Consider the following 115343-nt stretch of genomic DNA (forward strand, 5'->3'; position numbering starts at 1 on the left):
AGATAGAATTTTACCTAAAGCTAAATTTGCTTTTGAGGTAATTTATGGCAGAGAAACACCTTTTTATAGATTATGTAAAGAGTATCATTTAAAAATTAAAGATGGACTTGATATGCTTTTATGGCAAGGAGTTTTTGCTTTTGAACTTTTTTTTGAAATACAAGATAAAAGAGAGATGATAAAAAATGCAATGCAACAGGCATTGATTTTAAAGTAGAATGATAGTTATTTTTCTTGTATAAGAAAATCTTATTTTTTGTGTGAGAAAGTTTAATTTTCCCACAAGTTTTATCATTCAAATATTTCTACCCCATCTTGATTTTTACTTTGATTATTTTGATTTGTTGAAGATGGATTTGTAGGAATATTTTGTGTAGGCGTGTTTTCAATTGTATTATTTTGATTAGAATTTGTTTGAGGTAAGCTTTCTTCAAAGGTAGCATCGCCATCAAAACTATTAAAACCACTGTTTGTATTAGGTATAGTTTTGCCTATGTCTGTTGCTTTTGGTAGATTGTTATAAAGTGTATTTAATGTATTTTTATAAAAAGCTAAAAAACTTTTATCAATTTCAAAAGCAGGTTGCTCTAAACCTTTATTGAGTTGAGTTGGTACGGTAGAGATAGTAGTTTTAAACATATTAACCCCATCATCATTTTTAATAGGATAGTTAAGCGCAACTAAAGAATCTAGTTTAGTGCTACTTGAAAGATTGGTTGAATTTTGTGGATTGTGTGCATCTATAAAATCTATTTTACCTTTAAAATTTATACCTAAATTGGATTTTACATAATCTCCACTCATAAAATTGCTTGTTTTTTGTGCATTTTTTTCTTCCGTATAAATACTGATTGAACTTTTAAGAGTGTAGTCTGGATTAGTAGTAACTATTTTATAGCCTTTTAGTTGAGCGATGGTTTTGATCTGCTCTTCTAAATTTTGTTTTAAAAGATCAATTTCTTTTTCTATGCGAATTTTAAGCACTGAATTTTCAAAATAATCAGAATAATTGTTATTTTGTTCTATATTAATAGGCTCAAGAGCAATGCTTACTCCAGAATCAATAGGTTCAACCTTTGTTGGAACTTGGGGTTTAAAATTTGGCATAGAAACATTGACAAAATTACTGCTTGTACCCCCACAAGCTGCTAAAATTAACATACTACTAGCAAGTAAAATATATTTTTTCATTTTTTACCTTTATTTAATGTGTTTGTGTTAATTATAGCAAGTTAAAGTTTTTTTGTTATATTTTTATAAAAGAACATTAGGAAAGATATATGGAATTTTGGCAGCATATTTATTCAAATTTTAATGTTATAGCTTTTAGCATCTTTGGCTTAAAGGTGCATTGGTATGGCATTATGTATGTTATAGCTTTGCTTTTGGCTTTGCTTTTGGCTAAATTTTTTGTAAGAAAATTTCAACTAGACATTAATGAAAAACATTTGGATAGTTATTTTATATGGGTTGAAATAGGGGTTATTTTAGGTGCAAGGCTTGGATATATTTTGATTTATGATGCAAATACTATGTATTATATTACTCATCCTTGGCAAATTTTTAATCCTTATATTAATGGTGAATTTGTAGGTATTCGAGGTATGAGTTATCATGGAGCAATTATAGGATTTTTGATAGCTACTTTATTGTTTTGTAAAAAATATAAAACAAATCCTTGGATTTTTCTTGATTTGGTTGCTTTAAGTGTTCCATTGGCTTATGTTTTTGGTCGTATAGGAAATTTTTTAAATCAAGAGCTTTTTGGTCGCATTACAAATGTGCCTTGGGGAATTTATGTTGATGGAGTATTGCGCCATCCATCGCAACTTTATGAAGCATTTTTAGAAGGTATTGTTGTTTTTATTATAGTTTATTTAGCAAGATTTAAGCAAAGTTTTCAAGGGGAATTGATTCTTGTGTATGCTGGTGCTTATTCATTGGCAAGATTTATATGTGAATTTTATCGCGAGCCTGATTTTGGTATAGGTTTTGTTTTATGGGGTATGAGCATGGGGCAAATTTTAAGTTTTATAATGTTTATAACAGCTTTGTTAGTTTATATTTGTATAAAGTTTAAAAAAGTAAATATTTAATCTATCTTAAAGACTTTTGTAATATAATGAAATGGATTTTTTTAATTTCTTTTTACAAAGGAGTAAAGATGCGTGAGCTTATCGAAGGTTATTTGGGTAAGAGCATTGAGGGCAAAAAAAGTAAAATGCCTGCGAAATTAGACTTTATCCAAAGCGCCTCAGGGCTTTTTTTAGGTCTTTTTATGTGGGTGCATATGCTTTTTGTTTCTACAATTTTAGTCAGTGAGGATTTTTTTAATTCTGTGGTACATTTTTTAGAATTAAAATTTGTTTACGATAATCCTGTTATGAGTTATCTTACTTCATTTTTAGCCGCCTGTGTTTTAGTGGTTTTTTTCGTTCATGCTTTACTTGCAATGAGAAAATTTCCTATTAATTACCGTCAGTATCAAATACTAAGAACACACAGTAAAAAAATGAATCACAGCGATACTTCGTTATGGTGGGTTCAAGCTTTTACAGGTTTTATTATGTTTTTCTTAGGTTCTGCTCATCTTATTTTTATTGTAACCAATGCAGATAAAATCAGCGGCGATATGTCAGGAGATAGGGTTGTAAGTCATTTTATGTGGCTTTTTTATGCTGTTCTTTTAGTCTGTGTTGAACTTCATGGAAGTATAGGGCTTTATAGACTTTGTGTTAAATGGGGTTGGTTTGAAGGAAAAAATGTAAAAGAAAGTCGCAAAAAGCTTAAAACTGCTAAATGGATAATCAGTATTTTCTTCCTAGTTTTAGGTGTGTTAAGTCTTGCAGCATTTATAAAAATAGGTTATGAAAACTACCAAAATCAAACCCAAACTACTGCGATGATAAAAAACTACAATGGAGCAAATTATGAATATACAATATAGTGATGCTTTAGTAATAGGCGGAGGATTAGCAGGTCTTAGAGCGGCTATTGAAGTAGCAAAGAGTGGCCAAAGTGTAACACTTTTAAGTATTTGTCCAGTGAAGCGTTCTCACTCTGCAGCGGTGCAAGGAGGTATGCAGGCAAGTTTAGCAAATGGGGCAAAAGGTGAGGGTGATAATGAAGATCTTCACTTCGCAGATACAGTAAAAGGAAGTGATTGGGGCTGTGATCAAGAAGTAGCAAGAATGTTTGCTCAAACTGCGCCAAAAGCAGTGCGTGAGCTTGCGGCTTGGGGTGTGCCTTGGACTAGAGTTACTAAAGGTCCAAGAACTGTTGTAATCAATGCACAAAAAACTGTGATTGAAGAAAAAGAAGAAGCGCACGGGCTTATTAATGCTAGAGATTTTGGTGGAACTAAAAAATGGAGAACTTGCTATATCGCAGATGCAACAGGGCATTGTATGCTTTATGGTGTAGCAAATGAAGCTATTAAACATCAAGTAAAAATTATTGATAGAATGGAAGCAGTAAGAATTATCCATGATGGTAAAAAATGCTTAGGTGTGATTGCTAGAGATTTAACCAATGGACAACTCATTGCTTATATCGCAAGAGGAACTATGATAGCAACAGGGGGCTATGGTAGAATTTATAAACAAACTACAAATGCGGTAATTTGCGAAGGAACAGGTGCGGCTATCGCTCTTGAAACGGGACTTTGTAGACTTTCTAATATGGAAGCAGTGCAATTTCACCCAACTCCTATTGTGCCAAGCGGTATTTTGCTTACTGAGGGTTGTCGTGGCGATGGCGGAATTTTACGTGACGTGGATGGATATCGTTTTATGCCTGATTATGAGCCAGAGAAAAAAGAACTTGCAAGCCGTGATGTGGTAAGTCGTAGAATGATGGAGCATATTCGTAAAGGTAAAGGTGTAAAAAGTCCTTATGGAGATCATTTATGGCTTGATATTTCTATACTAGGTCGTGCGCATGTGGAAAAAAATCTTCGCGATGTGCAAGATATTTGTAAAACTTTTAATGGTATTGATCCAGCAGATGAAGGTCCAAAAGGTTGGGCTCCAGTTCTTCCAATGCAGCATTATTCTATGGGTGGAATTAGAACTAAACCAACGGGTGAAAGTCAATGGCTAGAAGGACTTTTTGCTTGTGGAGAAGCAGCTTGCTGGGATATGCACGGATTTAATCGTTTAGGTGGAAATTCATGTGCTGAAACTGTTGTAGCAGGTATGATAGTGGGAGATTATTTTGCAGATTATTGTAAAAATAATGGTGAAGTAATTGACACAAATGTAGTAAAAGACTTCTTAACTAAAGAGTATCAATATTTAAAATCTTTAGTAGATAAAGAGGGTAAACATAATGTTTTTGAAATTAAAAATAGAATGAAAGAAATTATGTGGGATAAGGTAGCCATCTTTAGAACAGGTGAAGGTTTGAAAGAAGCAGTAGATGAACTTGAAAAACTTTATAAAGATTCTCAAGATGTTAAAGTACATTGTAAAGAACTTGATTGTGCAAATCCAGAGCTTGAAGAAGCGTATAGAGTACCAAGAATGTTAAAAATAGCACTTTGTGTAGCTTATGGAGCGCTTTTAAGAACAGAAAGTCGTGGGGCGCATTATAGGGAAGATTATCCAAAAAGAGATGATTTAAATTGGATGAAAAGAACCAATACTTTTTGGGTAGAAGGCGAAACATTACCACGCATAGAATATGAAGAGCTTGATATTATGAAAATGGAAATTCCACCAGCATTCCGTGGATATGGAGCTAAAGGAAATATTATAGAAAATCCTTTAAGTGAAAAACGCCAAGCTGAAGTGGATGCAATACGTGAAAAAATGGAAGCTGAAGGCAAAGGTCGTTATGAAATTCAAAACGCTTTAATGCCTTATGAATTACAAGCTAAATATAAAGCACCAAACCAAAGAATAGGAGTTGATTATGAGTAGAAAATTGACAATAAAGGCATTTAAATATAATCCTTTAAGCAAAATTTCTAAACCACATTTTGTGACTTATGAGCTTGAAGAAACTCCTTTTATGACGGTTTTTGTATGTTTGACTTTGATCCGTGAAAAAATGGATGCGGATCTGAGTTTTGACTTTGTTTGTCGTGCAGGGATTTGCGGATCTTGTGCAATGATGATTAATGGAGTGCCAAAACTTGCTTGTAAAACTTTAACTAAAGATTATCCTGATGGAGTGATAGAGCTTATGCCTATGCCTGCATTTAGGCATATTAAAGATTTAAGCGTGAATACAGGCGAGTGGTTTGAAGACATGTGTAAGCGTGTTGAAAGCTGGGTGCATAATGAAAAAGAAACTGATATTTCTAAACTTGAAGAACGCATTGAGCCAGAAGTTGCGGATGAAACTTTTGAACTTGATCGTTGTATAGAGTGTGGAATTTGTGTAGCTTCTTGTGCAACTAAACTTATGCGCCCAAATTTCATAGCTGCTACAGGACTTTTAAGAACAGCTAGATATTTACAAGATCCGCATGACCATAGAAGTGTGGAAGATTTTTATGAATTAGTAGGCGATGATGATGGTGTTTTTGGTTGTATGTCATTGCTTGCTTGTGAAGATAATTGCCCTAAAGAATTACCTTTGCAAAGTAAAATCGCTTATATGAGAAGACAACTTGTCGCTCAAAGAAACAAATAAATCTTTCCCCTTTTTAAGGGGAAGATTATGAAAGAATTATTCCAAAAAATTTGGCAAAATGAACTTCAATTTTTAAATTTTGATGCTAAATTTCAAGATAAAAGCAAACTTGATACGGCCGAGTGTGCGATTATTTTAAGTGTCAATAAAGACAATTATGAAAGATATTTTCTCTTAAAAGAATTTCAAGAGCTTTGCAAAAAAAATGATTTAAGAGTGGATATTTTTAGTATACAAAATGCTCAAATTTGTATTTTAAATTTTTTTAAATCAGGTTTTATTTCAAAGCAAGATTTGCTTAAGGCTCTAAAAATTTTAGAAAAAATTTCAAAAAATACCGAAATGCTTGATTTTATTTCACAAGAAAAAGTTCAAAGTATAGATCAAAAAGCTTTATTTCAAAATGATTTTAAAGAATTAAACACCATTAATTTAGAGCTTCAAAAGCTAAGTTTTGATGAAAATTTAAAATCAAGACTTCAAAAAACTTTGGAAAAATTTCAAAATTTAGAGTTTAATATAGCCATCACTGGCGTGATGAATGCAGGAAAATCAAGCCTTTTAAATGCTCTTTTAAAAGAAGATTTTTTAGGCGTTTCAAACATACCTGAAACAGCTAATTTAACAGTATTAAGTTATGGTAAGAGCGAAGAAGCAAAGATATATTTTTGGGATAAGAAAGAATGGCAAAATATACTTGAAAGTTCGCACTTTAATGCAGATTTAAAAGAATTTATTGACAAGCTGGATAAGAGTGTAAATATAGAGGATTTTATCAAAGTTAAACCTTTAATACAAAATATCGCACTTTGTGAGCTTAAAGATTTCAGTTCAGCTAAAAATAAAATTTCAGCTTTAATTAAAAAAATAGAAATTAAAAGTCATTTAGAATTTTTAAAAAATAATATTTCCATAGTTGATACTCCAGGACTTGATGATGTTGTAGTTCAAAGAGAAATTGTTACAAATGAGTATCTTAGAGAAAGTGATTTTTTAATTCATTTAATGAATGCTTCTCAAAGCTTGACTCAAAAAGATGCAGACTTTTTGGTGCATTGTCTTTTAAATTCAAGGCTGAGTAAGTTTTTAATTGTTTTAACTAAAGCGGATTTGTTAAGCAAAAAGGATTTAGAAGAAGTCATTGTTTATACCAAGGAAAGCTTAAAATCAAGACTTGTGGATTTAGATGAAAATTTAGTGGAAAAGATTGATTTTTTATGTGTGAGTGCTAAAATGGCAAGTGATTTTTATAAAGGTTTAGCGTCTAAGGAAAGCTTGCAAAAAAGTGGTATGCAAGAATTTGAAAACTATCTTTTTAACGAGCTTTACGCGGGAGAAAAAAGTAAGATTGCCTTAAGAGCTTACAAAAAAGAATTGCATTTAGAGCTTAAAAATATTCTAAGCGAATATGAAATGCAAAATCGTCTTATTAAGGAGAATAAACAAGGTGTAAGTGAAGAAAATCAAAAGCTTTTACTTGAACTTCAAAAGCAAAACACCTTATTAAAAGAAGCACAAGATGAAATTTCAAATTCCATTGCAAAACTTAAAAATATAGATAGTGGCATAGATAATCTTGTTTTACTTTTGGCTAAAAAATTAAAAGAACGCTTGATAGATGAGTTTAAATATTTAAAAAATAATGCACAAAAGCTTAATCTTTCTCGTATTTTAAATATAGTTGATATTACCACAAAAGATGGGATTAATGATATTTTAAGAGAAATTAAATTTGAAAATATTAAAAAAATCGAGGAGCTTAAAACAAATTTATCTTTAAAATATGATTTTTTAAAAGATGATTTTGACAATGGTTTTGAAGGTTTTAAAGATGGAATTTCAAAAAATATAGATAGTATTTTTCAAAGCGAAAAATTTGCACTTTTAAGATTGAAAATTGAAAAATTAAGCAATCTAAAATCAAATTTATATGAGCTTGAAACGAATTTAGATACGGTTATTTTTGATACTTTTAAAGAATTTAAAATGAGTGAAATTTTAAATTCTTTAAATATCAATGGAGCATTTTTTGAGTTTTTAAATGATAAATTAAAACATTATGAAAAAAATCAAAAATCAAAATTAGAAAGTCTTGAAAAAGTTTTACAGAGTCTGAAAAATCAAGATGTTAATATTTTAAATTCTTTTGAAGAAAATTTAGAAAAAATTGAAAAATTAAAACAACTTGAAATGGGGCTTTTAAATGCAGATTAATCTTTTAAATGATTTTATAAAAGCCTATGAAAATACCTATAGTGTGAGTTTTGATGACAGTTTTAAAGGGCGTATTCAAGAGCTTTGTAAGGAACTTAATGAGCCTTTTATGCACGCAAGTTATGCTTTAGAAAATGAATTAAAAGAGCTTGTGTTTTCTTTGGATAAGAATGTTAATATCGCTATTATAGGGCAGTTTTCAAGTGGTAAATCAAGTTTGCTAAATTTGATCTTAGGGCGTGATTGTTTGCCTATGGGTGTTGTTCCTGTTACTTTTAAACCTACTTTTTTACGCTATGCAAAAGAATATTTTTTAAGAGTAGAATTTGAAGATGGAAGTGATATTATCACAAATATAGAAAAATTAGCCTTTTATACGGATCAAAGAAATGAAGTAAAACAAGCAAAAAGTTTGCATATTTTTGCACCTATTCCTTTACTTGAAAAAATTACTCTTGTAGATACTCCGGGTTTAAATGCAAATGAAAATGATACTTTAACAACTCTTGATGAGCTTAAAAATATTCATGGAGCGATTTGGTTAAGTTTGATTGATAATGCAGGCAAAAAAAGTGAAGAAGATGCCATAAAAGCAAATTTAGAACTTTTAGGAGAAAATAGCATTTGTGTATTAAATCAAAAAGATAAATTAAGCGCAGAAGAGCTAGATAATGTTTTAAATTATGCAAAAAGTGTGTTTTTAAAATATTTTAATGAGCTTATTGCTATTTCTTGCAAAGAAGCTAAAGATGAGCAAAGCTATGAAAAATCTAATTTTCAATCTTTGCTTGATTTTTTAACTCAGCTAGATACAACAGCTTTAAAAGAAAAATTTGTTAAAAGAAAAATTTTAAATTTATGCGAAATTTTAGAAGATGAAAACCAACTTTTTGTAGGTATTTTTGATCGTTTATTAAATCAATTTCAAAGTTATGAAAAGCATTTACTTTTAGCGTATGAAAATTTTTTAAAAGAGATTGAAATTTTAAATCATCAGATTTTAGAACAGCTTAAAAGCATTAGCGAAAGAATTTCTAGTGAAATTTTTGCAAGTGTTAAGGAAAAAGATGCTTATTTTTACAAAGAAAGCAAAGGATTTTTAAAGAAAGATTTATACACAAGATATGATTATAAAGCGCCTTATATTTCAAGCGACGATGCTTTTTTGGCGATGTTTTATAATAGTGATGTGATGAGTAAAGAGTTTAAAAAAATCAAAAATGAACTTTATAAATCTTTTGAAGAAATCAAGATGAAATTAAAAGATTTTATAAACATACTTGAAAGAGAAATTTTGCTTTTTAAAGCAGAATTTTCAAACATACAAAAAGATCACATTTTCCAAAGTGATAAAAATTTTAGCGAATTAAGAGCTTTTTGCAATGCAAGTGATGAGTACTTTTTGAAAGATTTTAAAGAGCTTTTATTTAAAAGTATTTTAGAACTTGATTTATTTTTTGAAAAATTAAATCTTAAGGCTTTTACAAATTATGAAAATGCTACAAAACTAAGCCTTGCATTTTTTAGTCGTAAAATCAATGAAAGCCGTGTTCTTTATGAGCTTGATAGTTCTGAATTTGTACTTTTTTATCCTAAAAAAAGTGAAATTTATGAAAGAGTTTTAAATGAATTAAATGTTTATGAGTTTGAAGCTTTGCTTATTAATAAGCCTATTTTGACAAAAATTGCAAAAAATTTTTTAGAACAAAGTCAAATTTTAATCCAAGAAAAAAGTAAATTTTTAGATCTTAAAAAAGCAGAACTTCAAAAAAGAAGAGCACAGATTTTAAATGTTAGAGAAAATATAAAGGAAGATTAATGAGAATATTTTTAGCTTTATTTTTATTTTTTAATTCATTATTTGCATTAAGTGAGCTAGAAGAGGGTTTAAAACTTTACGAGGCAAATAAATTTGATAAAGCTTATGAAATTTTTAAAAGTCTTTGTGAAAAAGATATTTCTAAAGCTTGTTTTTCTTTAGCTTTTATGCATGAGAGTGCTAAGGGTGTGAGCAAGGATTTAAATCAAGCTTATAAATTTTATGATAAAGCTTGCAAATTAGGTTTAGCAAATGCGTGTTCTAATATGGCTTTGCTTTTGCAAAATCAAGGTTATAAAAATGAAGCTCTTTTGGCTTTTAATAAAGCTTGCACTTTAGGAGAATCGTTAAGTTGTAATAATATAGCTTTATTTTATGAAAAAGAAAAAGATGGACAAATGGCCTCAAATTTTTATAAAAGATCTTGTGATTTAAAAAATACAAGAGCTTGCTATCAATTAGGATCTTTATATGATAAAGGAGAGCTTGTTAAGGCAAGTGTAAAATCTGCCCTTGCTTTTTATTCTAAATCTTGCACTTTAGGTTTTGGTGAGGCTTGTTATTTGTTAGGACGCTATAATCAACTAGAAAAACAAGATTTAACAAAGGCAAAAAGATATTTTGGTATGGCTTGTGATCAAAAACATCAAGAAGCTTGTGCAGCTTATAAAGAACTTAATTCTAAAGATATAGAGCTTTATTAAAAGTTCTATTTTCATTACTTTCAAAGATATACTTAAATAAAATTAAGAATAACACAAAATTTATCGCTTTTTAAAGTTAAATTTATATTAATAGGACTAATATAGTCTTGTTTAAATTATTATCAAGGAGAAGTAATGCAAGACAATATTATTGATCGCAGAAGCTTTTTTAAACTAGGGCTTCTAGGTGGTTCTGTAGTAGCAGCTAGCACTATAGGTGGCAGTGCTGTTTTAAAGGCAGCAGAACTTACGCATTCGCATCAAGCTTCACAAGGAAAATCAAATAAAATTAGAGGTAGAATGTTTTTTCAAACTCAAACTGAATTTGATACCTTAAGTGCAGCCTGTGAAAGAATTTATCCTAAAGATGAGCAAGGAGAAGGAGCTATAGGTTTAGGCGTGCCTTATTTTATCGATAATCAGCTAGCTAGTGCTTATGGTTATAATGATAGAGAATATATGCAAGGGCCTTTCATGGAGGGCAAAGCCGAACAAGGCTATCAAACTCCTATGCAACGCAAAGATATTTTTTTAGAAGGCGTGCATGCTCTTGAAGAAAATGCTCAAAAGCGTTATAAAAAATCTTTTTCTTTGCTTAAAGGTGGAGATCAGGATAAAATTTTAAGCGATTTTGAAAAAGGAAAAATTCAAACTACGGGTTTTAAATCTTCTTATTTTTTCACTCTTTTAAGAGATATGACAGTAGCTGGAGTTTTAGCTGATCCAATTTATGGCGGAAATGATAATAAAAATGGTTGGAGAATGATGCAATATCCAGGCGCACAAATGAGCTATGTGGATAAAATTGCAAGTGATGAATTTTTTAACATTGAACCTATGAGTTTAGCAGATATGGAGAGTTAAAATGGCTGAAGTATTAAAAAAAGTAGATGTGGTAACAGTTGGGGCAGGATGGACTGGAGGTATAGTGGCTGCAGAGCTTACTAAAGCAGGTTTGAATGTACTTAGTTTAGAACGCGGACATATGCAAAGTACTGAAAATTTTAATTTTATCCATGATGAGTGGAGATACGGGATTAATTATGGTTTGATGCAAGATTGCTCGAAAGACACTGTGACTTTTCGCCATGATCCTAGTGGTTTAGCCTTGCCTTATCGTAAAATGGGTTCGTTTTTATTGGGTAATAATGTTGGCGGTGCAGGGGTGCATTGGAATGGTTGGACTTTTAGGTTTATGCCTTATGATTTTGAAATTCAAACCCTAAGCAAACAAAGATATGGTAATAAATTAGGTAATGATTATACCTTGCAAGATTGGGGTGTGACTTATAAGGATATGGAGCCTTATTATGATAGATTTGAAAAAACCTGTGGGGTATCAGGTGAGCCAAATCCTTTAGCGGAAAAAATGGGAGCTTTTAGATCCAGTCCTTATCCACAAGAACCTCTTGAAAATACTAAAATGCTTAAACGATTTGAAAGTGCAGCAAAAAGTTCAAATTTACACACTTATCGTTTGCCAGCTTCAAATTCTAAAGGTGGCTATACAAACCCTGATGGTCAAGATTTAGCTCCTTGTCAATACTGTGCGTATTGTGAGCGTTTTGGTTGTGAGTATGGCGCAAAAGCAAGTCCTTTAAACACAGTAATTCCAAAGGCTATGAGCACAGGTAAATACACTATACGCACTTATAGCAATGTAACGCAAATTCTTAAAAAAGACGGAAAAGTAACGGGGGTAAAATTTGTCGATACTAGAACGATGAAAGAGTATATTCAACCTGCTGATATAGTTGTGCTTACAAGTTATATGTTTAACAATGCTAAGCTTTTAATGGTAAGCAACATAGGTGAGCAATACGATCCAAAAACAGGTAAAGGAACTTTAGGTAGAAATTATTGTTATCAAATGAACATGGGTACAACAGCTTTCTTTGATGAGCAATTTAACACCTTCATGGGTTCAGGTGCTTTGGGAACTACGAGTGATGATTTTAACGGAGATAATTTTGATCATTCTAGGGAAAAATTCCTTCATGGAGCTATGATTTATAGCGTTCAGCTTGGAACTCGCCCTATACAATCAGCCCCACTTCCAGCAGGAGCTCCAACTTGGGGTGCTGAATTTAAAAAAGCATTAAACTATAATTTCACAAGAGCTATTACCGTAGCAGGACAAGGTGCTTCTTTGCCTCATAAGAATAATTATTTAAGTCTTGATCCAACTTATAAAGATGCTTTTGGTATGCCACTTTTACGCTTAACTTATAATTTCACCGATCAAGATAGAGCTTTGCATAAATTTATCACAGATAAAACAGCTGAGGTAGCAAAAAGAATGCAAGGAGTAAAATCAATCAAAAAAGGTGCTTATCTTAAGGATTATAGCGTTGTGCCTTATCAATCTACTCATAACACAGGTGGAACAACCATGGGTGCAGATAGAGAAACTAGTGTGGTTAATACTTATTTACAACACTGGGATGCGGATAATCTTTTTGTTGTAGGAGCAGGAAATTTCCAACACAATAGTGGATATAATCCAACTGATACTGTAGGAGCTTTGGCTTATCGCTGTGCTGAAGGTATTTTAAAGTATCATAAAAGTGGAAAAAGCTTAGCTTGATAATAACTTGAGAGTTTTTGAAAACTCTCAAGATTATAAATTTTTAATTTTCTTCCGATATAGTATAATATCAAGGAAGGCAAAAATGATTAATGGTATAAATTCTTATTTAAACTACAATTATACAAAAAGGCAAATGTAGTCTGCTCTTGGTGGTTGGAATCCAAGATTATTTTAATAAAATATCATAAAAAAAGGGTTTTCTATGGTAAATTTTGATACTCAATATACAAATATCAATTATCCAAATAATAACACAAGCAATAAAAAAGCTGTGCTTAAAAATGATGATGATGCTTATTATGAATCCATAATAAAAAAATTTGGAGATCTTGAAAAATTTAAAGAAGAAAATGGCTATAATGGATCTCCTGATGTAAAAGAAGTAGAAAACTCTTTATATAAAAGATATATGGAAGATAAACTAAGCAAGGATGAAATAAAAATACTTAATGAATTTGGCACAGACTATCTTGTAGAAGGCGTAGATTTGACCGCACTTATTAGACGAAAAGTTGATCTTTTAAAAACTCTTACAAGTATGAATGAATTTGAGAAAATATGGGGTGCTGAAAGGGCGCAAAGAGAAAAACAATTTTTTAATAAACTTGGCAAGCCACTTACTCAAGAAGATATAGATAGGTTCTTAGCTAATAAAAACAATCAAAAAGAAGACAAAAAAACTTTCAAACCTATACAGGCAGAAAGTAAAAACAAAGAAACTTACAAAGATGATAGTACAAGAAACGAGCTTGTAAAAAAACTATTAGAAGGTAAATTTAACACTAGTAAAGAATTAGAACTTCTTTTTGGTATGAAATTTAGTGATGATAGTGCAGGAGAATTTAATAAAATTCTTTCTTTAAATTCTGCACCAAAAAGTATAGATATAAAAGCTTGAAAATGCAAAAATTTAAATTATAAAAAAGAAAAAATGTTAAATATCTTAACATACAAATTCAAGTCATCGTTTTTATAAGGAAATTTTTTATTTAAATTAAGAATTTTAAGATGCGATATTGAATTTAATGTCGTTATTTTGTGAGTTTTGTTGATAAGTTCTAGCAACAAAATTTTTAAAGTCTTTATCAAAATTTGAATTTTTATCGTTGTTTTTTGAATCTTTATCTGTTTTTTCTAAGCTATTTTCTGAATTTTTGTCATCTTTTTCTTTATTTTCTTCTTCTTTTTCTTTGGCTTCTTCGGCTTTAAGCTTCATTGCTTCAGCTCTTGCTTCAAATTCCATTTTTGCAGCATTTGCTGCAACTTTATAGTCTTGTGGGCTAGGATCAGCAGGAGCCATAGCTGCTGCTGCGATTTGTCTTGCATTGGCTATAGTTTCTTCTGGTGTGTTTCCTTTTTGCATGCTGATAGGAACTTCACCCGCTGTAGCATACATTTGATTATCAGGGCCTCTTGTATAAGTAAAACTTGCAGCACCTGCTAAGCCGCCACCCGCTGCTTGATGCGCAGCTTCATGAGCCTTTACATTTCTATCGATACTTTGGAGTTCGCGAACTTGAGCTACTTCTTTTTGGCTTAGCTCTACGCCATTAACCATTTGGGTTTGTTCGCCATTTTTTTCTTTATCATCTTTATTTTCACTAAGATTTTTTTCATCTTTTTGAGTGGAATCAGATTGATTTGTTTTATCAAAAGAAGGTTTGCTAGAGTAGTAATCATAAGAGTTATAACTTGAACTAATTTGCATTTATCCTCCTTTTTGTTTTTTAAATTTTTAGGAATTTTAACGCATTTTGACTTAAAAATTTGATAAATTTTGTAAAATAATCATAAATACAATTTCAAAGGAATGTAATGATTTATGAAAATGATTTGATTTATATAGAGAAAGAGGAGGCTCAAGTGCCTTGGCTTAAAATTTTTACTAAAGAAATTTATAAAGAATTTAGCGATTGTCCTTTAGAGTTGCAAAAGGAACTTTTTGAAAAAATTTTACTTTGTGAAAAGGCTATGATAGAATTTTACAAACCTGAAAAAATCAATATCGCCTCTTTTGCAAATTATGTGCCAAGGGTGCATTTTCATGTTATGGCAAGATTTAAAGAAGATGCGTTTTTTCCAGAGTGTATGTGGGGAAAACAGCAAAGAGAAACAATAAAGCTTGATTTGCCTAAATTTGAAGAATTTATAAAATTTTTAAATAGTAAAATTTTTTGATTTTTATTAATGATTTGTTATGTTTTATCTAATAAAATTTTTATATTGAAAATTACTATAAAAAAGGAAAAAAATGAAAAAAGTTTTATTGAGTTCATTGGTTGCGGTGTCTTTGTTAAGCACAGGTTTGTTTGCTAAAGAATATACTTTAGATAAAGCACATACAGATGTAGGTTTTAAAATCAAACATTTACAAATTAGCAATGTAAAAGGAAATTTCAAAGATTATTCTGCGGCGATTGATTTTGATCCTGCGAGTGCTGAATTTAAAAAGCTTGATGTAACTATAAAAATCGCATCTGTAAATACAGAAAATCAAACAAGAGATAATCACTTACAACAAGATGATTTTTTCAAAGCAAAAAAATATCCTGATATGACTTTTACAATGAAAAAATATGAAAAAATCGATAATGAAAAAGGCAAAATGACAGGAACTTTAACTATAGCTGGAGTTTCTAAAGATATCGTTTTAGATGCTGAAATCGGCGGTGTAGCTAAAGGCAAAGATGGAAAAGAAAAAATAGGATTTTCTTTAAATGGAAAAATCAAACGCTCTGATTTTAAATTTGCAACAAGTACTTCAACTATTACTTTAAGTGATGATATTAATTTAAATATCGAAGTTGAAGCGAACGAAAAATAATTTTTTAGTCTAAGAGTCTTGCTCTTAGACTTTGTAAATTTTTATCCAAATTTTCTTCACTTTCTTGCCAAATCAATTTAAAATCCGGTTTAAAATTTTCATTTTCTAAATTAAATTCCGTGTTTTTCAAGGTGGATTCTAAAAAAGCAAGATGATTTAAAGCTTGATTTTTATCATTAAAAATTAAAATAAAATCATTTTCTACGATAAAAATTTTTGCTCTAAAGCGTTTTAAAATTTTTGCAATTTGTTTTAAAATGAGTTTGGTATAGCTTTCTTTGGTATCTTTTAGTTCATTAAAATGAAGCAAGGCAATGATATAGTTGTTTTTTCCTTTTGTAAAGCGTGTAAGGCTTTTTTCATTGGGTAGCTTTGTTAAGGTGTCAAAAAAAGCTAACCTATAAGCGTGATTTAAAAGATAAAAACAAAAAACCAAACTTGCAAATTCAAAATATCTTATTCCTGTTCCTTCTTGGAATAAAAACTGAAAATATGCAGCAAAAAATGCGATAAGAAGATAATATTCTTTAGTTTTAAAAGTTTTGATAAAAATGAGTATTAAGCCGACTAAAAAAAATAAAAATCCTAATTCACTCACAGGTTTAAAAAAATTTAATGTAATAAAATGGAATTCTAAACCAGCGCTATTGAAAGTAGTATTTCTAGGTAAAATGATGCTTAAAACGCCTATAAAAATAAGGGTTGTAATTGAAGCGATATTTTTTTTATTTAAAATTAAAACATGATGTTTTCCAAGGCAAAATAGAGTAAAAATCATAGGTAAAAACAAAGCCACAAATAAATTAGCTTGAAAAAAACTTGTATAAAAATAAGGCAGCTTAGCTCCTAGTAATACTAAAGTCAAAAAGAAAATTTTTGAATTTTTAAAGTAAAAGGATAGCACAAGAGCTGAAATTTCAAAAATAAAACTCAATGATATTAAAAAATCTAATAAAAACATTTCAAATCCTTGATTTTAATAAAAGTGATAATTGTATAGAAAAAAGCTTAAAAGCGGGTTTTATTTAAATTTAGCAATTTCATCTTGTATGGTTTGTTCTATATGAAGCAATTCTTCATGAGTTTTTTTGCTATTTTCTAAAAGTTCATCAAATTTAAAGCCAAGCATAACAATACGATATAAATTGGGTTTATATTTTCTCCAATTATATAAAGTGCTAACATCAATGTCTAGTTCATATGCCATATCACGCTTGCTCTTTTTTGTCATTTTTTACCTTAAAAATTTAGCCTTTAAAAAATTTTACATTAAAATTTCTTTATTAAAAACACTTGAAATATTCAATCTTTTATATAAAATATATTTAATATTTCAATATTAATTAAGTTATAGTATGGAATAATTCGAGATATTTTTTAATTTTCAAGGAGAAGTTATGGATTTTAATTCAGTTCTTTCTAATATTGGCGATAAGTTACCAAGAGATGGTTTAGCGGCAATTACGCTAAAAGAAAAATTTGAACGCTTAAGCGAAGAAAGAAAAAAAGATGTGTTAAATCAACTTCCTATGCTTAAACTAAAAAGCCCTGCTTTGGTGTTTTGGGTAGGAACTTTTTTATTTGGCCCTTTTGGAGTAGGGCGTTTTATGATAGGTGATATGGTTTTAGGTTTTGTGCGTTTAGCATTTGTGATTATTCCAATAATTTTTAATATTGTTGCAAGTGAATCTTTGCAGAACATAGCATATATATATTAGTGATAGTCAATTGGACTATTTGGTGGATTGTAGATATGTTTTTAGTAGGTAAAAAACTTCGCAAACAAAATTATGAAAAAATTGCAAATATCATACAGTGATGATTATTTTATTTTAAAACCAATGAAAGAATGGAGATGAAAATGAGTGAAAAATATACACCTTTTGAAGTAGAGCCTACCTTACTTTATGAGAAAGATACCTATCAAATTGTTGCAGGAAAAGCATACACAAATAAAGATGAACAATTTTGCATAGGCTTAAAATCAAATGGTTTTCCAATAAATTCTTATCTTATATTTCCTCCACAGCTTAGCTCGGATTTACTAAAAAGTCTTTTGGGGCAAGATGGTGCTAAAAATGATGAAATCATAGAATTTATTAAAATAATAATGGAGAAATAATGAAAAATATTTTATTAAGTTTGATGTTTGTTTTTTTATTTACAGGATGTTTTAACAATAAGCCAAAATGCGATGATGAAGATGTTAAGCTTACACTAAAAAGTATTTTGGATAATGATGAATGGGTTTATGTTGAATACGGTTTAAATGAACAATCCTTAAGGGCGTTAAGGATAAATTCTAATGGTATGGATATAAGGGATTTAGAGGCTGCATTATCTACAGATACGCTTGGGGTTTTAAGGGCGCATTTTAAACCTTTGCTTGATTTGAAAGATTATGCCAATGAAGTGGTTTATACTTCTTTTGAAAGTTTTATAACCAAAGATAGCAAGGATAAAAAAACTAGTTTTTGTATGGGTCAGTTAAAATTTACTTATCCACAAATGCCTAATGAAATGCGAGAAAAATATTCAAGAGGTGCTTTAAAAGGAGTTTTATTTGATGGAGGGGAATACGAAACTCAAATTTCTTATAGTGCTAGATTTAGTGATGATAAAAAGCAAGTTTTTGTAGAACTTTTAGATTATTAATTTATTTTGACAATGAAATTTTATTTTCATTGTCTATATAAAATTTATACTTAATTAATTTCAAGTCTTTTTTTGATACAATTTCTTAAAAATTTTTATAAGTAAAAAATTTAAGGAAAATCATGGTTGAAGTAAAAAATCTTACTATGCGTTTTGCAAATCAGCTTTTATTTGAAAATGTTAATTTAAAACTTGTTCGAGGACAAAGATACGGACTTATCGGTGCTAATGGTGCGGGAAAATCGACTTTTTTGAAAATTCTTTCAGGAGAAATTGAGTCGAGTAGTGGTGAAATAGTATTTGATGAAGGTTTAAAAATCGCAGTTTTAGGACAGGATCAATTTGCTTTTGAAAACTACACCATCAAAGATGCAGTGATGTGTGCAAATAAGCGTTTATATGAGGCCTTAAAAGAAAAAGAAAAGCTTTATATGAGCGAGGAATTTACAGATGAGATCAATGAGCGTTTAGGTGAGCTTGAGATAATAACGGCTGAAGAAGATCCAAATTATGATTGTGAAACGCGTTGTGAAAAAATTTTAAGTTCTTTAAAGATTAAAGATTTTGATGCTTTGATGAGCACCTTGCAAAGTGCGGATAAATTTAAAGTCTTACTAGCTCAAGTTTTGTTTTTGGGTGCGGATGTGCTTTTTTTAGATGAGCCTACAAATAACCTTGATTTAGAGGCGATTTTTTGGCTTGAAAATGAGCTTTTAAGACATGAAGGAACTTTGGTTGTTATCTCTCATGATAGACATTTTTTAAATAAAATTTGCACAAGGATTTTAGATGTGGATTTTAAACAAATTCGTGATTTTGCGGGAAATTACGATGATTGGTATATGGCTTCAACGCTTTTGGCAAAACAAGCTGAGCTTAAACGTGATAAAACCTTAAAAGAAAGAGAAGAATTAGAAAATTTCATTCGCCGTTTTAGCGCAAATGCTTCTAAGGCAAAACAAGCCACAAGCCGTGCTAAGGCACTTGAAAAACTAGAGCTTGAAGAGATTAAAATTTCAAGCCGTAGAGATCCTAGCATAGTTTTTAGAACCAATCGTGAAATAGGTAATGAAGTTTTAGAATTTAAAGGTATAGGCAAGGCTTATGATAAACAATTGTTTTCAAATTTGGAGCTAAAAATAGAAAAAAATGATAAAATCGCTTTGATCGGGGCAAATGGTGTGGGCAAAAGTACTTTGGCAAAAATCATCGCCAATGCTATAAATCCAGATAGTGGATCTATACATCTTGGGGCAACTATAGAGCTTGGATATTTTCCTCAAGATGCAAGTAATTTAATTTGTGAAAATTTGAAACTTTATGAATGGCTGATGAGTGAAAAATTTAAAGATCTAGATGAAATCCGCAAGTGTTTAGGTAGAATGCTTTTTAGTGGCAGCGATCAAGAAAAAATGGCAGCAAGTTTAAGTGGGGGTGAAAAACATCGTTTAATGCTTTCTCGTTTAATGCTAGAGCGTCCGAATTTCTTGCTTTTAGACGAACCTGATAACCATTTAGATCTTGAAAGTATTATTGCATTAGGTGAAGCTTTGTATAATTTCAAAGGTGTAGTGCTTTGTATCAGCCACGATAGGGAGTTAGTTTCTGCTTTTGCTAATAGAATTTGGCATTTAGAAAATGGTAAGCTTACAGATTTTCGTGGAACTTATCAAGAATTTTTAGGAGAAAATGATGGCTAAATTTAGAATTCAATACAGCGCAGGTTTTGGGCACTATACGCAAAATCACAAGGGTTTTGGGCCTACGATTTATATAGAAGAAGTCGTAGAGTTTGATAATGGCAAGGATTATTTTGATTATATAGATTTTTATAAAACTTATTCAAAGAGCGATGATACTTATTTTCATATCAGTTTTTTAGAAGATAGACCTCTAAGCGATAAAGAAATCACGATTCGCAATGAATACCGCAAAATGCGTGATGAAAACTGTAAAAAAGCCAAGGAAGAATTTATAGCCAATAATGAGCTTGATGTGGAGCATTTGCCTACTCATCATGATTGAAAAACATTAATTTTTACATAAAAAAAGGAATACTTTTTGCTTGTATAGTTTTTGCATATTTTGAAAGGAGAAAACTATGCAGGTAAATTATAGAACGATCAGCTCGTATGAATACGATGCTATTAGTGGTCAGTATAAACAGGTGGATAAACAGGTTGAAGATTATTCTTCATCTGGAAATTCTGATTTTATGGATATATTAAATAAGGCGGATGAGAAGTCAAGCGGAGATGCTTTAAATTCTAGCAATAGTTTTCAAAGCAATGCGCAAAACTCAAATTCAAATTTAAGTAATTATGCTCAAATGTCAAATGTTTACGCTTATCGTTTTAGACAAAATGAAGGCGAGTTGTCTATGAGAGCTCAAAGTGCTAGCGTTCACAATGATCTTGCGCAACAAGGTGCAAATGAACAAAGTAAGAATAATACTTTGTTAAATGATTTATTGAACGCAATTTAATCAAAAGCTCCATTTTGGAGCTTTTGTATTTACTTGCAAGAATTTATAATTTCTCTATTTCAAAAGGTGCAAAATTTTTACAAAAAATTTCAAATTCTTGCTCCTCTTTTTCATTTAATTTGATATGTAATATAGCTTTGCAATCCTTAAAATCTTTTGTGAAATTAAAAGAATAAGTTTTTAAAAAATGTTCAAAACGATTTAAATTTTTTAAATCAATAGCAATGGTTATATTTTTTTTCAATTCGAATGAAAGTAAAGAAGAATTATTGATCACGGCATTTGCCGCATCGCTATAGGCTCTTACAAGTCCCCCTGTACCAAGTTTTATACCACCAAAATATCTTACAGTGATTAAAGCCGCATTGATAAGATCATAGCCCCTTAGAACATTTAAAGTTGGCATTCCAGAAGTTCCTTTAGGCTCTCCATCATCGCTTTTATCTTCTACAATTTGATTAAAATCATTTAAAACACGATAAGCATAGACAAAATGAACAGCTTTTGGATGTTCTTTTTTTAGCGTTTCTATTAAAAATTTAAAATCTTTAAAAGGGCAAAGAAAAGATAAGAAAATAGATTTTTTAATATCGATTTGTGTTTGAAAAATTTGATCAATAGTTTGCATTTTTGCCTTCTTTTATTTAAAATTATACTTATAAAAACTAAAATCAATTTGATGTTAATTTTTAAGATATTTGATATTTGTATGATTTGCATTGATATTTTAAGTTTAATTTTGTAAAATTTTCATTATGGAAAAAATCAAAAATTATAAACTTATCATCATTTTACTTAGTCTTGATTTGTTGGCTTTGCTTTATGGAATTTCAACACTGAGTATTAGTGCTGATGAAGCTGATATTTATTTTGGTGAGCAGGGTAAATCACTTATTTTTTCCCATAGTTTGCTTTATTATATATCTCATTTTGGAACTTTTATTTTTGGGCAAAATGATTTTGGTTTAAGGCTTCCTTTTTTATTTTTTCATTTTTTAAGTTGTTTGCTTTTGTATTTGCTAGCTTTAAAATATACTAAAACTAAAATTGATGCTTTTTTTGCTTTATTGTTATTTGTTTTATTGCCGGGTACTGTTGCAAGTGCTTTACTGGTTAATGCCGCATCTTTGGTGATTTTTTTAACCCTTGCTATATTATGTGCTTACGAATATGAAAAAAAATGGCTTTTTTATATATTATTGATTATAGTATTATTTGTTGATAAATCTTTTAATATTTTATTTTTAACTTTTTTCTTTTTTGGGATTTATAAAAGAAATGCTATTTTATTTACCTTATCTCTTGTTTTGTTTGGAGCGAGTATCAGTTTTTATGGTTTTGATACAGGTGGTCGTCCAAGAGGTTATTTTTTAGATACCTTAGGAATTTTTGCTGCATGTTTTTCTCCTTTGGTTTTTGTGTATTTTTTTTATACTATTTATCGTTTGACTTTTCAAAAATATAAAAATTTATTATGGTTTTTAATGAGCGTAACATTTGTATTTTGTTTGTTGCTTTCTTTAAGACAAAAACTTTTTTTAGATGATTTTTTGCCTTTTTGTGTTATTTGCACTCCTTTGCTTATAAAAACTTTAATGCAAAGTTATAGGGTGAGATTACCAGTTTTTCGATTAAGGTATAAAATCTTTATAGAATGTTCTATAATTTTTTTGATATTTTGTTACTTTTTAATCGTCGCTAATCAATTATTGTATTATTTTATAAACAATCCAAATCGTCATTTTGCCAATAATTATCATTTTGCTAAAGAATTGGCACTAGAATTAAAAAAACAAGATGTTTTAGAACTTGCAACAGCCCCAAGTTTGCAAAAAAGATTGCGATTTTATGGAATAAAAAATAGCAATAAGTTTTATTTAAAAGCTTTAAAACAAGGCGATAAGCATGATATGGACAAAAAAATTGTTAAAGTAAAACTTGGAAAATATGAAAAAGTATATCAGATTTTAAACTATGATTAAAGCTTTCAGTTTGTTGGAATTTGTGTTTATAATTCTCATTTTAGGTATAGTTTTTAATTTAGGCAGTCTTTACTTAAAAAAAGACAATCTACTAGAAGGTGCAATACAAATTCTTAATGATATCCAATATACCCAAAGTTTAGCCATGATGCAAGAAGGCATAAGAGTTGATAAGTTGGCTATCGCAAAAAGAGAGTGGTTTAAAAGTAAATGGCAGATTTATTTTATAAAATCAGCTGCCACAGGTTATGATCAAACATATACTATTTTCTTGGACAAAAATGGCGATGGAAATGCTAATTTAGGTAAAACTGAAATCAATATAGATAGAGAAATTGCTGTTGATGTAATCAATCATAACAAATTAATGAATTCAGGTCAAAGTGGAGTTATTAGTAAAGATGATGAAAAAACTACACAAAGATTTAATCTTACAAAAAGATTCGGAATAGAAAAGGTTGAATTCAAAGGATCTTGTTCAGGATTTACTAGATTAGTATTTGATGAAATGGGCAGAGTGTATTCTCCGTTAAAAAATGCCAATTATGCATATGAAAAAACTTTAGCAAAGAATAATTCAGATTGCATTATACGTTTGTTATCAAAAAAGCATGCTCTTTGTATCGTTATAGATACGCTTAGCGGTTATGCTTATATTCCAGATTTTAAAACACTTAAAAGTCAATTTGTTAGTATAAAAAATAAAAATTACGAGTGCTCTAAAATATAGCCCCCATTATACTTAATATAAATACTTACACAAATATTTATACTATTTAATCCTTTGTTTAATACACTTTTAAGTTTAATTGGTTATACTTTCATTTCCTTTTTTTGAAAAAAGGACTTAAAATCTTTTAAATTATAAAGTTTCACTAGCTTAGTAGATTTTATAAATTAACTCTTTTGGTTTTTGTCTTATAAACTAAAAGCTTTTTTATAAATCTTGTTTTTTAATTTAAAAACTTTTCTTTTAAAAATGATTTTTTGTTTTGTTCTTTTAACTTAGTATTGTTATTCAAATCTTATTAGTCAATCTTTGAAATCTAAATAAGTGATCGATTGAGCCAGAAAAGATTTAGGCATAAGCAATTATGTAAAATCTATTCAATCTAATAATTAAAAAGATTAAAAGCTTTTCTTTTAATCTTTCATAACTTTTTCTTTGAAGAAAAAGATTAAACTATCTATAATTTTTATGGAGAGTTTGATCCTGGCTCAGAGTGAACGCTGGCGGCGTGCCTAATACATGCAAGTCGAACGATGAAGCTTCTAGCTTGCTAGAAGTGGATTAGTGGCGCACGGGTGAGTAAGGTATAGTTAATCTGCCCTACACAAGAGGACAACAGTTGGAAACGACTGCTAATACTCTATACTCCTGCTTAACACAAGTTGAGTAGGGAAAGTTTTTCGGTGTAGGATGAGACTATATAGTATCAGCTAGTTGGTAAGGTAATGGCTTACCAAGGCTATGACGCTTAACTGGTCTGAGAGGATGATCAGTCACACTGGAACTGAGACACGGTCCAGACTCCTACGGGAGGCAGCAGTAGGGAATATTGCGCAATGGGGGAAACCCTGACGCAGCAACGCCGCGTGGAGGATGACACTTTTCGGAGCGTAAACTCCTTTTCTTAGGGAAGAATTCTGACGGTACCTAAGGAATAAGCACCGGCTAACTCCGTGCCAGCAGCCGCGGTAATACGGAGGGTGCAAGCGTTACTCGGAATCACTGGGCGTAAAGGGCGCGTAGGCGGATTATCAAGTCTCTTGTGAAATCTAATGGCTTAACCATTAAACTGCTTGGGAAACTGATAGTCTAGAGTGAGGGAGAGGCAGATGGAATTGGTGGTGTAGGGGTAAAATCCGTAGATATCACCAAGAATACCCATTGCGAAGGCGATCTGCTGGAACTCAACTGACGCTAAGGCGCGAAAGCGTGGGGAGCAAACAGGATTAGATACCCTGGTAGTCCACGCCCTAAACGATGTACACTAGTTGTTGGGGTGCTAGTCATCTCAGTAATGCAGCTAACGCATTAAGTGTACCGCCTGGGGAGTACGGTCGCAAGATTAAAACTCAAAGGAATAGACGGGGACCCGCACAAGCGGTGGAGCATGTGGTTTAATTCGAAGATACGCGAAGAACCTTACCTGGGCTTGATATCCTAAGAACCTTTTAGAGATAAGAGGGTGCTAGCTTGCTAGAACTTAGAGACAGGTGCTGCACGGCTGTCGTCAGCTCGTGTCGTGAGATGTTGGGTTAAGTCCCGCAACGAGCGCAACCCACGTATTTAGTTGCTAACGGTTCGGCCGAGCACTCTAAATAGACTGCCTTCGTAAGGAGGAGGAAGGTGTGGACGACGTCAAGTCATCATGGCCCTTATGCCCAGGGCGACACACGTGCTACAATGGCATATACAATGAGACGCAATACCGCGAGGTGGAGCAAATCTATAAAATATGTCCCAGTTCGGATTGTTCTCTGCAACTCGAGAGCATGAAGCCGGAATCGCTAGTAATCGTAGATCAGCCATGCTACGGTGAATACGTTCCCGGGTCTTGTACTCACCGCCCGTCACACCATGGGAGTTGATTTCACTCGAAGCCGGAATACTAAACTAGTTACCGTCCACAGTGGAATCAGCGACTGGGGTGAAGTCGTAACAAGGTAACCGTAGGAGAACCTGCGGTTGGATCACCTCCTTTCTAGAGTACAAAGTAATAAGTCTCACAACTATTACTTCAATATATAAACTCAATTGATTCTTGTTTAGATTTCAAAGATTGATGATAAAGCTAATTGTTTATGGGGAATTAGCTCAGCTGGGAGAGCGCCTGCTTTGCACGCAGGAGGTCAGCGGTTCGATCCCGCTATTCTCCACCATTTATTAAGGGCCTATAGCTCAGCTGGTTAGAGTGCACCCCTGATAAGGGTGAGGTCACAAGTTCAAGTCTTGTTAGGCCCACCATAAAAAAGATTTGAATAAAGAAGCTTTAAAATCTAAAGCAAGTATATAAAATAGATTAAATATAAAATATAAACTCTATACTTAGATTTATTTTTATCTTTAACTATAAAAGAATATACTTTAATAGATATAAGTAGCATATACATTATGCATTTATATTTATAATGATTATGTTAATATATATACTTCCTTTAGGTTTTAAACCTAAATGTTCTTTTAATTATCATTGTTAAGAGTCACAAGCAAGTTTTAATAAAAACAATTTTACAGGACTTGTTAAAGGATAAAACCTATTTATCTTTTCTTTAGTTTAACTTAACTTTTAGCTGTCTTCTCTTCTATGAATAAAGAGAATATTAGATTTAAGGATTATAAATTAAAGACAAGTTTCAAACTCACAGCTTAGTTGAGACTAAATCATTTAGTTTTATATTAAGTGTTTGAATGCTTTCCGTCTTAAGATAAAGAAGTCTTATCATAAAAACTTTAACAAGGAAGTGATGCGTTTTAGAATCAATAATAAAAGGTAAAAAAGGTAAGCTACTAAGAGCGAATGGTGGATGCCTTGACTGGTAAAGGCGATGAAGGACGTACTAGACTGCGATAAGCTACGGGGAGCTGTCAAGAAGCTTTGATCCGTAGATTTCCGAATGGGGCAACCCAATGTATAGAGATATACATTACCTATATAGGAGCGAACGAGGGGAATTGAAACATCTTAGTACCCTCAGGAAAAGAAATCAATAGAGATTGCGTCAGTAGCGGCGAGCGAAAGCGCAAGAGGGCAAACCCAGTGCTTGCACTGGGGGTTGTAGGACTGCAATGTGCAAGAGGTAAGTTTAGCAGAACATTCTGGAAAGTATAACCATAGAGGGTGATAGTCCCGTATGCGAAAAACAAACCTTAGCTAGCAGTATCCTGAGTAGGGCGGGACACGAGGAATCCTGTCTGAATCCGGGTCGACCACGATCCAACCCTAAATACTAATACCAGATCGATAGTGCACAAGTACCGTGAGGGAAAGGTGAAAAGAACTGAGGTGATCAGAGTGAAATAGAACCTGAAACCATTTGCTTACAATCATTCAGAGCCCTATGTAGCAATACAGGGTGATGGACTGCCTTTTGCATAATGAGCCTGCGAGTTGTGGTGTCTGGCAAGGTTAAGCAAACGCGAAGCCGTAGCGAAAGCGAGTCTGAATAGGGCGCTTAGTCAGATGCTGCAGACCCGAAACGAAGTGATCTATCCATGAGCAAGTTGAAGCTAGTGTAAGAACTAGTGGAGGACTGAACCCATAGGCGTTGAAAAGCCCCGGGATGACTTGTGGATAGGGGTGAAAGGCCAATCAAACTTCGTGATAGCTGGTTCTCTCCGAAATATATTTAGGTATAGCGTTGTGTCGTAATATAAGGGGGTAGAGCACTGAATGGGCTAGGGCATACACCAATGTACCAAACCCTATCAAACTCCGAATACCTTATATGTAATCACAGCAGTCAGGCGGCGAGTGATAAAATCCGTCGTCAAGAGGGAAACAACCCAGACTACCAGCTAAGGTCCCTAAATCTTACTTAAGTGGAAAACGATGTGAAGTTACTTAAACAACCAGGAGGTTGGCTTAGAAGCAGCCATCCTTTAAAGAAAGCGTAATAGCTCACTGGTCTAGTGATTTTGCGCGGAAAATATAACGGGGCTAAAGTAAGTACCGAAGCTGTAGACTTAGTTTACTAAGTGGTAGGAGAGCGTTCTATTTGCGTCGAAGGTATACCGGTAAGGAGTGCTGGAGCGAATAGAAGTGAGCATGCAGGCATGAGTAGCGATAATTAATGTGAGAATCATTAACGCCGTAAACCCAAGGTTTCCTACGCGATGCTCGTCATCGTAGGGTTAGTCGGGTCCTAAGTCGAGTCCGAAAGGGGTAGACGATGGCAAATTGGTTAATATTCCAATACCAACATTAGTGTGCGATGGAAGGACGCTTAGGGCTAAGGGGGCTAGCGGATGGAAGTGCTAGTCTAAGGTCGTAGGAGGTTATACAGGCAAATCCGTATAACAATACTCCGAGAACTGAAAGGCTTTTTGAAGTCTTCGGATGGATAGAAGAACCCCTGATGCCGTCGAGCCAAGAAAAGTTTCTAAGTTTAGCTAATGTTGCCCGTACCGTAAACCGACACAGGTGGGTGGGATGAGTATTCTAAGGCGCGTGGAAGAACTCTCTTTAAGGAACTCTGCAAAATAGCACCGTATCTTCGGTATAAGGTGTGGTTAGCTTTGTATTAGGATTTACTCCGAAAGCAAGGAAACTTACAACAAAGAGTCCCTCCCGACTGTTTACCAAAAACACAGCACTCTGCTAACTCGTAAGAGGATGTATAGGGTGTGACGCCTGCCCGGTGCTCGAAGGTTAATTGATGGGGTTAGCATTAGCGAAGCTCTTGATCGAAGCCCGAGTAAACGGCGGCCGTAACTATAACGGTCCTAAGGTAGCGAAATTCCTTGTCGGTTAAATACCGACCTGCATGAATGGCGTAACGAGATGGGAGCTGTCTCAAAGAGGGATCCAGTGAAATTGTAGTGGAGGTGAAAATTCCTCCTACCCGCGGCAAGACGGAAAGACCCCGTGGACCTTTACTACAGCTTGACACTGCTACTTGGATAAGAATGTGCAGGATAGGTGGGAGGCTTTGAGTATATGACGCCAGTTGTATATGAGCCATTGTTGAGATACCACTCTTTCTTATTTGGGTAGCTAACCAGCTTGAGTTATCCTCAAGTGGGACAATGTCTGGTGGGTAGTTTGACTGGGGCGGTCGCCTCCCAAATAATAACGGAGGCTTACAAAGGTTGGCTCAGAACGGTTGGAAATCGTTCGTAGAGTATAAAGGTATAAGCCAGCTTAACTGCAAGACATACAAGTCAAGCAGAGACGAAAGTCGGTCTTAGTGATCCGGTGGTTCTGTGTGGAAGGGCCATCGCTCAAAGGATAAAAGGTACCCCGGGGATAACAGGCTGATCTCCCCCAAGAGCTCACATCGACGGGGAGGTTTGGCACCTCGATGTCGGCTCATCGCATCCTGGGGCTGGAGCAGGTCCCAAGGGTATGGCTGTTCGCCATTTAAAGCGGTACGCGAGCTGGGTTCAGAACGTCGTGAGACAGTTCGGTCCCTATCTGCCGTGGGCGTAAGAAGATTGAAGAGATTTGACCCTAGTACGAGAGGACCGGGTTGAACAAACCACTGGTGTAGCTGTTGTTCTGCCAAGAGCATCGCAGCGTAGCTAAGTTTGGAAAGGATAAACGCTGAAAGCATCTAAGCGTGAAGCCAACTCTAAGATGAATCTTCTCTAAGCTCTCTAGAAGACTACTAGTTTGATAGGCTGGGTGTGTAATGGATGAAAGTCCTTTAGCTGACCAGTACTAATAGAGCGTTTGGCTTATCTTTAATAAAGCATCACTTCCTTGTTAAGGTTTTTAAGAAGACTTTGAATATAGATAATATTTAGAGTTTAATAGAAATCTTTCAAGTAGAGTTTGTATTAGAACTTGCTCTTAACATTGTTTTTTAAGTATTCTATATAAAAACTTATCAAAGATAAAAGATAAGAAAAGAAGAAAGAGAATAAAGAAAAAAGTAAAGGAATAAAAGATTAAGTTTTATTCTTAAATTCAATCTTTCAAAGAATATTTAAATAACAATGTCCGTGATTATACAGATGTGGAAACGCCTTGCTCCATCCCGAACCAAGAAGCTAAGCACATCGTGGGTGATGATACTACGCCTTACTGGCAGGGGGAAAGTAGCTCATTGCGGACTTGTTAAATGTCTTCATTACTTACTTTATATATAAATCCTATGTTTATTTTTATTGTTGTTTTAGATGATACTTAGAATCGTGTTTAAAAAAGAGTTTGCTGCTGGTTAGGGTTTTTAGAGAGAATAGGGTGTTTTTAGGGGTTTGAAAATACTAGAAGGATAAAATTTAAAATTTTCTATGAAAAGTAAAATAAATTAAATTTTATTCACACATTCTTTAAAGACTTTTCCACGCTCTGCGTAAGAGTTGAACTGATCTAAACTTGCACAAGCGGGACTTAAAAGAGCTACTTCATTGACTCTTAAGTGATTTGAAATTTCATTTACAGCTTTAGATAAAACTTCACATTTATAGGCTTTCAAATTCGCTTTTTTTGCATAATCAAGCATTTTTTCGGTACTAATACCTATAGCATAGAGTTCTATATCAAATCCTTTCATAAAATCAAATAAATTGCTAAGATCTGCACCCTTATCATCTCCCCCTATGATAAGATGGATTTTTTTATCTTTATAGCGACTAAGCGCAGCCATTACTGCACTTTCATTTGTGGCTTTAGTGTCATTTACCCAAAGCCTATTTTGACTGTCTTTAATCTCTTCGAGTTTATTTTTTTCCATTACAAAGCTATTTAAAAGCTCATAGCTTAAAGTATCAAGTAGAATTTTTTCTATAGCTAAAGCCATGATAGCATCGAGTAAAAAAGGACTTTTAAAGGAAATTTTTTCCGTATCAATGCCAAATTTAACAGCTAGATCTTTTTCATCTTCATAGCTTATTTTATGAGCTTTTGTTGGAGTATTTGCATAAATTTTAGGCAGTATTGTTACATCACATTCATTCATTCTTTTTAAAACGCTTAGCTTATCTTGAACATAATTATCAAAACTTCCATGCCAAGAAAGATGATCAGGACTGATGGGTAAAAGTGCATAAATTTCAGGTTTAGCTTTATGAGTGTAGTGTAGGGTAAAAGATGAAGTTTCAAGTATCCAAAGTTTTTCATAAGGATTAAGCTCTGCTAAAGGAGTTCCAACATTTCCACCCATAACAGCACCAATATGTGATAATAAATGTGTAGCCATTTGTGTGGTGGTGGTTTTGCCATTGGTTCCGCTTATCCAAACAGATTTTGGCATGACATCGTAAAAAAAGTCATATTCACTTTGTAAATTTTTTGCTTCTTGAATGAGTTTGTGCTTTGGTGGAAAACCTGGACTAGGAATTTCAATGTCGCTTAAATTATCATCAAAATCATTAGGATTTAAAAGTAAATTTCCTAGTGTATCTTTTTTTGTTTCTGTAAAATGATCATCATAAATATCAAAAGGTCCAAATTTATCTACTAAATTTTCAGCAATAGCACGTGTGGTTTTTCCGTATCCAAAAAGTGAAATTTTCATTATCTTAGCTTTATTGATGCAAGTGCAAGCAAATTTGAAAGTAAGGCTATCATCCAAAAACGCACTATAATTTTATTTTCCACCCAGCCAACTTTTTCAAAATGATGATGAATAGGCGCCATTTTAAATACTCTTTTATTAAAAATTTTAAAACTTCCAACTTGTAAAATTACAGAAACAGTTTCAAGAACAAAAACAAAACCTATGAATAAAAGTAAAATTTCATTTTTGCTAATAACGGCTAAAAATCCTATAAAGCCACCTAAAGCTAAACTTCCACTATCTCCCATAAAAACTTGTGCAGGATAACAGTTGTACCATAAAAATCCCATTAAAGCACCAATTAGCGCCGCACAAATAATCACTACTTCACCAAGTCCTTGAATTTTTGGCAAAAGTAGATATTCACTATAATTTAAATTTCCACTCAAATATAAGAATATCCCTAAAGTAGATAAAGAAAAAATGCTTGGAACTGTAGCTAAGCCATCAAGTCCATCGGTTAAATTTACAGCATTAGAGCTAGAAATTAAAACCAAAATCCAAAAAGCAATGGCAAAAATTTCCATATCAAAAAGAGGGTGTTTATAAAAAGGTATAAAAAGTTCCGTGCTAAGCTCTGAACTAAAATATAAAGGTAAGATGCAGATAAGTCCAGCGATGATTTGTGCTAAAAGCTTCATTCTTGGACTAAGTCCTGAATGATTATCTTTTTTTAGAACTTTGCCTAAATCATCTATGAGTCCTATCAAACAAAAAAGTATCAAACAAAGTAAAGCACTTATAGCAAAAATATTATCAAATTTGATACAAAATAAACTTGCGATTACTGCAGAACTGATGAAAATAAGCCCACCCATGGTTGGAGTATGGCATTTGGTTTTATGAGTTTCTGGGGCGTATTCGTAAATAGGTTGACTAGCATTTTTAGCTTTTGCCCAAGTAATAAATTTAGGCATTAAAAATAAAGACAAACATAAAGCGATAAAAAATGCAAATCCTGCACGCACACTAATATAAGTAAAAAAAGCATAATGACTTAAATCTGAAAGATAATACAAAACCTAGCCTTCTTTTTGGTTTTTAAAAGTTTAATTTTAGTAAAATCTAACCAAAAAAATTCTTATAAAAGAGAGAAAAATGAAGCAAAAATGCGTTTTAATTATTACAGATGGAATAGGGTATAATAAGAATAGTAAGTTTAATGCTTTTGAAGCAGCTAAAAAACCAAGTTATGAAAAGCTTTTTAAGGAAGTCCCAAATTCTTTACTAAAAACGAGTGGTTTAGCTGTAGGTTTGCCAGAAGGGCAGATGGGAAATAGTGAAGTAGGGCATATGTGTATAGGAAGTGGGCGTATTATTTATCAAAATTTAGTGCGTATTAATAAAGCCATTGAAAACAAAGAACTTGAAAAAAATGAGAATTTACAAAAACTTTTAGCAAAATGTAAAAGAGTGCATATTATAGGGCTTTATAGTGATGGCGGGGTGCATTCTATGGATACGCATTTTAAAGCCATGCTTGAAATTTGTGCGAAAAATGGCAATGAAGTTTTTGCTCACGCAATCACTGATGGGCGTGATGTAAGTCCAAAAAGTGGCTTAAATTTCATAAAAGATTTAAAAGAATTTTGTGAAAACTTAGGCGTGCATTTTGCTACGCTTTGTGGGCGTTTTTATGCTATGGATAGAGATAAGCGTTGGGATAGGGTAAAAGAGTATTATGAGTGCTTGTTAGGTAAGGCTTATAAAGTGCCAAATTTATTAGAATACCTACAAAAATCTTACGATGAAAATGTTACTGATGAGTTTATCAAAGCAGCTCAAAATGAGAATTACAAGGGCATGAGAGAAGAAGATGGCATTATCTTTATCAACTTTAGAAATGATAGAATGAAACAACTTGTTGAAGTGTTAAATTCTAAGGATTTTAAAGAGTTTGAACGCGAAAAAATCTTTGAAAATTTACTTACTATGAGTGTTTATGATGATAAATTTAAACTCCCTGTGCTTTTTGAAAAAGAAAAAATTGAAAATACTTTAGCGCAAGTGATTTCTAAAGCAGGGCTTAGTCAGCTTCATACCGCAGAAACCGAAAAATACGCCCATGTAACTTTCTTTTTTAATGGCGGAAAAGAAGAGCTTTTAGAAAATGAAACAAGGGTTTTAATCCCAAGCCCCAAGGTAAAAACTTATGATGAAAAACCCCAAATGAGTGCTTTTGAAGTGTGTGATGCAGTGAAAAAAGGCATAGAAAAGGGTGAGGATTTTATAGTGGTAAATTTTGCAAATGGAGATATGGTTGGACATACAGGTGATTTTAATGCTGCTATAAAGGCTGTCGAAGCGGTGGATACTTGTTTGGGCGAGATTATAGAATGTGCAAAAAAGCATGATTATGCTTTTATCATTACAAGTGATCATGGAAATTGCGAGGCTATGCAAGATGAAAAAGGAAATTTGCTTACCAATCACACCACTTTTGATGTTTTTGTTTTTGTGCAAGCAAAGGGAGTTTCAAAGATTAAAGATAATATGGGGCTTAGCAATATCGCTGCAAGCGTGCTTAAAATTTTAGACTTAGAAATTCCAAAAGAAATGAATGAGGCTTTATTTTAGTTTGTTTGCCTTTTTTATAAGAAATTTGTTAAGATTGCAATTTTTAAAATTAAACTTATTAAGGATAGATAATGAAATTTAGTGGAAAAAATGTTTTAATTACTGGAGCAAGTAAGGGAATAGGTGCTTCTATCGCAAAAACTTTGGCGGGTTTTGGACTTAAAGTTTGGATCAATTATCGTTCAAAACCTGAACTTGCAGATGCTTTAAAAGATGAAATTATTGCAAGTGGTGGCGTTGCTGCTGTGATTAAATTTGATGCAAGCAAAGAAGATGAGTTTGAAAACGGTGTAAAAACTATAGTTGAGAGTGATGGAGAATTAAGTTATCTTGTAAATAATGCAGGCGTTACAAATGATAAACTTGCTTTAAGAATGAAATTAGAGGACTTTAGTAGCGTTGTAGATACAAATTTAAGCTCAGCTTTTTTAGGTTGTAGAGAAGCTTTAAAAACCATGAGTAAAAAACGTTTTGGTGCTGTTGTAAATATCGCTTCTATTGTCGGAGAAATGGGCAATGCTGGACAAGTAAATTATTCTGCTAGTAAAGGTGGAATGATAGCTATGACTAAATCTTTTGCTAAAGAAGGAGCAAGTAGAAATTTACGCTTTAACTGTGTGACTCCAGGTTTCATAAAAAGCGATATGACTGAAGTTTTAAGTGATGAAATCAAACAAACCTATCAAGACAATATCCCTTTAAAACGCTTTGCAGAACCTGAAGAAGTGGCTAATTGTGTAGCGTTTTTACTTAGTGATTATGCCTCTTATGTGACAGGCGATGTGCTTAAGATCAATGGTGGTTTATATATGTAAGGAAAAATGATGGATTTAAAAGAAATAGCACAATTTTTAGATGATAATGCACCAGCATTTTTAGCCACTTTAGGAACTTGTGGAAATCCTAGAGTGCGTCCTATACAAAGTCCATTGCTTGTGGGAGATAAAATTTATTTTTGCACAGCAAATACAAAAGGACTTTTTAAGCATATAAAAAATTATAATGGTATTGAATTTTGTTCTTGTGCAAAAGATGGGACTTTTTTAAGACTTAGAGCTAATGCGGTTTTTGAACCAAATTTAGAAGTTAAAAAAATGATGTTTAAAAAATATCCTTATCTTGTAAATCTTTATGAAACTCCGCAAAATCCAAAATTTGAAGTTTTTTATCTTGATCATTTAAGTGCTAGAATGCAATTTATGAATGGAGAATTTAAGCTTTTTAAGGCTTAATGATTTGATAATTTTATTAACTATATATTAATTAAGATAAATATTATCTTAATTAATATTAACTTTTTGTTATTTTTTTAAGGTATAATCATTCCGTTTAATTTGCAAGGAATAGATTATGATATATTGCAAAAATTTTTTAATATTTATTTTATTATATTCATCTATCTTCTTTGATTATTTATCTTATGCTTTTTTATATTTACTAAATTATAAATTTGTTTTTAATCCATTTTATATTGAAAGGAGAGTTTGTTTTTGGATTTTTGGCATGCGGTTATGTAAGATTGACTTACATTAAAAATTATTATTAATTTTTTTAAATAAGGAGAATGATATGGGTGAATTTTCTAGAAGAGATTTTATAAAAACAGCCTGTATTAGTGTAGGAGCTTTAGTTGCAAGTTCAAGTGGAGTTTATGCTTTAGATGATTCATCTAAGATGGATAAAGATGCAAATTTACCTTCTTGCGATGTTTTGGTAATTGGATCAGGTGGAGCAGGTTTGCGTGCTGCAGCCGCAGTGAGAAAAGAAAATCCAAAATTAAGCGTTGTAGTAGCTACAAAGATGATGCCATCGCGTAACGCAACTTGTATGGCAGAGGGTGGAATTAATGGAGTTACTGATTTTTCTAATGGAGATTCCTATAAATTACATGCTTATGATACTATTAAAGGCGGAGCTTATTTGGTAGATCAAGACGCGGCTTTAAAATTTTGCGAATTAGCTGGAAAGGCTATTTTTAATATGGATTTTATAGGAACCTTGTTTTCAAGAAATGAGCAAGGTGGAGTAGCTCAGCGTTTAATGGGAGGAGCTTCTAAGAAACGCTGTAACTATTCTGCAGATAAAACAGGTCATATTTTAATGCATTCTTGTTTAGATGATGCTATTAGTAGTGGTGTGAAATTTTTAATGGATCATGAACTTTTGGATATAGGTGTTGTGGATGGAAAATGCGAGGGTGTCGTTTTAAGAGATATACAAAGCGGTGGAATTTATCCTGTGTTATGCAAAGCTTTGGTGATTGCTACAGGGGGATACACAAGGATATTTTATAATAGAACTTCAACTCCTTTTATTGCCACAGGAGATGGTGTGGCAGCTGCTCTTAGAGCAGGACTTGGTTTTGAAGATCCTGAGATGATACAATTTCACCCAACAGGAGTTGCAAATGGTGGAACTCTTATTACAGAAGCGGCGCGCGGTGAAGGGGGATATCTTTTAAATAATCGTGGTGAGCGTTTTATGAAAAATTACCATGAAAAAATGGAGCTTGCACCGCGAGATGTGGTTGCGCGTGCTATAGAAACAGAAATTCGTGAAGGTAGAGGTTATGGCGAGGGACTTGGAGCTTATGTTTTGTGCGATGTACGCCACTTAGGAAAAGAAAAAATTTTAAAAGATTTACCAAAAATTCGTCACACTGCAATGCTTTTTGAAAATATTGATTTAGTAGATACTCCTGTACCTATTCGTCCAACGGCGCATTATTCTATGGGTGGAATTGAAGTGGCTAAATTTGAAGATATGAGTACTAAAATTGCTGGAATTTATGTAGGTGGAGAAGCTTCTTGCATTTCTATACATGGAGCTAATAGACTAGGGGGAAATTCTTTAGCCGATGCAGTTGTAACAGGGCATTTAGCAGGTATTGGTGCGACAAATTATGCTAAAGATGCAAGTTTTGGAAAAGGGGCAAAAACTCATGAACTTGCTCAAAAATGGCAGGTTAGATTTAAAGAAATTACAAATAATGGCGGAAATGGTCAAGAAATGTATGAATTGCGAGAAGAGCTAGGAAGTCAAAATTGGGATAATATGGGGATTTTTAGAACTCAAGAAAAACTCGATCTTCTAGCAAAAAATTTAGAAGATATACAAGCAAGATATGAAAAAATTCGTATTCCAAATCCTAATGAAGTGATGAATACTGCTTTTACAGATTATGTAGAGCTTGGCAATTTGATTTTACTTTCTCGCTGTGCTTGTTTAGCAGCTAGAAATAGACTTGAAAGTCGTGGGGCTCATACTAGAGAAGATTATCCAAAGCGAGATGATAAAAATTTCTTAAAACATAGCATTGTAAATTTAGAAAATGATGAATTAAAACTTAGTTATAAAGATGTCGTGGTAACTGAGTTTTCACTTGATGGAAGGAGAGTACAATGAAAATCATCATAGATCGTTTTAATGGCAAGGAAAAATATGAACAAAGTTATGATATTGATGATAAGGATATACAAGGAAAAACTCTGCTCTCTCTTTTGCTTTTTATTAAAAAAACAAAAGATATTACTTTAAATTTTACCGCCTCTTGTCAATCTGCGATTTGTGGGGCTTGTGCAGTTCGTGTGAATGGGCATTCTTATCTTGCTTGTGATACTAAAATGCAAGATTTGTTAAAAGAATATGATAATCCTTTAAGTATACGCATTTCTCCGCTTGGAAATTTTAGAGTAATTTCTGATTTAATTGTGGATTGGGAGCCTTCTATAGAAAATTTAAGAAAAATTCGTCCTGCCATGGTAGCAAAAAATGAATTTTCAGCGGAAAAGGGCTGTAAACAAAGTCAAGAAGAATTTGATCGTATTAGCAAGCAATGGGATTGTATTTTATGTGGTAGCTGTGCTTCAGAGTGTAATAAATTAGAAGCAGATAGTAGCGATTATATGCAACCTTTTGTTTTTACTCATGCTTGGCGTGCAGCGGCAGACTCTCGAGGTAAGGATCCTATGTTGCATGTAAAACCCAGCGTAATGAATGGACTTTGGCTTTGTGTTCATTGTCAAGAGTGTGCTGATCGTTGTCCAAAGGGTATAAGTTCAGTAAGCGATATAGCAAATTTAAGAGTGATGGCGATTAAAAAAGGTTTAAATGAAGGCTTAGGGCCTGATCATGCTGAAGCTTTTTATAAAGATTTAGTTGAAGGTTCAGGACGCTTGAATGAAATTTATCTTGCTTTGCGTTCTGAGGGTGTTATAGGTTCTATGGGTAAAACAGATATAGCTTTTAAACTTATGCGCGCAGGAAAAATGAATCCTATGCATGTTTTTGGCGAGAATGAAATAGAAGGGCATAAAGATTTGGTTAAAATGATAAAGGCAGCACAAGAAGCTGCTGTTAAGGAGTAAAATATGCAAAAAGAATACGCTTTTTTTCCAGGTTGTGTTTTATCTCAAGCTGCAAAAGAATCTAAAATTTCACTTGAAGCTATTGCACCTATTTTGGGTTGGAAGTTGAATGAAATTAAGGGATGGAGTTGTTGTGGGGCTTCTCAAGCGCAGTGTGTTGATCCTATTGCGACTTTGGTAGCTAATGCAAGAAATATTGCTTTAGCGGAAGAGATGAAAATGCCAATACTTACAACTTGTAGTACTTGTATGCTAACTTTAACTAAAGCAAAAAATACTCTTGATAAGGGTGCAAAAGAACGCATCAATACTTTTTTAGCACAAGGTGGAATGAAATATCAAGGTTCAACGCCTATTACAAGTCTTTTGTGGGAGCTTTATGAGGATTTGGATAATTTAAAAAGTAAGGTGAAAAAGCCGCTTTCAAATTTAAAAGTAGCTTTATTTTATGGTTGCCATAGTTTAAGACCTGAAGATGCTTTCGGTAAAAAAGAAAGTTCAACCAATCCAAAAAGTTTTGAAAGTGTAGTAGAAGTTTTAGGGGCTAAAATAGTTCCTTTTGAAAAACGCCTTGATTGTTGTGGTTTTCATGCTTCTTATCCTGCAGAAAAATCTGTGAAAAAAATGTCTAGTCAAATTGTCAATAATGCAAGTGAAAATCAAGCTGATTGTGTTGTAACACCTTGTCCACTTTGTCAAATGCAGCTTGATATCTATCAAGAAAGATTTCAAGATTATACTAATTCTAAAGCAAGATTGCCTATTATTCATTTATCACAATTAGTAGGACTTGCATTAGGACTTTCTAAAGAAACGGTTGGTTTAGATTATAATATTATTGATGCAAGTAAAATTGCATAAAAACATGGGCAAAAAGCCCATGTTTAAAGATTTAATTCCATTCTTAAAGAATGCTCCCAAAAAGCCACTTCCAAGCGTGTTGCAGTATGAAAAATTTCGCTGAGTTTTTGGAATTTTTGTGCACTAACACTTGAAGTATAAGAATTAACAAAATCTTCAAATTCTTTAGCTTCATTTTGAAAATTTTCACTTCCATAGGTCAAAATCCATTCCTTGTAAGGATGATCTTTTAAATTTTCATTTTTTAAACGATTTATAATTTCAGCACCTATTTTTGCATAGCCTATAGCGCAAGCACTAAGAGCAACTAACATATCTAAAAAATCTCCATTTTCACCTACGCTTAACATATAACGCGAATAGGCTATATTGACTAAACTTTCATCTTTTATATCGAGTTCATCTGCATTAATGCCAAGAGATAAAATTGCACGATGAAGCTCCATTTCTCCTTCAACTATATAATTTTGAAATTTCATAGCAAAACGAAGTTCTTTTGCGGTATTTGAGTTAAGTGCTAACCTTGCGTAGCATTTTGCGTAATTAAGCAAATAAATATAATCTTGCTTGAGATAAAAAAGAAAATTTTCTTGCTTTAGGCTTTTATCTTCTAATTTTTTAACAAAATCATGATGTAGATAAGCATCCCAAATTTTTTGATTTTCTTTGATTAAATTAGAGAAAAGCATCATTTTTCCTTTATGTTTTAATATTTTATTTTCAAGTATAATGAAAAACTATAAATATTTTAAGCTTTTTATAGTAAAATACGCTTTATTTTAATTTTTTGAAGGAGAACAAATGGCAACATTTGATGATGTAAAAGCAGTAGTAGTAGAGCAATTAAGTATTGATGCAGATGCAGTTAAAATGGAATCAAAAATTATTGAAGATTTAGGTGCTGATTCTTTAGATGTTGTAGAGCTTATTATGGCTTTAGAAGAAAAATTTGAAGTAGAAATTCCAGATAGTGATGCTGAAAAATTAATTAAAATTGAAGATGTTGTAAATTATATTGACAATTTAAAAAAATAATTTTTTTTCTTGCAAGGAGCTTATTCTTGAAAAGAGTTGTAGTTACAGGTATTGGTATGATCAATGCCCTTGGTTTAGATAAAGAAAGTTCATTTAAAGCAATTTGCAATGGAGAAAGCGGAGTAAATAAAATTACTCTTTTTGATGCTACGGACTTTCCTGTTCAAATTGCAGCTGAAGTTAAAAATTTTGATCCATTAGAGGTTGTTGATGGCAAAGAAGTAAAAAAAATTGACCGTTTCATACAACTTGGAATTAAAGCAGCAAGAGAAGCAATGCAGGATGCTGGATTTAGTGAAGAATTAGACAAAGAAGAATTTGGCATTGTTTCGGCTTCTGGTATTGGAGGTTTGCCTAACATAGAAAAAAATTCCATTATTTGTTCCGAGCGAGGTCCGCGTAAAATTTCCCCTTTTTTCATACCTTCGGCACTTGTAAATATGTTAGGAGGTTTGATTTCTATAGAGCATGGACTTAAAGGGCCAAATATTTCTTGTGTTACAGCTTGTGCAGCAGGAACTCATGCTATAGGAGAAGCTTATAAAAGTATAGCTTTGGGAAATGCTAAAAAGATGTTAGTCGTAGGTGCAGAAGCTGCGATTTGTCCTGTGGGTATAGGTGGTTTTGCTTCAATGAAAGCTTTATCAACTAGAAATGAAGATCCACAGCATGCTTCAAGACCATTTGACAAAGAAAGAGATGGTTTTGTCATGGGAGAAGGTGCTGGAGCTTTAGTTTTTGAGGAATATGAAGAGGCTAAAAAACGCGGTGCTACGATTTATGCTGAATTAATTGGATTTGGAGAAAGTGCAGATGCGCATCATATTACTTCACCAACTTTAGATGGGCCTTTAAGAGCTATGAAAAAAGCTTTAAATATGGCAGGGAATCCAAAGGTAGATTATATCAATGCACATGGAACTTCAACCCCTGTAAATGACAAAAATGAAACAGCAGCAATTAAAGAGCTTTTTGGCAATAATATCCCGCTTATAAGTTCCACCAAAGGACAAACAGGTCATTGCTTGGGTGCTGCAGGTGCAATTGAAGCAGTTGTTAGTGTTATGGCTTTAAGAGATGGGGTAGTTCCACCTACAATCAATCAGCTTGTAAAAGATGATGAATGTGATCTTGATTATATTCCAAATATATCAAGAAAAGTAGATTTAAAAGTGGTGATGAGTAATTCTTTTGGTTTTGGTGGCACAAATGGCTGTGTTGTATTTAAAAAAGTAGATTAATATGGCTTCTTATTTAGATTTTGAAAAAAATATTCAGCAAATTGACGAGGACATTATCAATGCTCAGATTAAAGGAGATACTGAAGCTGTATCAATTTTAAAGAAAAATCTTGAAAAAGAAATTTCTAAAACTTATAAGAATTTAAGTGATTTTCAGCGTTTGCAATTAGCGCGTCATCCAGATCGCCCTTATGCTCTTGACTATATTGAACTTATTTTAAATGACGCTCACGAAATACATGGTGATCGTGCCTTTAGAGATGATCCTGCTATTGTTTGTTTTATGGGTTATTTAGGAGAGAAAAAAATAATTGTAATTGGTGAGCAAAAAGGACGTGGAACAAAAGATAAAATCGCTAGAAATTTTGGGATGCCACATCCTGAAGGATATCGCAAAGCCTTAAGAGTAGCAAGACTTGCAGAGAAATTTCAAATTCCTATTTTATTTTTGATAGATACTCCAGGTGCTTATCCTGGAATAGGTGCTGAAGAAAGAGGACAAAGTGAAGCTATCGCTAGAAATTTATATGAATTAAGTGATTTGAAAATACCGACCATTGCTATAGTTATCGGAGAAGGCGGTAGTGGCGGGGCGTTAGCTATAGGGGTTGCAGATAAACTTGCAATGATGAAAAATTCTGTTTTTTCAGTAATTTCTCCTGAAGGTTGTGCTGCAATACTTTGGAATGATCCTGCAAAAAGTGAAGCTGCAACCAAGGCTATGAAGGTAACGGCTGATGATTTAAAATCTCAAGGTTTAATTGATGATGTTATAGATGAGCCTACAAATGGTGCACATCGCAATAAAGAGGCTACAGCAGTAGCTATTGCTGATTATGTAAAAAAATCTCTAAATGAACTTGAAAATATTGATGTACGAGAACTTTCTGCAAATCGTATGCAGAAAATTTTAAAGCTTGGAGCCTATCAAGAGGCTTAGGCTTTTACTTCGCTTTTTTAAATAATTTTATTATTTATAATTGTTATCAAAATTAAGTTAATTAAAAGTATTCTTTTTTTATACTTCAAAAATGATTTTAAATATCAAAATAATTATTTTTAAAGGAATTAATTTGACTCAAATCAAAAATATAAAATTTAAAAAAAGTTTACTGTGTTTTTTAATTTTATCTGGAGCTTTGTTAAAAGCAGAAGAAAAATATCAACTTAATGATGTTGTGGTTAGTGCTAGTGGTTTTGAACAAGATTTGGTTGATGCGCCTGCTAGTATTTCTATCATTACAAAAGAAGAGCTTGAAAAAAAGCCAATTAAGGATATAGGAGAGGCTATAGGAGATATTCCAGGTGTAGATGTGACTATGAATAAAACAGGCACTTATGATTTTAGCATACGAGGTTTTGGTAGTTCTTATACTCTAGTTTTAATTGATGGAAAACATCAAAGTGTTACAAATGGGTTTTATGATAATGGTTTTAGCGGCAGTGAGTCAGGATATCTGCCACCTTTGTCTATGATAGAGCGTATTGAGGTTATACGTGGTCCAGCTTCTACACTTTATGGCAGTGATGCTGTAGGCGGTGTGGATAAATATTATCACTAAGAAAAATCCTGATAAAATCGAAGCAAATATAGAATTTAATACTCTTTTACAACAGCACTCTAATCACTATGGTAATGCTGAGGGATTTAATGCTTATGTAGCAACTCCTTTGATTGAAGATATATTATCAATTTCTGCAAGGTTGAAGTATTATGATAAGGCAGCTTCTGATTTAAAATGACCTACACCGGTTTGGAATAATAACAATCAAAGACCTGATAATTACCAAATTGCTAGTCATAGTCCAGGTGCTTTTACTAGTTTAGGTTTTGGTTCTAGGCTTAATTGGACAGTAGATGATAAAAATAATATATATTTTGATATAGAGCGATATATTAATGAAATTTCAGTGAATTCTACAAGTAGTAGGGCTATTAAAAGTGAAAGACAACTTTTTAAGGATAATATTGTTTTAAATCATGATGGTAACTATGATTTTGGTTCAACTAACTCATATTTACAATATGGTAGCACTAAGGATAAGGAGCTGCATAGCCAAATTTGGGTAGGAGAAGGTAAGGTTGTTTTACCTTGGAATTTAGGTCAATACGGTAATTTAGTAAATACCTTTGGTGCAAGGATTGATTATGAGATATTAAAAATGATCAAGCAAGCGCAGGTAGTCAAATAAGAGGTAAAAATCTTGATCAAACCGCGGTTGCGCTTTATGGGGAAAATGAGTATTTTATAACCGATGATTTGATTTTTACTACAGGTTTGCGTTATATTTATAGCGATTTGTTTGATTCTGAATTTACGCCTAGGGTTTATTTGGTTTATCACTTAAATGATAATATAGCCTTGAAAGGAGGTGTTTCAAAAGGCTATAAAACTCCTGCTGCCAAGCAGTTGACAAATGGATATTATAATTATGCCAATAATAATGCTTATTTTGGAAACCCTGACTTAAAACCAGAAGAAAGTATAAATTATGAATTGGGTGTTGATTTTATGGTATTTGATTTTGCACATTATTCTATTACAGGATTTATTACTGATTTTACAAATCAAATCAGTAGTGAAGATTTAACAGGTATGCAAAATGATATTAATTGTAGCAATGGCATTGTTTGTAAGCGTCCTATTAATCTTGGAAAAACGCAGACTAAAGGTATAGAATTTGCATTTAATACCAAAACTTACAATGGCTTTAGCCTAAATTCAAGTTATACTTTTATGGATAATCGCTACAAAGATGGTCAAAAAAATTGGTTTGGTGGTGATAGAATAGAAAATTTACCAAGACATATAGCAATGTTAAAATTAAACTATGAGCGAGGTAAATTTAGTTCCTATATAAAAACACGAGCAAGACTTGATACTATAGCTAAAGCAAAAGGTGGCGGTAATGGTAGTCTGCCATGGCAAAAATATAAGCCTTTTTATATAGTAGATTTAGGGATAAATTATAAAATCAATAAGCAATCTAGCTTAAGTTTTGCAGTGCAAAATCTTTTTGATAAAAATTTCTTTGATCCGCAAGTTACAAGATGGGATGGGGCTAATCCTGCTGGATATGCAAATCGCTATCAAGATTATACAGAAGGAAGAAGTTTTTGGTTAAGTTATAAATATGATTTTTAATTTTTTAAGGCTTTAATCACCTTTATATTTTCAAAAAAGCAAAAATAAAGTACAATGTGAAAAATAAATAAAAGGTTTTATTATGGCGTTTAAAAATTTAAAAGAACTTTCTTTTGAAAAATCAAATTATATTAAGCCTAAGAGATTTGCTTATGAAAGTAATGGTAGGCTTTGCACTTGGGATTTTATAGAATCTAAAGATAGTGTTTCAGTGCTTTTGTATCATAAAGAATTAGAAAGTTTTATTTTTGTACGCCAATTTCGTATACCACTTTGGTATCATCAAATGCATGATAAAGATTATGTAAAAGATGATGATATGGGCTATACTATAGAGCTTTGTTCTGGGCTTGTGGATAAAAAATTATCTTTAGAGGAAATAGCAAAAGAAGAATGTATAGAAGAACTAGGATATGCTCCTAAAAATTTAGAAAAAATAGGAGATTTTTATACAGGGTTTGGTTCAGGTGTAAGCAAGCAAAGCTTTTATTTCGTAGAAGTTGATGAAAAAGATAAAATTTCTTCTGGAGGTGGAGTTGATGATGAAGAGATTGAAGCTGTTTATGTTAAGGTGCAGGATTTTGAAAAAAAATGTAAAAATATGATAAGAACGCCTTTGCTTGATTTTGCTTATATGTGGTTTTTAAAGGAAAAGTGGGGAAAATTAAAGATTATTTAGGTTAAACCTTAAAAAGGTTCAACCTAGGATTTTAATGATCTGACTCATCAAGCATTTCTTTAAATACATTGAAAAGATCAAGCGATGCATTTTCAGCAACTTCGCATTTATTAATTATGCTGTGTTGAGTAATATCTTTGCTAATATCTTCTGTATTTGCTATTGTTATAGCATTATTCATATTTTCATGAACTTTTTCATGTGGCTCGTTAATTTTTAAGAAGCTTTTATTTTGCCCAAATCTTTCTTTTCCTGTGCTAGCAAGCCATTTTCCTAAGCGACAAGATGTATGATCGGCTAATTGCTTTCCTGATTTGGAAAAAATTTCTTTATAACCATTTAATTTAAAAGCTATATGATCTAGTTTTGCTAAAGATACGAAAGCTTCTGAAGCGATACCAACTGCATTTGAATTAGTAGAATGCGCTTCATTTACTAAGTGAGTAAATTTTTCGGAAAAACTCATAATATGAGCATTAGAATCTATAGAAATTTTTTCAACTTGCTCACTTTGAGTATACATTTCATTTGCATTTTGCTTTAGAAGGTTGATATTCATTTCAACTTCTGTGGTTGCTTTTTGTGTTTTTTCAGCTAGTTTTCTTACTTCATCGGCAACAACAGCAAAACCACGCCCATGTTCACCTGCGCGTGCAGCTTCTATGGCAGCGTTAAGAGCTAAAAGATTGGTTTGATCGGAAACATCTTTAATTAGATTAATTACATTAGTAATTTCATCTACACTTCTATGCAATGTTCCTGCAACATCTCTTGTTTTATTGGCTGATTCTGTAATATTTCCCAAAGAGGCATTGATAGAATTAGCAATATGGTTAAGTTCATCCATTTCAGCAAGAGAAGTTTTAGAATAGCTAGAGATAACTTCTGCCTTATTTACATTTTCTAACATATCGCCTTGAATAATAGTAATATTTTTTAAAACCCCAGTTAATAAAACATTTAAAAGATCTGTTTTAAGTTTAGACTCTAAAGCCGCTTGTTCTAATGATGTAATTTTATTTTTTAATTCTAAATTTTCCGATTGAAATTTTTCAATTTTATGTGTAAGATTTTTATTTTCTTCTTCAAGTTTTTGAAGATCAGAATGGTTTATTTTACTTCCAAACATTGTTTTGCCTTATTTTTTATAATTTGCTAGATATTGGCTAAGTTCATCTTTTACATGAAGCTTTTCTTTTTTTAAAGTTGAAATTTCCATGCTGCTAAGAGAAGTTCTACCTTCTTCTGCATCTTTAATCATGTCATCAAGTTCATTATGACGATCAAATAGTTTATCAAAATGAGCATCTTTACCTTTTAGCTCTGACATTAATTCTCTATATTCATGTAGCATAAACTCTCCTTGTATTAGTGAAATTTAAAATTCATTTAACAAGGTATTTTACACTATTAAAAGATATTTTTGGCTTAAAAAATAATAAAATTAATAATAATTTTTAAATGTGTGTTATATAAGTGATTTATTAAAGTTTATTTTTAAATTGGAAATTTTAAAATTGAGGAATAAATCCTCAAAATTATTTAGAATTTTGTTTTTTTAGAGTTCTCAGAGTAGAAGCTGCGATTCTCATTTTTCTCGTGGTGCCATCTTCTAAAGTTACACGAACTGTTCTGAGATTAGGTAAAAAGCGTCTTTTTGTTTTATTGTTAGCATGGCTGACATTATTACCCACCATTGGACCCTTGCCTGTGATTTGACATACTCTTGCCATTTTCTTGTCCTTATGAAAATTTTTAAATGAAGATTCTATCAAAATTAAGCTTAAAATATTCCATAATTTATAGTTTTTTTAATATATAAGTCGATAAAATATTATTTATCACATTTATATATAGTTTAAGGTTTTGATCATGTATGTAGCTCCAAGTTTATTGTCTGCAAATTTTTTGAAATTAGAAGAAGAAGTTAAAGCTATTGAAGCTGCAGGTGCAGATCTTTTACATATTGATGTAATGGATGGACACTTTGTTCCAAATTTGACTTTCGGACCTTGCGTGATCGAAAAAATTTCAACTATTAGTAAGTTGCCATTAGATGTGCATTTGATGGTTAAAGATGTAAGTAAATTTATAGATCTTTTTATCCCTTTGAAACCAAAATTCATTTCTTTTCATATGGAAAGCGAAGTTCATCCTATAAGGCTTTGTGAATATATAAGAAGTCAAGGAATCCATCCTGCTATTGTTTTAAATCCACACACTCCTATTGATTCTATTAAACACATGCTAGAATTTGTAGATATGGTGCTTTTAATGAGTGTTAATCCTGGATTTGGTGGACAAAAATTTTTACCTTTGGTACATGAAAAAATCAAAGAATTACGCCAAATGATTGATAAAAAAAATGCTAAAGTTTTTATAGAGGTTGATGGTGGTGTTAATGGTTTAAATGCTAGCGATTTAGAGGAATCCGGAGCTGATATTTTGGTGGCTGGAAGTTATATTTTTTCTTCTAATGATTATAAAACTGCAATTTCATCTTTAAAGCTTGAATTTTGAGTTTACAGCAAATTGATCAGATTATTTCTATATTAAACAAGCAAAGCAAGCCTTATGATTGGGTGATGCAAGAGTTTGCCAAAGTTGAAGAATTAAAAAATTTTGATTTAGATTTGGAAACTTTTGAGCTTTTGGGTTTGGGCTTAACTTTGAATAAAGATAATATTTTTATCCTTAAAACACGCACAACAAAAATTAAAGATGAAATTTTTTGTATAGTAGATATAGAAAGTACTGGCGGTGTAAGTAAGGGGGAAATTTTAGAAATTGGAGCAGTAAAAATTCAAAATTCTAAAGAAATTGGACGCTTTCAAAGTTTTGTTAAAGTAAAAGAAATTCCAGAAAATATAACCGAACTTACGGGTATTACTTATGAGATGGTGGAAAATGCTCCAAGTTTAACAAAGGTTTTAAGTGATTTTAGGCTTTTTTTAAAAGACAGTATTTTTGTAGCACATAATGTGCGTTTTGATTATAGTTTTATTTCTAAGGCTTTAAATGAGTGTGGTTTTGGCATTTTGCTTAATCGTCGTATTTGTACTATAGAATTTGCACAATGTTGTATAGAAAGTCCAAAATATAAACTAGAGGTTTTGAAAGAATTTCTGGGCGTGGAAAATACGCATCATAGGGCTTTAGATGATGCTTTGGCAGCTGCTGAAATTTTTAAATATTGCCTTGGAAAACTTCCCTATCATATAAAAACTACAGAAGAACTTATAAATTTTACAAAGACTGCCACGCATAAAGCAAAAATAAATATTTAAAGAGTATAATTAAGACATAAATGACGGGAGCTTGTGTAACAGGCTGAGAGTAAGCTAAAAGCTTAGACCGAACCGGATCTGGATAATACCAGCGTCGGGAAGATTTATAAATTTCAATACTTTAAAAATTTATACTCACCCTTCATTTATCCAAATTTTTTAAAGGATAAATTTATGAAAACTCAAATGAATTATGCGAAAGAAGGTATTTTTACTAAAGAAATGCAGATTGTTGCACAAAAAGAAAATTTAAGTAAAGATTTTTTGCTTGAAAATATTGCTTGCGGTAAAATTATTATCCCTGCAAATATTAATCATAAAAGTCTTGATCCAAATGGTATAGGTTTTGGACTGCGTACTAAGGTTAATGTAAATTTAGGAGTTTCAAATGATTGCGTTGATTATAGCGAGGAAATGAAAAAAGTAGAGCTTGCTCATAAATTTGACATAGAAGCGATTATGGACTTAAGCAATTATGGCAAAACAAGTCGTTTTAGAGACGAGCTTGTTAATGTTTCAAAAGCTATGATAGGAACAGTTCCTGTATATGATGCGGTAGGATTTTTAGAAAAAGATTTAAAACAAATTGGTGCTAAAGACTTTTTAGATGTTGTATATCATCATGCTAAAAGTGGGGTTGATTTTATGACAATTCATGCAGGTATTAATTCTCGCGCAGCGCATATTTTTAAACAAAGTAAAAGACTTACAAATATAGTTTCAAGAGGAGGCTCTGTGCTTTATGCTTGGATGATGATGAAAGATGCTGAGAATCCTTTTTTTGAGTATTATGATGATTTGCTTGACATTTGTTTAAAATACGATGTAACTTTATCTTTGGGCGATGCTTTGCGTCCTGGCTCTACTCACGATGCAAGTGATGGGGCGCAAATTTCAGAGCTTATAGAATTGTCACTCCTTACTCAAAGAGCTTGGGATGTTGGGGTTCAAGTAATGATAGAAGGTCCAGGGCATATGGCTATTAATGAAATAGAGGCAAATATGCAATTAGAAAAGCGTTTATGCAAAGGAGCGCCTTTTTATGTCTTAGGACCTTTGGTAACAGATATTGGCGCAGGGTATGATCATATTAGTGGTGCTATTGGAGGAGCTGTGGCTGCAGCTAGCGGTGCTGATATGCTGTGTTATGTAACACCTGCTGAACACTTAAGACTTCCAAATTTAGAAGATGTTAGAGAGGGTATAGTTGCGACTAAAATTGCAGCTCATGCGGGAGATATAGCTAAACTTCCAAAAGAAAGAGCAAGAGATGATGAGATGAGTAAGGCTAGACAAGAGATAGATTGGGAGAAAATGTTTAAACTTGCTATTGATGGAGAAAAGGCTAAAAAAATGTTTAATGAGCGTCGCCCTGATGATTTAAACTCATGTTCCATGTGTGGAAAAATGTGTGCAATGAATACTATGAATCAAATTTTAAAAGGCGAAGATGTGAGTTTAGCTTGAATAAACTTTGAGAGTAAGATCTATAGAGATACCTTGCTCTCCTGCTTTAAGATTAAGTGGATAATCAAGCTTGATTAAGTTATTATAGTTTTTTAGAGCATCAATAAAATCATAAAGTCTTCTAGGATTGTTCATTGTCGCTTTAATGGCTAAGCGGTTTTTTAGATATTTTTCTTGTTTTTCGGGCTTAGTTTCTTGAATTTTTACATTTTGAAAATATTTTTGTAAAAAAATATCAAAATTTCCTATATTAAAATTTTGCTCAAATTGCTCTAAACTTTTGTTGTTTTCGCTTCTTAGAGTTGATATTTTATCTTCACTAAAGTCAAATTTTGATTTAGTGGCTTTTAAGATAGCAAGTTGTGAATTTTCTCTAAGATTTGCTTGTTTGTAATTTTTTAATGTCGGTAAAAGTAAAAATAAGATCAAGGCTGTGCAAACGCTTATAAAACTTAACGCGCAAATGATAAGCTTTAATAAATCAATTTCTTCTAGACTTTTATCTTTCATCTGCAACTCCTGGAATTTGTTTACTAATACTAACAAAACGATACCACCCATTATCTAAGCGATAATAGGTTGTATAGCTTTGATCAAAGATGCTTTTTAAAGGGGTTTCTAAAAGTAGAGTAAACATTTCTCTTGTAGGAGTGACTCCGATAAGTTTTAAGGAATATTCGTCTTGTTCAACACTTTCAAGAGTAATATTATCAGTTTTTACAATAATATCAAATAGATTTCTTAAGCTTTCTTTAACAATTTGATTTTGAGTGTTAAAATTTTTCGCTATTTGGCTTTGATCAAATAAAATTTCATAAAGCATTTCATTTTGCTTAGTTTGATTTTGAAGCACTATAACTTGTTGTTTTTCATCATCGATAGAGCTATTGATTAATGCAATTTTTATTGTATATGTAAAATATACTAGCAAGATAAATAATATACTAAAACCAAAAAGTCCTAGCCAAATTTTATCAAAGAGTGTGAAAATAGGTTTTTTTCTTGGCTGTATGAAGCTATAAGTCATTTAAGCTCCTTTTGCATCAATTCTATCATAAGATCTAAGGTGTTGATTTGTTTCGTTTTTATCTCTAAAAAAGTTTCACTTTCTAAAAAATCAATAGCACTTATGTTAATATCTGATTCACTATATAATAAAATACCATTGATAAATACCCCAGCATATTTATCATCATTATAAAATTTTTCAATGCTCGTAATAATATAACGGCATAGTTCCATATCATTGCTAAATTGATTTAATTCATCAAGATTAAAATTATCATTATTATTCAAAGTTTCAAGATTATTTTCTTGATCAAGTAGATCAAATTTATTATTTAAGGCTTCATTGAAGTTATCTAGGGTAACTTCAGTATCATCGTTGTTGTTTTCAATTTCTTGATTATCTTCTGATGGAAGTTCAAGCTCTAAACCTAATTCTTGCTCAAATATTTTAAAATCACCGTATAAAATAGTATTGCCTTTAGCAACAATAATTGCCAAAAGATGTCCTTGCTTAAATCCATAAAGTAAAATTTGATCATCAGGCTGTTTTTCTTTTTGTATATTGTAGTAAAGAAGAGCAAAAGGGGAATATAAAAAATCTAAACCTCTATATTCTTCAAAAAGCTCGCTATAATATTCCACATGTTCGGTAGCCGTATAAACAAGGGCATTATTAAACAAAATATGCTGTAAGCTGATTTTTCCTATATTAAAATGCTCACAATCTTGAATATTTGTACTAGGTATTAATCCTTGTTCTTTGGCATCTAAAAATAAAGCAGTGTGGTAAAATAAGAAATGCTTGCTTAAATTTTTTACGTATTCTAATAAATTTTCGCTTTTATCAAAAGTTTTTTCATTGCTACTGATTAGTTTATTTCCTCTATAAATAGAAGCTTTTACAATATTTTTTTTATCTTCTAAAATAATACTAATAAAAAGTTGTGGAAATATTTTTTTAAGTAAAAATAACATTTCATTCCTTAAATTGATCAGCTAAGCTAATTTTATCAAATTGTTTCATTAGAAATTCTTTAGCTTTTTCTTTATCTAAAGATAAAATATCCAAAGGTTCACTTAGACTATAAGTAATCTTACTAAAAGGTTTTGGCAAGATCATCTTATCCCAACTTTTAAATTTCCAAAAACGATTTGCTTCATAGTTTAAAATTCTTATCTTTAGTTCTTTTTTTTGAGCCAAAATGATAGAACCATCTGAAATACTATGATAAGGCCCTCGTGGACCATCGGGCGTGATAACTATATCGTCATTTTGTTCTAAAACTTTAAATGCAGCTCTAAGTGCACTGCTAGCACCCCTTGAAGTGCTTCCTCTTACAGTATCAAGACCGAAAAGCTTGATGATTTTTGCAATTTGTTCTCCATCTTTATGGTGGGAGATCATGACATAGGCTTTTTTATTTTTTTGTCTATAATGTCTAAACGCAAAAGGCATGAGTGCTAATTTTCCATGCCAAAAAAGTATCACACCAGCTTTACGGTCAACTTTTTCACCTTTATAGTGCTTTTTACAGCTTAAAAAAATAAGCCATTGCAAGATGAAAATTATATATGTTAAGCAATGGATTTTAAACGATTTCCCCATATAAAACCATACGCTTTGCATTAGTTATTTTTACTTCTTTAAATTGCCCTAAAAGTTCTTCGCTACCTTCAACTTGAACTAAAAAATTATTATCTGTTCTTCCAGCAATGCTATTGCCTGCTCTTAATTCTTCAAATAAAACTTTAAAAGTTTTATTTTCTTGTTTTTTTACAATTTCATCTAAAATTTCACTATGACGATTTTGTAAGGTGCTAAGTCTTCTTGAAGCTGTTTCTTCATCGATTTGATTAGGCATGGTTGCGGCTTTTGTTAAAGGGCGTTTGGAGTATTTAAAAGAAAAAATTTGTTCAAAACGCACTTTTTCCAAAACATCCATAGTTTCTTCAAAATCTTTTTCACTTTCCCCTGGAAAAGCTACAATAATGTCTGTAGAAATGCTAACATTTGGACAAAGTTCTCTAAGTTTTAAAGCTCTATTTAAATACCATTCTTTAGTATAGCCACGCTTCATAGCTTTTAAAATTTCACTTGAGCCGCTTTGTAAAGGCATGTGCATGGATTTGCAAACTTTTGGATTATTGGCAAAAACTTCTAAAAATTTATCATCCATATGCAAAGGATGTGGACTTGTAAAGCGAATGCGTTCTAAATCTTCTATGGTGCTAAGTTCTTCTAAAAGATCTGAAAAGTCCATTTTTTTATGCTCGTTTCTAAATCTTTTGCCGTAGTTATTGACATTTTGTCCTAGCAAAAAAATCTCTTTAGCACCTTTTTCAACAGCTTTTTGAGCTTCTTTGTAGATAATGTTAAAAGGTATGGAAATTTCATCTCCTCTAGTATGTGGCACTATACAATAAGTGCAGTGTTTATCACAACCTATGGAGATATTAATATAGGATTTATAAATACTATTTCTAAAATCTGCAAAAGCAAATTCACTTTCATCATAGTCTATGTCTACGCCCATAAATTTTGGAGTTTTTATAGCTTGAGTGATTTTGGAAATATTTCTTGCTCCTAGAACAAAATCCACATAAGGAGCACGTTTGAAAATTTCATTTCCCAAATGCGATGCAGTACATCCACAAACTCCTATTTTAGCACCTTCTTTTTTAACTTTTTCAAAACCACCTACTTCTGAGAAAAGTTTATGCACAGGTTTTTCACGCACTGAACAGGTATTGATAAGAATAAGATCTGCTTCTTTGATATCTTCTGTTAGTGCGTAATTTTCTTTTTGTGTTAATTCTGCGATCATATGCTCAGAATCTCTGACATTCATCGCACAACCTAAAGTTTGGATAAAAAGTTTTTTAGCGCTCAAAGAATATGTACCTCATACATAAAATCATTATCATCAAGTCCGTATTTTACGGTTCTATGATAAATGCTTACTCCTTTTTTTTCAAAATGATTTACAAGGGCAATGAGTTGTTTGTGTGTATTATCTTTATCAAAATAAAAAAACTTTTGTCCTTCTTTTTCTATAGCCTCTTCGATTTTTTCTAGGCTAATATTTTTAGGTTTTTCATTAATCAAAGTTCTTGCCAATTTTAATTCCATAGCTAAATCCTTAAGAATTTTCATTTTAATCTATAATTTTAGCAAATTTTACTTTTAATTAAACTTATTAAGGATATAATTTTTATCTACATTTTTAAATTTCCCACAAAAAAGGTTTTATAAAATATGGAAAAGATAGCAGATATTATCGAATCTATTGCTAATGAAAAAAATTTAAACTTAGAGAATGTAAGAGAAAAGGTAGCTACCGCTTTAATCAATACTGCAAAAAGAATTTATGGACAAGAATATGAGTTTTTTGTGGATCCTAAAAATTTAAATCTTTATCAAAAAATTACCATAGTAGCAGATAATGACGAGAGATTGCAAAATAAAAGTGAGAGTTTTATCGCGTTAAGTAAGGCAAAATCAGAAGCTCCAGATGTTGAGATAGGAGATGAATTAACCTATGAATGTTCTTTGGAAAATTTAGGAAGAACTGCGGTAAATACCTTGCATAAAGAACTTGAATATCATATACAAAAATTATTAGAACAAACTATTTTTGAAAAATATAAAAATAAAGTAGGGCAAATGGTTTTTGGTACAGTTGTTAGAGTGGATAATGAAGAAAATACTTTTATTGAAATAGATGAATTAAGAGCTTTTTTACCGAGAAAAAATCGCATTAAAGGGGAAAAATTTAAAATAGGTGATGTGGTAAAAGCTGTGATACGCCGTGTTTATACAGATAAAGGTATTAAAATCGAGCTTAGTCGTACAAGTCCTAAATTTTTAGAATGTTTACTTGAAGCTGAGGTTCCAGAAATCAAAGATGGTTATGTCAATATTATAGGATGTGCTAGAATTCCAGGTGAAAGAGCAAAAATCATTCTTCAGGCCAATGGAGCAAATATCGATCCTGTAGGAGCTACAGTAGGTGTTAAAGGTGTAAGAATTAATGCGGTAAGCAAAGAGCTTCATAATGAAAATATTGATTGTATAGAATTTACAAATGAGAGTGAAATTTTAATTTCTCGTGCCTTGGCTCCTGCTATTGTAAATTCTGTAAAAATTGAAGATAAAAAAGCTATTGTAAGTTTAAATAGCGAACAAAAAAGCAAAGCTATAGGAAAAAATGGTATTAATATTCGCCTTGCTTCTATGTTAAGTGGTTATGAAATAGAGCTCAATGAATTAAGCTCATCGCAGCTAAATAATGCCATCAGCAATGAAGAAGCAATGAAAAATCTTCAAGATTTGTTTAAAATTTAAAATATTTGTGAATTTTCACAAATATTTTTTATAAAACCACTTCCAATAAAATGCCGCAAAGATAAAAATCATACCCAATAAACCTGTAATCAGTTTTAAACTCAAGCCTATTTCAAATAAAAAGCCCATAAGCATTGAAATAATAGCGCTAAAACTAAGATAAATCATATCTGTATAAGCGATCACTCTACCATGATATTCTTTGTCAGCATTTTTTTGTATCATGGTGTAGGTATAAGCCCAAAGCGCTGAGGTAAAAAAACCTGCACCAATTAAACCTAAAAAAGAAATATAAAAATTAAATTGAGTTAAAGCCCAAAGTATAATACCCAAGCCTTGACCAAGATACATATAAAATAAATTTTTATTATTAATAAATTTGCTTAAAACCATAGGCCCTATAGCTAAAGAACAAGCACGTACCGCATTTAAAAACCCTATTACTAAAGCAGCAGATAAAACTTCTTTGTATTGATGTTGTGCTAAAAGCGTAACCAAGGTTTCATAAGCAGTTAAACCTATAAAAGCGTGAAGCAAGATAAGATGAAAAATTATTTTATTATTTAAAACATAGAAAAATCCTTCTTTTATCATAGTAAAAAAGCGACTTTGTGTTTTGTGATGAAAATCAGGAATGCTTAATCTTACTAAAAAAGAAATGCCTATGAGTATAAGCATACAGTCAAATAAAAAAGCGGTTTTAACTCCTAGAAAATAAATAAAAATTCCCGCACTTGCCATACCTGCTGTATAAGAAATCGCCCAAATGACACTGTGCATTTCATTAGCGAGTTTAAGTTCTTGAGGGGTTAAAATTTTGGCCAATAAACTCATTTCAGCTTGAAAATAAATCGAAGCAACACAAAGTCTTATGAAAATTAAAATAAACAAAAGCCAAAGCATACTAAGACTTGTGACAAAAATAAGACAAAAAATAGAAATTAATTCTATGCTAATCATACTGAGTAAAAGTTTTTTAGGTTTATTTTTCTCTACTATAACCCCATTAATAGGAGCAAGCAAAACTCCAGGTAAAAAAGCAAGCATAGCACTTGTAGCTGTTGCCCAAGTAGGAGCATTAAGCTCGACTAAAAGGGTAAAAACTCCCGTTTGAGAAAACCATGCTCCAAAATATACTATAAACTGAACCGAAGCCAATATTCTGATATTTTTATTATTTTTTAATAGTTCAATGTAATTCATAAGCGAAACTATAGCATAATTTATATTTTAAATGCTATAATTATTTTAATTATGTAAAAAAACAAGGAAAAATTTTGAAAAGACTGGATAAAAAAGAAGCTTTAGATTTATTACATCATGCGAGTTTAACTGAACTTGGAGAAATGGCTTATAAAAGAAAATTAGAACTTCATCCTGAAAAAATCACTACTTTTGTTGTAGATAGAAATATTAATTATACCAATGTTTGTTGTATTGATTGTTCTTTTTGTGCTTTTTATCGCCATCATAAAGAAGATGATGCTTATATTTTAAGCTTTGAGGAGATAGGCAAGAAGATAGAGGAGCTTGAAGCTATTGGGGGTACGCAAATTCTTTTTCAAGGCGGGGTGCACCCAAAGTTAAAAATAGAATGGTATGAAGAATTAGTTTCTTGGATAAAAGAACATTATCCAAATATCACTGTACATGGTTTTTCAGCGGTTGAGATCGCTTATATCGCAAAGGCATCTAAAATTTCAATTACTGAAGTACTTCAAAGACTACAAGCTAAAGGTTTATTTTCTATACCAGGAGCAGGTGCTGAGGTGCTAAGCGATAGGGTGCGTGATATTATCGCACCCAATAAATGTGATACAGCTACTTGGTTAGAAGTACATCGCCAAGCTCATAAAATCGGCATGAAAAGTACAGCTACTATGATGTTTGGAACGGTTGAAAATGATGAAGAAATCATCGATCATTTTGAGCATTTGAGAAAATTGCAAGATGAAACAAAGGGATTTAGAGCTTTTATTTTATGGAGCTTTCAAAGTGATAATACTGCTTTAATCCAAAAACATCCAGAGATTATGAAACAAAGTTCTAACAAGTATTTAAGACTTTTAGCTTTAGCAAGACTTTATTTAGATAATTTTAAAAATTTACAAAGTTCTTGGGTAACTCAAGGCTCGCTTATAGGTCAACTTGCTTTAAAATTTGGGGCCAATGATTTAGGCTCAACCATGATGGAAGAAAATGTAGTAAGTGCTGCAGGAGCAAGTTATAGAATGAATCAAGATGAGATGATAAGGCTGATTAGAAGTTTAGGCGAAAATCCAGCTAAACGCAATACCGCTTATGAAATTTTAGAAAGGTTTTAATGCAGTATTTAGACAGTAGGGGTGTTAAAATCCCTTTTATTTTTGAAAAAAATTCTGATTTTCCTATTGTTGTTTTAAAGCTTGTTTTTAGAAATTGCGCTAGAAGTTATGATGAAATAGCAGGCTTAGCTAAGATGTTTTCACGTATTTTAAATGAAGGTGTGGATGATAAATTTTTTAAAGATTTAGAATTTAGAGCGATAAATTTAGAGGCAAGTAGTGGTTTTGAAAGTTTGGAAATCAATCTTTCTTGTTTAAAAGAAAATTTTGATTTTGCTTTAAAGAGCTTGGAAAAATTGCTTTTAAAACCAAGAATAGAAGAAAAAATTTTGCAAAAATTAAAAATCAATGCCTTAGGTGAGCTCGCGAGTAAAAATAGTGATTTTGATTATTTAGCAAAAAATTTACTTAATGCTCAAATTTTTAAATGCAAAGAATTTCAAAGCTCAAACGATGGAGATGAAAAAAGTATAGAAATCTTATCTTTAAAAGATTTACAAAATTTTTATAAAAATTTTATCCATCTTAGCGATTTGGTTGTGATTTTAGGAGGAGATTTAGAAGAAAAACAAGCCAAGGAAGATCTTTTAAAACTCTTATCAAAACTTCAAATAGGCAAAAAAAATACTCCAAAAAAATATGAATTAAGCAAAAACATTAAAGATGAAATTTTGATACGCCCAGAAAGCGAACAAGCTTATATTTATTTTGCTACACCTTTTTTTGCTGATTTTAAAGATAAGGATTTATATCTTGCAAAAATTGCTTTATTTGTTCTAGGGCAAGGAGGATTTGGTTCAAGGATTATGGAAGAAATTCGTGTTAAAAGAGGTCTTGCATACTCAGCTTATGCTATGCTTGATATGAATATGTCTTTTTCTAGAGTTTTTGGATATTTACAAACTAAAAATGAAAGCGCTAAAGAAGCTAAAAAAATCGTAAAAGAGCTTTTTGAAGATTTTATAAAAAATGGCATGACTCAAAATGAACTTGATCAAGCTAAAAATTTTCTCATAGGATCAACTCCTTTGCGTTATGAAAGCTTAAGCAAGCGTTTATCTATGTCTTTTAACGAATTTTATCAAGGTTTAAATTTGGGATATTATAAAGAAGAGTTAAAACTTATGGAAAAGGTTAAACTTGAAACCATAAATGCTTATATTAAAAAACATCAAGAGCTTTTAAATATAAGTTTTGCAAGCATACAAAATGAAAATTAAAGAAAGTGATTTTGAATTTTTTAAAAAATTAAAAATTAAAAGTGCTATTGATTTAGCGCTTCTTTTACCTAAAAAAATTGAAAATTTAAATCCAAGTAAAAATCCTAAAGAAAATGAAATTTGCACCCAAAAAATCACTATAAAAAGCGTTAGTTCAAGAAAAAATCAACTTTTTGGTTTAGGTTTTTGTGAAGAATGGCAAGAAAATATTTCTTTTGTGTTTTTTCATCCTAGAGCTTGGCATTTTGGGATTTGTAAGGTAGGAAAAGGGCTTATTTTTAATGCTAAACTCTCGCGTTTTAATCACACTTGGCAATTTAACAATCCTAAAATTTTAACTTCTTTTGAGGGTTTTAGTCCAAAGTATCAAATTTTAGGTTTAAAAGATGCAAAAATTGCTGCTTTTATACATAAATATCTTAATTATGAAAATTTACAAGAAAGTGGCATAGGGGATAAATATATACATTTTCTTTTAAATTTGCATGCTTATGATGAAAAAAGTTTTTTTATGTTTGAAAATTTGCAAAATTTTAGCAAAGATTTAAAATATATAGAAATATATAATTTTTTAAAGCGTTTAAAAGCTAAAAAAACGCATTTTAAAGCTCATCAAATCAATGTTTTTAACATAGCCAATTGGCTTAAAGATTTGCCTTTTTCTCTTACTAAAGATCAGCTTAACGCCTTAAAAGATATAGAAAAAGATTTACACTCAAAAGAAGCCAAAAGGCGTGTGATTATGGGTGATGTAGGGTGTGGTAAAACCTTGGTTTTGCTTGGTGCGGCTTTGATGGTTTATCCTAAACAAGCTATTTTGATGGCACCTACTAGTATTTTAGCGCATCAGCTTTATGAAGAGGCTAAGAAATTTTTGCCTGATTTTATGAATATTTTGTTTATTAAAGGAGGTAAAAAAGAAAAAGATTTAGAACAAAATATTCAAAAAGCAAATCTTATTATAGGTACTCATGCTTTAATTCATTTAGAAAGCCATAATGCCGTACTTGTAATGATAGATGAACAACATCGTTTTGGCTCGGCTCAGCGTGAGAAAATTCATTCTTTAAGTAAACAAGAATTTGCCCCTCATTTTATACAGTTTTCGGCTACGCCTATTCCAAGAACTTTAAGCATGATACAATCTGAACTTTTAAATTTTAGTTTCATTAAACAAATGCCTTTTAAAAAAGATATCACAACTTATTGTATACAAAATGAAGGCTTTTCTAAGCTTAGCGAGAAGATCAAAGAAGAAATCGCTAAAAATCATCAAATTATCATTATTTATCCCTTAGTGAGTGCTAGTGATAATATTCCTTATCTTTCTTTAGAGCAGGCTAAAGAATATTGGCAGAGTCACTATGAAAAAGTTTTTGTAACTCATGGGAAAGATAAACAAAAAGATGAAATTTTAGAGCGTTTTAGAGATGAGGGAAATATTTTACTAAGCACTACAGTGGTGGAAGTGGGCATTTCTTTGCCAAGATTGAGTATGATAGTGATTGTAGGAGCGGAACGTTTAGGACTTGCTACCTTGCATCAACTTCGTGGTCGTGTAGGTCGTGTAGGGCTTAAAAGCACTTGTTATCTTTATACTAAACTTAAAGAAATTCCAAGTCGTTTAAAAGAATTTGCTAGCACTTTAGATGGGTTTAAAATAGCAGAGCTTGATCTTAAAAACCGTTTGAGTGGAGATTTGCTCGATGGTTTTATGCAACATGGAAATGAGTTTAAATTTTTTGATTTTTCTAAGGATGAGGAGATTTTAGAAAAGGTAAAAAAAGATTTGGCAAAAAAAATGCCAAATTAATGTCCACCATACTTATAAAGCATATTTTGAAAATGTGAAGCTATCATTTGTGCACGCTGTAAAATAACTGTTTTCATTTCTTCATTATAAACTATATTTAAACTTTCTTCAAAAAGTCCTAGCCAAATTTCAAAAAACTCTTGAGGAAAAGGAGGTAGATCTAGATGCTTTTTTAAGGGTTGCCCATTATAATCACCTTCGCCTAAAAGCATGCCTGTCCAAAAATTTCCTATTTTTGCTTTATGTTCTTTCCACTCTTCATCACTTGTTCCAATAGCATTGTTAAAAATAGGACCTAAATCCTTATCTTTTCTAACTTTTTCATAAAATATTTCCATGAGTTTTGCTATGCTTTCTTGATTAATTGTTTCAAATTTCATATAAGCCTTTCTTGAATGTTAATTTTATGGCGTTAATATAGCAAAAATAAGATAAATTAAATTTAACATAAGTTAAGAATGGAAAATATTATATAATGAAAGATTATTTAGAACTTTTATCTAGTGTAGGAAAATTAAAAAAATTTCAAAAAAATAGTATTTTATTTTATGAAGGCGAAGAGGCTAAAAAATTTTTTATTTTACTCAAGGGAAAAATACGCATTTATAAAAGTACATCAAGTGATAAAGAAATTACTTTGCATTATTTTAATCCTCCAAATTTTATAGCAGAAATGCCTGCTTTTAAAAAATTAAATTATCCTGCTAATGCCATCTTTGAAGAAGATGGAGAAATTTTGGAAATTGATTTTATTAATTTTCAAAATTTATGCAGTGAAAATAAAGAATTCAATTTTTTACTTATCAGCTCACTTTTTGATAAAATCAAAATTTTAGAAAAGAAATTATCTCAAAATGCATTAGATTTAAGAACGAGATTGTTAAAGTATCTTTTGGAAAATGAAAAAAAAATAGATACAATTTCGCAAAAACAAATCGCAATTGATTTAAATGTTAGAGCGCAATCTTTATCTCGAATGTTAAAAGAGCTTAAAATTTCAGAACTTATTGATACAAAAAAAGGTAAAATTGAAATTTTAAATAAAGATATGATTATAAAAGAACTTTGGTAAAATTAAGGTAGAGAATGGATTTTGATTTTATATTAGCTCAAGCTCCCGCTTTTTTAACAGCTGCTTGGCTTACGATAAAACTAAGCTTTTTTGGAATTATTTTTTCTTTAATAATAGGCTTGTTTTGCATTTTAATGAGTTATTTTAAAATAAAAATTTTAGAAAATATTTGCAAGCTTTATATAGAGTTTTCAAGAAATACGCCTTTATTAATTCAACTTTTTTTCTTATATTATGCTTTGCCTAAATTTAATATACATTTAGAGCAAATTCCACCGCTCAATTTAATTTGTTTAAGCGTAGAAGAAACTTTAAGACCTTCTTTTGCTTGTGCTATAGTAGGACTTAGTTTTTTAGGGGGTTCTTATATGGCTGAGAGTTTAAGGGCGGGATTTGAAGCCATAAGAAAACAGCAGTTTGAAGCAGGACTTTCTTTGGGTTTTTCAAAATTTGGAAATTTGCGTTATGTGATTTTGCCGCAAGCTTTGGCTATTTCTATGCCAAGTATTAGTGCTAATATTATATTTTTAATCAAAGAAACTTCAGTTGTTAGCATTATTGCCTTGCCAGATTTGGTGAATTTAATGAAGAGTTTAAATTCCTTAACCTATAAGACAGATGAGCTATTGTTTTTGTTGTTTATGGGATATTTGTGCATTATTTTGCCTTTGTCTTTTATTTTGCTAAAGTTTGAAAAAAGGTTGCTTTATGCTTGAACTTTTAAATACCGATACGCTTTTAAGACTCTGGCAAGGGCTTTTTGTCACTCTTGAAATTTCATTTATCAGCACTATTATTACTTCGATAGGCGGGTTGTTTTTGGGAATTTTAATGAGTTTTAAAAATACCTATATCTATGCTTTTTGTCGTTTAGGTTTAGAATTTGTACGTGTTATGCCACTTTTAGTATGGTTTTTTGTGGTGTATTTTGGTTTTCCTAGATGGTTTGGGTGGGATTTGAGTTCTGTAAGTGTAGCTATTATTGTTTTTAGCATTTGGGGTTGTTTTGAGATGATGGATTTGGTGCGTGTTTCCTTACAGAGTATTCCAAAACATCAGTATGAAAGTGCATCATCTTTAGGTTTAAATACGGTGCAAAGTTTTGCTTATGTTATTATTCCACAAGCTATGCGTCGTTTAACTCCTATGAGCATGAATTTACTTACTCGCATGATCAAAAGTACAACCTTTGCTTATTTAATCGGCGCGGTAGAGCTTGTAAAAGTAGGGCAACAAATTATAGAATTTCATAATAGAAATGATTTTGCACCTTTTATTATTTATGGTTTGATTTTTTTTATCTTTTTTATACTTTGTTATCCTATCACTTTATATTCAAGAAAATTAGAGAAAAAATGGAGCTAAAATGAGTATACTAAAAATAGAAAATTTACAAAAGTATTATGGTTCGCATCATGCTTTAAAAGATATTAATTTAGAAGTTAAGGATAAGGAAGTTGTGGTGATTTTGGGTCCTAGTGGGTGCGGAAAATCTACGCTTTTGCGTTGTATTAATGGGCTTGAAGAGATTGCAAGTGGTAATATTTATATTGACAATGAAAAAATAGATAAAGATTTCAAAGAATGGCCAAGAATGCGTCAAAAAGTTGGTATGGTTTTTCAATCTTATGAGCTTTTTGAGCATTTAAGTGTTGAAGAAAATATACTTTTAGGGCCTATGAAAGTGCAAAAAAGAAAGAAAGATGAGGTTTTACAAGAGGCTAAAATTTGGCTTGAAAAGGTGGGGCTTTTGCATAAAATTCATGCTTATCCAAGAGAACTTAGCGGAGGACAAAAACAAAGAATTGCTATAGTAAGAAGTTTATGCATGAATCCTGAGTTAATGCTTTTTGATGAGGTTACAGCAGCGCTGGATCCTGAGATTGTCAGAGAAGTTTTAGAAGTGATGTTAAATCTTGCAAAAGAGGGTATGACTATGCTTATTGTTACTCATGAAATGGGTTTTGCTAAAGCTGTAGCAGATAAAATTATTTTTATGGATGAAGGAAAAATCATCGAAGAAAATGATCCTAAAAGTTTTTTTAAAAATCCAAAAAGCGAAAGAGCAAAGAAATTTTTAAATTTATTTGATTATCACAAATAGATAAAAATAATATTGGTTTATGATAATAAAATTTACAAGACTAAAATTTTATAGAAAAACTAAAAAAGTCTTGACAAAATTTTTTTTTTGAGTTATAATCTTACTTTTATTTTTGCTGGTTTAGCTCAGTTGGTAGAGCAGCTGCCTTGTAAGCAGCAGGTCGGGGGTTCAAGTCCCTTAACCAGCTCCATTTATTTTAGCAGTGTTTGACCAGAATATTGAAAAAGCAATATTTTTATGGTGAGTTACTCAAGTGGCCAACGAGGGCAGACTGTAAATCTGCTGGCTTTCGCCTTCCGTGGTTCGAATCCACGACTCACCACCATGCTTTGCGGGAGTAGCTCAGTTGGCTAGAGCATCAGCCTTCCAAGCTGAGGGTCGCGGGTTCGAGTCCCGTTTCCCGCTCCAATAATTTAAAAGAACTGGGAGCTGTATTTTAAAACCTTTAACTTACAGTATATATCCCATTTAAGAGTTTTTGTTGTCTGTTATTGTGTATAATTTTTCTGAGCGCTCGTATAGCTCAGAGGTAGAGCACTCCCTTGGTAAGGGAGAGGTCGCGGGTTCAATTCCCGCTATGAGCTCCATGAATTGAAAAAATTATATAGATATAAGACTTGCTTTGCTCAATTTATTTTTTATACGGAGGAAAAAAATGGCTAAAGAAAAATTTTCACGTAATAAGCCACACGTAAATATTGGTACTATTGGTCACGTTGACCATGGTAAAACTACTTTAACAGCTGCTATTTCTGCTGTTCTTTCTAGAAGAGGTTTGGCAGAGCTTAAAGATTATGATAATATCGATAATGCTCCAGAAGAAAAAGAGCGTGGTATTACTATTGCTACTTCTCATATTGAATATGAAACAGACAATCGTCACTATGCACACGTTGACTGCCCAGGTCACGCAGATTATGTTAAAAACATGATTACAGGTGCTGCACAAATGGATGGAGCGATCTTGGTTGTTTCTGCTGCAGATGGCCCTATGCCACAAACTAGAGAGCACATTCTTCTTTCTCGTCAAGTAGGTGTTCCATATATTGTTGTTTTTATGAATAAAGCAGATATGGTTGATGATGCTGAACTTCTAGAGTTAGTTGAAATGGAAATTAGAGAATTATTAAGCTCTTATGATTTCCCAGGCGATGATACACCTATTATTTCTGGTTCTGCTTTAAAAGCTCTTGAAGAAGCTAAAGCTGGACAAGATGGTGAATGGTCAGTAAAAATTATGGATCTTATGGCTGCAGTTGATAGCTATATTCCAACTCCAACTCGTGATACTGAAAAAGACTTCTTGATGCCAATTGAAGACGTTTTCTCAATTTCAGGTCGTGGTACTGTTGTTACAGGTAGAATTGAAAAAGGTGTTGTAAAAGTAGGTGATACTATCGAAATCGTTGGTATTAAAGATACTCAAACAACAACTGTAACAGGTGTTGAAATGTTCAGAAAAGAAATGGATCAAGGCGAAGCAGGAGATAACGTAGGTGTTCTTCTTCGTGGTACTAAAAAAGAAGAAGTTATCCGTGGTATGGTTCTTGCTAAACCAAAATCAATTACTCCACACACTGACTTCGAAGCTGAAGTTTATATCTTAAATAAAGATGAAGGTGGTAGACATACTCCATTCTTTAACAACTATAGACCACAGTTTTATGTAAGAACAACTGATGTTACAGGTTCGATTAAATTAGCTGATGGTGTTGAAATGGTTATGCCAGGTGAAAATGTGAGAATTACTGTAAGCTTGATCGCTCCAGTAGCACTTGAAGAAGGAACGCGTTTTGCTATTCGTGAAGGTGGTAAAACTGTTGGTTCAGGTGTTGTTTCTAAAATTATTAAATAATTTAATAAAGCCAAGTTAAAAGCTTGGCTTTAATTTTTTAAGGAAAATTGAAATGAGAATTAAAGTTGGTTTAAAGTGTGAAGAATGTGGTGATATTAATTATAGCACCTATAAAAATAGTAAAAATACTACTGAAAAATTAGAATTAAAAAAATATTGCCCAAGATTAAAAAAACATACACTTCACAAAGAAGTTAAGCTAAAAAGTTAAGCTTGCGCCCTTAGGGCAATAGCTCCAACGGTAGAGCGCCGGATTCCAAATCCGATGGTTGGGGGTTCGAATCCCTCTTGCCCTGCCATAATTAAGGTTTAAATAAATGGAAAAATTAATAACTTATTTTAAATTATCAAAAGCCGAATTAAGGAAAGTAATTTTTCCTTTAAAAGAACAGGTAAGAAATGCCTATATTACAGTTTTTGTGGTTGTTGTGGTGATTTCTTTGTTTTTGGCGTTAGTGGATTGGCTTATGTCCTCTATTGTTTCTGCGATCGTATAAGGAGAGTAAATGAGTACTCATAAATGGTATGCAATTCAAACTTATGCTGGCAGTGAAATGGCAGTTAAAAGAGCCATTGAAAATTTAGTAAAAGATAACGGAATTGAAGAACAACTTAAAGAAATTGTTGTTCCAACTGAAGATGTTATTGAATTTAAGAATGGAAAGGAGAAGATTAGCGAAAGAAGTTTGTATTCAGGATACGTTTTTGCACTTCTTGATTTAAATACAGAGCTTTGGCATCGCATTCAATCTCTTCCAAAGGTTGGTCGTTTTATTGGAGAATCCAAAAAGCCAACCCCTTTAACAGAAAAAGATATTAATTTGATTTTGGAAAAAGTTCACAATCGTGCAGCGCCTAAACCAAAGATTTCTTTTGAAGAAGGGGAAAATGTGAGAATCACAGAAGGGCCATTTGCAAACTTTACTGCAATTGTAGAAGAGTATGATATGGTTCGTGGTTTATTAAAATTAAATGTTTCTATTTTTGGACGTTCAACTCCAGTGGAGATCTTATATTCTCAAGTTGAGAAAATAATTTAATTTATATCAAGTAAGGAGATTTGTTATGGCTAAAAAAGTCGTAGGCGAAATTAAATTGCAAATTGCTGCCACAAAAGCAAACCCATCACCACCTGTTGGTCCTGCTTTGGGTCAGCAAGGTGTTAATATTATGGAGTTTTGTAAGGCTTTTAATGAAAGAACAAAAGATATGGCAGGTTTTAATATCCCTGTTGTTATCACTGTTTATGCAGATAAAAGTTTTACTTTTATTACAAAACAACCGCCAGCTACGGATTTGATCAAAAAAGCAGCTGGAATTTCTAAAGGTACGGATAATCCACTTAAAAATAAGGTGGGTAAGTTAACTCGTGCTCAAGTTTTAGAAATAGTAGATAAGAAAATTGCAGATTTAAATACTAAAGATAGAGATCAAGCTGCTAAAATTATTGCAGGTTCAGCTCGTTCTATGGGTGTTGAAATCGTAGATTAATCCTTTCACCGCCAAGGTAAAAGGCGGTAGCACTTTAAAATGCGGAGAAAATAAATGGCTAAGATAGCAAAAAGATTAAAAGAATTATCACAAAAAATTGATTCAAATAAAGAGTATGCTTTAAGCGATGCAATTGATACAATAAAGACTTTAAAGTCTGCTAAATTTGATGAGACTGTAGAAATTGCTTTAAAACTTAATGTTGATCCAAGACATGCAGATCAAATGGTAAGAGGATCTGTTGTTTTACCTGCTGGAACGGGTAAAAAAGTTCGTGTTGCTGTAATTGCAAAAGACGCAAAAGCTGATGAAGCGAAAAATGCTGGTGCAGATATTGTGGGTAGCGATGATTTAGTAGAAGAAATTCAAAAAGGTAATATGAATTTTGATGTTTTGATTGCTACTCCAAATTTAATGGGACTTGTTGGTAAAGTTGGTAGAATTTTAGGGCCAAAAGGTTTAATGCCAAATCCTAAAACTGGAACAGTGACTATGGATGTTGTTCAAGCAGTTAATAATGCAAAAAGTGGTCAGGTAAATTTCCGTGTTGATAAGCAAGGAAATATCCATGCAGGTCTTGGTAAAGTAAGTTTTTCCAAAGAACAATTATGGGATAATGTTAGCACTTTTGTAAAGGCAATTAACAAACATAAACCTGCTGCAGCTAAAGGTAGATATATTAAAAATGCGGCTTTATCTTTGACAATGAGCCCTTCTGTAAAGCTTGAAACACAAGAATTGCTTGATATGAAATAAGAGTTGCTTTTTTGCAACTCTTTTGTTTTAAAATAAACATTTGAAAAAATTTTTGATTTTTTGAAATGTTTATTTTAGATTGAAGATAGTCGAGGCGTAAGCTTAATTGGATTTCCACTCTACTTGAAATCTCAATCGGAAAGGAGAAAATGTGACTAGAAGCGAAAAAGTTGAGATTATTGCTAAACTTGAAGAAGGTTTTAAAGCTAGTGAAGCTATTGTAGTTTGTAATTACAGAGGTCTTAGCACAAAAAAACTAGAAGAGCTTAGAAATAATGCAAGAGAAAACAATGTAAAAGTTCAAATTGTTAAAAATACTTTGGCTAACATTGCTCTTAACAATTCCGGTAAAACAGGTCTAGTTCTTAAAGATACAAATATTTATCTTTGGGGCGAAGATCAGCTAGGTGTTTCAAAAGTAGCTGCTAAATTTGAAGAAAATAACGATAAATTTGAAATCAAAACAGCTCATATTGAAGGCGAAGTTGCAGATGTTGCTAAGGTTAAAGCTCTTGCTAAAATGCCTTCACGCAATGAGTTGCTTGCTATGCTTTTGCAAGTTTGGAATGCGCCAATTACCAATTTCACAATAGGTTTAAATGCGCTTAAAAATAAAAAAGAATCTGAATAAATTAAATAAAAGGATAAAAAATGGCAATCTCTAAAGAAGATGTATTAGAATATATTTCAAATTTAAGTGTTCTTGAGTTATCAGAACTTGTAAAAGAGTTTGAAGAAAAATTTGGTGTGTCTGCTGCTCCTGTAATGATAGCTGGTGGTGCTGCAGCTGGTGGTGCTGCAGCTGCTGCTGAAGAAAAAACTGAATTTGATATCGTTTTAACTGATGGCGGTGCTAAAAAGATTGAAGTTATTAAAATCGTTCGTGCTCTTACAGGCCTTGGTCTTAAAGAAGCAAAAGATGCAGTTGAGCAAACTCCTTCAACTCTAAAAGAGGGTGTGGCTAAAGCTGAAGCTGAGGAAGCTAAAAAACAACTTGAAGAAGCTGGTGCTAAAGTAGAACTTAAGTAATTTTAAGCTTTAAAGTTAGAAGAAGATTTGCCAAGGCAAGTCTTCTTTTTTTATTTTTACCTAATTTTTAGGTCTTCTTTTTTAAATTTACAAAATTTACCATGAGGTATGTGCGATATGTTAGATAATAAATTAGGAAATCGTTTAAGAGTAGACTTCTCAAACATTTCAAAACAAATAGAAATCCCAAATCTTCTACAATTACAAAAAAAGAGTTTTGATTATTTTTTAAATCTTGATAATGGTGAAAGTGGTATAGAAAAAGTTTTTAAATCAATTTTTCCTATTCATGATCCGCAAAATAGATTGAGTCTTGAATATGTTAGTAGTGAAATAGGCAAGCCAAAATATACCATTCGCGAATGCATGGAAAGAGGTTTGACTTATTCTGTAAATTTAAAAATGAAAATCCGTCTTACTCTGCATGAAAAAGATGAAAAAACAGGGGAAAAAGTTGGCGTAAAAGATATTAAAGAACAAGAAATTTATATCCGCGAAATTCCTTTAATGACAGATCGTGTATCTTTTATCATTAATGGGGTTGAGAGGGTGGTTGTAAATCAATTGCATAGAAGCCCTGGTGTTATTTTTAAAGAAGAAGAAAGTTCAACGGTTGCAAATAAGCTTGTTTATACAGCACAAATTATTCCTGATCGTGGTTCGTGGCTTTATTTTGAATACGATGCCAAAGATGTTTTGTATGTAAGAATCAATAAGCGTAGAAAAGTTCCTGTAACTATGCTTTTTAGAGCTTTAGGGTATAAAAAACAAGATATTATTAAGTTGTTTTATCCTATTCAGACTATACATGTGAAAAAAGATAAATTTTTAACAGAATTTAATCCAAATGATTTTATGGATAGAATAGAATATGATATTAAAGATGAAAAAGGAAAAATCGTTCATCAAGCTGGAAAAAGACTTACAAAGAAAAAAGCAGAACAGCTTATTAAAGACGGTTTAAAATGGATAGAATATCCTGTAGAAATTTTACTTAATCGTTATTTAGCAAATCCTATTATTGATAAAGAAAGTGGAGAGGTTTTATTTGATTCTTTAACTTTGTTAGATGAGAGTAAGCTTGCTAAGATTAAAGAGCAAAAAAGTTTTGATATAGCAAATGACTTGGCTAATGGCGTTGATGCAGCGATTATTAACTCCTTTGCTCAAGATGGAGAAACTCTAAAACTTCTTAAACAAAGTGAAAATATCGATGATGAAAATGATTTAGCTGCGATTAGAATTTACAAAGTTATGCGCCCAGGTGAACCTGTGGTAAAAGATGCAGCGAAGGCTTTTGTAAATGATTTATTCTTCAATCCTGAAAGATACGATCTTACTAAGGTAGGTCGTATGAAAATGAACCATAAGTTAGGTCTTGAAGTGCCTGAGTATGTTACTGTTTTGACTAATGAAGATATTATTAAAACTGCAAAATATTTAATTAAAGTAAAAAATGGTAAAGGACATATTGATGATAGAGATCATTTAGGAAATCGTCGTATCCGTTCTATAGGTGAACTTTTAGCTAATGAACTTCATTTAGGTCTTGCAAAAATGCAAAAGGCGATCAGAGATAAATTTACTTCTTTAAATGCGGATCTTGATAAAGTAATGCCTTATGATTTAATCAATCCTAAAATGATTACTACAACTATCATTGAATTTTTTACAGGAGGTCAGCTTTCGCAATTTATGGATCAAACCAACCCTTTAAGCGAGGTTACTCATAAGCGTCGTTTGTCAGCGCTTGGTGAAGGTGGACTTGTAAAAGAAAGAGCAGGTTTTGAAGTGCGTGATGTTCACGCGACACATTATGGTAGAATTTGTCCAGTTGAAACACCTGAAGGTCAAAATATTGGTTTGATTAACACTCTTTCTACTTATGCAAAAGTAAATGAACTTGGCTTTGTTGAAGCGCCATATAGAAAAGTTGTAAATGGTAAAGTGACTAATGAAGTTGTTTATCTTACAGCGACACAAGAAGAAGGCTTGTTTATCGCACCAGCTTCAACTAAGGTTGATGCTAAAGGCAATATAGTAGAAGAATTTGTTGAGGCTAGGCAAGATGGTGAAACTATACTTGCAAGACGCGAAGAAGTGCAATTAATCGATCTTTGCTCAGGTATGGTTGTTGGAGTTGCAGCTTCTTTGATTCCGTTTTTAGAGCACGATGATGCAAACAGAGCGCTAATGGGTTCAAACATGCAACGTCAAGCTGTGCCACTTCTTACTGCTTCAGCTCCGATAGTAGGAACAGGTATGGAACAAATTATTGCGCGTGATGCTTGGGAAGCTGTTAAAGCAAAGCGTGGCGGTGTGGTTGAGAAAGTGGATAATAAAAGCATTTTCATTTTAGGTGAAGATGATAAAGGTCCATTTATTGACCATTACACTATGGAGAAAAATTTAAGAACCAATCAAAATACAAATTATATTCAACACCCTATTGTTAAAAAAGGTGATATAGTAAAAGCAGGACAAATTATCGCAGATGGTCCTTCTATGGATCAAGGCGAACTTGCTATAGGTAAAAATGCTTTAATCGCTTTTATGCCTTGGAATGGTTATAACTATGAGGATGCTATAGTTGTAAGTGAGAGAATTATTCGTGAAGATACTTTTACAAGCGTGCACATTTATGAAAAAGAAATTGAAGCAAGAGAACTAAAAGACGGTATAGAAGAAATTACCAAAGATATTCCAAATGTAAAAGAAGAAGATGTTGCGCATCTTGATGAGAGCGGTATTGCAAAAATTGGTACCCATATCAAACCAGGTATGATTTTGGTGGGTAAGGTTTCTCCAAAAGGTGAGGTTAAACCAACTCCTGAAGAAAGACTTTTAAGAGCGATTTTTGGAGAAAAAGCAGGACATGTTGTGAATAAATCCCTTTATGCAACCGCTTCTTTAGAGGGTGTTGTTGTGGATGTTAAAATTTTCACTAAAAAAGGCTATGAAAAAGATGATCGCGCAATAAAATCTTATGATAAAGAAAAAATGGCTTTAGAAAAAGAGCATCATGATAGACTTTTGATGATGGATAGAGAAGAAATGCTTCGTGTTTGTGCTCTTCTTTCCAAAGCTTCTTTAAATAGCGATCAAAAAATTGGAGATAAAAATTATAAAAAAGGACAAACTGCAGATATTAGCGAACTTGAAAAAATCAATCGTTTTACTTTAACAACTTTGATTAAAGCTTATTCTAAAGAGATTCAAAAAGAATACGATGATTTAAAAAATCATTTCCAAAATGAGAAGAAAAAATTAAAAGCAGAACACGATGAAAAGCTTGAAATTTTAGAAAAAGATGATATTTTACCAAGTGGGGTAATTAAGCTTGTTAAAGTTTATATTGCTACAAAAAGAAAGCTTAAAGTCGGTGATAAAATGGCAGGACGTCATGGAAATAAAGGTATAGTTTCAACTATAGTTCCTGAAGTAGATATGCCTTATTTGCCAAATGGTAAGAGTGTGGATATTGCGCTTAATCCACTTGGCGTTCCAAGTCGTATGAATATAGGTCAAATTTTAGAAAGTCATTTAGGTTTAGTTGGACTTAGACTTGGGGATCAAATTCAAGAAATTTTTGATAGAAAGCAAAAAGATTTTCTTAAAGAATTAAGAGCGAAAATGCTTGAAATTTGTTCTATTCCAAGACTTGCAAACGAAAAAGAATTTATTAAAAGCTTAAGCGATGAAGAGCTTTTAAACTATGCTAGAGACTGGAGTAAAGGAGTTAAATTTTCTACTCCTGTTTTTGAAGGTGTAAATATAGAAGAATTTAGCAAGCTTTTTAAAATGGCTAAGATAGATATGGATGGCAAAACAGAACTTTATGATGGACGCACGGGGGAAAAAATTGCAGAGCGTGTTCATGTAGGATGTATGTATATGCTAAAACTCCATCACTTGGTTGATGAAAAAGTTCATGCAAGAAGTACAGGACCTTATAGCTTGGTTACCCAACAACCTGTGGGTGGTAAAGCACTCTTTGGGGGACAAAGATTTGGAGAAATGGAAGTTTGGGCACTTGAAGCTTATGGAGCGGCTCACACTTTAAGAGAAATGTTAACCATAAAATCAGATGATGTAGAAGGTAGATTTAGTGCTTATAAAGCATTGACAAAAGGTGAAAATGTTCCAGCAACAGGAATTCCTGAAACATTTTTTGTATTAACCAATGAGCTTAAATCTCTTGCTTTAGATGTTGAGATTTTTGATAAGGATGAAGATAATGAGTAAATTTAAAGTAATAGAAATTAAAGAAGATGCAAGACCTAGAGATTTTGAAGCATTTCAACTGAGACTTGCAAGTCCTGAAAAAATCAAATCATGGTCTTATGGAGAAGTAAAAAAACCAGAAACTATTAATTATAGAACCTTAAAGCCTGAAAGAGATGGGCTTTTTTGTGCAAAGATTTTTGGACCTATAAGAGATTATGAGTGTCTTTGTGGTAAATACAAAAAAATGCGTTTTAAAGGCGTTAAGTGTGAAAAATGTGGTGTTGAAGTAGCAAATTCAAAAGTGCGTCGTTCTAGAATGGGGCATATCGAGCTTGTAACTCCTGTGGCTCATATTTGGTATGTTAATTCTCTTCCAAGCCGTATAGGAACGCTTTTGGGTGTTAAGATGAAAGATCTTGAGCGTGTGCTTTATTATGAAGCTTATATCGTTGAAAATCCAGGCGATGCTTTCTATGATAATGAAAGCACCAAAAAAGTAGAATATTGTGATGTTTTAAACGAAGAGCAATATCAAAATTTAATGCAACGCTATGAAAATAGTGGCTTTAAAGCAAGAATGGGTGGAGAAGTTGTTCGTGATTTGCTTGCAAATTTAGATCTTGTGGCACTTTTAAATCAGCTTAAAGAAGAAATGGCGGCTACAAATTCAGAGGCTAAGAAAAAAACCATCATTAAACGCTTAAAAGTAGTAGAAAATTTCTTAAATTCAAATTTAAACGCTAATACCGATAGTGATGAAGCCGTACCAAATCGTCCTGAATGGATGATGATTACAAATCTTCCAGTTTTACCGCCAGATTTGCGTCCTTTAGTGGCTTTAGATGGTGGAAAATTTGCAGTTTCTGATGTGAATGACTTATATCGTCGTGTTATCAATAGAAATACACGTCTTAAAAAACTTATGGAACTTGATGCACCTGAAATCATTATCAGAAATGAAAAAAGAATGCTTCAAGAGGCTGTTGATGCACTTTTTGACAACGGTCGTCGTGCTAATGCTGTAAAAGGAGCAAATAAACGCCCATTAAAATCTTTAAGTGAAATCATCAAAGGGAAACAAGGACGTTTTAGACAAAATCTACTAGGTAAAAGGGTGGATTTCTCAGGTCGTAGCGTTATTGTTGTAGGTCCAAAACTTAGAATGGATCAATGTGGTTTACCTAAAAAAATGGCTTTAGAGCTCTTTAAGCCACATCTTTTAGCTAAGCTTGAAGAAAAAGGTTATGCAACCACAGTAAAACAAGCTAAAAAAATGATAGAAAACAAAACCAATGAAGTTTGGGAATGTTTAGAAGAGGTAGTAAAAGGGCATCCTGTTATGCTAAACCGTGCGCCTACTTTACATAAACTTTCTATTCAAGCTTTTCATCCTGTTTTAGTGGAAGGTAAGGCTATACAACTTCATCCTTTGGTTTGTGCAGCATTTAACGCAGACTTTGATGGGGATCAAATGGCGGTGCATGTGCCACTTTCTCAAGAGGCCATTGCGGAATGTAAGGTGCTTATGCTTTCATCAATGAATATTCTTTTGCCAGCAAGCGGTAAGTCTGTAACCGTTCCATCGCAAGATATGGTTTTAGGAATTTATTATCTTTCATTGGAAAAAGCCGGTGCTAAAGGTTCGCATAAAATTTGTACAGGTATTGATGAAGTGATGATGGCGCTTGAAAGCAAGTGTTTGGATATTCATGCGAGTATACAAACTATGGTAGATGGTAGAAAGATTACCACTACAGCAGGAAGATTGATTATTAAATCCATTTTACCTGATTTTGTGCCTGAAAATAGCTGGAATAAAGTCTTAAAGAAAAAAGACATTGCTGCGCTTGTGGATTATGTTTATAAACAAGGTGGTTTAGAGATTACAGCAAGTTTCTTGGATAGACTTAAAAATTTAGGTTTTGAATATGCAACTAAAGCAGGTATTTCAATTTCGATTGCAGATATTATTGTTCCTAATGATAAACAAAAAGCTATCGATGAAGCAAAAAAACAAGTAAGAGAAATTCAAAATTCTTATAATCTCGGTTTGATTACTTCAGGGGAAAGATACAATAAAATCATTGATATTTGGAAAAGTACAAACAATGTTCTTTCAAAAGAAATGATGAAGCTTGTAGAAAAAGATAAAGAAGGTTTTAACTCTATTTATATGATGGCAGATTCTGGTGCTAGGGGTAGTGCAGCTCAAATTTCTCAGCTTGCTGCGATGAGAGGACTTATGACCAAACCTGATGGTTCTATTATCGAAACGCCTATTATTTCAAATTTCCGTGAAGGGCTAAATGTTCTTGAATACTTTATTTCAACTCACGGTGCTAGAAAAGGTCTTGCAGATACCGCTCTTAAAACAGCAAATGCGGGTTATTTGACAAGAAAACTCATCGATGTTGCACAAAATGTAAAAATTACCATTGAAGATTGTGGAACACATGAGGGTGTTGAAATCAATGAAATTACCGCAGATAGTTCTATTATAGAAACTTTAGAAGAAAGAATTTTAGGCAGGGTTTTAGCTGAGGATGTGATTGATCCTATTACAAATTCTGTGCTTTTTGCAGAAGGTACTTTAATGGATGAGGAAAAAGCAAAAATTCTTGGCGAAAGCGGTATAAAAAGTGTCAATATCCGCACTCCTATTACCTGCAAAGCTAAAAAAGGAATTTGTGCAAAATGTTATGGTATCAATCTTGGTGAAGGTAAATTAGTAAAACCAGGCGAAGCAGTGGGAATTATTTCCGCTCAATCTATCGGTGAACCAGGAACGCAGCTAACTCTAAGAACTTTCCATAGCGGGGGAACTGCAAGTACGGATTTACAAGATAGACAAGTAAGCGCACAAAAAGAAGGTTTTATAAGATTTTATAATCTTAAAACTTATAAAAACAAAGAAGGTAAAAATATCGTAGCAAATCGTAGAAATGCGGCGGTTTTACTTGTGGAGCCAAAAATCAAAACTCCATTTAAAGGTGTGATTAATATAGAAAATATTCATGAAGATGTGATTGTTTCTATTAAAGATAAAAAACAAGAAGTAAAATACATATTAAGAAAATACGATCTTGCTAAACCAAATGAATTAGCAGGTGTAAGTGGCAGTATAGATGGAAAACTTTATTTGCCATATCAAAGCGGCATGCAAGTAGAAGAAAATGAAAGTATCGTAGAAGTGATTAAAGAGGGTTGGAATGTACCAAATCGTATTCCTTTTGCGAGTGAAATTTTAGTAGAAGATGGCGAGCCTGTAGTTCAAAATATCAAAGCAGGCGAAAAAGGAACACTCAAATTTTACATCCTTAAAGGCGATGGTTTAGATAGAGTAAAAAATGTTCAAAAAGGTGATATTGTTAAAGAAAAAGGATTCTTTGTAGTGATTGCTGATGAAAATGATAGAGAAGCAAAAAGACACTATATCCCAAGAGAATCTAAGATAGAATTTAACGATAGTGAAAAAATCGATGACGCAAATACTATCATTGCAAGTGCTCCTAAAAAAGAAAGAAAAGTGATTGCAGAATGGGATGCTTATAATAATACTATCATTGCAGAAATTGATGGTGTTGTAAGCTTTGAGGATATTGAAGCAGGTTATAGTGCTGATGAGCAAATTGATGAAGCTACAGGTAAGCGTTCTTTAGTAATTAATGAGTATTTACCTAGCGGAGTTAGACCAACTTTGGTAATTGCAGGAAAAGGTGATAAAGCTGTGCGTTATCACCTTGAACCAAAAACCGTTATTTTTGTTCATGATGGCGATAAAATTGCTCAAGCAGATATTTTAGCAAAAACTCCAAAAGCAGCAGCTAAATCAAAGGATATTACAGGAGGTCTTCCAAGAGTTTCTGAACTTTTTGAAGCAAGAAAACCAAAAAATGCGGCTGTGATTGCAGAAATTGATGGTGTTGTTCGTTTTGATAAGCCTTTGCGTTCTAAAGAAAGAATTATTATCCAAGCAGAAGATGGAACAAGTGCTGAGTATTTAATCGACAAATCAAAACATATTCAAGTAAGAGATGGAGAGTTTATTCATGCAGGTGAAAAACTTACAGATGGAGTTGTTTCGAGTCATGATGTGCTTAAAATTTTAGGTGAAAAAGCCTTGCATTATTATTTGATTTCTGAAATTCAGCAAGTTTATCGCGGACAAGGTGTTGTGATTTCTGATAAACATATAGAAGTTATCGTTTCTCAAATGCTAAGACAAGTAAAAGTTGTAGATAGTGGACATACGAAATTTATTGAAGGTGATTTGGTTTCAAGACGTAAATTCCGTGAAGAAAATGAAAGAATCATTAGAATGGGTGGAGAACCAGCTATTGCCGAGCCTGTGCTTTTAGGTGTAACAAGAGCAGCGATTGGAAGTGATAGTGTGATTTCTGCGGCTTCATTCCAAGAAACTACCAAAGTTTTAACTGAAGCAAGTATAGCAGGTAAATTTGACTACTTAGAAGATTTAAAAGAAAATGTTATTCTAGGTAGAATGATTCCTGTTGGAACAGGGCTTTATGGCGAACAAAATTTAAAACTTAAAGAACAAGAATAAAACTCTATTTTATAGCCCTTCGGGGCTATATTAATACAGTGTATCTAAATCATTAAAATAAATTTTTAAAACTTTTTCTATTTTATTTTTTTCTTCTAGAAGTATTTTTTTATTTTTTTCTCTAAAAGCTTTATTAGAGCAATAAATTAGATAAGATATACTAATGGCAGCAATTATTTTATTTTTATGTTCTATGCCTATAGCCATACATTCAATTTGAGGATTCATTTCTCCAATTTCTATGGCAATTTTTTCTTTTTTAATTTGTTTGATTTGTTGATAGAGTTCATTTATATTATTTAAGGTGTTTTCTGTAATTTTATCAAAATTTTTAGGATAAAGTTTTTCTAATTCCTTTTTATTTTTATTTGATAGTAAGGCTTTGCCTAAAGATGTTGCATAAGCAGGATACGAAGTGCCTATAAAAGATTTTAATTGTACTGTATTATTGGCATCAATTTTTTCTAAATAAAGCACATTTCCATCTTTTAAAATTCCCATTTGACAAGTTTGATTGGTTAAATTTCTTATATTTTTCATATGCTTTTTGATTATTTCAAAAATATTATTTTCATTTTTTATATTACATCCTAATTCTATAATCTTAAAATCCAAATAATAACTTTTATTTTTTAAATCACATTTGATATATTTTTTTTCTTGAAGAGTTTGTAAAATAGGCCAAAGAGTTCCAGCAGGAATGTTTAATTTTTTAGCTATAGCACTTAAGGTAAGCTTTTCTTTTGCAAGTAATTCTAGAATATTTAACACTCTAAGAGTGGGCTGATGCATATTGTCTTTATCCTTGTTTTATTTTTATAAATTTTAGCATATTTTTTACTTTTAGTAACATAAAATCATAATTTTTATTATTTATTAATTTTAATATTTTTTTGTAAAAATTGGCAGTTAATAAGAATAAAATACGAATTTTTACCAAGTTAACAGCTTGATTTTTTTACAAATATTTTGTTATATTTTTTGTATATAAATATATTTTTGTATATACAAAAGGAAAAAAATGGGAATTTTAAAAGGAACTTTACCGGCTTTACTTACTCCATATAAAGATGATGGAAGTATCAATGAAAAAGAATTTATTCGCTATTGTGAATTTGGTATTTCTAAAGGCTTGAACGGATTGTTTTGTAATGGAAGTGCAGGGGATTCTCAAGCTTTGAGCGTGGAAGAGCAAGTTAAGTTAATGAAACTCACCAAAAAGGCTACAAAAAATAATATACCTATCATCACGGGTATTACCTCGACAATTTATGAAAACACTTTTATTTTGGCGCAAAAAGCTTATGAATTAGGTCTTGATGCCTTATTACTTGCTATGCCTTATTATTATAAATTGAGTGAAGATGCACTTTTTGAATATGTAAAATATTTAGCTTCTGAAGTGAAACTTCCCTTATATGTTTATAATATACCTCTTTTTGCACCAGCACTAAGCTTAAAATTTATAGAAAAGGTTTCAAAGCTTGATAATGTTGTGGGTATAAAAGATAGTAGCGGAGATGCTTTGCTTTTAAATCATATTTTAGATGTAGTACCTAGTAATTTTGATGTTTTTGTAGGAAGAGAAGAATTTTATGTAGGTGCATTATTAGCAGGTGCAAAAGGTTCTATGACTAGCATAGGTGGAGTTTTTCCAGAACTTATGAGCGAAATTTACAAATCAATCAATGAAAAAAATATAGGCAGAGCTTTGCTAATACAAAAAAGTTTATTAAAGGCCATAAGATTTGGTATGAGCATAGCTTTTCCTATGGGTTTTGCTTTGCTTTTAAAGGCCAGAGGATTTGAATTTGTAAATGCTAGTATTCATCCTTTATCACCTGCTACAAAAGAAGAATTAAACACTCGCTTTGATGAAGCAAAAGAGCTTATTAAAACTATAGAAAAAGAAACAGGTATAAAACTATGAAAGGATATATTATAGTCAATGAAAAAGACAATGTTGCCACAGCTTTGCGTGACTTTAAAAAAGGCGAAAAAGTGGCAAATATTGAGCTTTTAAATGATATTGCAAGCGGACATAAATTTGCACTAAAGGATATAAAAAAAGATGAAATTATTATCAAATACGCAGAAGCTATAGCTAGTGCAAGTTGCGATATTAATACAGGAGAATGGGTGCATATCCATAATACTGCGGGAATTAGAGGTCGTGGAGATAAGGAATGAAAATGAAAAAGATAATGGGTTATAGAAGGGAAGATGGAAAATTTGGCTTAAGAAATAAAGTCATTATCATACCAAGTGTACATTGTGCTAATAAAGTGTGTGAAAATATAGCTAGAAAATGTAATGGAGCAGTTTATATCAACCATCAGCATGGTTGCTCCCAGCTTGAATTTGATGCTTTACAAACTAGAGATGTTTTAATAGGTCATGGGAGCAATGCCAATGTTTTTGGTGTTTTAATTATAGGGCTTGGTTGTGAGGTAATACAAGCCAAAGCAGTAGCAGAAAAAATCAAAGAAGCAACGCCTTATAAAAAGGTTGAATATTTAGTGATACAAGAATGTGGTGGTAGTAAAAATACCATTGAAAATGGTATCAAAATAGTCAATGAAATGCTTGAAAGTGCTGCAAAATTACAAAAAAGTGAAGGAGATTTCAGTGATTTGATTTTAGGCACAGAATGCGGTGGAAGTGATAGCTATAGCGGACTTAGTGCTAATCCTGCTTTAGGAAGTTTGAGTGATTTTGTAATCGATGAGGGTGGTGCGGTAATTTTAGCAGAAACTACAGAACTTATAGGTTGTGAAGCCATACTAGCTAAGAGAGCAAAAAACGATGAAATAGCTAAAAAGGTATATGATAAGATTTTAGCTTATGAGAATTTAGTCAAATCTTTTCATGCTGATATTCGAGGAGCAAATCCTAGCCCAGGAAATATGGCAGGCGGGCTTAGTACTATAGAGGAAAAATCTTTAGGCTGTGTTTATAAGGCAGGAACTAAAACCTTAATGGATGTGATTGATTATGCTAAGCCTGTAGTTTCTAAAGGTTTAACTTTTATGAATACACCAGGCAATGATATAGAACAACTTAGTGCTATGGTTGCAGGTGGAGCAAATATTTGTGTTTTTACTACAGGTCGTGGCACTCCAACGGGTTCTGCTATCGTGCCTACTATCAAAATGAGTTCTAATACTTTTTGTTATGAAAATATGAATGATGCTATTGATATTAACGCAGGAAGCATTATAGATGGGGTAAAAACAAAAGAAGAAGTGCGTGATGAGCTTATAGAATTAATCGTGCGAATTTCAGATGGAGAATTGGTAAAAGCCGAGCTTAACGAGCAAAATGATTTTTCAGTTTGGAGACTTGCTACAACTTGTTAAAGGGTAAAGTGATGAAACATGCAAATTCAATAAAGTTAGAGTTAGTATGTAAAAAAATATCTTGGCGTATTTTGCCTTTGATTGTTTTGATGTTTTGTCTTTCTACGCTTGATAGGACAAATATTAGCTTTGTGAAATCTCATATAGAAATTGATGCAGGCATCGGTGAGGCTGCTTATGCTTTGGGTGCTGGAATATTTTTTATAGGTTATGCCATTTTTGAAGTGCCTTCAAATTTATTTTTGCATAAATTAGGAGCAAAAATTTGGTTGAGCTGTATAATGATCACTTGGGGTCTTGTAACTATGGCAATGATTTTTATACAAGGAGAAATAAGTTTTTATGTATTAAGATTTTTATTGGGTTTAACTGAAGCAGGTTTTAGTCCAGGCATTATTTTATACCTTGGTTATTTTTTCCCAGCTATATATCGATCTAAGGCTTATGGAATTTATCAAATGGGAGTTCCAATTGCTTTTGTTTTTGGTTCTTTAATTAGCGGTTTTATACTTGATTATACACCAAATATATATTTTAAAAATTGGCAATGGATGTTTTTAATAGAAGGAGGTATTACCGTTTTAGTAGGTATTTTTTGTTTATTTTATCTTGATTCACATCCAAAAGATGCAAAATGGTTAGATATAAAAGAAAAAGATATTTTGCTAAAACATATTGAAATTTCCAATACTAAAGCTAAGGATTATTCTATAAAAGATATTTTTAAAAGTATTTTGGCGTGGAAATTTGCATTTGTTTATTTTTGTATTCAATTAAGTGTTTATGGAGTGCTTTTTTATTTACCAAGTAAAATTGCCCAAATATTGCAAATAAATGTAGGTTTTGAAGTTGGACTTTTAAATGCCATACCTTGGATTTTTGTTTTTATCGCCTTGCCAATATTTACCTCATTGGCTGATAAAAAACATTCTTGGAATTTACATGCGATTTTATTTTTACTGCTAGCAAGTTTGAGCATGATAGCTTCAACTTTTGTTACAAATTTGGCGGCATTTTTATTTTTTATTAGCTTGGCTGCTATAGGTTTTATAGTCATTCAGCCTATATTTTGGAATTTGCCAACTCAAGTTTTAAAAGGAAAAGGAGCCGCGGCTGCTATTGCTCTTATAGGATCCTTGGGAAATTTAGGAGGTTTTGTAGCTCCTACTTTAAAAACATATATAGAAAATCATTTTGGAGTTGAGTTTGGACTTATAGTGTTAGCATTGATAGCAATTTTAGGTGTATTGGTATTAATACATTTAAAAATAACTTTAAATTTAGATAAAGGAGAATAAATGGATTTAAAAATTAAAAATAAGGTTTGTATTATTACAGGAGGGGCTAAAGGTATTGGGTATGGTATTGCTAAATTATGGGCAAGCGAAGGCGGAATTCCTGTAATTTTTTCAAGATCTATGCCTAAAGAGCACGATAAAGAATTAAAAAAATTATCTAGTGAGTATGAATTTTATGAAATTGATTTAAAAAATTATGAGCAAATTGAAAAGCTTGTAAAAAAAGTTGCTATCAAACATGGTGGAATCTATGCTCTTGTAAATAATGCAGGTACAAATGATAATTTACATATTGAAAATACAAGTACTCAAGATTTGATAAAATCTTATGAAAATAATCTTTTTCATTATTATACTATGACCAAAGAATGTTTGCCTTACATTAAAAAAGAACAAGGCAGTATTTTAAATATAGTGAGTAAAACAGGCATCACAGGACAAGGAAGAACTTCAGCTTATGCTTCGGCCAAAGCGGCTCAAATGGGTTTTACTAGAGAATGGGCTTGTGCTTTTGCTAAGGATAATGTTAGGGTAAATGCTATAGCTCCTGCTGAAGTTATGACTCCTCTTTATGAAAAATGGCTGCAAAATTTTCCTAATCCTAAAGAGCAATATGAAAAAATCGCAAAAGCTATACCTTTAGGCCATCGTTTTACTACCATAGAGGAAATTGCAAATACAGCGGTTTTTACACTTAGTCCCCTTGCTTCACATACTACAGGGCAAATTTTAATGCCAGATGGAGGTTATGTGCATTTAGATAGAGCATTAAATTGGGATGAAAACTAAGGAGTAAAAAATGACTGATTCTAAAAATATAAAAATAGCTATTGTTTTGGTAACTTCTCTTTTCTTTTTATGGGGAGTAAGCTATGGACTTATTGATGTGATGAATAAAAATTTTCAAAATCATCTTCATATTAGCCAGCATGAAAGTGGTTTTTTACAGTTTGCTTATTTTGGTGCTTATTTTATCATAGCCTTACCCGCAGGTTATATAGCCAATAGATTTTCTTATAAAATGGGAATCATTTTTGGCTTAGCTCTTTATGCCATAGGAGCTTTGCTTATTATACCTGCTACAAATTTGGCTTCTTTTCATTTGTTTTTGTTTGCGTTTTTTATTTTAGCTTGTGGTATTGGTTCTTTAGAAACTAGTGCAAATCCCTACATGACAAAGCTTGGTGATGAAAAAAATGCGAGTTTTAGAATCAATGCTGCGCAAAGTTTTAATGGTTTGGGGCAATTTGTAGGACCTATTATAGGCGGAGCTTTATTTTTATCTATTACTAAACAAGAAGAGGGTGCGAGTAAAGAGCAAATCGAGGCTGCATTGGTAGCTAATATGGGAAATGTCCAGCTTGTTTATATAGGAATTGCTGTCATTGTTATTTTGATTTTAATTGCTTTTGTTGCAAATAAGCTTCCAGAAGGAAGTGCGGTAAGTGATGATTATAAGCAAAAAGATGATTCTAAGCCCATATATGTTTTTAAACACAGACATTTTAACTTAGGGCTTTTAGCGCAGTTTTTGTATATAGCCAATCAAGTTGCAGCAGGAGCTTTTTTTATCAATTATGTTGTAGAACATAATGAAGGTTTAAAAGATGCGCAAGGTGCTTATTATTTTTCTATAGCTTTGGTTGCATTTATGCTAGGGCGCATTGTTTCTACTCCTTTGATGAAGATAATCAAAGGTGAAAAAATTTTAGGATTTTATTCTCTAATCAATGTGCTTATATGCTTTAGCTTGTATTTTGCTAGCGGGTTTTTTAGCATAGTGCTTTTAATAGCTTTATTTTTCTTTATGTCTATTTCTTTTCCTACTATTTTTGCGGTAGCAACAAAAAATTTACCTTTAAATCAAGTAAAACTAGGCGGTTCTTTGCTTGTGATGAGCATAGTAGGTGGAGCAATTATGCCTATAATTATAGGTTTTATTAATGATCATTATGGTACAGGCGCTGGGTATTTAGCAATGGCACCTTTGTTTTTATATGTGGCTTGGTATGGCTTTATAGGCTCAAAAGTGAGAAAAAATGCAAAAGATTTTTGATGCTCATCTACACCTTTGGGATTTGGAAAAAATACCTATTTCATGGATAAAAGACGATGAAAAATTAGAGCAAAATTATGATTTTTTTAGGATGAAACAAGAATATAAAGAATTTGAATTTATAGGTGCTATGTATGTTGAGGTTAATAGTGATGATTTAGAAAAGGAAGCTTTGTTTGCTTTGGAGCAAAAAAAGCTTCATAATCTTTTGTTTTGTTTAGCGGATTTTAAGCATAAAGAAGAGCTTAGTTCTTTTAGGGAAGTAATGCACACGAGCAAAAAAGGAGCTAAAAGACTATTTGAAGCAGACTTTGAAGAAAAAATAGAAATTTTAAAAACTTTCAATATACCTTTTGAGGCTTGTATTAAAAATGAAGAGCTTGGTTTTTTAGAAAAATTTTTAAGTAAAAATCCAAATTTAAAAGTGGTTTTAAATCATCTAGGAAGTCCAAAAATAAATCGTTTAAATGAATACAAAAAAGATTTAAGTTTTTTGAAAAAATTTCAAAATTTATATATCAAGCTTTCTATTCCTGATGGTTTTTCGCAAGAAACTCCTAAGGAATTTATTTTTGAGCTTTTTGCTTTTTTAAAAGAAAATTTTAGTGAGAATAAATTTATATTTGGGAGCAATTATCCAGTGGCAAAGATAACTCCAGCTAAGTGGGCCAAGCTTATTATAGAGAGTAAAATTTTTGATGATCTAGATAAAATATTTTACAAAAATGCTTTATTAATTTATAAAGGAGGATGAATGCAAAGATACGGTCAAATCATAAAAATAAAAAAAGAAAAAATAGAAGAATACAAAGAGCTTCACACAAAGCCTTATGAAGGGGTTTGTCAGATGATTAAGGAATGCAATATACAAAATTATTCCATTTATTTGTTTGGAGAATATTTATTTGCATATTTTGAATATATAGGTGCTGATTTTGAAGCAGACATGGCTAAAATGGCAAGAGATGAAAGCACACAAAAATGGTGGAAAGTAACAGATCCTTGTCAAATATCTTTAGGCTATGCAGGACAAAAATGGCTAAATATGGAAGAAGTATTTCACTTAGACTAAAAAAGGAGAAAAAATGACAACTTATTTAAATTATATTGATGGAAAGTTTATCCCACATAATGGAGAATTTATCGAAGTTTTAAATCCAGCTACCAAAGAAGTGATTTCAAGAGTAGCTAGCGCTTCTTTAGAAGATACTAAAAGAGCGATTGAAGCAGCCAAAAAAGCACAAAAAGTTTGGGAGGCTAAACCAGCGATTGAAAGAGCAAATCATTTAAAAGAAATAGCTAGTTTAATACGCAAAAATGCTAATTTCTTAACCGAAGTTTTAATGCAAGAGCAAGGAAAAACCAGAGTTTTGGCTAGCATAGAGATTAATTTTACAGCAGATTATATGGATTATACGGCCGAATGGGCTAGAAGATATGAGGGTGAAATCATACAAAGTGATAGAGCTAATGAACATATATATTTATATAAAAGTGCTATTGGGGTAATTGGTGGAATTTTACCTTGGAATTTCCCATTTTTCTTAATCGCAAGGAAGATGGCACCTGCTTTACTAACAGGAAATACTATTGTTATAAAGCCAAGCAGTGAAACTCCAAACAATGCTTTTGAATTTGCAAAGCTTGTTTCGCAAAGTTCTTTGCCAAAAGGTGTATTTAATTTGGTTGCAGGTAAAGGCAGTGTAGTAGGACATGAATTATCAAGCAATGAAAATATAGGTATGGTAAGTCTTACTGGAAGTGTTGAAGCAGGGATTAGAGTAATGGAAGCTGCGGCTAAAAATATCATTAAAGTTTCTTTGGAGCTTGGTGGAAAAGCACCGGCTATAGTGTGCAAAGATGCGGATATTGATTTGGCAGTAGAGGCGATTAAGGCAAGTAGAATTTGTAATAACGGACAAGTTTGCAATTGTGCTGAAAGAGCTTATGTGCATACAAGTGTTTATGATGAATTTGTAGATAAATTTGTAAAAGCCATGAGTAAGGTAAGCGTTGGAAATACTTTAAAGGGTGATTTTGATATGGGACCGCTTGTCAATCAAACAGGGGTTGATAATGCTTTAGCAATGCTTCAAAGAGCCACGGATAAAGGAGCAGTTGTAGAATGTGGTGGAAAAATCACCGATACAAGTGGATATTATTTTCCTGCAAGCGTTCTTACTAATGTTAAACACGAAGATGAGATCATGCAAAAAGAAATTTTTGCTCCGATTTTACCTATTGCTAAATTTGATACACTTGATGAAGCTATTGATATGGCAAATGATTGTGAATATGGTCTTACAAGTTCTATTTATACACAAAATTTAGATATAGCAATGAGAGCTAGCAGAGAAATTAAATTTGGTGAAACTTATATTAATCGTGAAAATTTTGAGGCTATGCAAGGTTTTCATGCAGGCTTTAGAAAAAGTGGCATAGGCGGAGCTGATGGAAAACATGGTCTTGAAGAATATTTAGCTACCCATGTGGTATATTTGCAGTATAATACTAATAAACAATGATTTTTATCCTATCTAAATTTTTAGATAGGAGTTATTATAATCTTGGAATCAAGTATGATGCTTTATAACTATGGATTAAACACTTTTTTAGTAATTTCTTAAAATCAATTTTGGAATTTTTCATTTTATCTAAAATGAGTAAGATTATTTTTATAAGTAAAACAATAATTAAAAATTAGTTTATGTTTTATAAATATTAATGTAAATTATGTAGGTTTATTTTATAAAAATTTTTAAAAGCATTTAAATTATTTCTAGTTTATATTTTTGTAAGTAAATTTTAGATATCATCCAAAGTTTATTACATTTTTAAAGAAAGGAATTATTGTGCCTACCATAAATCAATTGGTTAGAAAAGAGCGCAAAAAAGTTTTAGAAAAATCTAAATCTCCAGCGCTTAAAAATTGTCCACAAAGAAGGGGAGTTTGCACTAGGGTTTATACTACAACACCTAAAAAACCAAACTCAGCGTTAAGAAAAGTTGCCAAAGTAAGACTTACTAGTGGCTTTGAAGTGATCAGCTATATCGGCGGTGAAGGTCATAACTTGCAAGAACACAGCATTGTTTTAGTGCGTGGTGGTAGGGTAAAAGACTTACCAGGGGTTAAATATCACATCGTTCGTGGTGCTCTTGATACAGCAGGTGTTGCAAAAAGAACAGTTTCTCGTTCTAAATATGGTGCTAAACGTCCTAAAGCAGGCGCTGCAAAATAATCATTCATACAGACAAATCCGTTAGATTTGATTTTGTTTGAGTAAAATTTAAAATTTGAAGGAAAAATAATGAGAAGAAGAAAAGCTCCGGTAAGAGAAGTCTTGCCTGATCCGATTTATGGTAATAAAGTAATCACAAAATTTATTAATTCTTTAATGTATGATGGTAAAAAAAGCACAGCTACAACAATTATGTATGGTGCTTTGGAAGCTATTGATAAAAAAGGTGGCGAGAAAAAAGGTATTGATATTTTTAATGATGCGATTGAAAATATTAAGCCTTTATTAGAAGTAAAATCTCGTCGTGTAGGTGGTGCAACTTATCAAGTTCCAGTTGAAGTTCGTCCTGCTAGACAACAAGCTTTGGCGATTCGTTGGATTATTTCTTTTGCAAGAAAAAGAAGCGAAAGAACTATGATTGATAAACTTGCAGCTGAGCTTTTAGATGCAGCAAATAGCAAAGGTGCTTCATTTAAGAAGAAAGAAGATACTTATAAAATGGCTGAAGCAAATAAAGCATTTGCTCACTATCGTTGGTAAGAAGGAGTGTGTATGTCAAGAAGTACTCCTTTAAAAAAAGTTAGAAATATCGGTATTGCTGCTCACATTGATGCGGGTAAAACGACTACATCTGAAAGAATTCTTTTCTTTACAGGTATGAGTCATAAAATCGGTGAAGTTCATGATGGTGCTGCAACTATGGACTGGATGGAACAAGAGAAAGAGCGCGGGATTACTATCACTTCTGCGGCTACAACTTGTTTTTGGAAAGATCATCAAATCAATCTTATTGACACTCCAGGCCACGTGGATTTTACAATTGAAGTTGAAAGATCTATGCGTGTTCTTGATGGTGCTGTTGCGGTATTTTGTTCAGTGGGTGGGGTGCAGCCTCAAAGTGAAACAGTTTGGAGACAAGCAAATAAATATGGTGTTCCAAGAATAGTATTTGTAAACAAAATGGATAGAATCGGTGCAAATTTCTACAATGTAGAAGATCAAATTCGCAACCGTTTAAAAGCTAATCCAGTTCCACTTCAAATTCCAATCGGTGCTGAGGATAATTTTAAAGGCGTAATCGATCTTGTAACTATGAAAGCTTTAGTTTGGGAAGATGATACTAAGCCAACGGATTATGTAGAAAAAGAAATTCCAGCTGAACTTAAAGAAAAGGCAGAAGAATATCGCACAAAAATGATAGAAGCAGTTTCTGAAACTTCAGATGAGTTGATGGAAAAATATTTAGGCGGAGAAGAATTAAGCCTTGAAGAGATTAAAACAGGGATTAAAGCAGGATGTTTAAGTCTTTCTATCGTTCCTATGCTTTGCGGTACAGCGTTTAAAAATAAAGGGGTTCAACCTTTACTTGATGCTGTTGTGGCTTATTTACCAGCTCCTGATGAAGTGGCAAATATCAAGGGTGAATATGAAGATGGCACAGAAGTTTCTGTAAAATCAACTGATGATGGCGAGTTTGCAGGACTTGCATTTAAAATTATGACAGATCCATTTGTAGGACAACTTACTTTCGTGCGTGTTTATCGCGGTTGTTTAGAAAGTGGTTCTTATGCTTATAACTCAACTAAAGATAAAAAAGAAAGAATTGGTCGTTTGTTAAAAATGCACTCTAACAAAAGAGAAGAGATTAAAGTGCTTTACGCAGGCGAAATTGGTGCTGTTGTAGGACTTAAAGATACTTTAACAGGGGATACTCTTGTAAGTGAAAAAGATAAGGTAATCCTTGAAAGAATGGATTTTCCAGATCCAGTTATTTCTGTTGCAGTTGAGCCAAAAACTAAAGCAGATCAAGAAAAAATGTCTATTGCTTTAAATAAATTAGCACAAGAAGATCCAAGTTTTAGAGTTTCTACAGATGAAGAAAGTGGCCAAACTATCATTTCAGGTATGGGTGAGTTACACCTTGAAATTATCGTTGATAGAATGCTTCGTGAATTTAAAGTTGAAGCTGAAGTAGGTCAACCACAAGTTGCTTATCGCGAAACTATTAGAAAAACTGTTGAACAAGAATACAAATACGCTAAACAATCAGGTGGTCGTGGTCAGTATGGACATGTATTCTTACGCCTTGAACCACTTGAGCCAGGTAGTGGATATGAATTTGTTAATGATATCAAAGGTGGAGTAATTCCAAAAGAATACATTCCTGCGGTTGATAAAGGTGTTCAAGAAGCATTACAAAATGGTGTTTTAGCAGGTTATCCTGTGGAAGATGTTAAAGTAACTGTTTATGATGGAAGTTATCACGAGGTGGATTCATCTGAGATGGCGTTTAAACTTGCTGCTTCTATGGGCTTTAAAGAAGGTGCTAGAAAAGCAGGTGCTGTGATCTTAGAGCCTATGATGAAAGTTGAAGTAGAAACTCCTGAAGATTACATGGGTGATGTTATTGGAGATCTTAACAAACGCCGTGGTCAAGTAAATAGCATGGATGAGCGTGGTGGAAATAAAATCATCACAGCATTTTGTCCTTTGGCTGAAATGTTTGGTTATTCTACTGATCTTAGAAGTCAAACTCAAGGTCGTGCGACTTATTCTATGGAATTTGATCACTATGATGAAGTTCCTAAAAATGTTGCGGATGAAATCATCAAAAAAAGAAACGGTTAAATTTTTAGCGGGATTTTTCCCGCTTTCTGTCCTCGTAGCTCAGCAGGATAGAGCGCAAAATTCCTAATTTTGAGGCCGTGAGTTCGAATCTCGCCGTGGACACCATTTTATGGGGTGTTATTATGATAAAAATTGCTTTTTTTATAACTTTTGTAATTTCTTTTTTGGCAGCACAAAGCCCAGTAAATTTTAAAGAAGATAATAATATAACAAAAGAACGAAATATATTTAAAGAACAATCTCCAAAACGCATTAAAATTCCAACGCATTAAAATATATGTCAGATCTGATTACGCTAGCACAATTATCACAAGGGTATCGTTACAATAGTGATTCTTTAATTTTAGCTGATTTTATTTTAAAACAAGGAATTAAAGGCGCTGTTTTTGATGTAGGTGCGGGCTGTGGTATCATAGGTATTTTACTTAAAAAAAATATTGCAAATTTAAGTTTATCTTTGATTGATATTCAAAAAGAAAATATAAAATTGATTGAAAAAAATTTAAAATCCAACAAAATACAAGGCGATATTTTTCATGATGATTTTAATCAATTTCAAATCATAAAAAAATTTGACTTCATAGTCTGCAATCCTCCATTTTATAGACAAGGAGCTTACAAGAGTGAAGATCAGCATAAAGCTATAAGTAAATTTCAGGAATTTTTACCCTTGCATAGCTTTTTAGCTAAAACAAATTCTATGCTTAAGCCAAATGGTGCTTTGTATTTTTGCTATGAAGCTTTAGCTTTAGATGAAATTTGTTTTATTTTAAAAGATATGAAAATGAAAATAACAAAGCTTTGCTTTGTACATACACATCAAAACAAAAAAGCAAGACTTGTTTTGATACAGGTAAAAAAAGGTTCAAAATCGCCTTGTGAGATTTTACCTCCTTTTTTTGTATATGAAAATGAAATTTTAAGCAAACAAATGCAAGAAATTCACTTAAGATTTAGGTTAAAAAGTTATGATATTTGATAAAAATTTTTCTTATGCTTTTGATGAAAATGCTTGTGAGAAATGCGGTGGAAAGTGTTGTACTGGAGAAAGTGGCAATATTTTTGCGAGCAAGGAAGAATTAGAAGCATTAAGAAAGCATTTAAATTTAGAAAGCAAAGAATTTGCTGAAAAATACTTGAGAAAAGTGGGCTTTAAAATGAGTTTTAAGGAAGTCGAATGTGAAGATGGTTTTGCTTGCATTTTTTTTGATACTCAAAAAAGAAATTGTAGTATCTACGATTTTCGTCCAAAACAATGCAGAACTTTTCCATTTTGGGAATATTTTAAAACACATCAAAAGGAATTAGAAAAAGAATGTATAGGTATTTGTTATTTGTCTTAGCAGCCTTTTTTTTGGCAGCTTGTGGAAGTTCAAAAATCAATGTTGTTTATCCTGATTATACAAAATATAAAAGCAATGATTTTGATTTAAGGGTTATGAAGGCTTATAATTATGAGTATTATAAACAATACAAAGAAGCCAGAGATGAATTTTTAAGTCTTTATCAAGATTATAATAATACTAATTTTTTAGAAAATGCATTTTTACTTACTTTAGCAAACAATCTTGACAAGCAAGCAGAGTTAGATAATCTAGCAAAGCCTTATTTAAATCAAAATGACAATCTTAAGCGACTTAGTGCTCTTTATGCTTTAAATTCAAATGATATCAACAATGCTCAAAAACTTATGAAAGAGCTTTTAACAAAAAAGGATAGTGATCCTAGAAATTTAGAGCTTTATGGTGATATTTTGGTTAAAAAAAATGATTTAAAAAATGCTACAAAATACTATAGATCTGCTTATAATCAAGTGCAAAATGAAGAAATTTTATTTAAACTCATAGGAATTTATGCGATTTTGAATGATACTTTAAATATTAAAAATGTTTTAGAATTTTCAAGAAAAACCAATGGTTGCACTCTCAAAACTTGCGTCTTGCTTGCTAAAATTTATTTTGATGAAAAAAATATCGAAGCTTTAAAAAGTATATATAAAGAGCTTTATCAACTTACCAAAAATAAAAGTTTTGTATTGGCTTTAGTTGAGCTTTTAAATTCTCAAGGCAAAACAGAAGAAGCTTTAAAAATTTCTTTGCAGTATGATTTAGATGATGACATTAAACTCGCTTTGTATCAGAATTTAAAACGCTTTGATGATGCTAAAAAAATGAGTTTAGCTCTTTATCATAAAACAAAAAATAAAGAATATCTTCTACGAGCGGCAGTTTTTGAATTTGAAGCTGCAAATGAAGCTAAAAAAATCACTCCAAAAGTAATTGATTCTGTAAAAGAAAAATTCGAACAGGCTATCGATAAAGATAGCAATGCTTTGTATTTAAACTACTATGGATATTTGCTTATAGATTATGATTTAGATGTTAAAAAAGGTATAGAGCTTGTGAAACTTGCCTTAGAAAAAGATCCACAGAATTTGTATTATTTAGATTCTTTAGCTTGGGGGTATTATAAACTAGGCGATTGTAAGCAAGCATGGGAAATTTTAAAACAAACATTAGATGATAAAGAATTTGCAAATTCTGATGAGAGCAAAGCTCATATAAAAGCGATAAAGGCGTGTATAAAACCATGATATTGGATAAAATTTTTGAAAAAACAAAAGAAGATTTAAAAGAACGCAAACTAAAACTTCCTTATGATATGTTAGGGCGTTCTTTAGCTTCAAATCCTTTCTTTCCAAAAGATGTGATTAAGGCTTTAAAAAGAGTAGAAAAAGAAGTTAAAATCATAGCAGAAGTAAAAAAAGCAAGCCCTAGCAAGGGAGTCATTAGAGAAGACTTTGATCCTTTGAGTATCGCTTTAAATTATGAGAAGAACAAAGCTGCGGCGATTTCTGTTTTAACTGAGCCGCATTTTTTTAAAGGTTCTTTAGAATACTTAAGTCTTATACGCCGTTATACGCAAATTCCTTTACTTAGAAAAGATTTTATCTTTGATGAGTATCAAATTTTAGAAGCTTTGGTTTATGGGGCGGATTTTGTATTATTAATCGCTAAAATGCTAAGCATGAAAGAGCTTAAAAAACTGCTTGAGTTTGCAAGACATTTAGGTCTTGAGGCTTTGGTTGAAATTCATGATAAAGAGGATTTGAGTAAGGCTATTTTTGCTGGAGCGGATATCATTGGTATCAATCATCGTAATTTAGAGGATTTTACTATGGATATGAGTTTGTGCGAAAAACTTATCCCACAAATCCCAAATTCAAAAATCATCATCGCAGAAAGTGGTTTAGAAAATAAAGAATTTTTAGAGCATTTGCAAAATTTAGGCGTTGATGCTTTTTTAATCGGCGAATATTTTATGCGCGAAAAAGATGAAGGAAAGGCTTTAAAAGCTTTGCTTTAAGGAGGGAAAATGCAGTATTTGTATGCACCATGGCGGAGTGAGTATTTTGAAAAAGAAAAAAGCATTTGTCCATTTTGTGATTGTGCTAATAAGATCAAAAGCGATGAAGAATTAGGCGTGATTTTTAGAGCAAAGCATTGTTTTGGAGTGATGAACCGCTATCCTTATTCTGCAGGGCATTTTATGGTGATTCCTTATATACATGAAGAGCATATAGAAAATTTAAGTGATGAAATTTGGCAAGAAATGAGTTATTTTGTGCGTTTGGGGGTAAAAATTTTAAAAGAGCAAATTCATGCAAATGGAGTGAATATCGGTATGAATTTAAGCAAGGATGCAGGAGCTGGCATAGCTTTTCATTGTCATTATCATCTAGTGCCACGCTGGTCAGGAGATACAAATTTTATCACAACCATAGGAGAAACTAGGGTTTGTGGCACTAATATAGAGCAAGTTTATCAAAAACTTGTTTTGGCTTTTAAAAATGCTCAGTGAAGTTGAATTTGTAGAGTTTCAAAAAGAAAATTTCTCTTTTTTAATCGATGCAAGAAGCCCTAGAGAATTTTTGCATTCTCACTTGATAGGAGCTTTAAATTTTTATGCACTCAATGATGAAGAATATCAAGAAATAGGAACAATTTATAAGAAAAATCAAGCTTTAGCTAAGGCTATGGGTGCGAGTTATATTTGTCAAAATACCGCTAAGCATATATTAGAAATCACTCAAAATTTTCGCATAGGAGAAAAGGTGGGGATTTATTGTTCTCGTGGGGGTTTGCGTTCAAAGTCTATCGCAGTGATTTTAAGTGAGCTTGGCTTTAGGGTGGTGCGTTTAAAAGGTGGGTTTAAAGCTTATAGAACTTTTGTAACGCATTATTTCGAAAATGAAATAAATTTTGATTTTTTTGCTCTTTGTGGTAATACAGGTTGTGGAAAAACAGAGCTTTTAGAACAACTCCCACAAGCTATAAATTTAGAAAAAATGGCAAATCATTTAGGCTCGTCTTTTGGTGATATTTTAGGAAAACAACCTACGCAAAAAGCTTTTGAAGCAGAACTTTTTCACAATATTCAAAATTTAGAAAATTTTGCTTTCATAGAAAGCGAAAGTCGCAAAATAGGGGATATTATCTTACCTTTGAAATTTTATGAAAAAATGCAAAAGGCTTTTAAAATTTATTGTTTTTGTTCTTTGGAAAATCGCGTTAGAAGAATACAAAAAATTTATCAAGAAAAAATGACTCCTTTGAAATTTCAACAATGTGTGCAAAAAATCAGTCCTTATATCAGCTTAAATTTACGCCAAGATTTGCTTCAAAGTTATGAGAGAAAAGAATGGCAAAAGCTTATTGTTATGCTTTTGGAGTATTATGATAAAACTTATAAAAAACCAGATAAGATTGATCTTGAGTTAAATACTGATGATATTTTAAAAGCTAAAGAAGAGCTTTTAGATCATTTTAAAGCGCAATTACTTTTTTAATATCAGATAATTTTATTAAATAATCAAATTTTTTCTTCATCATCTTGTAATAATCCTTTTTATCTTTGTTGTTTTTTAACTTGGCTCAAATTTTTATTTTAATGCTAGTAATTTTGAATTATAGAGAAGTAAAATATTTTTTAAAATACCTATTTATAGTAATTTAAGATAAAAAAATAAATTTTGATAAAAAAAATATATAAAATATTTCTTAAATTTATATTTTTTTAAATCATTTTAAATATAATTATCTCGCAATTAAATTTTTGTAAGAAAGGACAGGTAAATGAATGCGATAAATTCAAGTTTTATTGTGTTGTGTACTTTGCTAGTTTTGCTTATGACTCCAGCTTTGGCAATGTTTTATTCAGGTATGGTAAGAAGTAAAAATACTCTTAATACTATAATGAATTGCTTTATTGTTTTTGGTGTTATTACTTTACAATGGGTAGTGCTTGGATTTAGTCTTTCTTTTGGTAAAGATGAAGGACTTGGGCTTGTAGGAAATTTCGAGAATTTCCTCTTAGAGGGTATTAGCGGATACAACGCTTCAGGCGTTCCAAATATTCTTTTTGTGATTTTTCAAATGATGTTTGCACTTATTGCATCTGCCATCATAACAGGCTCTTTGGTGGGAAGAATTAAACTGGGTGTTTTGGTGATATTTCTACTTTTTTGGAGTACTTTAGTTTATGATGTGTTAGCACATATGATTTGGAGCAGTGAGGGATTTTTGCTTAAAAGAGGAAGTCTTGATTTTGCTGGGGGCGGTGTTGTGCATATTAGCTCTGGGGTTGCTGGACTTGTAGGAGCTTTGATGGTAGGCGCTAGAAAAAGTGATGATGAGGATAAAAACGCGCATTCTATTCCTTATGCTTTCTTAGGTGCGATTTTGCTTTTTATAGGATGGTTAGGTTTTAATGCTGGAAGTGCTGGCGAAATGAATGATGTTGCTATCAATGCTTTTATAGTAAGTATTATATCAGCAGCTTGCGGCTTTTTATCTTGGGTGGTACTTGAGTGGCTCATCCATAAAAAACCGACTATTTTAGGTGGACTTAGTGGGCTTGTAGCAGGGCTTGTGGGAATTACTCCAGCTTGCGGTTATGTAGATATTTATGCTTCTCTTGTTATAGGGACTTTGTCTTCTGTGTTTTGTTATTTTGGTTTAAGTTTTATTAAATACAAACTCAAATGGGATGATTCTTTAGATGCCTTTTCTTTACATGGAATCGGAGGTATTTGGGGAGGAATTGCCACAGGGCTTTTTGCAAGTGCTAAAGTAAATCCTAATGTGATTGCCCAAAATGCACTTGGCGAGGGATTTTTTATCAGCGGAAGTTTGGAACTTTTAAAAGAGCAAATTTTTGCTATTGTGATTTGTGTGGTTTTGTCAGCTCTTATAAGCTTTGTTATTTTTAAGATTATCTCTTGTTTTACAGACTTAAGAGTAAAAGAAGAAGTAGAGCAAAAAGGCTTAGATGTGAGTTTGCACGGAGAAAAAGCTTATACTTTAGCTTAGTTGGCTAAATTTTTACTAAAAAGTCCTTGTAATCATAAACAAGGACTTCAAAATCATTCTTAATTAAAATCAGACAAATACTTTAAAATAAAGTGGATAAATTCATCACTATCATTTGGGCAAGTGATTAAATCATAATCGCACTTTGCTAAATGTTTATACTCCATACCTAGCTCAAAAATCGTTTCAGAACAATCAATGCAAAAAGAAATAGGGTAAATCAGAGCTTTATCGTTTAAATTTGCCAAAACATCGCTTGTATTTGGTTCAAGCCATTTTACAGGGCCTAGTTTAGACTGATAAGCTAAAATAAATTCATCAAAATGATCTTTTAGCTTTTCTTTTAAAATTTCTACATGATCATTTACATGCTTTTCATATAAATCACCTTTATCAATAATGCTTTGTGGTAAAGAATGCGCTGAAAAAATCAAAATTTTGGCATCAAATTTACTTTTTTTAGCCAAAATGTGCGAAACTATCATCTCGTTATAAAGCTCATTTTTGTAAAAAATATCTATAGTTTTTACTTTTGCTTGAATTTTTTGCTTTGAAATTTCATTTTGCAGAACTTCTAAAGATGAAGTTACTGTGGTGCAAGAATGGTGCGGATAAAGTGGAAAAAGAATGATTTCATCACTTGCATTTAAAGTGTATTTTTGCAAAATTTCTGTGGCAAAAGGAGGAACATAAAGATTTACAAAATCAAATTTAAATTCATCTTGTTTTAAATTAAGCTTGTCACACAGGCTTTGAGTAAGTTCGTTTAAAGGGGATTTTCCGCCCATTTTTTTATAGTTTTCTTGCATGGCTTTAACGCGAGCCTTTGTTATGATCCATGCTACAAATTTTCTTAAAAATCGATTTTTGATTCCTAAAATATAAGGATCATTAAACATATTTTTTAAAAAAACTTCACAATCTTGTAAATTCGTAGCTCCGCCCATATTTAAAAATAAAACTAATTTCACGCAAACCTTTCTAAAATTTCTTGAACTTTGTAAGCATCGCTCGTGCTGGCTAAATGATTGGGTTGATTATCGATAAGTTTTAACAAAGCTTCGTGTTCTGAAAAAAGTGGACTTTGTTGAGTAAGTTCTATAAAATTTCCATCTTTTAATAAAGAAAAGTCATTTAAATTGGCTTCATAAAAATGATTTTTAGTAATAAGATGAATTTTTCTTAGTTTTTGTGTGCTATTCCAACTTTGATGTATGCTAGCAATACATTTTTCAAGCTCACATAGAATAATGCTTTCACTTTCTCTTGTTTGATCTTGGGTGTATTTTTTAAGCAAATTGGTTTTTGTTATTTCTTGTTTGCTTAAAAAACAAAGCAAATCAAGATCATGCACAGCCAAATCTTGCAAAATCCCTACATCGCTGATTCTTTGTGGGTAGGGTGAAAATCTTTGTATGTTAATGCTGATAATTTCTTCATTTTCAAGCTCTTTTTTTAGGGCTAAAACCGCAGGATTAAATCTTTCGCAAAAACCTACACCTACTTTTATGCTGTATTCTTTAGCTAAATTTGAAATTTCGTCTATTTCTTTTAAATTTAGAGCTAAAGGCTTTTCGATTAAAACGCATTTGCATTGTTTAAAAACTTTTTTTGCTATTGTTAAATGTGAATTTGTAGGTGTTGCTATGATGATAATATCATTATTTTGATTTAAAAATTTATCCAGATCATCATAAAAAATATCATCAAAAATATTTAGGTTTGGATTTTTGCAAAGATCAAAAAGTGCATTAAGTTTAAAATGAGAATTTTTACTAAGTTCATTTAAGTGGTTTTGCCCCATTTTTCCAAGGCCTATGATACCTATTTTCATGGAATCAATCTTTAAAAATACAAATAACTTGCTCTTGCTCTTCTTCACTTAAAAAAGGTGAAAAAGGCAAAGATAAGATGTGTTCGCTTGCGTATTCTGAATTTTTAAGTTCTAAATTTGAAAACTCACTAAAGCAAGGTTGTTTATGCAAAGGGGTTGGATAGTGTATAGCATAAGGTATATTAGCTTTTTCAAATTTTTGCAATACACTAGCTCTATCTTCAACTAAAACACTGTATTGTGCATAAGCGCTAAAAGCATTTGGATTAATTTGTGGAATTTGACAGTTTTTTAAATTTGCATTATAAATTTGTGCTAATTTTTGTTTTTTGTCTAATTCTTTTTCTAGGTATTTTAACTTAACATTTAAAATCGCTGCTTGTAAGGTGTCAAGGCGTCCATTTATACCTATAAATTCATGTTTATAACGCTGAGTTTGTCCGTGATTGAGTAAAATTCTTATTTTTTTAGCAATTTCATCATCATGGCAAAAAATAGCCCCGCCATCGCCATAAGCTCCCAAAGGCTTCGAAGGAAAAAAGCTTGTGCATGAAATTTTAGCTATAGAGCAGGATTTTTCTCCTTTGAAACTTGCGCCAAAACTTTGTGCACCATCTTCGATCAAAGTGATATTTTTATCTTTTAAAATTTCTTCTAAAGCCCTTAAATCACTCATTTGTCCAAACATACTCACTACTATAACAGCTTTAGTTTTTGGAGTTATTGCTTTTTGCACTGCTTCAAAATCAAGATTGTAATTTGATAAATTTATATCTACAAAAACAGGTTTTGCACCTACCAAGGCCACAACTTCAGCTGTTGCTATGAAAGTAAAACTAGGCACTATAACTTCATCATCTTTGCCAATATCTAAGGTTCTTAAGGCAAGATATAAAGCACTGGTTCCACTTGAACAACCTATAGCGTGTTTAACGCCTAAAAAATGAGCTAAATTTTGCTCAAATTCGTTAAGCTTTGTACCGCCTATAAAAGAAGAGCTTGATAAAACGCTTTCAATTTCAGCATTGATTTCATCTTTGTATGCGAGATATTGGGCTTGAAGATTGATAAAATTCATAAAAAACCTTAGAGAAATAAAATTAAATAAAAATGTTTATTGTATTTTAGTTTTACTTAATTTAAAGTAATTTTGGTATGATATGTTTTTATAAAAATTTCTTTAGGAAAATTCATGGATATTAGAAAAGCTTATTTGGATTTTTTTGCATCAAAAGGACATGAGATAACCCCGTCAAGTCCTTTAGTTCCTGATGATGCAACTTTACTTTTTACTAATGCGGGTATGGTGCCTTTTAAAAGTATATTTACAGGAGAAATTCCACGCCCAAACCCTCCACGCAAAACAAGCTGTCAAACTTGTATAAGAGCGGGTGGAAAGCACAATGACTTAGATAATGTAGGATATACCGCACGCCATCATACTTTTTTTGAAATGCTTGGGAATTTTAGTTTTGGGGATTATTTTAAAGAACAAGCCATAGCTTATGCTTGGGAATTTGTAACTGAAGTTTTAAAACTACCTAAAGATAGACTTTATGTAACCGTGCATGAAAACGATGATGAAGCTTTTAATCTATGGCAAAAACACATTCAAAAAGAAAGAATTTACAAATTTGGCGATAAAGATAACTTCTGGCAAATGGGCGATACTGGTCCTTGTGGTCCTTGTAGTGAGATTTTTTATGACCAAGGACAAGAGCATTTTAACTCAAGCGAAGATTATATGGGCGGAGATGGAGATAGATTTTTAGAAATCTGGAATCTTGTTTTCATGCAATACGAAAGAAGTGCTGATGGAGTGCTTAGCCCACTGCCAAAGCCAAGCATTGATACAGGAATGGGGCTTGAAAGGGTAACAGCGATTAAAGAAGGTAAATTTAGCAATTTTGATAGCTCGCTTTTTATGCCAATCATCAATGAAATTTCAAAACTTTGTAATAAAACTTATGTTTATGAAAGCGGAGCAAGTTTTAGAGTCATAGCTGATCATATAAGATCAAGTGTATTTTTGCTTGCACAAGGGGTAAGTTTTGATAAAGAAGGTAGAGGCTATGTTTTGCGTCGTATTTTGCGTCGTGCTTTAAGACATGGATATTTGCTAGGTTTTAAACAAGCTTTTATGTATAAACTAGTTGATATTGTGTGCGATTTAATGGGCGGACATTATACCTATCTTAATGAGAAAAAAGACTTTATAAAAGAACAAATTCGCCTTGAAGAAGAAAGATTTTTAAGCACTATAGAAAATGGGATTGAAATTTTTAATGAAGAGCTTAAAAACACTAAAGAAATTTTTAGCGGAGAAGTAGCCTTTAAGCTTTATGATACTTATGGTTTTCCGCTTGATTTAACGGCTGATATGCTAAGAGAAAAAAATCTTAAAGTTGATGAAGAAAAATTTGAACTTTTCATGAATGAGCAAAAAGCACGCGCTAAGGCTTCTTGGAAAGGAAGTGGAGATAAAACTGCAAGCGGAGATTTTAAAAACTTACTTGAAAAATTTGGAGAAAATCATTTCGTAGGTTATGAAAAAGCAGAATGCGAAAGTAAAATTTTAGCCCTTTTAGATGAAGATTTTAAAGAAGTTTCCACCCTTAAAGATGCGGGTTGGGTGATGCTTGAAAACACACCTTTTTATGCAACAAGTGGGGGGCAAAGTGCTGATAGTGGATTTATAGCTAAGCGTGAAGTTTTAGATACGCAAAAGTTTTTTAATCTCAATCTTAGCTTTATAAAAGCAGGCGAAGAACTAAAAGTTAACGATATAGTTCATGCAAGAATCGATACAGAAAAAAGAGAGCAAATCGCACGCCACCACTCAGCCACTCATCTTTTACATCATGCTTTAAGAGAAATTTTAGGTTCTCATGTAAGCCAAGCAGGATCTTTGGTTGAAAGCAATAAACTAAGATTTGATTTTACTCATCATAAAGCTTTAAACAAAGAAGAGCTAGAAAGCATTGAAAAAAGAGTCAATAAAATGATTATAAACTCAAGCGAAGCTATCTTAGAAAATATGCCTTTAGAAGAAGCTAAAAAAAGCGGTGCTATAGCATTGTTTAATGAAAAATACCAAGGCAATGTGCGTGTTTTAACTCTAGGTGAAAGCAAAGAACTTTGCGGGGGAACTCATGTTAAAAATACTGCTCAAATAGGAAGTTTTTACATAGTTAAAGAAAGTGGTGTGAGTGCTGGAGTTAGACGTATTGAAGCTGTGGTTTCTAAAGCGGCTTTAGAATTTGTAAAAAATCAACTCGAAGAACTTTCTAAAGTAAAAGATGAACTTAAAAATAATGATATTTTAAGCGGGATTAAAAAGCTTAAAAATGAAATTTTAAGTTTAAAAAATGAGCTTAAAAATTCAAGTAAAACCGAGCTTGATTCTAAAAATATCCAAGGTGTTGAAATTTGCGTAAAACGTATAGATAATGGCGATATTAAAGCTATGATTGATGATTTTAAAAACAAATTTGCTAAAGCGGTGATTTTACTTATCCAAGTAAAAGATGAAAAAATCACTTTAGCAGCTGGCGTTAAAGATGTGCCTTTAAAAGCAGGAGCTTTGGTTAAAGAAGCGGCGCAAATTTTAGGTGGAAATGGTGGCGGAAGAGATGATTTTGCTACTGCAGGTGGAAAAGATTTAAGCAAAATCAATGAAGCTTTAAAACAAAGCTTAGAAACGATAGAAAAAGCACTTTAATGTTAATTCTTGCTTCAAGTTCCATTTCAAGAGCTAACTTGCTTAAAACCGCAAAGATTGATTTTAGGCAAGTTAGTTTTGATTATGATGAAAATTTAAATAAAAATATTTCACCTTTTTTATATGTTCAAAAAATAGTTCTTGAAAAAGAAAGACAATTTTTAAGTACTTTAGGCAAAGATTTTCAAAACCAAAATTTGCTTTTTGCAGATAGTATAGTTTGTATAGATGAAAAAATTCTTACCAAAGCAAAGGATAAAAAAGAAGCTTATGAAATGCTTGCCTTGCAAAATGGAAAGTATGCAAGTATTTTATCGGCTTTTTTGCTTGTAAAACCTGAAAAAAGAGTTTTTTCTCTTTCAAAAACTACGCTTTATTTTAAAAATTTTGATGAAAATGCTTTAAGAGATTATGTAGAAAATGATCTTTATAAAGGCAAGGCGGGTTGTATTATGTGTGAGGGTTTTCATCAAAATTTCATCACCCAACAAGTAGGAAATCTAAGCACTGCTTTAGGGCTTGATATCCAAACTTTAAAGGCTTATTTATGAAAATATTAAAATATATTTTTTCATTTTTTACTCTTTTGTTTATAGCTGGATTTATTTATGTGGCTTATCTTTTCACAAGTGCTGATACTGAGGGTTATACTTTTAAAGAATACAAACCTCCTCTTACAACACAAATTTACGATAGAAATGGCAAGCTTGTGGCTAATATTTTTGAACAACATCGTTTTTACGCTCCTTATGAAGAGCTTCCTCCACGCCTTATAGAAGCTTTGGTTGCTATAGAAGATACAAGCTTTTTTGAACATAATGGAGTTAATATCGATGCCATTTTTAGAGCTGCTGTAAAAATCATAAAAAGCGGTGGAAAAACCATGGAAGGAGCTTCCACTCTTACCCAGCAATTTATTAAAAACACGGAATTAACCCCTGAAAGAACTATTACGCGTAAAATTCGCGAAGCTTTGCTTGCTTATAAAATGGAAACCATTTTAACTAAAGAGCAAATTTTAGAAAGGTATTTAAATTTTATTTTTTTTGGACATGGGTATTATGGAGTAAAAACCGCAGCTTTGGGGTATTTTCATAAAAATTTAAATGAATTAAGCCTTAAAGAGATTGCTATGTTAGTAGGTATGCCAAAAGCACCTAGCAGTTATGATCCTACAAAGCATTTAGATCTTTCCATTTCAAGAGCAAATAATGTTATTTCAAGAATGTATAATCTAGGTTGGATTTCAAAAGCAGATTATGATACAGCCATTAAAGAAATTCCGCAAGTTTATGATGATACGCTTACTCAAAATGCTGCTCCTTATGTCGTAGATGAAGTGATTAAACAATTAAGCCCTAATATCAAAGACTTAAAAACAGGTGGATATAAAATCATTTTAAATATAGACTTAGATGTTCAAAATATGGCACAGAATGCTTTAAAATTTGGTTATGATGAGATAGTAAAACGCGATAAAGATGCAAATTTAAGCACTTTAAACGGAGCTATGGTCGTGGTAAATCATCAAAGTGGTGATGTTTTAGCTTTGGTAGGTGGAGTTGATTATGAAAAAAGTAATTATAACCGCGCTACTCAAAGTATGCGTCAACCTGGAAGCTCTTTTAAACCTTTTGTGTATCAAGTGGCGATTAATTTAGGATATTCGCCTATGAGTGAAATTGCTGATATTTCTAGAATTTTTGAAGGTGGAGCGGGTAATAATGAGGATTGGAAACCTAAAAATGAAGGGGGTAAATTTTTAGGTTTAATTACCTTAAAAGAAGCTTTAACAAGATCAAGAAATTTAGCTACCATTAATCTCGCACTTGATATGGGGCTTGATGTTCTTTACTCTAAACTAATGGAATTTGGATTTAAAGATATACCGCCTAATTTATCAATCGTATTGGGAAGTTTTGGTATTTCTCCTTTGGAGTATTCGAAATTTTATACCATGTTTGGGAACTATGGTACGATTAAAGATCCTCAAATTATCAGACAAGTTCAGGATAAAACCGGTAAAACCATCATGGAATTTAACTCAAATGAGCGTAAAGTCAGCGATGAAGCGCAAAGTTTTCTGGTTTTAGATATGATGAGAAATGTTGTTGAAAAAGGCACAGGGCGTAATGCAAGAGTAAAAGATATAGAAATAGCAGGAAAAACAGGAACAACGAATAAAAGTGTTGATGCTTGGTTTTGTGGACTTACGCCTGAAATAGAAGCAATCATTTGGTATGGAAATGATAACAACAAGCCTATGCGTTATACAGAAGGTGGGGCTAGAACAGCTGCTCCTGTGTTTAGAGAATTTTTAACTCAATATATAGAAAAATTCCCTGATACAACTAGAAAATTTAGCATTCCTAATGGAGTTTATCGTGGAAATTATAAAGGAGAAAGTGCTTATTATACCACCAAATCACCATTACCAAAAGCAAATATGAAATTTAATGAAAGCGAGATTATATTTTGAAAGTAGAAAGATCTACTTTCAAAATGATTAAGCTTTTTTGATGATTATTTCATCATCTTTTGCATCAATGATAATGCTATCATTTTCATGAAGTTCATCAGCAAGTATCATATCGCTTAATTTATCTTCTATAAGATCATAAATAGCTCTTCTTAAAGGTCTAGCACCAAAATCAGGGTCAAAACCATCTTTAGCGATTAAAAGGGCTGCATTTTCGCTTAAACTTGCTTTTATTCCCTTGTTTTCTAAGCTCATTTGTAAATCTTTAAATAAAAGCTTGACTATTTCATAAGCTTCATCTTTTCCAAGTGGATTAAAGGTGATAATATTATCTAAACGGTTTAAAAACTCAGGTTTAAAGAAATTTTTTAACTCATTTTTTACCGCATCTTCTTGTTCTTTTCCGCTTAAATTCATAATGGCGCTTGAGGCGATATTAGAAGTTAAAATGATAATGGTATTTTTAAAATCCACTGTTACACCTTTACTATCGGTTGCTCTACCATCATCTAAAATCCCTAAAAGCACATTAAATACATCTTTATGTGCTTTTTCAACTTCATCAAACAAAAGCACGCTATAAGGTTTTCTTCGTACGGCTTCAGTAAGCCCTCCACCTTCTTCATGTCCTATATATCCTGGAGGCGCACCTAAGAGTCTTGAAACACTATGTTTTTCCATAAATTCACTCATATCAAAGCGAATCATTGCTTTTTCATCATCAAATAAAAATTTTGCCAAAGCTTTAGCCGATTGTGTTTTTCCTACCCCTGTTGGCCCTAAAAATAAAAAGCTTCCTATAGGTTTATTGTCCGCATTAAGCCCCGCTTTATTACGTTTAATGGCTCTAGCTAAAGCACTTAAGGCCTTATCTTGTCCTATGACACTTTCTTTTAAATGTTTTTCCACTTCTAAGAATTTTTGTTTTTCAGAAGTTAACATTTTTTGCACGCTAATACCCGTCCATTTGCTTAAAATTCCAGCAACCAAATCCTCATCCACTTGATTTTTAAGTAAAACTCCATTTTCACTCATTTTTTTCCATTTATCTTCTAAGATTTCTACTTCTTTTTCAAGACTTGGAATTTTTCCATACTCTAGCTCGGCTGCTTTTTGAAATTCACCTCTAGCTTTAGCCAAAGAAGCTTCATTTTTAAGCAAATCAATTTCTTTTTTCTTAGTACTTATACCATCAAAAACACTTTTTTCATTTTCAAACTGTGAATTTAAGGTATTTTGTTTTTCTTTTAAATTGGCTAGTTCTTTTGCGATTTCATCAAGTCTTTTTTGATTTTTCTCGTCATTTTCCATTTTTAAAGCTTCATTTTCAACTTCTAAAGTTTCTATATCTTTGCGTACTTTTCTTAAAGAACTTGGTTCGCTTTCAATTTGCATTTTCAGTTCAGCTGCAGCTTCATCGATTAAATCAATGGCCTTATCAGGTAAAAAACGATCCGCTATATAACGCTTTGAAAGTTTAGCTGCAGCTACTAAAGCGCTATCATTTATAGTTACATTATGATGAATTTCAAGCTTTTCTTTTATACCTCTTAACATAGCCAAAGCCTCATTAACACTTGGCTCACCTACATTTACAGGTTGAAAACGGCGTTGCAAGGCTGCATCTTTTTCAAAATATTTACGATATTCTTTTAAAGTAGTTGCGCCTATGGTATGGAGTTCACCTCTTGCAAGAGCGGGTTTTAAAATATTTGCCGCATCCATACTGCCTTCACTCGCTCCAGCTCCTACTATAGTGTGAATTTCATCGATAAAAAGAATGATATTTTCACTTTTTATCACTTCATTAACCACAGCTTTTAATCTATCTTCGAATTCTCCTCTGTATTTTGCACCTGCAATTAAAGCACTCATATCAAGAGCGATAACTTTTTTATTTTGCAAAGATTTTGGAACATCTTTTTTGATAATTCTTTGTGCTAAAGCTTCTACTATAGCTGTTTTTCCTACGCCTGGTTCACCTAAAAGTATAGGGTTATTTTTGGTTTTGCGTATTAAAATTTGCATCAAACGTTCGATTTCTTCTTCTCTGCCTATAACAGGATCAAGTTTACCCTCGCTTGCTTTTAAGGTTAAATCTATACCAAATTTATTTAAGCTGTCTAAGGTTTCATCGCTTGTTTTGCTATCGATTTTGCGTCCCGCTCTTAGACTTTCAAGCTCTTTTTGAAATTCTCTTAAATCTAAAAATTGCGCCAAAATTTCTTTAATAGGACTTTTTTGACTTTCACTTATAAGCCAAGTATCCACACTTAAATAACTATCTCCATTAGCACTCATTAATCCTTTAGCATTTTCTAATGAATTTATAAGTTCATTGGAAAAGCGTATATTTTCACGGTTTACATTTGAACTCGTTGCAAGTTTTGAAATTCTGCTTTTAATTTCAAGCTCTAAGGCTTCTTTAGAAATATTTAATTTATTTAAAATTTGATTTAAAATACTTGCATTATCTACGCTTAAAGCCCATAAAAGATGTAAAGGTACAACTTCATTATTTTTAGAATGTATAGCTAAAGATGCTGCACTTTCAAGATTTGAAAGCATATTATCAGTTAAAAAATCTTGTATATTTGCCATGTTTTATCCTTTATTTAGTTTATATACTTGCTATTATATAACTTTAGTCATATAATGTCAAGTTAATTGAGTAAAATTTTTTAAATAATAGGACAAATGACTAATTTTAGATTATTTCATAAACATATCTATAGCCTTGTTTAATTCTTCTATACTTTGAATATCATTTTCTTCTATAGCATGTACCATACAATGAGCTAAATGTTCTTTTAAAACTACTTTTGCAGTATTGTTAACTTCGGCTTTTACGGCAGCAAGCTGGATTAAAATTTCACTACAGTCTTTGTCATTTTCAACCATTCTTTTAATAGCGCTTAAATGCCCTATGGTTCTACTTAGACGATTGCAAACTGCTTTAAGATGTTTTTGAGAATGTGTATGAGTATGTTTTTCTTGGCACATTGTATTAACTTTCTTTTTGGAATTTTTAGTTTATTTTAACATATTTTTAAGAATTTAAATTTATTTACGAAGTTTTAAGCAATTTTTATTAAAATTTACTCTTTAAACTAATTAAACTAAAACTCAATGATGGAGCTTATTTTGAAAACAAAACGATTTTTTGCGGGTCTTGCAGGCTTTGCCACTACTTTTATTTTATGTCTATTTTTAACAAGTCATTTACAAGCTAAAGTTGATCAAAAAGAAGAGCAGGTTCAAAAACGCCTAGAAGCTTTAGATAAGCTTACAAAAACTCTTGCTATAGTAGAGCAATACTATGTGGATGATCAAAATATCAGCGATTTGGTGGATAAATCTTTATCAGGACTTTTAAGCAATCTTGATGCGCATTCTTCTTTTTTAAATGAAAAAGATTTTAATGATATGAAAATTCAAACCAATGGCGAATTTGGTGGCCTTGGTATAACCGTAGGTATGAAAGATGGCGCTTTAACAGTTGTTTCTCCTATAGAAGGAACACCAGCAGATAAAGCAGGGATAAAATCAGGAGATATTATTTTAAAAATTAATGATAAGGCCACTTTAGGAATTAATCTCAATGATGCTGTAGATAAAATGCGTGGTAAGCCAAAAACTCAAATCACTTTAACCATTTTTAGAAAAGGTGCAACAAAACCTTTTGATGTTACACTTACAAGAGAAATTATTAAGATAGAAAGTGTTTATGCAAAAATGATAGAAAATGAAAACATTCTTTATCTTAGGGTTACAAATTTTGATAAAAATGTTGTAGATGTGGCAAGTAAAGAACTTAAAAAATATCCTAATGTTAAAGGAGTTATTTTAGATCTTAGAAATAATCCTGGTGGACTTTTAAATCAAGCCATAGGACTTGTAAATTTATTTGTAGATAAAGGTGTTATTGTTTCTCAAAAAGGACGCATCGCAAGTGAAAATCAAGAATATAAAGCCGATCCTAAAAACAAAATTTCTAATGCTTCTTTGGTTGTGCTTGTAAATGGTGGAAGTGCTAGTGCAAGTGAAATTGTAAGTGGAGCTTTACAAGATCTTAAACGTGGTGTTATTGTGGGTGAAAATACTTTTGGAAAAGGTAGTGTTCAGCAAATCATACCTATTAATAAAACTGAAGCTTTAAGGCTTACTATTGCAAGATATTATCTTCCAAGCGGGCGTACTATTCAAGCAGTGGGTGTAAAACCTGATATTGAAGTTTTTCCAGGTAAAGTAAATACTCAAGAAGATGGTTTTTCTATAAAAGAAAGCGACTTAAAACAACATTTAGAAAGTGAGCTTGAAAAAATAGATAAAAATAAAAAAGAAGATAAGCAAGAAAATAAAGACAATAAAAATCTAATCAGTCAAAAACAAATCAATGATGATGCACAGTTAAATTCAGCTATTGATACTATTAAAATTTTAAATATCAAACAAGGACGATAAAATGACAAAAAAAGAAATGCTCTACGAAGGAAAAGGTAAAAAACTTTTCAAAACTGATGATGAAAATTTACTAATTAGTGAGTTTAAAGATGATTTAACCGCTTTTAATGCAGAAAAAAGAGGCAATGAAAGTGGAAAAGGTGCATTAAACTGTAGAATCAGTACTGAAATTTTTCATTTGCTCGAAAAAAATGGGATTAAAACCCATTTGGTAGAAACTATAAGCGATACAGAACAAGTGGTTAAAAAATGTAAAATTGTTCCTATTGAAGTTATAGTACGCAATGTTGCAACAGGTTCTCTTACAAAAAGACTGGGCATTAAAGATGGCACTGTGCTACCTTTTGCTTTGGTGGAATTTTGTCTTAAAGATGATGCCTTAGGCGATCCTTTTATCAATGATGAGCATTGTTTGATTTTAAATTTAGTGCAAAATGAAGCTCAAATTAGTGAAATTAAAAATATGGCTAGAAAGATTAACTCTATTTTAACTCCATTTTTTGACAATAAAAATTTAAGGCTGATTGACTTTAAAATCGAACTGGGTTTAACTAAAGATAATGAACTTGTTTTAGCCGATGAAATAAGCCCTGATAGTTGTAGATTTTGGGATAAATTTAGTAATGAAAAATTAGACAAAGATAGATTTCGTCAAGATCTAGGTAATGTAAAAATGGCTTATGAAGAAGTTTTAAAAAGAATATTAAATTAAGGAAAAATATGGAAGTTATTGTAAATATTTCTTTAAAAAATGGGGTTTTAGATCCACAAGGCAAAGCGGTGGAAAAAGCTTTGCATTCTTTAAATTTTAATAGTGTTAAAGAAGTAAAAATAGCAAAACAAATCAAAATTTCTCTTGATGAGAAAGATGAAAAATTAGCCAAAGAACAAGTAAAAAAAATGTGTGAAGAGTTGTTGGTAAATAGCGTCATTGAAGATTATGAGCTTATAATTGAGAAAGAGTAAAATGAAAGTTGCTATTATTAGATTTCTAGGGACAAATTGTGAATTTGATACAGCTTATGCCTTTGAAAAACTTGGAGTAAAAACGCAGATTATTTGGCATGAAGAAAAAGAATTTGATGCAGATTTAGTTGTTTTGCCAGGCGGATTTTCTTATGGAGATTATCTAAGATGTGCAGCTATTGCAAAACTTGCTCCTGCTATGCAAGGTGTTTTTAATCATGCAAAAAAGGGAGGATATATCTTAGGTATTTGTAATGGTTTTCAAATTTTACTTGAAAGCGGTCTTTTAAAAGGTGCAATGAAGCATAACAACAATCTTAGTTTTATCTCAAAAAACCAAAATTTAAGAGTAGTTTCTAATGGTAATGCCTTTTTGAAAAATTTCAAAAAAGATGAAATTATTAATTTACCAATTGCCCATGGAGAGGGAAATTATTACGCTGATGAGGCTACTTTAAAAGAATTGCAAGATAAAGATCTTATTACTTTAAAATACGAGCCAAATCCAAATGGTTCTGTATTTGATATCGCAGGAATTTGTGATGAAAACAAAAAAATCTTTGGACTCATGCCACATCCTGAGCGTGCTTGTGAAAAAGTCCTAGGTAATGATATAGGTTTGAAAATGCTTAAAGGCTTTTTATTTTGAAAATTTTATTAACTTTAATTTTTAGTGTTGTTGTATTGTTTGGCAGGGGTGAAATTTCTGTATTTAGCGGCCAAGATGAAAATATGCAAAAAGAATTACAAAAATTACCCCAAGAAGAACAAAAAATTTATCAAAATATTCCGCCAAGTGATGAAAACAATGACTTTGAAAGCAATGTAGATGATCCTTTTGTAGCTAAAGGGAGTTTGGTTCTTACAAATAATGAATATCCAAGTAGGGTATATGTTGGAGAAGTTTTTCCTATTACGATCTATGCTCGCACTACGGAAAATACAAAATTTGATTTTAACATAAGCGTAGAAAAAACTAACTTATCTTTTTTAAATCCAGATGCAAAATGGGAATTTATCAATAACGAATATAAAACAACTTTATGGTTTGAAGCCAAAAATTCAAATGCTAGTTTGAGTAAAATTTCTATCAAACTTCTTAGAAATAATGAAGCTTTTCAAGAGGCTGATATCAATCTTAATCCTATCAAATTTGAAAATACTTTATCCAATAAAGATTTTTCACACCTTGTGGCAAGTTCTTTGGAAATTAAAAAAGTTAAAGCGAGTTATTTTGATGATGCTAATATCATTATGATGGTAGAACTAAACGCAACCAATACAAATCTTAAAAGCTTTTTTATAGAAGGAATTCAAAAGCAAGGTATTGAAAATTTAAAAGGGGATTTTAATGCTTCTAGTGCTTTTTATTATGCTATTTTGCCATTAAGTAAAACAAATTTTGAATTTTCGTATTTCAATAAGGACAGTAAAAAGCTTGAAAATATAAATTTAAAACTAAAAATTAGTGACGATGAGATCAGCACTCAGAGTGATTTAAATCCTGTAAATAAAGACTTAAATATTTATAAACAATATACCTTATGGTTTTTAGCGGTTTTATTTGGAGCTTTATTTATATGGAGAAAAAATTACATTATTCTGGCTTTGGCAGTTGTTTGTTTTGCACTTAGTTTTCTTGTAGATACCAATACTCAAAATGCAATTATCAAGGCTGGTTCTAGGGCTAAAATTTTACCTACAGAGCCTTCAACTTATTTTTATACGGCAAATGCAGATGAAAAAGTAGAAGTTTTGGGCAAAAGACAAAATTATATTAAAGTATTGTTTTCTGATGGAAAAATAGGTTGGGTTAATAAAGATGATTTACAAAAAAATTAAAGCTCTTTATTTTTGGATTTTTTTTGTTTTAAGTGTTGCTTTGGTGATTTTTTGTTTTTGCTTTACAAAATCTCAAAACACACTTTGGAAAATCCGCAAAATTTGGGCTAAATTTCAAAGATATACTATCTCTTATAAACAAGAAATTATTGGCACTTTTAATCCGCAAGCTCAGATGATTTTAATGAATCATCAAAGTGCTTTAGATATCATCGCTTTAGAAGAATTATATCCTAAAAATTTATGCTGGATTGCCAAAAAAGAATTAGGAGAAATTCCTATTTTCAAAGTTGCTATGAAAAAACCAAAACTTCTTTGTATAGATAGAAAAAATCCGCGTGATTTGGTACGAGTTTTAAAAGAAGCAAAAGAAAGAATTAGCGAAGATAGGGTTTTGGCTATTTTTCCAGAAGGAACTAGATCTAAAAATGAAAAAATGCTTAAATTTCAAAGTGGAGCAAAAATTTTAAGTGAAAAATTAAATCTTAAAGTTCAACCCATTTTAATTGTGGATTCTGCAAAAATTTTAGACACAAAAAGTTTTAGTGCAAGCAGCGGAGTGCTTAAAATCATTTGTATGGATTTAGTCGATACAAATGATGACAAATGGCTTGAAAACACTAGAAAAAAAATGCAAGAATTACTCGATCAAGAAAGAGCTAAGCTTTGCTAAATACCCTTTTAGTTGTTGGTTTTGGGGGATTTATAGGAGCAATCTTAAGAATGTTTTCTATTAATTTAGTGAATAAATTTTTTCCTTATTCTATCAGCCTTGGAACTCTTTTTGTTAATGTTTTGGGTTCTTTTATCATAGGACTTTTGTTTTCTTATGCACAAAATAAAGGTTTATCTCCTTTACTTAAAAGCTTTATAAGTACAGGTTTTTTAGGAGCTTTTACAACTTTTTCTACTTTTTCTTATCAAAATTTACTTCTTTTGCAAAGTGGAAATTATCTTCATTTTGCGTTAAATATTATCTTAAATGTCTTTCTTTGCTTATTTGCCGCATGGCTTGGTTTTATAATTTTCAAATAAATCTTTAAATTTACTTTAGAATTTGTATTTTTTGCTAAAATACCACTTTAAAAAATTACAAAGGAAGTTAAAATGCAATTTCAAACCGAAGTCAATCAGCTTTTACAGCTTATGATACATTCTTTATATTCTAATAAAGAAATTTTTTTAAGAGAACTTATTTCAAATGCAAGCGATGCTTTAGATAAGCTTAATTTTTTAAGCGTAAGTGATGATAAATATAAAAGCTTAAAATTTGAACCTAAAATTGAAATCAAAATTGATAAAGATAAAAAAACTTTAAGTATTAGTGATAATGGTATAGGTATGGATAAAGATGATCTTATCAACAACCTTGGAACCATAGCAAAAAGTGGCACTAAAAGCTTTTTAGAAAATTTGAGCGGTGATGCTAAAAAAGATTCTCAACTCATAGGACAATTTGGAGTAGGTTTTTATTCTGCTTTTATGGTGGCTAGCAAAATCGAAGTTTTAAGTAAAAAAGCTTTAGATGATAAAGCTTATCTTTGGAGTTCCGATGCAAATGGTTATGAGATTAATGACGCAAGCAAAGAAGAACAAGGAACAAGCATTACTTTATATTTAAAAGATGATGAGTTTGCTAATACTTATAAAATCGAAAGCATTATAGAAAAATATTCTAATCATATTCAATTTCCAATTTTCATGGAAAAAGAAGAATTTACTCCTGCTAAAGAGGGCGAAGAAGAAGGAAAAACTGAACTTAAAATTTCTCAAATCAATAAAGCCAATGCTTTATGGAGAATGCAAAAATCAAGCCTTAAAGCAGAAGATTATGAAAGATTTTATGAGCAAAATTTTCATGATTCAAACAAACCTTTACTTTATCTTCACACTAAAAGCGAAGGAAAATTAGAATACAATTCCTTATTTTTCATACCACAAAATGCACCTTTTGATTTGTTCCGTGTGGATTATCAAAGCGGCTTAAAACTTTATGTAAAACGTGTATTTATCAGCGATGATGATAAAGAACTTTTACCAACTTATTTGCGTTTTGTGCGTGGGATTATCGATGTAGAAGATTTACCACTTAATGTAAGCCGTGAAATTTTACAAGAAAATCAAATTTTAAAAGGTGTTAAAGAAGCTAGCGTTAAAAAGATTTTAGGTGAACTTGAAAAACTTAAAAACAATGATAAAGAAAAATACTTATCTTTCTTTAAAACCTTTGGTAAGGTATTAAAAGAAGGACTTTATGGTTTTGGCGGAGAAAAAGACAGTCTTTTAAAACTCATGCTTTATAAAAGCACCAAAGGTGAAAATTTACGCTCTTTAGAAGAGTATAAAAATGACCTTCAAGGCGAGCAAAAGGAAATTTTTTATATAGCAGGAAATAATGAAAGTTTATTAAGAGCCTCTCCTTTACTTGAAGAATATAAGCAAAAAAATATAGAAGTTTTACTCATGGATGATGAGATTGATTCTTTAGTAACTCCTATGCTAGAATTTGAAGGTTTGAAATTTGTAGCCATTAATCAAGTAGAAGATAAAAATGAACTAAGCGATGAAGAAAAAAATACTTTTGCTCCACTTGTAGCTAAATTTAAAGAACTTCTAAAAGATCAAGTTGAAGATGTAAGACTAACCAGTCGCTTGAAAGATAGCCCAAGTTGTATAGTTTACGATAAAAATAAACCTGATTTTGCTATGCAACAACTCTTAAAACAAATGGGTCAAGAACAAAATTTCAAACCTATTTTAGAAATCAATCCAAAGCACGCTATTTTTACAGGTCTTAAAAACAACGAAAGTTTTAGTGCAGATATAGCAACCCTAGTTTTAAATATGGCAAAACTAAGCGAAGGTATGGGAGTGGATAATCCTGCTGAATTTAATGCAAGCCTTGCAAAAATTATCAATAAGGCTTTTTCATGATAGAAAATATCCCTGCAAGTCTTTGGACAAAGCAAGATTTAAACGCATATCAAATTTTTGATGTGCGTACTCCTTTAGAATGGGAAGAAGGTATTTTACCTAATGCGCAATGTGTGGCTTTATATGATAATCAAGGGCTTTTAAATGCTAAATTTTTAGATGAATTTCAAAGCAAAAGAGATGAAAGTAAAAAACTTGCTTTTATTTGTCGTAGTGGCCATAGAAGCATGGTTGCAGCTGAATTTATAGCTGAAAAATTGGGACTTGAAAGCATCAATTTAGATGGCGGAATGCTAGCCCTTAAGAGTTATTAATGCTAGGAATTTATTTACTCATAGCAGCTTTGTCTTTTTTAGCTCTTTATTTTGCTGTTAAAAAGCTTACTTTAAATATAGACGAGCAAACCCTTTTAGAGCCTATTAAAATGGATATTTATCCGAAATTTTGTGATTTAATCGATGAAAAAATCAGAGAATTTAAAGAAAATGTCCAAAATACTAATTTAGCATTAAAAAATTCTGATCAAAAAGATGAATTTTTAG

General features: G+C 31.9%; 108 protein-coding genes, 8 tRNA genes, 3 rRNA genes, 5 pseudogenes and 1 riboswitch (2 of these 125 cut by a window edge). Of the genes and pseudogenes, 98 read left to right on the forward strand and 26 right to left on the reverse strand.

Annotated elements, in window-relative coordinates; genetic code table 11:
* On the forward strand, positions 1-217 hold the end of the coding sequence (locus OT390_RS02160) for a shikimate dehydrogenase (RefSeq protein ID WP_002858718.1). 572 nt of this gene lie to the left of the window's left edge; 217 of the gene's 789 nt are visible here — the last part of the coding sequence; the start codon falls outside the window, past its left edge; its stop codon occupies positions 215-217.
* 74 nt (positions 218-291) lie between these two features.
* Here OT390_RS02160 and OT390_RS02165 read toward each other — a convergent pair whose 3' ends face one another.
* Entirely contained in the window at positions 292-1191 is a 900-nt protein-coding gene (locus OT390_RS02165) for a membrane lipoprotein lipid attachment site-containing protein (RefSeq protein ID WP_002859484.1), read from the reverse strand.
* 89 nt (positions 1192-1280) lie between these two features.
* On the opposite strand from OT390_RS02165, the gene lgt reads away from it, so the two are divergent.
* The 10 genes from lgt to OT390_RS02215 all read left to right on the forward strand — a co-directional run bounded on the left by lgt (position 1281) and on the right by OT390_RS02215 (position 13865).
* Positions 1281-2096, forward strand: a complete 816-nt coding sequence (lgt, locus tag OT390_RS02170) for a prolipoprotein diacylglyceryl transferase (protein WP_002854600.1) — start codon at positions 1281-1283, stop codon at positions 2094-2096.
* 68 nt (positions 2097-2164) lie between these two features.
* Positions 2165-2947, forward strand: a complete 783-nt coding sequence (locus tag OT390_RS02175) for a fumarate reductase cytochrome b subunit (protein WP_002854660.1) — start codon at positions 2165-2167, stop codon at positions 2945-2947.
* Positions 2931-4922: a fumarate reductase flavoprotein subunit gene (locus OT390_RS02180; RefSeq protein WP_002874537.1), complete on the forward strand. Its 1992-nt coding sequence runs from the start codon at positions 2931-2933 to the stop codon at positions 4920-4922. Before OT390_RS02175 ends, OT390_RS02180 begins: the two co-directional genes overlap by 17 nt.
* Positions 4915-5640 (forward strand): fumarate reductase iron-sulfur subunit, encoded by a 726-nt coding sequence (locus tag OT390_RS02185; RefSeq protein ID WP_002854302.1) that lies wholly within the window; start codon positions 4915-4917, stop codon positions 5638-5640. Before OT390_RS02180 ends, OT390_RS02185 begins: the two co-directional genes overlap by 8 nt.
* A gap of 27 nt (positions 5641-5667) precedes the next feature.
* Positions 5668-7854: a dynamin family protein gene (locus tag OT390_RS02190; protein WP_032587358.1), complete on the forward strand. Its 2187-nt coding sequence runs from the start codon at positions 5668-5670 to the stop codon at positions 7852-7854.
* Complete coding sequence (locus OT390_RS02195) at positions 7844-9673, forward strand: dynamin family protein (RefSeq protein ID WP_032586607.1); 1830 nt, start codon at positions 7844-7846, stop codon at positions 9671-9673. Before OT390_RS02190 ends, OT390_RS02195 begins: the two co-directional genes overlap by 11 nt.
* Positions 9673-10377 carry a tetratricopeptide repeat protein gene (locus OT390_RS02200; protein WP_032586609.1) on the forward strand — a complete coding sequence of 235 codons (705 nt, stop codon included), beginning with the start codon at positions 9673-9675 and terminating at the stop codon, positions 10375-10377. Before OT390_RS02195 ends, OT390_RS02200 begins: the two co-directional genes overlap by 1 nt.
* A 135-nt stretch (positions 10378-10512) precedes the next feature.
* Entirely contained in the window at positions 10513-11241 is a 729-nt protein-coding gene (locus OT390_RS02205; RefSeq protein WP_406611505.1) for a gluconate 2-dehydrogenase subunit 3 family protein, read from the forward strand.
* 1 nt (position 11242) lies between these two features.
* Positions 11243-12964 carry a GMC family oxidoreductase gene (locus OT390_RS02210; protein WP_002867792.1) on the forward strand — a complete coding sequence of 574 codons (1722 nt, stop codon included), beginning with the start codon at positions 11243-11245 and terminating at the stop codon, positions 12962-12964.
* Between the two features lie 205 nt (positions 12965-13169).
* Complete coding sequence (locus OT390_RS02215; RefSeq protein WP_394535963.1) at positions 13170-13865, forward strand: hypothetical protein; 696 nt, start codon at positions 13170-13172, stop codon at positions 13863-13865.
* A 105-nt stretch (positions 13866-13970) separates the two neighbouring features.
* Here OT390_RS02215 and OT390_RS02220 read toward each other — a convergent pair whose 3' ends face one another.
* The gene (locus OT390_RS02220; RefSeq protein WP_002859493.1) at positions 13971-14675 is read right to left on the reverse strand and encodes a putative metalloprotease CJM1_0395 family protein; all 705 of its coding nucleotides are present in this window, start codon (positions 14673-14675) and stop codon (positions 13971-13973) included.
* Positions 14676-14782: 107 nt separating this feature from the next.
* Between OT390_RS02220 and OT390_RS02225 the strand changes: the two genes are divergently transcribed.
* Together OT390_RS02225 and OT390_RS02230 are read left to right on the forward strand one after the other, a co-directional pair.
* A complete protein-coding gene (locus OT390_RS02225) occupies positions 14783-15145 on the forward strand; it encodes an HIT family protein (RefSeq protein WP_052822778.1) in 363 nt (120 codons plus the stop codon).
* Positions 15146-15218: 73 nt separating this feature from the next.
* Positions 15219-15791: a YceI family protein gene (locus tag OT390_RS02230; RefSeq protein ID WP_394535964.1), complete on the forward strand. Its 573-nt coding sequence runs from the start codon at positions 15219-15221 to the stop codon at positions 15789-15791.
* Between the two features lie 4 nt (positions 15792-15795).
* Here OT390_RS02230 and OT390_RS02235 read toward each other — a convergent pair whose 3' ends face one another.
* Together OT390_RS02235 and OT390_RS02240 are read right to left on the reverse strand one after the other, a co-directional pair.
* Complete coding sequence (locus OT390_RS02235; protein ID WP_002859494.1) at positions 15796-16752, reverse strand: membrane protein; 957 nt, start codon at positions 16750-16752, stop codon at positions 15796-15798.
* A 60-nt stretch (positions 16753-16812) separates the two neighbouring features.
* Positions 16813-17022: a transcriptional regulator gene (locus OT390_RS02240; RefSeq protein WP_002778401.1), complete on the reverse strand. Its 210-nt coding sequence runs from the start codon at positions 17020-17022 to the stop codon at positions 16813-16815.
* Between the two features lie 166 nt (positions 17023-17188).
* Between OT390_RS02240 and OT390_RS02245 the strand changes: the two are divergent.
* The 6 genes and pseudogenes from OT390_RS02245 to OT390_RS02270 all read left to right on the forward strand — a co-directional run bounded on the left by OT390_RS02245 (position 17189) and on the right by OT390_RS02270 (position 20931).
* Positions 17189-17610: pseudogene (locus OT390_RS02245) on the forward strand (hypothetical protein).
* 42 nt (positions 17611-17652) lie between these two features.
* Positions 17653-17913, forward strand: coding sequence for a hypothetical protein (locus OT390_RS02250; RefSeq protein ID WP_002867938.1), 261 nt, complete (start codon positions 17653-17655; stop codon positions 17911-17913).
* Entirely contained in the window at positions 17913-18446 is a 534-nt protein-coding gene (locus OT390_RS02255) for a hypothetical protein (RefSeq protein ID WP_002877268.1), read from the forward strand. The genes OT390_RS02250 and OT390_RS02255 overlap by 1 nt, the downstream gene beginning before the upstream one ends.
* Positions 18447-18568: 122 nt before the next feature.
* A complete protein-coding gene (locus tag OT390_RS02260) occupies positions 18569-20146 on the forward strand; it encodes an ABC-F family ATP-binding cassette domain-containing protein (RefSeq protein ID WP_002796878.1) in 1578 nt (525 codons plus the stop codon).
* Positions 20136-20471, forward strand: coding sequence for a hypothetical protein (locus OT390_RS02265; protein ID WP_002859498.1), 336 nt, complete (start codon positions 20136-20138; stop codon positions 20469-20471). Before OT390_RS02260 ends, OT390_RS02265 begins: the two co-directional genes overlap by 11 nt.
* A gap of 76 nt (positions 20472-20547) precedes the next feature.
* Complete coding sequence (locus OT390_RS02270) at positions 20548-20931, forward strand: hypothetical protein (protein ID WP_002860258.1); 384 nt, start codon at positions 20548-20550, stop codon at positions 20929-20931.
* A 43-nt stretch (positions 20932-20974) separates the two neighbouring features.
* Here OT390_RS02270 and OT390_RS02275 read toward each other — a convergent pair whose 3' ends face one another.
* On the reverse strand, positions 20975-21559 hold the full coding sequence (locus OT390_RS02275) for a YigZ family protein (RefSeq protein ID WP_002881678.1): 585 nt from the start codon (positions 21557-21559) through the stop codon (positions 20975-20977).
* 127 nt (positions 21560-21686) lie between these two features.
* Here OT390_RS02275 and OT390_RS02280 point away from each other — a divergent pair, with 127 nt between their 5' ends.
* The 7 genes from OT390_RS02280 to rrf all read left to right on the forward strand — a co-directional run bounded on the left by OT390_RS02280 (position 21687) and on the right by rrf (position 29696).
* Positions 21687-22913: a membrane protein gene (locus OT390_RS02280; protein WP_032582674.1), complete on the forward strand. Its 1227-nt coding sequence runs from the start codon at positions 21687-21689 to the stop codon at positions 22911-22913.
* Entirely contained in the window at positions 22906-23643 is a 738-nt protein-coding gene (locus OT390_RS02285) for a hypothetical protein (protein WP_032586615.1), read from the forward strand. The genes OT390_RS02280 and OT390_RS02285 overlap by 8 nt, the downstream gene beginning before the upstream one ends.
* A gap of 465 nt (positions 23644-24108) precedes the next feature.
* Positions 24109-25621: ribosomal RNA gene (locus tag OT390_RS02290) — 16S ribosomal RNA — on the forward strand.
* A gap of 102 nt (positions 25622-25723) precedes the next feature.
* A tRNA-Ala gene (locus tag OT390_RS02295) sits at positions 25724-25799 on the forward strand.
* 8 nt (positions 25800-25807) lie between these two features.
* Positions 25808-25884, forward strand: a tRNA-Ile gene (locus OT390_RS02300).
* A gap of 533 nt (positions 25885-26417) precedes the next feature.
* A 23S ribosomal RNA gene (locus tag OT390_RS02305) occupies positions 26418-29324 on the forward strand.
* A 255-nt stretch (positions 29325-29579) separates the two neighbouring features.
* A 5S ribosomal RNA gene (rrf, locus tag OT390_RS02310) occupies positions 29580-29696 on the forward strand.
* The 16S, 23S and 5S rRNA genes sit together here with 2 tRNA genes alongside, the layout of an rRNA operon.
* Positions 29697-29891: 195 nt before the next feature.
* Here rrf and murD read toward each other — a convergent pair.
* Complete coding sequence (gene murD, locus OT390_RS02315; RefSeq protein ID WP_032587584.1) at positions 29892-31100, reverse strand: UDP-N-acetylmuramoyl-L-alanine--D-glutamate ligase; 1209 nt, start codon at positions 31098-31100, stop codon at positions 29892-29894.
* A complete protein-coding gene (gene mraY, locus OT390_RS02320; protein ID WP_002901652.1) occupies positions 31100-32161 on the reverse strand; it encodes a phospho-N-acetylmuramoyl-pentapeptide-transferase in 1062 nt (353 codons plus the stop codon). Before mraY ends, murD begins: the two co-directional genes overlap by 1 nt.
* 79 nt (positions 32162-32240) lie before the next feature.
* On the opposite strand from mraY, the gene gpmI reads away from it, so the two are divergent.
* The 7 genes from gpmI to sdhE all read left to right on the forward strand — a co-directional run bounded on the left by gpmI (position 32241) and on the right by sdhE (position 38947).
* The gene (gene gpmI / locus OT390_RS02325) at positions 32241-33719 is read left to right on the forward strand and encodes a 2,3-bisphosphoglycerate-independent phosphoglycerate mutase (RefSeq protein WP_032587580.1); all 1479 of its coding nucleotides are present in this window, start codon (positions 32241-32243) and stop codon (positions 33717-33719) included.
* The gene (locus OT390_RS02330; protein ID WP_002869268.1) at positions 33703-33801 is read left to right on the forward strand and encodes a hypothetical protein; all 99 of its coding nucleotides are present in this window, start codon (positions 33703-33705) and stop codon (positions 33799-33801) included. The genes gpmI and OT390_RS02330 overlap by 17 nt, the downstream gene beginning before the upstream one ends.
* Complete coding sequence (fabG, locus tag OT390_RS02335; RefSeq protein ID WP_002859879.1) at positions 33791-34534, forward strand: 3-oxoacyl-ACP reductase FabG; 744 nt, start codon at positions 33791-33793, stop codon at positions 34532-34534. Before OT390_RS02330 ends, fabG begins: the two co-directional genes overlap by 11 nt.
* Before the next feature lie 6 nt (positions 34535-34540).
* Positions 34541-34951: a pyridoxamine 5'-phosphate oxidase family protein gene (locus tag OT390_RS02340; protein WP_072223319.1), complete on the forward strand. Its 411-nt coding sequence runs from the start codon at positions 34541-34543 to the stop codon at positions 34949-34951.
* A 337-nt stretch (positions 34952-35288) separates the two neighbouring features.
* Positions 35289-37124, forward strand: coding sequence for an 8-methylmenaquinol:fumarate reductase flavoprotein subunit (sdhA, locus tag OT390_RS02345; protein ID WP_032587575.1), 1836 nt, complete (start codon positions 35289-35291; stop codon positions 37122-37124).
* A complete protein-coding gene (sdhB, locus tag OT390_RS02350; RefSeq protein ID WP_002859008.1) occupies positions 37121-38086 on the forward strand; it encodes an 8-methylmenaquinol:fumarate reductase iron-sulfur subunit in 966 nt (321 codons plus the stop codon). The genes sdhA and sdhB overlap by 4 nt, the downstream gene beginning before the upstream one ends.
* Positions 38087-38089: 3 nt before the next feature.
* Complete coding sequence (gene sdhE, locus OT390_RS02355) at positions 38090-38947, forward strand: 8-methylmenaquinol:fumarate reductase membrane anchor subunit (protein ID WP_002859883.1); 858 nt, start codon at positions 38090-38092, stop codon at positions 38945-38947.
* A 23-nt stretch (positions 38948-38970) separates the two neighbouring features.
* Here sdhE and tenA read toward each other — a convergent pair whose 3' ends face one another.
* The gene (gene tenA / locus OT390_RS02360) at positions 38971-39639 is read right to left on the reverse strand and encodes a thiaminase II (RefSeq protein WP_002859884.1); all 669 of its coding nucleotides are present in this window, start codon (positions 39637-39639) and stop codon (positions 38971-38973) included.
* 109 nt (positions 39640-39748) lie between these two features.
* Here tenA and acpP point away from each other — a divergent pair, with 109 nt between their 5' ends.
* The 5 genes and pseudogenes from acpP to OT390_RS02385 all read left to right on the forward strand — a co-directional run bounded on the left by acpP (position 39749) and on the right by OT390_RS02385 (position 45048).
* The gene (acpP, locus tag OT390_RS02365) at positions 39749-39982 is read left to right on the forward strand and encodes an acyl carrier protein (protein ID WP_002854831.1); all 234 of its coding nucleotides are present in this window, start codon (positions 39749-39751) and stop codon (positions 39980-39982) included.
* Between the two features lie 26 nt (positions 39983-40008).
* Entirely contained in the window at positions 40009-41223 is a 1215-nt protein-coding gene (locus OT390_RS02370; protein WP_002873547.1) for a beta-ketoacyl-ACP synthase II, read from the forward strand.
* 1 nt (position 41224) lies between these two features.
* Entirely contained in the window at positions 41225-42163 is a 939-nt protein-coding gene (locus tag OT390_RS02375; RefSeq protein WP_002859886.1) for an acetyl-CoA carboxylase carboxyltransferase subunit alpha, read from the forward strand.
* A 133-nt stretch (positions 42164-42296) separates the two neighbouring features.
* Positions 42297-44369, forward strand: a pseudogene (locus OT390_RS02380) (TonB-dependent receptor domain-containing protein).
* 82 nt (positions 44370-44451) lie between these two features.
* A complete protein-coding gene (locus OT390_RS02385) occupies positions 44452-45048 on the forward strand; it encodes an NUDIX domain-containing protein (protein WP_002855131.1) in 597 nt (198 codons plus the stop codon).
* A 31-nt stretch (positions 45049-45079) separates the two neighbouring features.
* Here the strand turns inward: OT390_RS02385 and OT390_RS02390 are convergent, their stop codons facing one another.
* From OT390_RS02390 to rpmB, 4 genes and pseudogenes are all read right to left on the reverse strand, one after another.
* Complete coding sequence (locus OT390_RS02390; RefSeq protein WP_370651196.1) at positions 45080-45514, reverse strand: CZB domain-containing protein; 435 nt, start codon at positions 45512-45514, stop codon at positions 45080-45082.
* Positions 45515-45517: 3 nt separating this feature from the next.
* Positions 45518-45766: pseudogene (locus OT390_RS02395) on the reverse strand (methyl-accepting chemotaxis protein); the annotation flags it as partial.
* A gap of 420 nt (positions 45767-46186) precedes the next feature.
* On the reverse strand, positions 46187-46402 hold the full coding sequence (locus tag OT390_RS02400; protein WP_002855201.1) for a YdcH family protein: 216 nt from the start codon (positions 46400-46402) through the stop codon (positions 46187-46189).
* Positions 46403-46586: 184 nt separating this feature from the next.
* Positions 46587-46781 carry a 50S ribosomal protein L28 gene (rpmB, locus tag OT390_RS02405; protein WP_002854974.1) on the reverse strand — a complete coding sequence of 65 codons (195 nt, stop codon included), beginning with the start codon at positions 46779-46781 and terminating at the stop codon, positions 46587-46589.
* 139 nt (positions 46782-46920) lie between these two features.
* Here rpmB and rpe point away from each other — a divergent pair, with 139 nt between their 5' ends.
* The 3 genes from rpe to thiC all read left to right on the forward strand — a co-directional run bounded on the left by rpe (position 46921) and on the right by thiC (position 49802).
* Positions 46921-47568 carry a ribulose-phosphate 3-epimerase gene (gene rpe / locus OT390_RS02410; protein WP_002859889.1) on the forward strand — a complete coding sequence of 216 codons (648 nt, stop codon included), beginning with the start codon at positions 46921-46923 and terminating at the stop codon, positions 47566-47568.
* The gene (locus OT390_RS02415) at positions 47565-48335 is read left to right on the forward strand and encodes a 3'-5' exonuclease (RefSeq protein WP_002867619.1); all 771 of its coding nucleotides are present in this window, start codon (positions 47565-47567) and stop codon (positions 48333-48335) included. Before rpe ends, OT390_RS02415 begins: the two co-directional genes overlap by 4 nt.
* 13 nt (positions 48336-48348) lie before the next feature.
* Positions 48349-48453: riboswitch (TPP riboswitch) on the forward strand.
* A 56-nt stretch (positions 48454-48509) separates the two neighbouring features.
* Positions 48510-49802 (forward strand): phosphomethylpyrimidine synthase ThiC, encoded by a 1293-nt coding sequence (gene thiC / locus OT390_RS02420; RefSeq protein WP_002867618.1) that lies wholly within the window; start codon positions 48510-48512, stop codon positions 49800-49802.
* Here the strand turns inward: thiC and OT390_RS02425 are convergent.
* Genes OT390_RS02425 through OT390_RS02450 form a run of 6 tightly spaced genes read right to left on the reverse strand, consistent with a single transcriptional unit; the run spans position 49794 to position 53940 of the window.
* The gene (locus OT390_RS02425) at positions 49794-50312 is read right to left on the reverse strand and encodes a hypothetical protein (protein ID WP_002884831.1); all 519 of its coding nucleotides are present in this window, start codon (positions 50310-50312) and stop codon (positions 49794-49796) included. The genes thiC and OT390_RS02425 overlap by 9 nt on opposite strands.
* Positions 50302-50829 carry a hypothetical protein gene (locus OT390_RS02430; protein WP_002858498.1) on the reverse strand — a complete coding sequence of 176 codons (528 nt, stop codon included), beginning with the start codon at positions 50827-50829 and terminating at the stop codon, positions 50302-50304. The genes OT390_RS02425 and OT390_RS02430 overlap by 11 nt, the downstream gene beginning before the upstream one ends.
* Positions 50826-51785 (reverse strand): hypothetical protein, encoded by a 960-nt coding sequence (locus OT390_RS02435; RefSeq protein ID WP_002884833.1) that lies wholly within the window; start codon positions 51783-51785, stop codon positions 50826-50828. Before OT390_RS02435 ends, OT390_RS02430 begins: the two co-directional genes overlap by 4 nt.
* Position 51786: 1 nt before the next feature.
* The gene (locus OT390_RS02440) at positions 51787-52416 is read right to left on the reverse strand and encodes a lysophospholipid acyltransferase family protein (RefSeq protein ID WP_002867614.1); all 630 of its coding nucleotides are present in this window, start codon (positions 52414-52416) and stop codon (positions 51787-51789) included.
* Positions 52400-53701 carry a tRNA (N6-isopentenyl adenosine(37)-C2)-methylthiotransferase MiaB gene (gene miaB, locus OT390_RS02445; RefSeq protein ID WP_002867613.1) on the reverse strand — a complete coding sequence of 434 codons (1302 nt, stop codon included), beginning with the start codon at positions 53699-53701 and terminating at the stop codon, positions 52400-52402. Before miaB ends, OT390_RS02440 begins: the two co-directional genes overlap by 17 nt.
* The gene (locus OT390_RS02450; RefSeq protein ID WP_002851103.1) at positions 53698-53940 is read right to left on the reverse strand and encodes an HP0268 family nuclease; all 243 of its coding nucleotides are present in this window, start codon (positions 53938-53940) and stop codon (positions 53698-53700) included. The genes miaB and OT390_RS02450 overlap by 4 nt, the downstream gene beginning before the upstream one ends.
* Positions 53941-54066: 126 nt before the next feature.
* Here OT390_RS02450 and nusA point away from each other — a divergent pair, with 126 nt between their 5' ends.
* On the forward strand, positions 54067-55155 hold the full coding sequence (gene nusA / locus OT390_RS02455; protein ID WP_002859895.1) for a transcription termination factor NusA: 1089 nt from the start codon (positions 54067-54069) through the stop codon (positions 55153-55155).
* A gap of 15 nt (positions 55156-55170) precedes the next feature.
* On the opposite strand, the gene OT390_RS02460 is transcribed toward nusA, so the two are convergent.
* Positions 55171-56358, reverse strand: a complete 1188-nt coding sequence (locus OT390_RS02460; RefSeq protein WP_002859896.1) for an MFS transporter — start codon at positions 56356-56358, stop codon at positions 55171-55173.
* A gap of 74 nt (positions 56359-56432) precedes the next feature.
* Here OT390_RS02460 and OT390_RS02465 point away from each other — a divergent pair, with 74 nt between their 5' ends.
* Genes OT390_RS02465 through recG form a run of 3 tightly spaced genes read left to right on the forward strand, consistent with a single transcriptional unit; the run spans position 56433 to position 60512 of the window.
* A complete protein-coding gene (locus tag OT390_RS02465; protein WP_394535936.1) occupies positions 56433-57479 on the forward strand; it encodes a dehypoxanthine futalosine cyclase in 1047 nt (348 codons plus the stop codon).
* The gene (locus OT390_RS02470) at positions 57479-58699 is read left to right on the forward strand and encodes a pitrilysin family protein (protein WP_002872881.1); all 1221 of its coding nucleotides are present in this window, start codon (positions 57479-57481) and stop codon (positions 58697-58699) included. Before OT390_RS02465 ends, OT390_RS02470 begins: the two co-directional genes overlap by 1 nt.
* Entirely contained in the window at positions 58689-60512 is a 1824-nt protein-coding gene (recG, locus tag OT390_RS02475) for an ATP-dependent DNA helicase RecG (RefSeq protein WP_002884840.1), read from the forward strand. The genes OT390_RS02470 and recG overlap by 11 nt, the downstream gene beginning before the upstream one ends.
* Here the strand turns inward: recG and ctb are convergent.
* Positions 60509-60892, reverse strand: a complete 384-nt coding sequence (gene ctb, locus OT390_RS02480; RefSeq protein WP_002884842.1) for a truncated hemoglobin Ctb — start codon at positions 60890-60892, stop codon at positions 60509-60511. The two genes, recG and ctb, sit on opposite strands and share 4 nt — an antisense overlap.
* Before the next feature lie 95 nt (positions 60893-60987).
* Between ctb and nssR the strand changes: the two genes are divergently transcribed.
* The 19 genes and pseudogenes from nssR (at position 60988) to rpoC (ending at position 77610) form a co-directional block, all read left to right on the forward strand.
* Positions 60988-61584 (forward strand): nitrosative stress-sensitive transcriptional regulator NssR, encoded by a 597-nt coding sequence (gene nssR / locus OT390_RS02485; protein ID WP_394535935.1) that lies wholly within the window; start codon positions 60988-60990, stop codon positions 61582-61584.
* 14 nt (positions 61585-61598) lie between these two features.
* Positions 61599-62300: an amino acid ABC transporter permease gene (locus OT390_RS02490; RefSeq protein ID WP_002859900.1), complete on the forward strand. Its 702-nt coding sequence runs from the start codon at positions 61599-61601 to the stop codon at positions 62298-62300.
* A complete protein-coding gene (locus OT390_RS02495) occupies positions 62293-62949 on the forward strand; it encodes an amino acid ABC transporter permease (RefSeq protein ID WP_002857607.1) in 657 nt (218 codons plus the stop codon). The genes OT390_RS02490 and OT390_RS02495 overlap by 8 nt, the downstream gene beginning before the upstream one ends.
* 1 nt (position 62950) lies before the next feature.
* Positions 62951-63711, forward strand: a pseudogene (locus OT390_RS02500) (amino acid ABC transporter ATP-binding protein).
* A gap of 91 nt (positions 63712-63802) precedes the next feature.
* Positions 63803-63878: transfer RNA gene (locus OT390_RS02505), tRNA-Thr, on the forward strand.
* 49 nt (positions 63879-63927) lie between these two features.
* A tRNA-Tyr gene (locus tag OT390_RS02510) sits at positions 63928-64013 on the forward strand.
* 6 nt (positions 64014-64019) lie between these two features.
* Positions 64020-64096: transfer RNA gene (locus tag OT390_RS02515), tRNA-Gly, on the forward strand.
* A gap of 104 nt (positions 64097-64200) precedes the next feature.
* A tRNA-Thr gene (locus OT390_RS02520) sits at positions 64201-64275 on the forward strand.
* Between the two features lie 68 nt (positions 64276-64343).
* Positions 64344-65543, forward strand: coding sequence for an elongation factor Tu (tuf, locus tag OT390_RS02525; protein WP_317738518.1), 1200 nt, complete (start codon positions 64344-64346; stop codon positions 65541-65543).
* A gap of 52 nt (positions 65544-65595) precedes the next feature.
* The gene (gene rpmG, locus OT390_RS02530) at positions 65596-65754 is read left to right on the forward strand and encodes a 50S ribosomal protein L33 (RefSeq protein WP_002793551.1); all 159 of its coding nucleotides are present in this window, start codon (positions 65596-65598) and stop codon (positions 65752-65754) included.
* Positions 65755-65766: 12 nt separating this feature from the next.
* Positions 65767-65842: transfer RNA gene (locus OT390_RS02535), tRNA-Trp, on the forward strand.
* A gap of 18 nt (positions 65843-65860) precedes the next feature.
* Entirely contained in the window at positions 65861-66040 is a 180-nt protein-coding gene (secE, locus tag OT390_RS02540) for a preprotein translocase subunit SecE (protein ID WP_002869529.1), read from the forward strand.
* Between the two features lie 9 nt (positions 66041-66049).
* Positions 66050-66583, forward strand: a complete 534-nt coding sequence (gene nusG, locus OT390_RS02545; protein WP_002851098.1) for a transcription termination/antitermination protein NusG — start codon at positions 66050-66052, stop codon at positions 66581-66583.
* A 25-nt stretch (positions 66584-66608) separates the two neighbouring features.
* On the forward strand, positions 66609-67034 hold the full coding sequence (gene rplK / locus OT390_RS02550) for a 50S ribosomal protein L11 (RefSeq protein ID WP_002779452.1): 426 nt from the start codon (positions 66609-66611) through the stop codon (positions 67032-67034).
* A gap of 54 nt (positions 67035-67088) precedes the next feature.
* A complete protein-coding gene (gene rplA, locus OT390_RS02555) occupies positions 67089-67790 on the forward strand; it encodes a 50S ribosomal protein L1 (protein ID WP_002884845.1) in 702 nt (233 codons plus the stop codon).
* A gap of 151 nt (positions 67791-67941) precedes the next feature.
* The gene (rplJ, locus tag OT390_RS02560; RefSeq protein ID WP_002857585.1) at positions 67942-68421 is read left to right on the forward strand and encodes a 50S ribosomal protein L10; all 480 of its coding nucleotides are present in this window, start codon (positions 67942-67944) and stop codon (positions 68419-68421) included.
* A gap of 20 nt (positions 68422-68441) precedes the next feature.
* Positions 68442-68819 carry a 50S ribosomal protein L7/L12 gene (gene rplL, locus OT390_RS02565; RefSeq protein WP_002859903.1) on the forward strand — a complete coding sequence of 126 codons (378 nt, stop codon included), beginning with the start codon at positions 68442-68444 and terminating at the stop codon, positions 68817-68819.
* Positions 68820-68927: 108 nt separating this feature from the next.
* Positions 68928-73064: a DNA-directed RNA polymerase subunit beta gene (gene rpoB, locus OT390_RS02570; RefSeq protein WP_002859036.1), complete on the forward strand. Its 4137-nt coding sequence runs from the start codon at positions 68928-68930 to the stop codon at positions 73062-73064.
* Complete coding sequence (gene rpoC / locus OT390_RS02575) at positions 73057-77610, forward strand: DNA-directed RNA polymerase subunit beta' (RefSeq protein ID WP_032586534.1); 4554 nt, start codon at positions 73057-73059, stop codon at positions 77608-77610. Before rpoB ends, rpoC begins: the two co-directional genes overlap by 8 nt.
* Positions 77611-77640: 30 nt before the next feature.
* Here rpoC and OT390_RS02580 read toward each other — a convergent pair whose 3' ends face one another.
* Positions 77641-78402, reverse strand: coding sequence for an IclR family transcriptional regulator (locus OT390_RS02580; RefSeq protein ID WP_002793545.1), 762 nt, complete (start codon positions 78400-78402; stop codon positions 77641-77643).
* Positions 78403-78631: 229 nt separating this feature from the next.
* On the opposite strand from OT390_RS02580, the gene OT390_RS02585 reads away from it, so the two are divergent.
* From OT390_RS02585 to OT390_RS02685, 21 genes are all read left to right on the forward strand, one after another.
* Positions 78632-79540, forward strand: a complete 909-nt coding sequence (locus OT390_RS02585) for a dihydrodipicolinate synthase family protein (protein ID WP_002793543.1) — start codon at positions 78632-78634, stop codon at positions 79538-79540.
* Positions 79537-79800, forward strand: coding sequence for a UxaA family hydrolase (locus tag OT390_RS02590; protein WP_002901625.1), 264 nt, complete (start codon positions 79537-79539; stop codon positions 79798-79800). The genes OT390_RS02585 and OT390_RS02590 overlap by 4 nt, the downstream gene beginning before the upstream one ends.
* Positions 79801-79802: 2 nt before the next feature.
* Entirely contained in the window at positions 79803-80969 is a 1167-nt protein-coding gene (locus OT390_RS02595; protein WP_002871641.1) for a UxaA family hydrolase, read from the forward strand.
* An 11-nt stretch (positions 80970-80980) separates the two neighbouring features.
* Positions 80981-82267: an MFS transporter gene (locus OT390_RS02600; protein WP_044278192.1), complete on the forward strand. Its 1287-nt coding sequence runs from the start codon at positions 80981-80983 to the stop codon at positions 82265-82267.
* Entirely contained in the window at positions 82268-83056 is a 789-nt protein-coding gene (locus tag OT390_RS02605; RefSeq protein ID WP_002825115.1) for an SDR family oxidoreductase, read from the forward strand. It begins immediately after the preceding gene.
* Between the two features lie 10 nt (positions 83057-83066).
* Entirely contained in the window at positions 83067-84323 is a 1257-nt protein-coding gene (gene fucP, locus OT390_RS02610; protein WP_002868189.1) for an L-fucose:H+ symporter permease, read from the forward strand.
* Positions 84307-85077: an amidohydrolase gene (locus OT390_RS02615; RefSeq protein ID WP_002837605.1), complete on the forward strand. Its 771-nt coding sequence runs from the start codon at positions 84307-84309 to the stop codon at positions 85075-85077. The genes fucP and OT390_RS02615 overlap by 17 nt, the downstream gene beginning before the upstream one ends.
* On the forward strand, positions 85078-85395 hold the full coding sequence (locus tag OT390_RS02620) for an L-rhamnose mutarotase (protein WP_020837000.1): 318 nt from the start codon (positions 85078-85080) through the stop codon (positions 85393-85395). It begins immediately after the preceding gene.
* Between the two features lie 13 nt (positions 85396-85408).
* Positions 85409-86848: an aldehyde dehydrogenase gene (gene aldA, locus OT390_RS02625; RefSeq protein WP_002859043.1), complete on the forward strand. Its 1440-nt coding sequence runs from the start codon at positions 85409-85411 to the stop codon at positions 86846-86848.
* 327 nt (positions 86849-87175) lie between these two features.
* Entirely contained in the window at positions 87176-87562 is a 387-nt protein-coding gene (gene rpsL, locus OT390_RS02630) for a 30S ribosomal protein S12 (protein ID WP_002782934.1), read from the forward strand.
* A 69-nt stretch (positions 87563-87631) separates the two neighbouring features.
* The gene (gene rpsG, locus OT390_RS02635; RefSeq protein WP_002779471.1) at positions 87632-88102 is read left to right on the forward strand and encodes a 30S ribosomal protein S7; all 471 of its coding nucleotides are present in this window, start codon (positions 87632-87634) and stop codon (positions 88100-88102) included.
* A 12-nt stretch (positions 88103-88114) separates the two neighbouring features.
* Positions 88115-90190, forward strand: coding sequence for an elongation factor G (fusA, locus tag OT390_RS02640; RefSeq protein ID WP_002797112.1), 2076 nt, complete (start codon positions 88115-88117; stop codon positions 90188-90190).
* 28 nt (positions 90191-90218) lie between these two features.
* Positions 90219-90295 (forward strand) — tRNA-Arg (locus OT390_RS02645).
* Between the two features lie 17 nt (positions 90296-90312).
* Positions 90313-90462, forward strand: coding sequence for a hypothetical protein (locus tag OT390_RS02650; protein WP_002854981.1), 150 nt, complete (start codon positions 90313-90315; stop codon positions 90460-90462).
* 5 nt (positions 90463-90467) lie between these two features.
* Complete coding sequence (locus OT390_RS02655) at positions 90468-91169, forward strand: tRNA1(Val) (adenine(37)-N6)-methyltransferase (RefSeq protein WP_002854777.1); 702 nt, start codon at positions 90468-90470, stop codon at positions 91167-91169.
* Positions 91159-91533, forward strand: coding sequence for a YkgJ family cysteine cluster protein (locus tag OT390_RS02660; RefSeq protein WP_002855009.1), 375 nt, complete (start codon positions 91159-91161; stop codon positions 91531-91533). The genes OT390_RS02655 and OT390_RS02660 overlap by 11 nt, the downstream gene beginning before the upstream one ends.
* Positions 91506-92783 (forward strand): lipoprotein, encoded by a 1278-nt coding sequence (locus OT390_RS02665; RefSeq protein WP_002855132.1) that lies wholly within the window; start codon positions 91506-91508, stop codon positions 92781-92783. Before OT390_RS02660 ends, OT390_RS02665 begins: the two co-directional genes overlap by 28 nt.
* Positions 92780-93556: an indole-3-glycerol phosphate synthase TrpC gene (gene trpC, locus OT390_RS02670; RefSeq protein ID WP_002854779.1), complete on the forward strand. Its 777-nt coding sequence runs from the start codon at positions 92780-92782 to the stop codon at positions 93554-93556. The genes OT390_RS02665 and trpC overlap by 4 nt, the downstream gene beginning before the upstream one ends.
* 9 nt (positions 93557-93565) lie before the next feature.
* On the forward strand, positions 93566-94051 hold the full coding sequence (locus tag OT390_RS02675) for an HIT domain-containing protein (protein ID WP_002854919.1): 486 nt from the start codon (positions 93566-93568) through the stop codon (positions 94049-94051).
* Entirely contained in the window at positions 94041-95039 is a 999-nt protein-coding gene (mnmH, locus tag OT390_RS02680) for a tRNA 2-selenouridine(34) synthase MnmH (protein WP_002854897.1), read from the forward strand. Before OT390_RS02675 ends, mnmH begins: the two co-directional genes overlap by 11 nt.
* Before the next feature lie 286 nt (positions 95040-95325).
* Positions 95326-96561: an ammonium transporter gene (locus OT390_RS02685; RefSeq protein ID WP_002855055.1), complete on the forward strand. Its 1236-nt coding sequence runs from the start codon at positions 95326-95328 to the stop codon at positions 96559-96561.
* A 59-nt stretch (positions 96562-96620) separates the two neighbouring features.
* Here OT390_RS02685 and hemH read toward each other — a convergent pair whose 3' ends face one another.
* From hemH to OT390_RS02700, 3 genes are read right to left on the reverse strand one after another with little or no spacing between them, the layout of a single operon-like run.
* A complete protein-coding gene (gene hemH, locus OT390_RS02690) occupies positions 96621-97532 on the reverse strand; it encodes a ferrochelatase (protein ID WP_002859048.1) in 912 nt (303 codons plus the stop codon).
* Positions 97529-98395: a Gfo/Idh/MocA family protein gene (locus OT390_RS02695; RefSeq protein WP_002859910.1), complete on the reverse strand. Its 867-nt coding sequence runs from the start codon at positions 98393-98395 to the stop codon at positions 97529-97531. Before OT390_RS02695 ends, hemH begins: the two co-directional genes overlap by 4 nt.
* Before the next feature lie 4 nt (positions 98396-98399).
* Positions 98400-99473, reverse strand: coding sequence for a DegT/DnrJ/EryC1/StrS aminotransferase family protein (locus tag OT390_RS02700; RefSeq protein WP_044278061.1), 1074 nt, complete (start codon positions 99471-99473; stop codon positions 98400-98402).
* 114 nt (positions 99474-99587) lie between these two features.
* On the opposite strand from OT390_RS02700, the gene alaS reads away from it, so the two are divergent.
* Genes alaS through OT390_RS02715 form a run of 3 tightly spaced genes read left to right on the forward strand, consistent with a single transcriptional unit; the run spans position 99588 to position 104595 of the window.
* The gene (gene alaS, locus OT390_RS02705; protein ID WP_002859051.1) at positions 99588-102116 is read left to right on the forward strand and encodes an alanine--tRNA ligase; all 2529 of its coding nucleotides are present in this window, start codon (positions 99588-99590) and stop codon (positions 102114-102116) included.
* Positions 102116-102667, forward strand: a complete 552-nt coding sequence (maf, locus tag OT390_RS02710) for a septum formation inhibitor Maf (RefSeq protein ID WP_002855005.1) — start codon at positions 102116-102118, stop codon at positions 102665-102667. The genes alaS and maf overlap by 1 nt, the downstream gene beginning before the upstream one ends.
* A complete protein-coding gene (locus tag OT390_RS02715; RefSeq protein ID WP_002867666.1) occupies positions 102664-104595 on the forward strand; it encodes a penicillin-binding protein 1A in 1932 nt (643 codons plus the stop codon). Before maf ends, OT390_RS02715 begins: the two co-directional genes overlap by 4 nt.
* 27 nt (positions 104596-104622) lie before the next feature.
* Here OT390_RS02715 and OT390_RS02720 read toward each other — a convergent pair whose 3' ends face one another.
* Both OT390_RS02720 and OT390_RS02725 read right to left on the reverse strand, forming a co-directional pair.
* Positions 104623-107196 carry an ATP-dependent Clp protease ATP-binding subunit gene (locus OT390_RS02720; RefSeq protein WP_406611507.1) on the reverse strand — a complete coding sequence of 858 codons (2574 nt, stop codon included), beginning with the start codon at positions 107194-107196 and terminating at the stop codon, positions 104623-104625.
* A gap of 111 nt (positions 107197-107307) precedes the next feature.
* Positions 107308-107598: a metal-sensing transcriptional repressor gene (locus OT390_RS02725; protein ID WP_002859054.1), complete on the reverse strand. Its 291-nt coding sequence runs from the start codon at positions 107596-107598 to the stop codon at positions 107308-107310.
* Positions 107599-107724: 126 nt separating this feature from the next.
* On the opposite strand from OT390_RS02725, the gene OT390_RS02730 reads away from it, so the two are divergent.
* From OT390_RS02730 to OT390_RS02775, 10 genes and pseudogenes are all read left to right on the forward strand, one after another.
* A complete protein-coding gene (locus OT390_RS02730; RefSeq protein WP_002867668.1) occupies positions 107725-109059 on the forward strand; it encodes a S41 family peptidase in 1335 nt (444 codons plus the stop codon).
* A 1-nt stretch (position 109060) separates the two neighbouring features.
* Positions 109061-109771 (forward strand): phosphoribosylaminoimidazolesuccinocarboxamide synthase, encoded by a 711-nt coding sequence (gene purC / locus OT390_RS02735; RefSeq protein WP_002867669.1) that lies wholly within the window; start codon positions 109061-109063, stop codon positions 109769-109771.
* A gap of 8 nt (positions 109772-109779) precedes the next feature.
* Positions 109780-110025, forward strand: a complete 246-nt coding sequence (purS, locus tag OT390_RS02740) for a phosphoribosylformylglycinamidine synthase subunit PurS (protein WP_002858611.1) — start codon at positions 109780-109782, stop codon at positions 110023-110025.
* Between the two features lies 1 nt (position 110026).
* Positions 110027-110699 (forward strand): annotated as a pseudogene (purQ, locus tag OT390_RS02745) (phosphoribosylformylglycinamidine synthase I).
* Positions 110671-111867, forward strand: a complete 1197-nt coding sequence (locus tag OT390_RS02750) for an SH3 domain-containing protein (protein ID WP_014516713.1) — start codon at positions 110671-110673, stop codon at positions 111865-111867. The pseudogene purQ and the gene OT390_RS02750 overlap by 29 nt, the downstream one beginning before the upstream one ends.
* Positions 111848-112540, forward strand: a complete 693-nt coding sequence (locus OT390_RS02755) for a lysophospholipid acyltransferase family protein (RefSeq protein ID WP_002867672.1) — start codon at positions 111848-111850, stop codon at positions 112538-112540. Before OT390_RS02750 ends, OT390_RS02755 begins: the two co-directional genes overlap by 20 nt.
* Positions 112534-112902, forward strand: a complete 369-nt coding sequence (gene crcB, locus OT390_RS02760; protein WP_002859058.1) for a fluoride efflux transporter CrcB — start codon at positions 112534-112536, stop codon at positions 112900-112902. Before OT390_RS02755 ends, crcB begins: the two co-directional genes overlap by 7 nt.
* Before the next feature lie 72 nt (positions 112903-112974).
* On the forward strand, positions 112975-114801 hold the full coding sequence (gene htpG, locus OT390_RS02765; RefSeq protein WP_043012761.1) for a molecular chaperone HtpG: 1827 nt from the start codon (positions 112975-112977) through the stop codon (positions 114799-114801).
* Positions 114798-115115 (forward strand): rhodanese-like domain-containing protein, encoded by a 318-nt coding sequence (locus OT390_RS02770; protein WP_002859921.1) that lies wholly within the window; start codon positions 114798-114800, stop codon positions 115113-115115. Before htpG ends, OT390_RS02770 begins: the two co-directional genes overlap by 4 nt.
* On the forward strand, positions 115115-115343 hold the 5' portion of the coding sequence (locus OT390_RS02775) for a hypothetical protein (protein WP_002859922.1). 206 nt of this gene lie beyond the right edge of the window; the window shows 229 of its 435 coding nt (coding positions 1-229); the start codon lies at positions 115115-115117; its stop codon lies off the right edge, out of view. The genes OT390_RS02770 and OT390_RS02775 overlap by 1 nt, the downstream gene beginning before the upstream one ends.

Origin of the sequence: Campylobacter sp. CFSAN122748, assembly GCF_045277125.1 — a bacterium.
Lineage (GTDB): Bacteria > Campylobacterota > Campylobacteria > Campylobacterales > Campylobacteraceae > Campylobacter_D > Campylobacter_D jejuni.

Excerpts from the sequence above, each read along its gene's own strand:
- tenA (WP_002859884.1), bottom strand. The coding sequence starts at position 39,639 with ATGATGCTTTTCTCTAATTTAATCAAAGAAAATCAAAAAATTTGGGAT.
- OT390_RS02595 (WP_002871641.1), top strand. The coding sequence starts at position 79,803 with ATGAAAAAGATAATGGGTTATAGAAGGGAAGATGGAAAATTTGGCTTA.
- OT390_RS02190 (WP_032587358.1), top strand. The coding sequence starts at position 5,668 with ATGAAAGAATTATTCCAAAAAATTTGGCAAAATGAACTTCAATTTTTA.
- OT390_RS02375 (WP_002859886.1), top strand. The coding sequence starts at position 41,225 with ATGGCTTCTTATTTAGATTTTGAAAAAAATATTCAGCAAATTGACGAG.
- recG (WP_002884840.1), top strand. The coding sequence starts at position 58,689 with ATGAAAATTAAAGAAAGTGATTTTGAATTTTTTAAAAAATTAAAAATT.
- rpmB (WP_002854974.1), bottom strand. The coding sequence starts at position 46,781 with ATGGCAAGAGTATGTCAAATCACAGGCAAGGGTCCAATGGTGGGTAAT.
- tuf (WP_317738518.1), top strand. The coding sequence starts at position 64,344 with ATGGCTAAAGAAAAATTTTCACGTAATAAGCCACACGTAAATATTGGT.
- OT390_RS02770 (WP_002859921.1), top strand. The coding sequence starts at position 114,798 with ATGATAGAAAATATCCCTGCAAGTCTTTGGACAAAGCAAGATTTAAAC.
- rpmG (WP_002793551.1), top strand. The coding sequence starts at position 65,596 with ATGAGAATTAAAGTTGGTTTAAAGTGTGAAGAATGTGGTGATATTAAT.
- OT390_RS02665 (WP_002855132.1), top strand. The coding sequence starts at position 91,506 with ATGTATAGGTATTTGTTATTTGTCTTAGCAGCCTTTTTTTTGGCAGCT.
- OT390_RS02215 (WP_394535963.1), top strand. The coding sequence starts at position 13,170 with ATGGTAAATTTTGATACTCAATATACAAATATCAATTATCCAAATAAT.
- acpP (WP_002854831.1), top strand. The coding sequence starts at position 39,749 with ATGGCAACATTTGATGATGTAAAAGCAGTAGTAGTAGAGCAATTAAGT.
- rpoB (WP_002859036.1), top strand. The coding sequence starts at position 68,928 with ATGTGCGATATGTTAGATAATAAATTAGGAAATCGTTTAAGAGTAGAC.
- OT390_RS02695 (WP_002859910.1), bottom strand. The coding sequence starts at position 98,395 with ATGAAAATAGGTATCATAGGCCTTGGAAAAATGGGGCAAAACCACTTA.
- rplA (WP_002884845.1), top strand. The coding sequence starts at position 67,089 with ATGGCTAAGATAGCAAAAAGATTAAAAGAATTATCACAAAAAATTGAT.
- rpsG (WP_002779471.1), top strand. The coding sequence starts at position 87,632 with ATGAGAAGAAGAAAAGCTCCGGTAAGAGAAGTCTTGCCTGATCCGATT.
- OT390_RS02180 (WP_002874537.1), top strand. The coding sequence starts at position 2,931 with ATGAATATACAATATAGTGATGCTTTAGTAATAGGCGGAGGATTAGCA.
- purC (WP_002867669.1), top strand. The coding sequence starts at position 109,061 with ATGACAAAAAAAGAAATGCTCTACGAAGGAAAAGGTAAAAAACTTTTC.
- OT390_RS02205 (WP_406611505.1), top strand. The coding sequence starts at position 10,513 with ATGCAAGACAATATTATTGATCGCAGAAGCTTTTTTAAACTAGGGCTT.
- OT390_RS02715 (WP_002867666.1), top strand. The coding sequence starts at position 102,664 with ATGAAAATATTAAAATATATTTTTTCATTTTTTACTCTTTTGTTTATA.
- murD (WP_032587584.1), bottom strand. The coding sequence starts at position 31,100 with ATGAAAATTTCACTTTTTGGATACGGAAAAACCACACGTGCTATTGCT.
- lgt (WP_002854600.1), top strand. The coding sequence starts at position 1,281 with ATGGAATTTTGGCAGCATATTTATTCAAATTTTAATGTTATAGCTTTT.
- OT390_RS02210 (WP_002867792.1), top strand. The coding sequence starts at position 11,243 with ATGGCTGAAGTATTAAAAAAAGTAGATGTGGTAACAGTTGGGGCAGGA.
- OT390_RS02585 (WP_002793543.1), top strand. The coding sequence starts at position 78,632 with ATGGGAATTTTAAAAGGAACTTTACCGGCTTTACTTACTCCATATAAA.
- OT390_RS02185 (WP_002854302.1), top strand. The coding sequence starts at position 4,915 with ATGAGTAGAAAATTGACAATAAAGGCATTTAAATATAATCCTTTAAGC.
- OT390_RS02240 (WP_002778401.1), bottom strand. The coding sequence starts at position 17,022 with ATGACAAAAAAGAGCAAGCGTGATATGGCATATGAACTAGACATTGAT.
- alaS (WP_002859051.1), top strand. The coding sequence starts at position 99,588 with ATGGATATTAGAAAAGCTTATTTGGATTTTTTTGCATCAAAAGGACAT.
- OT390_RS02725 (WP_002859054.1), bottom strand. The coding sequence starts at position 107,598 with ATGTGCCAAGAAAAACATACTCATACACATTCTCAAAAACATCTTAAA.
- OT390_RS02165 (WP_002859484.1), bottom strand. The coding sequence starts at position 1,191 with ATGAAAAAATATATTTTACTTGCTAGTAGTATGTTAATTTTAGCAGCT.
- OT390_RS02430 (WP_002858498.1), bottom strand. The coding sequence starts at position 50,829 with ATGACTTATAGCTTCATACAGCCAAGAAAAAAACCTATTTTCACACTC.
- nusA (WP_002859895.1), top strand. The coding sequence starts at position 54,067 with ATGGAAAAGATAGCAGATATTATCGAATCTATTGCTAATGAAAAAAAT.
- OT390_RS02385 (WP_002855131.1), top strand. The coding sequence starts at position 44,452 with ATGGCGTTTAAAAATTTAAAAGAACTTTCTTTTGAAAAATCAAATTAT.
- OT390_RS02285 (WP_032586615.1), top strand. The coding sequence starts at position 22,906 with ATGATTAAAGCTTTCAGTTTGTTGGAATTTGTGTTTATAATTCTCATT.
- aldA (WP_002859043.1), top strand. The coding sequence starts at position 85,409 with ATGACAACTTATTTAAATTATATTGATGGAAAGTTTATCCCACATAAT.
- OT390_RS02255 (WP_002877268.1), top strand. The coding sequence starts at position 17,913 with ATGAAAAATATTTTATTAAGTTTGATGTTTGTTTTTTTATTTACAGGA.
- ctb (WP_002884842.1), bottom strand. The coding sequence starts at position 60,892 with ATGAAATTTGAAACAATTAATCAAGAAAGCATAGCAAAACTCATGGAA.
- sdhB (WP_002859008.1), top strand. The coding sequence starts at position 37,121 with ATGAAAATCATCATAGATCGTTTTAATGGCAAGGAAAAATATGAACAA.
- rpe (WP_002859889.1), top strand. The coding sequence starts at position 46,921 with ATGTATGTAGCTCCAAGTTTATTGTCTGCAAATTTTTTGAAATTAGAA.
- fucP (WP_002868189.1), top strand. The coding sequence starts at position 83,067 with ATGACTGATTCTAAAAATATAAAAATAGCTATTGTTTTGGTAACTTCT.
- OT390_RS02660 (WP_002855009.1), top strand. The coding sequence starts at position 91,159 with ATGATATTTGATAAAAATTTTTCTTATGCTTTTGATGAAAATGCTTGT.
- OT390_RS02605 (WP_002825115.1), top strand. The coding sequence starts at position 82,268 with ATGGATTTAAAAATTAAAAATAAGGTTTGTATTATTACAGGAGGGGCT.
- OT390_RS02400 (WP_002855201.1), bottom strand. The coding sequence starts at position 46,402 with ATGCTACATGAATATAGAGAATTAATGTCAGAGCTAAAAGGTAAAGAT.
- OT390_RS02620 (WP_020837000.1), top strand. The coding sequence starts at position 85,078 with ATGCAAAGATACGGTCAAATCATAAAAATAAAAAAAGAAAAAATAGAA.
- OT390_RS02250 (WP_002867938.1), top strand. The coding sequence starts at position 17,653 with ATGAGTGAAAAATATACACCTTTTGAAGTAGAGCCTACCTTACTTTAT.
- OT390_RS02450 (WP_002851103.1), bottom strand. The coding sequence starts at position 53,940 with ATGGAATTAAAATTGGCAAGAACTTTGATTAATGAAAAACCTAAAAAT.
- fusA (WP_002797112.1), top strand. The coding sequence starts at position 88,115 with ATGTCAAGAAGTACTCCTTTAAAAAAAGTTAGAAATATCGGTATTGCT.
- OT390_RS02235 (WP_002859494.1), bottom strand. The coding sequence starts at position 16,752 with ATGTTTTTATTAGATTTTTTAATATCATTGAGTTTTATTTTTGAAATT.
- OT390_RS02220 (WP_002859493.1), bottom strand. The coding sequence starts at position 14,675 with ATGCAAATTAGTTCAAGTTATAACTCTTATGATTACTACTCTAGCAAA.
- purS (WP_002858611.1), top strand. The coding sequence starts at position 109,780 with ATGGAAGTTATTGTAAATATTTCTTTAAAAAATGGGGTTTTAGATCCA.
- OT390_RS02460 (WP_002859896.1), bottom strand. The coding sequence starts at position 56,358 with ATGAATTACATTGAACTATTAAAAAATAATAAAAATATCAGAATATTG.
- sdhE (WP_002859883.1), top strand. The coding sequence starts at position 38,090 with ATGCAAAAAGAATACGCTTTTTTTCCAGGTTGTGTTTTATCTCAAGCT.
- OT390_RS02615 (WP_002837605.1), top strand. The coding sequence starts at position 84,307 with ATGCAAAAGATTTTTGATGCTCATCTACACCTTTGGGATTTGGAAAAA.
- fabG (WP_002859879.1), top strand. The coding sequence starts at position 33,791 with ATGAAATTTAGTGGAAAAAATGTTTTAATTACTGGAGCAAGTAAGGGA.
- OT390_RS02590 (WP_002901625.1), top strand. The coding sequence starts at position 79,537 with ATGAAAGGATATATTATAGTCAATGAAAAAGACAATGTTGCCACAGCT.
- rplL (WP_002859903.1), top strand. The coding sequence starts at position 68,442 with ATGGCAATCTCTAAAGAAGATGTATTAGAATATATTTCAAATTTAAGT.
- OT390_RS02260 (WP_002796878.1), top strand. The coding sequence starts at position 18,569 with ATGGTTGAAGTAAAAAATCTTACTATGCGTTTTGCAAATCAGCTTTTA.
- OT390_RS02580 (WP_002793545.1), bottom strand. The coding sequence starts at position 78,402 with ATGCATCAGCCCACTCTTAGAGTGTTAAATATTCTAGAATTACTTGCA.
- OT390_RS02720 (WP_406611507.1), bottom strand. The coding sequence starts at position 107,196 with ATGGCAAATATACAAGATTTTTTAACTGATAATATGCTTTCAAATCTT.
- trpC (WP_002854779.1), top strand. The coding sequence starts at position 92,780 with ATGATATTGGATAAAATTTTTGAAAAAACAAAAGAAGATTTAAAAGAA.
- OT390_RS02755 (WP_002867672.1), top strand. The coding sequence starts at position 111,848 with ATGATTTACAAAAAAATTAAAGCTCTTTATTTTTGGATTTTTTTTGTT.
- OT390_RS02230 (WP_394535964.1), top strand. The coding sequence starts at position 15,219 with ATGAAAAAAGTTTTATTGAGTTCATTGGTTGCGGTGTCTTTGTTAAGC.
- OT390_RS02265 (WP_002859498.1), top strand. The coding sequence starts at position 20,136 with ATGATGGCTAAATTTAGAATTCAATACAGCGCAGGTTTTGGGCACTAT.
- OT390_RS02730 (WP_002867668.1), top strand. The coding sequence starts at position 107,725 with ATGATGGAGCTTATTTTGAAAACAAAACGATTTTTTGCGGGTCTTGCA.
- OT390_RS02600 (WP_044278192.1), top strand. The coding sequence starts at position 80,981 with ATGAAACATGCAAATTCAATAAAGTTAGAGTTAGTATGTAAAAAAATA.
- OT390_RS02435 (WP_002884833.1), bottom strand. The coding sequence starts at position 51,785 with ATGTTATTTTTACTTAAAAAAATATTTCCACAACTTTTTATTAGTATT.
- OT390_RS02650 (WP_002854981.1), top strand. The coding sequence starts at position 90,313 with ATGATAAAAATTGCTTTTTTTATAACTTTTGTAATTTCTTTTTTGGCA.
- OT390_RS02700 (WP_044278061.1), bottom strand. The coding sequence starts at position 99,473 with ATGAATTTTATCAATCTTCAAGCCCAATATCTCGCATACAAAGATGAA.
- OT390_RS02280 (WP_032582674.1), top strand. The coding sequence starts at position 21,687 with ATGGAAAAAATCAAAAATTATAAACTTATCATCATTTTACTTAGTCTT.
- OT390_RS02175 (WP_002854660.1), top strand. The coding sequence starts at position 2,165 with ATGCGTGAGCTTATCGAAGGTTATTTGGGTAAGAGCATTGAGGGCAAA.
- sdhA (WP_032587575.1), top strand. The coding sequence starts at position 35,289 with ATGGGTGAATTTTCTAGAAGAGATTTTATAAAAACAGCCTGTATTAGT.
- secE (WP_002869529.1), top strand. The coding sequence starts at position 65,861 with ATGGAAAAATTAATAACTTATTTTAAATTATCAAAAGCCGAATTAAGG.
- OT390_RS02200 (WP_032586609.1), top strand. The coding sequence starts at position 9,673 with ATGAGAATATTTTTAGCTTTATTTTTATTTTTTAATTCATTATTTGCA.
- OT390_RS02675 (WP_002854919.1), top strand. The coding sequence starts at position 93,566 with ATGCAGTATTTGTATGCACCATGGCGGAGTGAGTATTTTGAAAAAGAA.
- OT390_RS02340 (WP_072223319.1), top strand. The coding sequence starts at position 34,541 with ATGATGGATTTAAAAGAAATAGCACAATTTTTAGATGATAATGCACCA.
- OT390_RS02685 (WP_002855055.1), top strand. The coding sequence starts at position 95,326 with ATGAATGCGATAAATTCAAGTTTTATTGTGTTGTGTACTTTGCTAGTT.
- OT390_RS02390 (WP_370651196.1), bottom strand. The coding sequence starts at position 45,514 with ATGAGTTTTTCCGAAAAATTTACTCACTTAGTAAATGAAGCGCATTCT.
- OT390_RS02470 (WP_002872881.1), top strand. The coding sequence starts at position 57,479 with ATGCAGTATTTAGACAGTAGGGGTGTTAAAATCCCTTTTATTTTTGAA.
- OT390_RS02440 (WP_002867614.1), bottom strand. The coding sequence starts at position 52,416 with ATGGGGAAATCGTTTAAAATCCATTGCTTAACATATATAATTTTCATC.
- rpoC (WP_032586534.1), top strand. The coding sequence starts at position 73,057 with ATGAGTAAATTTAAAGTAATAGAAATTAAAGAAGATGCAAGACCTAGA.
- OT390_RS02655 (WP_002854777.1), top strand. The coding sequence starts at position 90,468 with ATGTCAGATCTGATTACGCTAGCACAATTATCACAAGGGTATCGTTAC.
- OT390_RS02425 (WP_002884831.1), bottom strand. The coding sequence starts at position 50,312 with ATGAAAGATAAAAGTCTAGAAGAAATTGATTTATTAAAGCTTATCATT.
- OT390_RS02330 (WP_002869268.1), top strand. The coding sequence starts at position 33,703 with ATGAGGCTTTATTTTAGTTTGTTTGCCTTTTTTATAAGAAATTTGTTA.
- OT390_RS02495 (WP_002857607.1), top strand. The coding sequence starts at position 62,293 with ATGCTTGAACTTTTAAATACCGATACGCTTTTAAGACTCTGGCAAGGG.
- OT390_RS02270 (WP_002860258.1), top strand. The coding sequence starts at position 20,548 with ATGCAGGTAAATTATAGAACGATCAGCTCGTATGAATACGATGCTATT.
- nusG (WP_002851098.1), top strand. The coding sequence starts at position 66,050 with ATGAGTACTCATAAATGGTATGCAATTCAAACTTATGCTGGCAGTGAA.
- OT390_RS02275 (WP_002881678.1), bottom strand. The coding sequence starts at position 21,559 with ATGCAAACTATTGATCAAATTTTTCAAACACAAATCGATATTAAAAAA.
- htpG (WP_043012761.1), top strand. The coding sequence starts at position 112,975 with ATGCAATTTCAAACCGAAGTCAATCAGCTTTTACAGCTTATGATACAT.
- mnmH (WP_002854897.1), top strand. The coding sequence starts at position 94,041 with ATGCTCAGTGAAGTTGAATTTGTAGAGTTTCAAAAAGAAAATTTCTCT.
- OT390_RS02195 (WP_032586607.1), top strand. The coding sequence starts at position 7,844 with ATGCAGATTAATCTTTTAAATGATTTTATAAAAGCCTATGAAAATACC.
- maf (WP_002855005.1), top strand. The coding sequence starts at position 102,116 with ATGTTAATTCTTGCTTCAAGTTCCATTTCAAGAGCTAACTTGCTTAAA.
- nssR (WP_394535935.1), top strand. The coding sequence starts at position 60,988 with ATGAAAGATTATTTAGAACTTTTATCTAGTGTAGGAAAATTAAAAAAA.
- OT390_RS02490 (WP_002859900.1), top strand. The coding sequence starts at position 61,599 with ATGGATTTTGATTTTATATTAGCTCAAGCTCCCGCTTTTTTAACAGCT.
- rplK (WP_002779452.1), top strand. The coding sequence starts at position 66,609 with ATGGCTAAAAAAGTCGTAGGCGAAATTAAATTGCAAATTGCTGCCACA.
- OT390_RS02225 (WP_052822778.1), top strand. The coding sequence starts at position 14,783 with ATGATTTATGAAAATGATTTGATTTATATAGAGAAAGAGGAGGCTCAA.
- thiC (WP_002867618.1), top strand. The coding sequence starts at position 48,510 with ATGAAAACTCAAATGAATTATGCGAAAGAAGGTATTTTTACTAAAGAA.
- gpmI (WP_032587580.1), top strand. The coding sequence starts at position 32,241 with ATGAAGCAAAAATGCGTTTTAATTATTACAGATGGAATAGGGTATAAT.